Source organism: Amphritea atlantica (genome assembly GCF_900111095.1).
Taxonomy (GTDB): Bacteria; Pseudomonadota; Gammaproteobacteria; order Pseudomonadales; family Balneatricaceae; genus Amphritea; species Amphritea atlantica.
Window position 1 is genome coordinate 237209 of sequence record NZ_FOGB01000004.1, and the last position, 115343, is coordinate 352551.

At 50.2% G+C, this 115343-nt stretch carries 98 protein-coding genes (2 of these 98 running past the window's edge); 56 read left to right on the top strand and 42 right to left on the bottom strand.

Annotated features, from left to right (window positions below; all coding sequences use genetic code 11):
- The 3 genes from BMY09_RS08940 to BMY09_RS08950 all read right to left on the bottom strand — a co-directional run.
- Positions 1–206: the beginning of a cytochrome C gene (locus tag BMY09_RS08940; RefSeq protein ID WP_091356829.1), read on the bottom strand. Its footprint begins 1381 nt before the window's first position; the window shows 206 of its 1587 coding nt (coding positions 1–206); the start codon lies at positions 204–206; the stop codon falls past the left edge of the window.
- A 438-nt stretch (positions 207–644) separates the two neighbouring features.
- Positions 645–1547: a hypothetical protein gene (locus tag BMY09_RS08945; protein ID WP_091356831.1), complete on the bottom strand. Its 903-nt coding sequence runs from the start codon at positions 1545–1547 to the stop codon at positions 645–647.
- A gap of 4 nt (positions 1548–1551) precedes the next feature.
- The gene (locus BMY09_RS08950; protein ID WP_091356834.1) at positions 1552–2391 is read right to left on the bottom strand and encodes a tetratricopeptide repeat protein; all 840 of its coding nucleotides are present in this window, start codon (positions 2389–2391) and stop codon (positions 1552–1554) included.
- A 324-nt stretch (positions 2392–2715) separates the two neighbouring features.
- Here BMY09_RS08950 and BMY09_RS08955 point away from each other — a divergent pair, with 324 nt between their 5' ends.
- Positions 2716–4041 (top strand): NAD(P)-binding domain-containing protein, encoded by a 1326-nt coding sequence (locus BMY09_RS08955; RefSeq protein WP_091356837.1) that lies wholly within the window; start codon positions 2716–2718, stop codon positions 4039–4041.
- Positions 4028–6067 carry an ankyrin repeat domain-containing protein gene (locus BMY09_RS08960; RefSeq protein WP_091356839.1) on the top strand — a complete coding sequence of 680 codons (2040 nt, stop codon included), beginning with the start codon at positions 4028–4030 and terminating at the stop codon, positions 6065–6067. The genes BMY09_RS08955 and BMY09_RS08960 overlap by 14 nt, the downstream gene beginning before the upstream one ends.
- Before the next feature lie 69 nt (positions 6068–6136).
- On the opposite strand, the gene BMY09_RS08965 is transcribed toward BMY09_RS08960, so the two are convergent.
- From BMY09_RS08965 to pta, 5 genes are all read right to left on the bottom strand, one after another.
- Positions 6137–7099 (bottom strand): general secretion pathway protein GspB, encoded by a 963-nt coding sequence (locus BMY09_RS08965; protein ID WP_091356841.1) that lies wholly within the window; start codon positions 7097–7099, stop codon positions 6137–6139.
- A 4-nt stretch (positions 7100–7103) separates the two neighbouring features.
- The gene (locus tag BMY09_RS08970; RefSeq protein WP_091356844.1) at positions 7104–9029 is read right to left on the bottom strand and encodes an ExeA family protein; all 1926 of its coding nucleotides are present in this window, start codon (positions 9027–9029) and stop codon (positions 7104–7106) included.
- Between the two features lie 102 nt (positions 9030–9131).
- Positions 9132–10565, bottom strand: a complete 1434-nt coding sequence (locus BMY09_RS08975; protein ID WP_091356847.1) for a cryptochrome/photolyase family protein — start codon at positions 10563–10565, stop codon at positions 9132–9134.
- Between the two features lie 11 nt (positions 10566–10576).
- Entirely contained in the window at positions 10577–11563 is a 987-nt protein-coding gene (locus tag BMY09_RS08980; protein ID WP_091356849.1) for a DUF523 and DUF1722 domain-containing protein, read from the bottom strand.
- A gap of 358 nt (positions 11564–11921) precedes the next feature.
- Positions 11922–14069, bottom strand: a complete 2148-nt coding sequence (gene pta, locus BMY09_RS08985; protein ID WP_091356850.1) for a phosphate acetyltransferase — start codon at positions 14067–14069, stop codon at positions 11922–11924.
- 725 nt (positions 14070–14794) lie between these two features.
- Here pta and dctP (BMY09_RS08990) point away from each other — a divergent pair.
- From dctP (BMY09_RS08990) to BMY09_RS09000, 3 genes are all read left to right on the top strand, one after another.
- Positions 14795–15811, top strand: a complete 1017-nt coding sequence (gene dctP / locus BMY09_RS08990; protein WP_091356852.1) for a TRAP transporter substrate-binding protein DctP — start codon at positions 14795–14797, stop codon at positions 15809–15811.
- Positions 15811–16332 carry a TRAP transporter small permease subunit gene (locus tag BMY09_RS08995; protein WP_091356855.1) on the top strand — a complete coding sequence of 174 codons (522 nt, stop codon included), beginning with the start codon at positions 15811–15813 and terminating at the stop codon, positions 16330–16332. The genes dctP (BMY09_RS08990) and BMY09_RS08995 overlap by 1 nt, the downstream gene beginning before the upstream one ends.
- Before the next feature lie 102 nt (positions 16333–16434).
- Positions 16435–17760: a TRAP transporter large permease gene (locus BMY09_RS09000; protein ID WP_091356856.1), complete on the top strand. Its 1326-nt coding sequence runs from the start codon at positions 16435–16437 to the stop codon at positions 17758–17760.
- 192 nt (positions 17761–17952) lie between these two features.
- On the opposite strand, the gene BMY09_RS09005 is transcribed toward BMY09_RS09000, so the two are convergent.
- Complete coding sequence (locus BMY09_RS09005) at positions 17953–19164, bottom strand: MFS transporter (RefSeq protein ID WP_091356859.1); 1212 nt, start codon at positions 19162–19164, stop codon at positions 17953–17955.
- Positions 19165–19568: 404 nt separating this feature from the next.
- Complete coding sequence (locus BMY09_RS09010) at positions 19569–20636, bottom strand: LysR family transcriptional regulator (RefSeq protein ID WP_245756536.1); 1068 nt, start codon at positions 20634–20636, stop codon at positions 19569–19571.
- An 11-nt stretch (positions 20637–20647) separates the two neighbouring features.
- Between BMY09_RS09010 and BMY09_RS22175 the strand changes: the two genes are divergently transcribed.
- Positions 20648–20794, top strand: a complete 147-nt coding sequence (locus BMY09_RS22175; RefSeq protein ID WP_175483489.1) for a hypothetical protein — start codon at positions 20648–20650, stop codon at positions 20792–20794.
- Positions 20795–20980: 186 nt separating this feature from the next.
- On the opposite strand, the gene BMY09_RS09015 is transcribed toward BMY09_RS22175, so the two are convergent.
- From BMY09_RS09015 to BMY09_RS09025, 3 genes are all read right to left on the bottom strand, one after another.
- A complete protein-coding gene (locus tag BMY09_RS09015) occupies positions 20981–21376 on the bottom strand; it encodes a hypothetical protein (RefSeq protein WP_091356860.1) in 396 nt (131 codons plus the stop codon).
- Positions 21377–21444: 68 nt separating this feature from the next.
- The gene (locus BMY09_RS09020) at positions 21445–22212 is read right to left on the bottom strand and encodes a hypothetical protein (RefSeq protein ID WP_091356863.1); all 768 of its coding nucleotides are present in this window, start codon (positions 22210–22212) and stop codon (positions 21445–21447) included.
- Between the two features lie 135 nt (positions 22213–22347).
- Entirely contained in the window at positions 22348–23208 is an 861-nt protein-coding gene (locus BMY09_RS09025) for a response regulator transcription factor (protein WP_091356865.1), read from the bottom strand.
- Between the two features lie 307 nt (positions 23209–23515).
- Here BMY09_RS09025 and capB point away from each other — a divergent pair, with 307 nt between their 5' ends.
- The 3 genes from capB to BMY09_RS09040 all read left to right on the top strand — a co-directional run bounded on the left by capB (position 23516) and on the right by BMY09_RS09040 (position 28545).
- A complete protein-coding gene (capB, locus tag BMY09_RS09030) occupies positions 23516–25255 on the top strand; it encodes a caprolactamase subunit beta (RefSeq protein WP_091356868.1) in 1740 nt (579 codons plus the stop codon).
- 33 nt (positions 25256–25288) lie between these two features.
- The gene (capA, locus tag BMY09_RS09035) at positions 25289–27367 is read left to right on the top strand and encodes a caprolactamase subunit alpha (RefSeq protein WP_091356871.1); all 2079 of its coding nucleotides are present in this window, start codon (positions 25289–25291) and stop codon (positions 27365–27367) included.
- A 236-nt stretch (positions 27368–27603) separates the two neighbouring features.
- Positions 27604–28545: an AraC-like ligand-binding domain-containing protein gene (locus BMY09_RS09040; RefSeq protein WP_091356873.1), complete on the top strand. Its 942-nt coding sequence runs from the start codon at positions 27604–27606 to the stop codon at positions 28543–28545.
- Between the two features lie 79 nt (positions 28546–28624).
- On the opposite strand, the gene BMY09_RS09045 is transcribed toward BMY09_RS09040, so the two are convergent.
- The gene (locus BMY09_RS09045) at positions 28625–28954 is read right to left on the bottom strand and encodes a carboxymuconolactone decarboxylase family protein (RefSeq protein WP_175483490.1); all 330 of its coding nucleotides are present in this window, start codon (positions 28952–28954) and stop codon (positions 28625–28627) included.
- 223 nt (positions 28955–29177) lie between these two features.
- On the opposite strand from BMY09_RS09045, the gene BMY09_RS09050 reads away from it, so the two are divergent.
- The 9 genes from BMY09_RS09050 (at position 29178) to BMY09_RS09100 (ending at position 42245) form a co-directional block, all read left to right on the top strand.
- The gene (locus BMY09_RS09050; protein WP_091356876.1) at positions 29178–30536 is read left to right on the top strand and encodes a purine-cytosine permease family protein; all 1359 of its coding nucleotides are present in this window, start codon (positions 29178–29180) and stop codon (positions 30534–30536) included.
- A 125-nt stretch (positions 30537–30661) separates the two neighbouring features.
- Positions 30662–31816: a porin gene (locus BMY09_RS09055; RefSeq protein ID WP_091356878.1), complete on the top strand. Its 1155-nt coding sequence runs from the start codon at positions 30662–30664 to the stop codon at positions 31814–31816.
- 418 nt (positions 31817–32234) lie between these two features.
- Positions 32235–33509: an MFS transporter gene (locus tag BMY09_RS09060; RefSeq protein ID WP_091356880.1), complete on the top strand. Its 1275-nt coding sequence runs from the start codon at positions 32235–32237 to the stop codon at positions 33507–33509.
- Between the two features lie 511 nt (positions 33510–34020).
- Positions 34021–35079: a DUF4365 domain-containing protein gene (locus BMY09_RS09065; protein ID WP_139203169.1), complete on the top strand. Its 1059-nt coding sequence runs from the start codon at positions 34021–34023 to the stop codon at positions 35077–35079.
- Between the two features lie 76 nt (positions 35080–35155).
- The gene (locus BMY09_RS09070) at positions 35156–35650 is read left to right on the top strand and encodes a hypothetical protein (protein ID WP_091356886.1); all 495 of its coding nucleotides are present in this window, start codon (positions 35156–35158) and stop codon (positions 35648–35650) included.
- A gap of 84 nt (positions 35651–35734) precedes the next feature.
- Complete coding sequence (locus tag BMY09_RS09075; protein WP_091356890.1) at positions 35735–36244, top strand: hypothetical protein; 510 nt, start codon at positions 35735–35737, stop codon at positions 36242–36244.
- 918 nt (positions 36245–37162) lie between these two features.
- Entirely contained in the window at positions 37163–39304 is a 2142-nt protein-coding gene (locus BMY09_RS09090; protein WP_091356898.1) for a DctP family TRAP transporter solute-binding subunit, read from the top strand.
- An 11-nt stretch (positions 39305–39315) separates the two neighbouring features.
- Positions 39316–41607, top strand: coding sequence for a bifunctional diguanylate cyclase/phosphodiesterase (locus BMY09_RS09095; RefSeq protein WP_091356901.1), 2292 nt, complete (start codon positions 39316–39318; stop codon positions 41605–41607).
- 173 nt (positions 41608–41780) lie between these two features.
- Positions 41781–42245, top strand: a complete 465-nt coding sequence (locus tag BMY09_RS09100; protein WP_091356904.1) for a TM2 domain-containing protein — start codon at positions 41781–41783, stop codon at positions 42243–42245.
- A gap of 61 nt (positions 42246–42306) precedes the next feature.
- Here the strand turns inward: BMY09_RS09100 and BMY09_RS09105 are convergent, their stop codons facing one another.
- The gene (locus BMY09_RS09105) at positions 42307–43209 is read right to left on the bottom strand and encodes a LysR family transcriptional regulator (protein WP_091356907.1); all 903 of its coding nucleotides are present in this window, start codon (positions 43207–43209) and stop codon (positions 42307–42309) included.
- A gap of 148 nt (positions 43210–43357) precedes the next feature.
- On the opposite strand from BMY09_RS09105, the gene speB reads away from it, so the two are divergent.
- Entirely contained in the window at positions 43358–44302 is a 945-nt protein-coding gene (speB, locus tag BMY09_RS09110) for an agmatinase (protein WP_091356909.1), read from the top strand.
- A gap of 64 nt (positions 44303–44366) precedes the next feature.
- On the opposite strand, the gene pdxR is transcribed toward speB, so the two are convergent.
- On the bottom strand, positions 44367–45857 hold the full coding sequence (gene pdxR / locus BMY09_RS09115) for a MocR-like pyridoxine biosynthesis transcription factor PdxR (protein ID WP_245756537.1): 1491 nt from the start codon (positions 45855–45857) through the stop codon (positions 44367–44369).
- 100 nt (positions 45858–45957) lie between these two features.
- Here pdxR and BMY09_RS09120 point away from each other — a divergent pair, with 100 nt between their 5' ends.
- Both BMY09_RS09120 and BMY09_RS09125 read left to right on the top strand, forming a co-directional pair.
- Positions 45958–46554, top strand: coding sequence for a pyridoxamine 5'-phosphate oxidase family protein (locus tag BMY09_RS09120; RefSeq protein ID WP_175483491.1), 597 nt, complete (start codon positions 45958–45960; stop codon positions 46552–46554).
- Between the two features lie 66 nt (positions 46555–46620).
- The gene (locus tag BMY09_RS09125) at positions 46621–47451 is read left to right on the top strand and encodes a tetratricopeptide repeat protein (protein WP_091356912.1); all 831 of its coding nucleotides are present in this window, start codon (positions 46621–46623) and stop codon (positions 47449–47451) included.
- Between the two features lie 2 nt (positions 47452–47453).
- Here BMY09_RS09125 and BMY09_RS22280 read toward each other — a convergent pair whose 3' ends face one another.
- Positions 47454–48227, bottom strand: a complete 774-nt coding sequence (locus BMY09_RS22280) for a hypothetical protein (RefSeq protein ID WP_217647413.1) — start codon at positions 48225–48227, stop codon at positions 47454–47456.
- Between the two features lie 66 nt (positions 48228–48293).
- A complete protein-coding gene (locus BMY09_RS09140; protein ID WP_091356920.1) occupies positions 48294–48899 on the bottom strand; it encodes an HD-GYP domain-containing protein in 606 nt (201 codons plus the stop codon).
- Positions 48900–49040: 141 nt separating this feature from the next.
- On the opposite strand from BMY09_RS09140, the gene BMY09_RS09145 reads away from it, so the two are divergent.
- Positions 49041–49493 (top strand): hypothetical protein, encoded by a 453-nt coding sequence (locus BMY09_RS09145; RefSeq protein WP_139203170.1) that lies wholly within the window; start codon positions 49041–49043, stop codon positions 49491–49493.
- 8 nt (positions 49494–49501) lie between these two features.
- On the opposite strand, the gene BMY09_RS09150 is transcribed toward BMY09_RS09145, so the two are convergent.
- Complete coding sequence (locus BMY09_RS09150; RefSeq protein WP_091356924.1) at positions 49502–50122, bottom strand: LysE family translocator; 621 nt, start codon at positions 50120–50122, stop codon at positions 49502–49504.
- A gap of 142 nt (positions 50123–50264) precedes the next feature.
- Positions 50265–50951, bottom strand: coding sequence for a TorF family putative porin (locus BMY09_RS09155; protein WP_091356927.1), 687 nt, complete (start codon positions 50949–50951; stop codon positions 50265–50267).
- Between the two features lie 286 nt (positions 50952–51237).
- Here BMY09_RS09155 and BMY09_RS09160 point away from each other — a divergent pair, with 286 nt between their 5' ends.
- Positions 51238–52722, top strand: a complete 1485-nt coding sequence (locus tag BMY09_RS09160) for an aldehyde dehydrogenase (RefSeq protein WP_091356929.1) — start codon at positions 51238–51240, stop codon at positions 52720–52722.
- Between the two features lie 104 nt (positions 52723–52826).
- Here the strand turns inward: BMY09_RS09160 and BMY09_RS09165 are convergent, their stop codons facing one another.
- The 6 genes from BMY09_RS09165 to BMY09_RS09190 all read right to left on the bottom strand — a co-directional run bounded on the left by BMY09_RS09165 (position 52827) and on the right by BMY09_RS09190 (position 59565).
- A complete protein-coding gene (locus tag BMY09_RS09165) occupies positions 52827–53324 on the bottom strand; it encodes an RDD family protein (RefSeq protein ID WP_175483492.1) in 498 nt (165 codons plus the stop codon).
- Positions 53325–53453: 129 nt separating this feature from the next.
- Positions 53454–53681 carry a formate dehydrogenase subunit delta gene (locus tag BMY09_RS09170; RefSeq protein WP_091356934.1) on the bottom strand — a complete coding sequence of 76 codons (228 nt, stop codon included), beginning with the start codon at positions 53679–53681 and terminating at the stop codon, positions 53454–53456.
- 2 nt (positions 53682–53683) lie between these two features.
- Entirely contained in the window at positions 53684–54559 is an 876-nt protein-coding gene (gene fdhD, locus BMY09_RS09175; protein WP_091356936.1) for a formate dehydrogenase accessory sulfurtransferase FdhD, read from the bottom strand.
- A 1-nt stretch (position 54560) separates the two neighbouring features.
- Positions 54561–57461 (bottom strand): formate dehydrogenase subunit alpha, encoded by a 2901-nt coding sequence (gene fdhF, locus BMY09_RS09180; protein ID WP_091356939.1) that lies wholly within the window; start codon positions 57459–57461, stop codon positions 54561–54563.
- A 2-nt stretch (positions 57462–57463) separates the two neighbouring features.
- Positions 57464–59074: a formate dehydrogenase beta subunit gene (locus BMY09_RS09185; RefSeq protein WP_091356942.1), complete on the bottom strand. Its 1611-nt coding sequence runs from the start codon at positions 59072–59074 to the stop codon at positions 57464–57466.
- Complete coding sequence (locus BMY09_RS09190; protein ID WP_091356944.1) at positions 59074–59565, bottom strand: formate dehydrogenase subunit gamma; 492 nt, start codon at positions 59563–59565, stop codon at positions 59074–59076. Before BMY09_RS09190 ends, BMY09_RS09185 begins: the two co-directional genes overlap by 1 nt.
- 136 nt (positions 59566–59701) lie before the next feature.
- On the opposite strand from BMY09_RS09190, the gene BMY09_RS09195 reads away from it, so the two are divergent.
- The gene (locus BMY09_RS09195; RefSeq protein ID WP_091357230.1) at positions 59702–60775 is read left to right on the top strand and encodes a substrate-binding domain-containing protein; all 1074 of its coding nucleotides are present in this window, start codon (positions 59702–59704) and stop codon (positions 60773–60775) included.
- A gap of 776 nt (positions 60776–61551) precedes the next feature.
- Here BMY09_RS09195 and BMY09_RS09200 read toward each other — a convergent pair.
- A complete protein-coding gene (locus tag BMY09_RS09200) occupies positions 61552–62142 on the bottom strand; it encodes an NAD(P)H-dependent oxidoreductase (protein ID WP_091356947.1) in 591 nt (196 codons plus the stop codon).
- 100 nt (positions 62143–62242) lie between these two features.
- On the opposite strand from BMY09_RS09200, the gene BMY09_RS09205 reads away from it, so the two are divergent.
- Entirely contained in the window at positions 62243–62815 is a 573-nt protein-coding gene (locus tag BMY09_RS09205; protein WP_091357232.1) for a TetR/AcrR family transcriptional regulator, read from the top strand.
- 230 nt (positions 62816–63045) lie between these two features.
- Here BMY09_RS09205 and BMY09_RS09210 read toward each other — a convergent pair whose 3' ends face one another.
- The 3 genes from BMY09_RS09210 to BMY09_RS09220 all read right to left on the bottom strand — a co-directional run bounded on the left by BMY09_RS09210 (position 63046) and on the right by BMY09_RS09220 (position 64879).
- Complete coding sequence (locus tag BMY09_RS09210) at positions 63046–63666, bottom strand: hypothetical protein (RefSeq protein ID WP_091356950.1); 621 nt, start codon at positions 63664–63666, stop codon at positions 63046–63048.
- A 118-nt stretch (positions 63667–63784) separates the two neighbouring features.
- The gene (locus BMY09_RS09215; RefSeq protein WP_139203171.1) at positions 63785–64450 is read right to left on the bottom strand and encodes a hypothetical protein; all 666 of its coding nucleotides are present in this window, start codon (positions 64448–64450) and stop codon (positions 63785–63787) included.
- 69 nt (positions 64451–64519) lie between these two features.
- Positions 64520–64879, bottom strand: coding sequence for a hypothetical protein (locus BMY09_RS09220; RefSeq protein ID WP_139203172.1), 360 nt, complete (start codon positions 64877–64879; stop codon positions 64520–64522).
- 873 nt (positions 64880–65752) lie between these two features.
- On the opposite strand from BMY09_RS09220, the gene BMY09_RS09225 reads away from it, so the two are divergent.
- Both BMY09_RS09225 and BMY09_RS09230 read left to right on the top strand, forming a co-directional pair.
- Entirely contained in the window at positions 65753–69175 is a 3423-nt protein-coding gene (locus BMY09_RS09225; protein ID WP_091356956.1) for a hybrid sensor histidine kinase/response regulator, read from the top strand.
- Positions 69172–70095: a response regulator transcription factor gene (locus tag BMY09_RS09230; RefSeq protein ID WP_091356959.1), complete on the top strand. Its 924-nt coding sequence runs from the start codon at positions 69172–69174 to the stop codon at positions 70093–70095. Before BMY09_RS09225 ends, BMY09_RS09230 begins: the two co-directional genes overlap by 4 nt.
- Positions 70096–70402: 307 nt before the next feature.
- Here the strand turns inward: BMY09_RS09230 and BMY09_RS09235 are convergent, their stop codons facing one another.
- Together BMY09_RS09235 and BMY09_RS09245 are read right to left on the bottom strand one after the other, a co-directional pair.
- The gene (locus tag BMY09_RS09235; RefSeq protein ID WP_091357235.1) at positions 70403–71275 is read right to left on the bottom strand and encodes a carboxylate/amino acid/amine transporter; all 873 of its coding nucleotides are present in this window, start codon (positions 71273–71275) and stop codon (positions 70403–70405) included.
- A gap of 992 nt (positions 71276–72267) precedes the next feature.
- A complete protein-coding gene (locus BMY09_RS09245; protein ID WP_217647414.1) occupies positions 72268–73341 on the bottom strand; it encodes a GGDEF domain-containing protein in 1074 nt (357 codons plus the stop codon).
- Between the two features lie 243 nt (positions 73342–73584).
- Here BMY09_RS09245 and BMY09_RS09250 point away from each other — a divergent pair, with 243 nt between their 5' ends.
- A complete protein-coding gene (locus tag BMY09_RS09250; protein ID WP_091356966.1) occupies positions 73585–74067 on the top strand; it encodes a GNAT family N-acetyltransferase in 483 nt (160 codons plus the stop codon).
- A 118-nt stretch (positions 74068–74185) separates the two neighbouring features.
- Here BMY09_RS09250 and BMY09_RS09255 read toward each other — a convergent pair whose 3' ends face one another.
- Together BMY09_RS09255 and BMY09_RS09260 are read right to left on the bottom strand one after the other, a co-directional pair.
- Entirely contained in the window at positions 74186–74962 is a 777-nt protein-coding gene (locus BMY09_RS09255) for an MBL fold metallo-hydrolase (protein WP_091356968.1), read from the bottom strand.
- Positions 74963–75104: 142 nt separating this feature from the next.
- Positions 75105–76196: a polyamine ABC transporter substrate-binding protein gene (locus BMY09_RS09260; protein ID WP_091356970.1), complete on the bottom strand. Its 1092-nt coding sequence runs from the start codon at positions 76194–76196 to the stop codon at positions 75105–75107.
- 369 nt (positions 76197–76565) lie between these two features.
- Between BMY09_RS09260 and BMY09_RS09265 the strand changes: the two genes are divergently transcribed.
- From BMY09_RS09265 to BMY09_RS09335, 15 genes are all read left to right on the top strand, one after another.
- Complete coding sequence (locus tag BMY09_RS09265) at positions 76566–77462, top strand: LysR substrate-binding domain-containing protein (RefSeq protein WP_091356972.1); 897 nt, start codon at positions 76566–76568, stop codon at positions 77460–77462.
- Between the two features lie 425 nt (positions 77463–77887).
- The gene (gene urtA / locus BMY09_RS09270) at positions 77888–79174 is read left to right on the top strand and encodes an urea ABC transporter substrate-binding protein (protein WP_091356975.1); all 1287 of its coding nucleotides are present in this window, start codon (positions 77888–77890) and stop codon (positions 79172–79174) included.
- A 203-nt stretch (positions 79175–79377) separates the two neighbouring features.
- A complete protein-coding gene (gene urtB, locus BMY09_RS09275) occupies positions 79378–80985 on the top strand; it encodes an urea ABC transporter permease subunit UrtB (RefSeq protein WP_091356976.1) in 1608 nt (535 codons plus the stop codon).
- 20 nt (positions 80986–81005) lie between these two features.
- Positions 81006–82142, top strand: a complete 1137-nt coding sequence (gene urtC, locus BMY09_RS09280; protein ID WP_245756538.1) for an urea ABC transporter permease subunit UrtC — start codon at positions 81006–81008, stop codon at positions 82140–82142.
- The gene (gene urtD, locus BMY09_RS09285; protein ID WP_091356980.1) at positions 82139–82972 is read left to right on the top strand and encodes an urea ABC transporter ATP-binding protein UrtD; all 834 of its coding nucleotides are present in this window, start codon (positions 82139–82141) and stop codon (positions 82970–82972) included. Before urtC ends, urtD begins: the two co-directional genes overlap by 4 nt.
- Positions 82969–83664 carry an urea ABC transporter ATP-binding subunit UrtE gene (gene urtE / locus BMY09_RS09290; RefSeq protein ID WP_091356983.1) on the top strand — a complete coding sequence of 232 codons (696 nt, stop codon included), beginning with the start codon at positions 82969–82971 and terminating at the stop codon, positions 83662–83664. Before urtD ends, urtE begins: the two co-directional genes overlap by 4 nt.
- 3 nt (positions 83665–83667) lie before the next feature.
- Positions 83668–84582, top strand: a complete 915-nt coding sequence (locus BMY09_RS09295; RefSeq protein ID WP_091356985.1) for an urease accessory protein UreD — start codon at positions 83668–83670, stop codon at positions 84580–84582.
- Between the two features lie 67 nt (positions 84583–84649).
- The gene (gene ureA / locus BMY09_RS09300; protein ID WP_091356988.1) at positions 84650–84952 is read left to right on the top strand and encodes an urease subunit gamma; all 303 of its coding nucleotides are present in this window, start codon (positions 84650–84652) and stop codon (positions 84950–84952) included.
- Between the two features lie 12 nt (positions 84953–84964).
- A complete protein-coding gene (locus BMY09_RS09305; RefSeq protein ID WP_091356991.1) occupies positions 84965–85291 on the top strand; it encodes an urease subunit beta in 327 nt (108 codons plus the stop codon).
- Entirely contained in the window at positions 85288–86994 is a 1707-nt protein-coding gene (gene ureC, locus BMY09_RS09310) for an urease subunit alpha (RefSeq protein WP_091356993.1), read from the top strand. The genes BMY09_RS09305 and ureC overlap by 4 nt, the downstream gene beginning before the upstream one ends.
- Positions 86995–87033: 39 nt before the next feature.
- Positions 87034–87480: an urease accessory protein UreE gene (gene ureE, locus BMY09_RS09315; protein ID WP_091356996.1), complete on the top strand. Its 447-nt coding sequence runs from the start codon at positions 87034–87036 to the stop codon at positions 87478–87480.
- Positions 87458–88138: an urease accessory protein UreF gene (locus tag BMY09_RS09320; protein WP_091356998.1), complete on the top strand. Its 681-nt coding sequence runs from the start codon at positions 87458–87460 to the stop codon at positions 88136–88138. The genes ureE and BMY09_RS09320 overlap by 23 nt, the downstream gene beginning before the upstream one ends.
- A gap of 38 nt (positions 88139–88176) precedes the next feature.
- The gene (gene ureG / locus BMY09_RS09325; protein WP_091357001.1) at positions 88177–88839 is read left to right on the top strand and encodes an urease accessory protein UreG; all 663 of its coding nucleotides are present in this window, start codon (positions 88177–88179) and stop codon (positions 88837–88839) included.
- A gap of 29 nt (positions 88840–88868) precedes the next feature.
- Entirely contained in the window at positions 88869–89459 is a 591-nt protein-coding gene (locus tag BMY09_RS09330) for a HupE/UreJ family protein (protein WP_091357003.1), read from the top strand.
- 255 nt (positions 89460–89714) lie between these two features.
- The gene (locus BMY09_RS09335; RefSeq protein ID WP_091357005.1) at positions 89715–91265 is read left to right on the top strand and encodes a GSCFA domain-containing protein; all 1551 of its coding nucleotides are present in this window, start codon (positions 89715–89717) and stop codon (positions 91263–91265) included.
- Between the two features lie 42 nt (positions 91266–91307).
- Here the strand turns inward: BMY09_RS09335 and BMY09_RS09340 are convergent, their stop codons facing one another.
- Complete coding sequence (locus BMY09_RS09340; RefSeq protein ID WP_091357008.1) at positions 91308–92234, bottom strand: LysR family transcriptional regulator; 927 nt, start codon at positions 92232–92234, stop codon at positions 91308–91310.
- 227 nt (positions 92235–92461) lie between these two features.
- Between BMY09_RS09340 and BMY09_RS09345 the strand changes: the two genes are divergently transcribed.
- The 7 genes from BMY09_RS09345 (at position 92462) to BMY09_RS09375 (ending at position 98614) form a co-directional block, all read left to right on the top strand.
- The gene (locus BMY09_RS09345; protein ID WP_245756539.1) at positions 92462–92968 is read left to right on the top strand and encodes a TRAP transporter small permease; all 507 of its coding nucleotides are present in this window, start codon (positions 92462–92464) and stop codon (positions 92966–92968) included.
- Positions 92961–94259 carry a TRAP transporter large permease gene (locus BMY09_RS09350; protein ID WP_091357014.1) on the top strand — a complete coding sequence of 433 codons (1299 nt, stop codon included), beginning with the start codon at positions 92961–92963 and terminating at the stop codon, positions 94257–94259. The genes BMY09_RS09345 and BMY09_RS09350 overlap by 8 nt, the downstream gene beginning before the upstream one ends.
- A gap of 78 nt (positions 94260–94337) precedes the next feature.
- Positions 94338–95339, top strand: coding sequence for a TRAP transporter substrate-binding protein DctP (gene dctP / locus BMY09_RS09355; RefSeq protein ID WP_091357018.1), 1002 nt, complete (start codon positions 94338–94340; stop codon positions 95337–95339).
- Positions 95340–95410: 71 nt separating this feature from the next.
- Complete coding sequence (locus tag BMY09_RS09360) at positions 95411–96541, top strand: NAD(P)/FAD-dependent oxidoreductase (protein ID WP_091357020.1); 1131 nt, start codon at positions 95411–95413, stop codon at positions 96539–96541.
- The gene (locus BMY09_RS09365; RefSeq protein WP_091357023.1) at positions 96519–96839 is read left to right on the top strand and encodes a (2Fe-2S)-binding protein; all 321 of its coding nucleotides are present in this window, start codon (positions 96519–96521) and stop codon (positions 96837–96839) included. Before BMY09_RS09360 ends, BMY09_RS09365 begins: the two co-directional genes overlap by 23 nt.
- Positions 96836–98230, top strand: a complete 1395-nt coding sequence (locus BMY09_RS09370; protein WP_091357026.1) for an FAD/NAD(P)-dependent oxidoreductase — start codon at positions 96836–96838, stop codon at positions 98228–98230. Before BMY09_RS09365 ends, BMY09_RS09370 begins: the two co-directional genes overlap by 4 nt.
- Positions 98231–98263: 33 nt before the next feature.
- On the top strand, positions 98264–98614 hold the full coding sequence (locus BMY09_RS09375) for a RidA family protein (RefSeq protein WP_091357029.1): 351 nt from the start codon (positions 98264–98266) through the stop codon (positions 98612–98614).
- Positions 98615–98817: 203 nt separating this feature from the next.
- On the opposite strand, the gene BMY09_RS09380 is transcribed toward BMY09_RS09375, so the two are convergent.
- Complete coding sequence (locus BMY09_RS09380) at positions 98818–99756, bottom strand: LysR family transcriptional regulator (RefSeq protein ID WP_175483493.1); 939 nt, start codon at positions 99754–99756, stop codon at positions 98818–98820.
- A 107-nt stretch (positions 99757–99863) separates the two neighbouring features.
- On the opposite strand from BMY09_RS09380, the gene BMY09_RS09385 reads away from it, so the two are divergent.
- Together BMY09_RS09385 and BMY09_RS09390 are read left to right on the top strand one after the other, a co-directional pair.
- Positions 99864–100874 carry an NADP-dependent oxidoreductase gene (locus tag BMY09_RS09385; protein ID WP_091357035.1) on the top strand — a complete coding sequence of 337 codons (1011 nt, stop codon included), beginning with the start codon at positions 99864–99866 and terminating at the stop codon, positions 100872–100874.
- 101 nt (positions 100875–100975) lie between these two features.
- A complete protein-coding gene (locus BMY09_RS09390; protein ID WP_091357038.1) occupies positions 100976–101656 on the top strand; it encodes a type 1 glutamine amidotransferase domain-containing protein in 681 nt (226 codons plus the stop codon).
- A 59-nt stretch (positions 101657–101715) separates the two neighbouring features.
- Here BMY09_RS09390 and BMY09_RS09395 read toward each other — a convergent pair whose 3' ends face one another.
- The 4 genes from BMY09_RS09395 to BMY09_RS09410 all read right to left on the bottom strand — a co-directional run bounded on the left by BMY09_RS09395 (position 101716) and on the right by BMY09_RS09410 (position 106333).
- A complete protein-coding gene (locus BMY09_RS09395; protein ID WP_091357042.1) occupies positions 101716–102567 on the bottom strand; it encodes an ABC transporter permease in 852 nt (283 codons plus the stop codon).
- Between the two features lie 4 nt (positions 102568–102571).
- On the bottom strand, positions 102572–103843 hold the full coding sequence (locus BMY09_RS09400) for an ABC transporter permease (protein ID WP_091357045.1): 1272 nt from the start codon (positions 103841–103843) through the stop codon (positions 102572–102574).
- 172 nt (positions 103844–104015) lie between these two features.
- Positions 104016–105116, bottom strand: a complete 1101-nt coding sequence (locus tag BMY09_RS09405) for a polyamine ABC transporter substrate-binding protein (RefSeq protein WP_091357048.1) — start codon at positions 105114–105116, stop codon at positions 104016–104018.
- 116 nt (positions 105117–105232) lie between these two features.
- Complete coding sequence (locus tag BMY09_RS09410) at positions 105233–106333, bottom strand: ABC transporter ATP-binding protein (protein ID WP_091357051.1); 1101 nt, start codon at positions 106331–106333, stop codon at positions 105233–105235.
- A gap of 800 nt (positions 106334–107133) precedes the next feature.
- Between BMY09_RS09410 and BMY09_RS09415 the strand changes: the two genes are divergently transcribed.
- From BMY09_RS09415 to BMY09_RS09430, 4 genes are all read left to right on the top strand, one after another.
- Positions 107134–108018, top strand: coding sequence for an HAD-IIB family hydrolase (locus BMY09_RS09415; protein WP_091357054.1), 885 nt, complete (start codon positions 107134–107136; stop codon positions 108016–108018).
- Complete coding sequence (locus tag BMY09_RS09420) at positions 108011–109237, top strand: glycosyltransferase family protein (RefSeq protein WP_091357057.1); 1227 nt, start codon at positions 108011–108013, stop codon at positions 109235–109237. Before BMY09_RS09415 ends, BMY09_RS09420 begins: the two co-directional genes overlap by 8 nt.
- A 1-nt stretch (position 109238) precedes the next feature.
- Positions 109239–110990: a sugar phosphorylase gene (locus BMY09_RS09425; RefSeq protein ID WP_091357060.1), complete on the top strand. Its 1752-nt coding sequence runs from the start codon at positions 109239–109241 to the stop codon at positions 110988–110990.
- Positions 110991–111253: 263 nt separating this feature from the next.
- On the top strand, positions 111254–112090 hold the full coding sequence (locus BMY09_RS09430) for an HDOD domain-containing protein (protein WP_091357063.1): 837 nt from the start codon (positions 111254–111256) through the stop codon (positions 112088–112090).
- 60 nt (positions 112091–112150) lie between these two features.
- Here BMY09_RS09430 and rnr read toward each other — a convergent pair whose 3' ends face one another.
- Together rnr and BMY09_RS09440 are read right to left on the bottom strand one after the other, a co-directional pair.
- A complete protein-coding gene (gene rnr, locus BMY09_RS09435; RefSeq protein ID WP_091357065.1) occupies positions 112151–114502 on the bottom strand; it encodes a ribonuclease R in 2352 nt (783 codons plus the stop codon).
- Positions 114503–115213: 711 nt separating this feature from the next.
- Positions 115214–115343, bottom strand: partial view of an HD-GYP domain-containing protein gene (locus BMY09_RS09440; RefSeq protein ID WP_175483494.1) — the final stretch only. Its footprint extends 1097 nt past the window's final position; the window shows 130 of its 1227 coding nt (coding positions 1098–1227); its start codon lies off the right edge, out of view; the stop codon is at positions 115214–115216.

Consider the following 115343-nt stretch of genomic DNA (forward strand, 5'->3'; position numbering starts at 1 on the left):
CAGGCAAGACAGCGGGCGCGTTGTTTGCTCTGATCAAAAGACTCGTGACAGCTGTCGCACTCCTTTTCGAACTGCGCATGTCCATTGATCACTTTACCTGGCATCAGAATCGTTTCGAAAATATTGGCTTCTCCGGGCGCACTGAAGCCTAGTAATAGCAACAGGGTGATTGTCTTTAGCGTGAGAATGCGTTCAGAGAACTTCACTTAACCTCCGGTACAATAAATGCCGAAAACCCTGATGTCTTAGGGCTGTCGGACGAACAAAGGAGGAATATTAACGATGGCCATTCCCCCGATCTGGCCAGTGATACTGCTTGTTACACGGATTACAGTTTTACATTTGACCGGGGTGATGCCGCAGCTTCTTCCCCAATACCATCACGTGTAACAGGCTTATATATGCTGTTAATTTCTGTATTAAATAGCAAAAAACAGGCCTTTTATTGAAAAACCTTTTTATATCAATGATATGAATGTGTTCGCACAGGTTTTTCTCATAATATCGCGATACGGCCATATTGGATCTTGTCTCGAAGTCCATACATATATTAAGTGATATTTGATGTTTCTTTTTAAAATCAATAGCTTGCAGTGTCTGTGTTTTGAGACTCTCAATAATGAGAAAAAATTCTCACATGAAAATTAGTACATATGAACCGCAGCAACATGAATGAGACCTGTGATTAGTAGCATGCTGAAAAATACAACATGGATCTTATGCCAGTTGTGAAACAGTTTTTCATAGAAGGTGTAGACCGCCATTTTGCGTATCGCTTTGAGCAATATACCAACCAGTTTACAGCTCTCTTTATACTGCTTTTTCTGCTGCTTTCTGTCCCAGCCTGCCAGTCTCGCCTGGGTTGCTATGATCGGGCGCAGGCGTCGGCGCAGAGTGAAGTAGGTGATCCATGTGCTGACACCGATAAATATTTTGCGTGGAATAAAGCTGAGTAATCCGCCACCGGGGCGCATGACGTAGTCTTCAAACTCTTTGATTTTATGTTCAATAGCGGGGGCAAGGCCGCCGCTTTGTCCGAGCATTTTGCGCGCCTCATGACTAATATCCATCAGCTCTTCAATGCGGGTGTGGGTGCCGAACAGACCGTAGTGGATCTGGGCATAGATATAGCGCCCGGCAATACCACTGGCGACCACGAACAGCATCGAATAGAGGGCGACATTGCTGTTGGTTGCGCCGAGTGAGAAGTTGCAATGAAAGGCGATCATTACCGGTGCGATAACGCCCATGAACATATGCAGGTTAAACCAGATTTTTATCGCACCGGTGCTGCGCATGAACTTAAACTTCTTGCGCAGCGGGTAGATAAATATCAATAAAAAAATAACCCCCGCAACCAGGCCCAGCCAGTAGCCCAGGCCCCACTCAGCAGTTATCAGGTATTCATCTCTCTGTTGCCAGCCCCAGAGCAGGAACAGTCCCAGTGATACGGATACGAAAGGCGCGGCAAACTGTTCGAAAGGGGAGAGATATAGTTTGTTGATATCTGTTTTTTGCTGTGTATCGGCCACTTTGTTATTGCTCATCTGGTTACTTATGAATCTGATTGATTTCAATTGTCACATGGTTGCCAGATGCCGGGTTGACCACCTGACTGAAACCTTCCAGGTCTCCTGCAGCGGCAGTGGCGCTGTCATTAAATGAGATTCGCGCACCGATGATAACCGCCTTGGCTGATGACAGTTTGCGGTCGGGAATCACTGCGTTGGAATCGTCGAGAGTGAAGTTGAAGGGCAGTTGAGCCGGGCTCTGGCGAATAGCTGCTAGTGGCATTGGTGGGCCTTTGTCTGCCCGTGCGAAGATAAACAGTGTAGCAGTCTTGTCGGCCAGTTGTTTGGCTAACTCGGGGGTGATTTTTATGCTGCCACTCACCGCCGCTGGCAGGGTGTCAGGGCTGTCTTTGAGTGCCTGATCGATCATCACTGCGGTCAGATTTCGGGATGTCTTGGGTTCTGGAAATGCCCGTGAAGGCTGAGCCGGCTGTTTCGCCGCCATGCCGCTGCGAATCTCTTCCAGGCGGGCAGGAGGGAGGCCAAGAGCGGTGGCTTTAGCATAAGCCTGGTCTGCGGCTGTCTGGTCGTTCATGTACTGATAGGTGCGCCCCAGTAACACCCAGCCTTCCATGTCGTCGGGTTCATTTTCCAGCCGTTTTTTCAGTTTCTGGGCCATCTGGTCGAGCGGACCCGCTTCCATGGTGGCGGTGGTTTCGGCAGCCTGAGCAGCCATCAGAGAAGAGCTTGTGGCCGTGCGCTGGGTCATGCCATTGGCTGGCTCACCAGATTGAGTAGAGTTGCTGTCTGTCAGGACAAAAGCAGCAATTGCAAGGCCTGCAGTCAGGGCCAGGGCAGTAAACAGGGTATTACGCGTCATACTATTAGAAACTCCGTAGATCGGTTTATCTTCTACCAAAGCATAAACTGTACCGCTTTTATTAATTTCTTATTTTTCAGTAAGCTACCTGTAATGCTCAGTCCGCTATTTTCACTCTTGCGAGTATGTCAGAGCGGTAAAACTGGTTTGGGTGTGTACTGTTGGAGACAGTTGTTGTTGCAGGGTATTTTCTTTAACGTATTAATTAGAAAATCCGGCTTTCTTTTACCAGGGAGAAGAAAGAAACAGTTGATTTGACGTTTATTTTAATCGTAAAAAAATCATTCCTGAAAAGTAGTTAAGACGTTTTAATAGGTATCATATATGAACGTACAGGCCGACATGTATCAGTATGTAATTATTGGAGCGCCATTGCTGGCGATCTGGATGCTGTATAACTGGTATAAAACCACTCAGACCCGCACTAATCTGGCGATCAAATCTGAAGCTATCTCTGCGGGGCTGACGGAGCCGGCATCGCTTCACCCGATTATTAACAGCAACATCTGTCTTGGATGTGGCTCCTGTGTAAATGCCTGTCCCGAAGCAAAACATCAGGTTCTGGGGTTGATTGATAATAAAGCTGAACTGCTTAACCCGGCAGACTGCATCGGTCACGGTGCCTGTAAAACCGCATGCCCGGCCAATGCCATTGAGCTTGTGTTTGGCACTGAGCGACGTGGGCTGGATATCCCCAACGTTAAGCCGGACTTTCAGACCAATATCCCCGGGATCTATATTGCCGGAGAGTTGGGCGGCATGGGGCTGATCAAAAATGCTACCGAACAGGGACGTAAGGCGATGGAGTCGATTGCCAAGGCGCCGGGAATGGGCTCCGGTGGTGATCTCCTGGATGTGCTTATCGTGGGGGCTGGTCCTGCGGGCATTACCGCCACGCTGGGGGCGATGGAGAAGAAGCTGACCGTGAAAACCATCGAACAGGAATCGCTGGGCGGAACAGTGGCGCAGTTTCCGCGGGGTAAGCTGGTGATGACCGCTCCGGCCAAATTGCCGATTGTGGGTGAGTTCCAGTTTAAAGAGACCACAAAAGAGAAATTGATCGATTTCTGGTCTGAGGTGGAGCAAAAGACCGGACTTAAGGTTAACTATAAAGAGCGGGTAGATCATATTGATCACCTGCCGGATGGCGGCTTCGAGGTGACAACCAATAAATCGGTATATCGTACCCGGGCAGTATTGCTGGCGATTGGCCGCCGGGGCACCCCGCGTAAACTGGGGGTTCCGGGAGAGGAACAGAGTAAAGTGGTCTATCGTCTGGTAGATCCGGCACAGTATAAGGGTAAGCATGTTCTGGTTGTTGGTGGGGGCGATAGTGCTCTGGAAGCCGCCACCAGTATTGCGGAAGAGCCCGGCACGACGGTAACGATCTCTTACCGGAGCGCTGCCTTTGGTCGGGCTAAAGAGAAAAACCGGCGCAAAGTGGAAGCGGCTGCTGAAAGCGGTCGGTTGAACTTAATGTTAAGCTCAACGGTCAATGAGGTGCTGGAGTCTGAAGTGGTGCTCAATATGGAAGACGAGCTACACCGTATTCCAAATGATTACGTGATTGTATGTGCTGGTGGTATTCTGCCCACCGGCTTTTTGAAGAAGATAGGTATTGAGGTCGAAACGAAATATGGTACTGCCTGATCGGGCTGTTGGTTCACGGTGGTGGTCCGCCGCACTTTTTATCTTCGCAATCAGTTTGCTGAGCGCGCCTTTCAACATATCCCCGGCTTATGGTGCGCATCAGGAGCTAGGTGATGTCAAAGCGGCCATCCGTGTCAGAGATTATGCCGGGGCGTACGCTTTGTTAAAGCCGTTGGCAAGTGGTGGTGATGCTGAAGCGCAATATATGCTTTCGACGCTCTATCGTAACGGTCAGGGTGTGACTAAAAGTCATGAAAAGGCAGTGTTCTGGCTTGAAAAAGCGGCTAACCAGGGGCATGTTAAAGCCACCTACAATCTTGCGGTGATGTATGAAAAGGGCTGGGGTGTAGATAAAGACCCGGTCCGTGCTGAGGAGTTGATGGCGGTTGCCGCAGAGCAGGGGCATCCGCTGGCTCAGCGGCAGATGCATAAGGAAACCTCCGAAACCCGGCAGAAGAAACAGTTAAAAGAGTACCGCGCCGTCGATAAAGAGAAAACCCTGCGCTGGTTGGCGCAAAAAGGCAGTAATCGTGAATTAAAGCAACTGCTTGAGCAGCACCCGGATATCAATAGTCATGATGACAGTCAGCGCACTGCTCTTTATGAAGCGGCTGAAGCGGGTCACAGGGAGACGGTAAGCATTCTGCTGCAAGCGGGCGCGCAGATAGGGTTGGAAGATAAGTTTGGTGTGACCCCGGTGATGGCTGCTGCGCAGCAGGGTCATGCCGATGTGGTGAAACTGTTGTTGAAAGCGGGGGCTGATAAAACGGCTAGCGATGATAATGGTAATACCCTGCTTCACCTGGCGGCCGGTAGCGGTCATCTGGCGACTGTTAAGCTGCTGGTCTCATCCGGAGTCGGCATGAATGGTATTAACCACAGTGACTACACAGCGCTGGATCTGGCGGTTAACCGCGACCATAAAAAAGTATCCGCCTGGCTCGGTGCAAAAGGGGCGAAACGTAATAATCTGGCCCCCCCGGAGCGGGATGCTTCGCTGGTGGCGCTGGAGGCTCTGAACTCGGTTGATCAGGTGGTAACCGGTGATAGTAACCCCTTTCAGGGGTGGTCAGCGCTGATGCTTGCCAGCTGGCGGGGGCAGGATAAAGTGGTCGCTGAGTTGTTGCGCAGCAAGCCTGATCTTAATCAGGTTGATCAGGAGGGACATACTCCCCTGAGTCGTGCTGTGTGGCAGGGGCATAGCGATATTGTCAGTATGCTTATTGGTGCCGGTGCGGATGTTAATCATCAGCTTCCCGATGGCCATAGTATGCTGATGCTGGCGGCTGAGCGTGGATTCGATAAAGTCACCGGGATGTTGCTTAAGGCTGGTGCGGATCAGCGCCCACTGTTGGAAAATGGTGATGGTGCTCTGATGCTGGCGGTTAAAAGCGGACATGCAGAGATTGTTAAACAGCTGCTGGACAGTGGCTCTGGCAAGCTCCTGAAGCGGGAACAGGCCAATGTTCTGTTGGAGGCGTCAGCTTCGGATCTGCCTCAGTTGATTGAGCTGTTGGTAAGCTATGGTGTTGATCCGGATACCCGGGATAAACAGTCACGCACGGCGCTCTGGTATGCTGCTGATCATGGCGCGCTGAAGGCGATGAAAGCGCTGAAAGAGAGTGGCGCGGATCTTAACATTGCCGATCTGAATGGCAGTACGCCGCTGATCAGGTCGATCACCCGCAAACAGATTGCGGCACTGAAATGGTTGCTCGCGGCCGGTGCCGATGTGAATAAGCCCGATGCCAGAGGAAATACGCCCCTGATGGTCGCCGCCGCTGCGGGGGATCGCAACAGTGTTATTTTGCTGGCCGAACAGAGCGCCGCGATCAATACCCGCAATGAGTTTACCCAGACCGCGTTGATGCTGGCGGTGAATAGCGGGCATGTTGAGGTTGCCCAGTGGTTGCTGGAGAATGGTGCTCAGCCCCGGCGGAAAAATCAGTTGGGTCAGGACAGCTTTAAGCTGGCAGAAGCCACCGGGAATAAAGCGATGCTTGAACTGTTAAAGCAATATCGTTAAACCCTGTTGAGCTAAACCCAGTCGCTGTGTTTAGCTCTCCCCCTTTTTTGGGCCAGATGGCCAGACCTTCTATCTGAGCAGCAAAAACGGGTTGCCCCGAAAACTGAAAACCAGGGATTCGGGTCTGATCTCCTCCAGACGCAGGTCGTCCGTCAGACGCTGCCCCTCACGGATCATCTTTCCATTTACTCTTGCCATACGTTGCTCCGGTGTCTGGGCATAGATATGCACCGACACTTTCAGGTCTGGTATAGCGTTCTGTGTCTCAGGGTCCAGTTCGTTGAGCAACGGCACATTGCTGTTTTCCACCAATGTTTGTTGCGCTGACGAATTGGGTTCAGAAGAGCTGGATTCAGAAGTGCTGGGTTCAGAAGTGCTAATGTCAGAAATGATCGCGGGGATCTCCAACTGGTCTGCCGCCGCTCTCTGCAGCGCCCGTGCTGCATCTGTGGGCGGCTTTGATGGCTGTGCCTCTCTCAGTGGTGCCAGTTGCTCGATTAACGCCTGATTGAGGAGGCTGCGGTTGAGTTGTTCGACATCGGGCAGGGGTACTGCCGGTTTAGTTGGTATGCTATCGACTACTGTATCGGCTGCGGTGGTTACGACCTCTTCAGGGCTGGGAACGTTATGTCCGGGTAGCGGAGCAAAGGGATCTCGGTGATAGGAGGGTCTCACACTTATGTCTGGTCGTTGATCCTGACCGATGGGTTGAGGCTCAGGTGCGGTGATCCCGGATTCAGACTGTGAGTCTGAGTCTGTAATGGCAGGGGCTGGGGGTGTGGCTGTGCCTGTTGTGGACGTTTCCGGTTGCACTGTGTTGCCGCTAACGGCAGCCACACTCCTGGGCGGCGCTGCATCCGGCCAGATCAGTACTATGATATTCGCTAACAGTAGTGCCGGTACCAGCCAGAGCCATTTTTTTCGTTTGGGTCCCCGTGTTGTCGGACCGCTTTGGACAGGCGCGATATCGATCAGCGGTTGGCTTTGACGCTCCTGGTCTGACTTTTTCAGCGCATCGAGAATATATGACATCGGCTTATGGCTCCCGGTAGCTCAGTATAAGCGGGATATTAGCCTCGACCAGAGTGTTGAGGCGGATCAGTGTTTCAGGACCCATGATGCCATCCTGGAGCAGATTCTGGCTGCGTTGAAACGCTTTGATATACAGTGTTAGCTGATCATCAAAATAGTCATTCATCTCGCTTTGAAACAGGGGGGAGAGCTGAGCCAGTTGTTGTTTAACCCAGAGGATATGGGGGCCGTAACTGCCGGGTCGGGTTAATGTATGGTATCCCCTGGGGGGATGCCAAAGCAGCGTGTAGTTGAACGGGCTCATATCATCCAACTGGGATAAAGGGGTTTTCCAGGTGCGGATGCCATCGGTGAAGGAGGCGGTGTCGCTGTCGATCCTCACCAGTATCTGACTGGTTCGGGTGCCTGGCTTGCCGGGCAGGCGAACCAGCGCTGGCCGATTATTCCGTTGTAGCTGCTGCCAAGGCCCCTGTTTATGCAGGCATCGCAGCCCGTGGTTTAAGGCAAACTGGCAGGGATCCTGGTCTGCAGGCATCTCCAGTTGCCAGAGCCTGAAAAGGCTCTGATAAGCGCGCACTTCGGGGTTATCGCTGATTTCAATTGAGACGGTACTGGTCGTCTGGTTCTGCTGTGGACCGGTGGCAGATAACACGGGAGCAGGCTCCGCCGGGTTAGTATGGCTTTCAGGAACCTGGTCGGGCTGCGCTAGGGGCGCAATGTTGACTGTCTGCATCCGGGGTTCGTTATTCTGGGGAGACGTGACCGGGTCAGGGGCGTCTGGTGCTGTCTCTGTCAGGTTTGTTGCAAGAGCCGCTGACGAGGCTGGAAGAGATGTGTCTGGATAAGAAGTGTCAGACTCCGTTGTTGTCATTGCCGCCGGGGAGGGAAGTTCGGGGGCGACTGTTGCCTGGGCCGCCGTTGGATTGGGCGTTTCGGGTTCTGTTGCCGCGTGAAGTGGACCAGCATTCGTCAGTGCCGGAACAGTATCGGTCAGCCATTGCTGTGCTGCAGGGTAGAAACGGTAGATCAGCAGGGCGATAAAAATAACCCCCAGTACCAGTGTGAGCGTGTTGGCACCCGTGTTGCTGGATTTGGGCTCTGTTTGCGGCTTACCAAAAATCTCTTTGGCCGCCTGGTTCAGAATTTCTGCGCTGATCGACGGCTCATTGCGGGCATAGGCTCCCAGCAGTGCCCGATCACAGAGGATATTGATCAGTCTGGGGATCCCACCACTGAGCTGGTGGATCTGTCTGACCCTGTTTGCCGGTATCGGGTTTGAGGTCTGGGCGCGGGGTTTGTATCCCGCAACGGCCAGACGGTGATTAATATAGTGTTCGGTTTCATCCAGCGTTAACGCTGTCAGGTGAAATCTGGCAGTAATCCGTTGTGCCAGCTGTTTTAGTTCAGGGCGTTCAACTAACTGGCGTAGCTCGGGCTGGCCGAACATGACGATCTGCAGCAGTTTTTTTTCATTGGTTTCAAGGTTGGTGAGCAGGCGCATCTGTTCCAGCACAGTGGGGCTGAGATTTTGCGCCTCATCGATAATCAGAATGGTATTTTTTCCTTCGGAGTGGCTCTGTAACAGGTGGTGGTAGATCGCATCAGAGAGCGATTTGATGCTCTGATTTTGCTGATCATAGGGGATCTGCAATTCATCGCAGATGCTGGCCAGCAGCTCCTCAGAACTCAGCGTGGGATTGAGGATAAAGGCCACTTCGGTATCTTGTGGTATATGGCCCAGCATGCAGCGGCAAAGCGTTGTTTTACCAGTGCCGATCTCACCGGTAAGCATCACAAAACCACTGTTGCCCTGAATCCCATACAGCAGATGTGCCAGAGCATCCCTGTGTTGAGCACTCATATAGAGATAGCCCGGATCAGGCGCAATCGCGAATGGTGAGGAGATCAGTCCGAAATAGTGGTTATACATTTGCCTAACCCTGGCGATACACACCTGATCAAAGATATGCGATTGATCCACCAGAGTAAAGAAGTGGCTGCTGCCCCGGGTTGTCGGTGCCTTATTGGCGTGTTAGCTCTGCTGTTTAAGCTGGGAAAATGCTTCCAGGGCTTGCTTGCGTGTTGTCCTGAGATCGAGGATTGGCTCGGGGTAGGTTGAACCCAGCTCGATTCCCGCCTCGCTGAGCACCGAAGCAGGCGCCTCCCAGGGAGTATGAATATAGCGGCTGGGTAGTCGAGCCAGTGCTGGCAGGTAGCGCCGCACATAGCTGCCGTCAGGGTCAAATTTCTGCCCCTGAGTGACCGGGTTAAAAATTCTGAAATAGGGTGCTGCATCGGCGCCGCATCCCGCCACCCATTGCCAGTTGGCGCTGTTGGATGCCAGATCGGCATCGACCAGCGTGTCCCAGAACCAGCGGGCGCCGTGGAGCCAGTGCTGTAACTGGTTTTTTACCAGAAATGAACCGACCAGCATGCGTACCCGGTTATGCATATAGCCGGTTTGCCATAACTCGCTCATCCCTGCATCAATGATAGGAAACCCCGTTTGGCCTTGTTGCCAGTCACGACAGGAGGCCGGATCGTTGCGCCAGGGGAAGAGGTTAAAGCGTGGATTGAGGTTGGTATCGCTGATGCCTGGATTGTGATAGAGCTGGTAATAGGCGAACTCGCGCCAGCCTAACTCCTTCAGAAACGTATCCAGAGCATCTTCCAGTCCCGGCGCAGTCGCCTGTTGTTGGCTGTAATACCAGATCTGTCGGGGTGATATCTGCCCCCACTGAAGATAGGGGGACAGGGTTGAAGTCGCTTCAAGCGAGGGGATGTCGCGGCCCTGTTGATAGTGTTCTAACCGTTCTGTGGTGAACTGTTGTAACAACCTCCAGGCGGCATCCTCGGATATATCCCAGTGTTCGCTGATACGCTCACGCCAGGGGTGATCGGGCAGCAACCCAAGCTGTTCCAGGCTGAGCTGATTTGAAGACTTGGGGGCAGAGGCTGACGTTAGCTGCGGTCTCGGAAGGGGGGCATCCGGTGGCGGGGCATTCAGGCAGCCCTTGCGGAAGAAGGGAGTGAATACTTTGTAAGGTGTTCCATCGCCTTTACTGACCTGCCAGGGCTCCCACAGCAGTGAGCCATTAAAGCTGTGGACCTCAATGCCCGCCGTTTTCAGTGTCTGCTTGATCCGTTTGTCCCGTGAGATGGCCTGGGGGGTATAGCAGCGGTTCCAGAACACAGCAAGGGCTCCGGTCTGCTCGATCAGTTGTGACAAAACAGTAAGGGGGTCTCCCTGAAACAGTCGCAGACAACCATCCAGTTGCTGATTGATACTGTCCAGACTGTGGTGCAGCCAGCAGCGACTGGCTGCGCCGGGTTGCCATGGGTTCTCACCGGTGGTGTCTTCGATAAATACCGGAATGACCGGGCCTTGTTGCGCGGCGTAGAAGAGTGCCGGGTTATCAGCCAGTCTCAGATCGTGCCGCAGCCAGACAATGACAGGAGTGCTCAATGTATTACCTTTTATACCTGGTTGCGCAGTCCGAGATGGGCTGGATAGGGTTCGAGATAGCGCTGTGCACGAATATATTCACTGCCATTCTGGTTGATATAGTGTGACAGCAGCGTCATCGGTGTTATCAGGTTGACCTCTCCCACACGGTATTGTTCGAATACGTTAAGAATGTCCTGACGCGCCGAGCTGTCAACGCTTTGTTTCAGATAGCCCATGATATGTTGCATCACATTGCAATGAGAGCCTCGAGAGGCAGGTGTACTGATCGCGGACATAAACTGCTCATGATAGGTTTTTAACAGGGCGTCCAATGGCTCGTTGTGAGCTACTGCCAGCATCTTCCCCAGTTCACGGTATGCGGTCTGATTATGGGCCATTAAAAGGTATTTATAACTGCTATGAAACTGCAGCAGCTTATGAAAGCTGGGTTGATCGGTCACCTCGGTGCGAAAGTTGTGATGCGCAAATACCCGCATAACAAAGTTTTCCCGTAACTGGGCGTCGTTCAGCCTGCCATCTTCCTCGATAGGAAGATTGGGGAAGCGCTGCATTAATGCCCGGGCAAATAAGCCGGAACCTCTCTGTTCGTGAGGGTGGCCGGATGGCTGATAGATTTTAACCCGTTCCATACCGCAGCTGGGAGAATCTTTCTTCAGAATAAAACCATCCAACCGCTGACAACGCTCCAGCATCGGCTGGCAGGCATCCATCAACTGTTTGCTGAGGTCGGCCTCCGGCTCGTTTGAACCATCCGCCGGGGGGCGGGAAAAAATCAGATCAGGGTCGTCTGGATTTCCGGTAAGACGCATGGTAGGACGTGGGATGCCGAATCCAGCCGCAACTTCAGGGCAGAATGGTTCAAATTGGAAATGTTTCGCCAGTTGAACCTGGCAGATTTTTGACTGACTATGACCGCCGTTAAAACGCACCTGTTCACCCATAACACATGCGCTGATGCCGACCGGAATATCGGTTGTTTCGGATATTCGCTTCATTTCTGATCCTTGCTCATATCGGTTTTATATACTTGATCCTACGTTGTCTGGTTAGCTGTGGATCAGTGAAGGACGAATTAATCGTGACGCTGCCATGGTTAAATATTGCTCAAAAAATTCTTGACTGAATTGGTTGGTTATATATAATTAGTCAGTAATTGACTCGGGTACTATGGTTTGTACTGGATATCTGCTCTCTCTCACTCAGATATATGTTACAGAACAGCTTTCCGATGATGTTCAACTGCTGTGGCCAATTTAATCATCCGGCAAGTCTGGATTAATTGTCCTCTTTGAAGCCGCTGTGTTAACAGCGGCTTTTTTTTGTCTGCATGGCACTGGTTGTCAGGGCTGAAGGTTAGTCCTGTCGGTTGTCGCCAGCGCCTGCCTGGATTGCGGTAAGGGCGATAGTGAAAACTATATCGTCGACCAGAGCGCCCCGGGAAAGATCATTCACCGGCTTGCGCATCCCTTGTAGCATAGGGCCGATGCTGATGACATCTGCACTGCGTTGCACTGCCTTGTAGGTGGTATTACCGGTGTTCAGATCTGGGAAGATAAAGACCGTTGCCTGGCCTGCAACGGTGCTGCCCGGTGCTTTTGATCTGGCGACGCTCTCCATGACGGCTGCATCATATTGCAGGGGGCCATCAATCAGCAGATCCGGACGTTTCTCCCGCGCGATGCGGGTGGCCTGCCGGACCTTCTCAACATCAGCACCCTGGCCTGAACCTCCGGTCGAATAACTGATCATCGCAACCCGGGGAGGGATGCCAAAAGCGACGGCAGATTCGGCTGACTGGATAGCAATATCCGCCAGCTGCTCAGCGTTGGGATCAGGATTAATGGCACAGTCACCATAGATCAGCACCTGTTCAGGCAGACACATAAAGAAAATTGATGAGATCAGGTTGCAACCAGGGGCGGTTTTGATCAGTTGCATCGGTGGCCGGATGGTGTTGGCGGTGGTGTGTTCAGCGCCGCTGACCAGCCCATCCACGTGCCCCATCTCCAGCATCAGCGTGCCCAGTACGACATTATCCTGAAGCTGCTCTTCGGCGATGATCTCGGTCATCCCTTTATGTCGTCGCAGTTCAACCAGGCGGCTGATGTAGTTCTGGCGAATCAACTGCGGGTCGCTGATGGTGACACACTCGTTGAGTGTCACGCCCTGGTTTTTGGCAATCTGTAGGATCTCCTTGGTATTACCCAGCAGAACGCAGCGGGCGATTCCCCGCTCTGCACAGATAGCCGCCGCTTTGACTGTGCGCGGTTCATTGCCTTCGGGCAGGACGATCACTTTATTCGCCAGGCGTGCCCGTTTAATCAGTTGATAGCGGAATGCTGGGGGTGAGAGGCGACGCTGGTAATGACTATCCACCAGGGTTGCCAGCCACTCGCGATCGATATGCGCCGCAGTGGCTTCTTTAATATCCCGTATGCGGGGCAGATCATCCGCCCGGGTTTCCTGATTCAGCTGAGTCATCGCCATGGCTGTTTGCCAGCTATCCATTGGAATGCTGAGAATGGGCAGGCCTGACTCGCAAGCCCCTGCGCATAACTTCAGTACCGCAGGCGAGGGCGTAACCCCGCCGGTGAGTATCAGCGCTGCCAGTTCTACGCCATTAACGGCCGCCATGCAGGCCGCTACAATCATATCGTCCCGGTCACCGGGGGTGAAAATCAGCGTGCCGGGGCGTAACTCATTGATGGCATTGGCTACACTTTTGGCGCACAGGGCTATGCGGGTAACCCGGCGGGTAGCGATCTCACCGGTGTTGATTACAGAGGCGCCCAGATAGTCTGAGATATCCTTCACTCTGGGGGTGATCAGGTCACGGTTCCAGGGGATGCAGCCAAGCAGGCGGAACTGATTGTTAAAAATAGTGGCGTGTTCGCGGATAACCTCTTCGGTGAGACTGTGGGTGACGGTGTTCCCGGTGCTCAGGAACGGTTGCATATGGCCTTCGCGGTCAATCGGTGCACCCAGTTTGCTAAGGATGCAACCCAGCAACTGCTTGCTTTTGATGCCACCGTAGGCCCGGGCAGTGATATCGATGTGATCCTGCAGGGCTTCAACCGTGTCGTGTCCCGGGGTTGCCACCAGTACCACCTGAGCATCCAGAGCCTTGGCGATCTCCTGGTTAATACGGGTAGCGTAGGGCTGGCCTTCTGTATGCACTATCCCTTCGATAATTACGACTTCATTATCGGCTGGCAGGCTCTGCTCATAGCGGGCGACGATCTGTTCGAGAACCTCATTGCCTTTATCCTGACTTACCAGTTGTTCTACATCACGAATAGGAACCGGGTTGGCGATTGGAGAGGAGCAGTCTCCCTGCAGCATAGCGATCGTGATATCTGTGCTATGGCCATTTCCCTGGGCGATCGGTTTAAAAAAGTGAACTTTTATCCCCTGGCGGTTCATCGCCTGAAACAGGCCCAGCACAGCGGTAGTTAGACCTGCACCGACACCTGTGGGCGCAAGAAGTAATGCTTGAGACATCAGAGTTCCTCAGGGCTTTTGCCGCCCTTGCTCGTTCCCGGCACTTTATTCGGGTACTGAATCATATTAATTGAAAAGGAACCAGATCTGGAAGAGTTGTTATTGACTGGTATAGGTGTCGATTCTACGGGGTTGGAGGTGAAAATTACAGCTCGCCTCAGGGTTTAGAGAAAGTGGTTCAGAGAAAACGGTTCACAGAGTGACAGTTGAGAGCGTCATGATGGCTAATCTCTCTGTCGTCCTGGCGATTTTCGGGCAATAGAGTCAATTTGATAAAGATGTTCATAATATTGTTATTGATAGCGATATTTTATGATTTTCTATTGTTTGATATATGTTTTGAATATCGAACAAAAGTCATCCCCTGAAAAGGGTAGTCTTACATAGCAGAGTGAGAGGAAGGACTTTTTGGATGCATAAAACAGGCTTGTTTTTACTGATTTAAGTCATTAAAACAATAGATTACGCGTGAATATGGTAGCAGGTGAATGGTTTGGCACAATGAAGAAAATCCGGTCAAAAATGCTCGGCTCAGATGAGTCGTATCTTTTTTATGAACACTTGTGCTTTCTATTTTTAATAAGCGATGTTAAAAATAACGAACATCTACCCCCTGAGTGGTAGATCTATAAATCAGGTGTTTCACAGCAAAAATCAATTAATAGATTAGCTGTGACCCGACGGAAACCTGAGCCATCAGACTTAATAATAAAAGGACAACGATAGTGAAGAGAAGAGATCTGCTTAAAGCGGCTGCAACCGGTATTGCAGCAGCACCACTGGCCCTGTCATCAACAACGGCGAATGCCGGCGATAATGTTCGTCTGCGTATGCAAACTCTGTACGGTACAGAGACTGATGACCTTTACAAAATGTTCGCTAACGATGTTAAAGCGGTATCCAACAAAAGCGTGCGCATTCAGCGTTTCCGTGGTTCAGAGCTGGTGCCTAATGACCAGATGCTGGATGCAGTATCTAAAGGCACCCTGGATATGTGTCAGGGATATGCCGGATACTGGGCTGGACAGCTGGATATCGGCAAAATTGAATCGGGTATTCCCGGCGCCTGGACCAGCTATGATGAAGCGATCTATCTGCATCAGAAGCAGGGCCTGACAGCGTTGCTGGAAGAGGCCTATGCCGAGAAAGGGGTTAAATATCTGGGAGCTATTTTTGGCGGTCCTTACGATCTGCTGACAACTAAACCGGTGAAAAGCCTCGAAGATTTGAAAACCATGAAGATCCGCGCCACTGCGACGGTTGCCGGTATCCTGGAAAAGTTTGATATCCCAACCGTCTATCTGCCAAGTCAGGAGCTTTATGTCGCCCTGTCTACCGGTGCCATTGATGGTGTGATCTATGGTGGATCACTGGAATATAAAGCACTGAAACTGCACGAGTCTGCTAAATATTATACCTATCTGAATATGATCAACCCAGGTTATGCCGACGGCATGCTGATCAATATGAAGAAGTGGGAGTCTTTGTCTGAAGATCAGCAGAAGTCCCTGGAACTGGCAACTGCTAAACACGCGGTGAATATGCATGCCTGGAACGTCAACGGTTGTCTGGATGTTAACGGTGAGGGGATCTTTGAGTTTGCTTCACTGCCTGAAGCGGACTCTAAAGCGCTGACCGCTGCAGCAATGGATGTCTGGAAAGAGGAAGCGGCCAAGTCGCCACGTAATGCCAAAGCGATTGCGGCCATTACTGCGACGGCTAAGGCGACCGGGAGAGTCTGATGGCAAAACTTTCTCAATATCTTGCGTTTCAGGACAGGGTATCTGAGTGGGTTGGCCGGACCTTCAGCTGGTTGTGTCTGGCCATGATTGCAGGGCTTTGCTACGAGGTGACGGCGCGTTATCTGTTTAACAGCCCCACCTCGTGGGCGCACGAATCGACCACCATGCTGTACGGTACTTTCTGTATTCTGGCGGGGGTTTATACCCATAAACACCATGGCCACGTACGCAGTGAAGTGATCTATAACCTGTTCCCGGAGCGGGGGCGGGCCGTGCTGGATGTGATCACCGGCCTGATCGGTCTGGTGGTGTTTTCAGTGTTCTTTTACATAACCTTTAATTTCGCTGCCGATTCCTGGGCGATCAGAGAGGTTTCCTCTAAAAGTACCTGGGGTCCGGTCGTGTATCCCTTTAAGTCTGTGCTACCCCTGGCGGTGGGGCTGATGATTCTACAGAGCATCGCTGCATTGATTCGCAGCTTTATGGTAGCGATCGGGATTCAACCAGAAGCGCAAGTCTGATTCAGGTTGTTTTCCGGCTACTGCTCCGTAGCTCCCTCTATCTGAACCGGTAGGCAATCTGATTGCTTACTGGTCAGTCATCATTTAAGCGAAGGTGTATTTGTGTTAGATCTAGATCCCTTAGTGGTTACCTTTGGCATGTTCTTCTCAATGCTGATCCTGCTGGCAATGGGAGCCCCGTTAACCTGGGCGCTGCTGACGGTTGGTACCGGTTCGGCGTATTTTCTGTGGGGGCCTGCCGGGCTTGAGTTACTTGCCACCAGTGCGTTTTCGGCGATGGACAACTTCCTGTTGGTGGCACTGCCGATGTTTATCTTTATGGGCCTGATGCTGCAGCGTTCCGGTATTACCGATGATCTGTTTGATATGATCAATAAGCTCATGGGTGGTATACCCGGTGGACTGGGTATGGGGACCGTGGTTATCTGTGCCATTATCGCTGCCATGGCGGGCGTTTCGGGTGCGGCAACGGTGAGTCTGGGGATTATTGCGCTGCCATCGATGCTGAGTCGTGGTTACGATAAGAAACTGGTGACCGGAACCATTATGGCCGGTGGTGCATTAGGCTTTCTGATTCCTCCCAGTGTACTGATGATTGTCTATGCATTTCTTGCACGGGAGTCGGTGGGTAAGCTGTTTGCAGCCGGTATGATGCCGGGCCTGATGCTGGCCGGTATCTATATGCTGTATATCTTCCTGTTTGCCCTCAAGAATCCCGAGAAAGCTCCCTCTATCTCACTTTCAGAGCGTCTGGGGGCGTTGGATAAACTGAAAGCGTTGAAGGCGCTGATTCTGCCGGGTGCTCTGATTACCACGGTGCTGGGATTTATTATCGGCGGAATTACGTCTCCATCTGAAGCGTCTGCGGTGGGAGCAGCCGGATCGCTGGTCTGTGCCGCGATCTATCGCACGCTCAATCTGAAAATGCTCAAAGAGGTGCTGATGAGCACTACCCAACTGATGGGGATGTTGCTCTGGATTACCATAGCAGCAGTGTTTTTCAGTAAGATCTATATCGGTCTGGGTGCGGGAATGCTGATTACTGAACTGGTTCAGGACTCTAATCTTTCGCCCTATCTGGTGATCGTTGCGATGCTGGCAACTTACTTCATTCTGGGGATGTTTCTTGATGATTTTGCCATCGTCTTTATCACCGTTCCCCTGTTTGTGCCGATTGTGCAGGAGATGGGTTTTGATACGGTGTGGTTCGCCGTGCTGTTTATCATCAGCATGCAAACCGCCTATCTGACGCCGCCCTTTGGTTATAATCTCTTCTACATGCGCTCGGTGGCCCCGCCATCCATCACGATCTACGACCTGTATAAAGCGGTTATTCCGTTTATTATTCTGCAGATTATCGGCCTGGCGCTGGTGGTTATCTTTCCGGAAATAGCGCTTTGGTTGCCCAATCTGATTTTTGAATCCTGATGATGAAAGGATCTGATTGAATCATTTAAAAAGCCGCTCAAAAAATCCGATGTCATCACTGACATCGGATTTTCTAACAAGCTCAGCTTAGGCTCCAATGCTTAAGTGAACCGCATTGCGCTGTCTGTCGGGGTGATAGAGATCAATAACAAAAGGAGACTCCTGACATCCTGTCTTCGGAGCCGTTAAGAATTAGGCTGTTTCCATCCTTATACGTGAGACTGGTTTGTCATTGATTGGAAGATGAATCAATGCAGAGAGAAATGCCAGCGCGACTGCAGACCACCAAATGGGTTCGTATGAGCCGTAATAATCATAGATGACACCACCGGTCCATGCGCCTAAAAAGCTGCCAACCTGATGAGAGAAAAACACCAATCCGTATAGTGTTGACAGGTAACGAGATCCAAAGATCTGGCGAACTAAACCCGATGTCAGTGGCACCGTTCCTAACCAGCAAAAACCGATAGCAGCGCCGAAGACTGCAGCCGTTATTTCGGTGGTAGGGAATATCACAAAAGCACTGATCACAACCGTACGCATCACATACAGCGCAGACATCACGTAACGCTTGCTATAGCGGTCTGCCATGACTCCCCAAAAGTATGAACCAAAGATATTGAATATACCGACGTAAGCCAGTGCCATGGCAGCCGCTGAGGCCGGTAGGTTTTTATCTAACACATAACTGGGAAGGTGAGTGGCGATAAACATGACATGGAAACCACACACAAAAAAGCCGATATGAATCAACCAGTATCCTTTGTGCGTAAAGGCTTCTTTCAAAGCCTCTTTTAGCGTTTGCAGGTCTTCGTGAACCGTGTGAGTATGCGCTTCTCCCTTTGCCATATTGATGAAAAATGCAAACACCACAATAAAGCTACACATGACAGCGAATATCTGCATGGCACTTTGCCAATCATAAATACTCAACAATGTTTGCGCACCAGGAATCATCGCAAACATGCCAAATGACCCGGCAGCGGTGGTCAGGCCAAAGGCTTTAGCCGCATGTTGCGCGGGGACCACTTTTGCGACAGCGCCCAGTACGATCACGTAGCTGGTGGCACTTAAACCGAGCCCAACAAGCACACCCAGGGATAGGTAGATCATAGTGGGCTCGACAGTGATCGACGTTAAGTACAGGCCTGCGGCATAAGAGGCCGAACCTAAAATGATGATGCGCTTCGGGCCCCAACGGTCGGCGGCCATACCCACAAATGGCTGGAAGGCGCCAAAAAGCAAGTTTTGCAATGCAATGGCAAAGCTGAAGAACTCACGTCCGGTGTGGAAGTAGTCGGAAACAGGCATCATGAAAATACCAAAGGATTGCCTGATCCCCAGGCTGGTAATCAAAATCCCTATACCCAGCCAAACCAGGAGTGGAAACCGGAAAGTAAACATAAATTGCTCTTAAAAATGCCTGGGTATGAGGGTGCTTTTCATTAACGCCTATGGGTTGGTGACCGCCATGATTTATGGCTTGCACTGCCACGATTCTCTCTAACGCCTGGTAAGCGGTAGACAAAAATTAATGGCAGACGCAACATAGTTAGCAGCCTCAGAGCCTTAGCGAAAGTGGATGGAAACAAGTGCTTATATGCGCTCAACTACGAGATGAGCGCGCAGTGTAGAGAGTATTCAGAGGTGACTCAAATGATAAAAAGGGAAGTAATCTATGCAAATTATACATATATTAAATTTGCCATTGAGAATAGCCTTGCACCAGGGAATGAGCGGTGCAGTTTCATATGAATATGCCCGGATTTTTAAGATGCACTTACAACGAACTCACCCTGTTTTGAGTATTAATCAGGCGGAGCCATGGCATCCGCTTCTGTATCCAGTCCCATCTCTACCACACGTTTAGCGATTAGCTTGCCACACTCTTCTTTTACGACACTTCTCAACCATTCTTGTGCAGGTGAATGTTCGCAGCGAGGGTGCCAGATCATGGAATAATCAAACGATGTGAAATGAAATGGCAGAGGTTTTACGATCAGGTCATAACGCTCTGAAACTAAGTGGGCTAAATCGGCAGGTACAGTGATAATTAATGGCATCATATCCACAATAGCCAACGCAGCTTCTAAATGATATGCCCTCAGAACCATGCGCCGTTTCGGTTTATCTTCTAATGCCCGTTCAATAAGAGATTTAACCCCATCACTAATGGCAATCATGGCATGAGGAAAATTCAAATAATCATCCAGACACATCTGTTTATGAGCTAACGGATGTTGTTTAGATAATAGACAGGAGACCCCGACACGACCCAGTCCTCCGTACTGTAATGGTTCAATAGAGTAAATTGGGTGGCAAATAGCTAAGTCAGCCCGGCCGTAAGTGAGTTGCTCTTTCAAGTGCTCATCTTGTAGTGGCAAAAATTCAAAGGCGACATTAGGTGCTTCCTGATATATGCGAGGTAAAGCAAAGGGTAAAATAGTTTGCATTGCATAATCAGTTGTTACAATCGTGAATGTTTGATCACAAGACCTGGGGTCAAAATCAATAGGAGATAAAAGCTGTTTCAGAGACCCAATAGGCTCATCTAAAGCGCTACTCATTGATAAAGCTTTCTCTGTAGGCACCAGATTCTGCCCCTGGCGTGTAAATAAAGGGTCACCCAGCAAACTGCGCAATCGCCCCAGAACCCGGCTCATTGCTGACTGGCTCAGGTTTAAACGAGCTGCAGCTCTGCTGACACTGCGTTCCTCAACCAGAACTTGCAACGCGACTAACAGATTTAAATCCCGACGATAAAGCTCTTCTACTTTCATACCCGGCCTTAAACACTCTGACAATATGGACAGTGTAACCAATAAAATACGGAAAATATCTTTAAGTTGGGAGCCTTTTATTCTGGCTTCATCCATCAAGTGTACTGATGATCGTCTATGCATTTCTTGCACGGGAATCGGTGGTTAAGCTGTTTGCAGCGGGTATGATGCCGGGTCTGATGCAGCCCTTTGGTTATAAGCTCTTTTATGCGCTCGGTGGTCCCGTCATTTATAACGATCAACGATCTGTATAAAGGGGTATTTCGTTTATTACGCTGCAGATTATTGGTCTGATACTGGTGGTTATCTTTACGGGAATAGCGCTTTGGCTACCCCATTTGATATTTGCATCCTGAGGGGGGAGCACTGTTTCTGGAAAAATAATATCTCAGGAAAAAGATGCTTGAAGACAAAGCCGCGATTGACGCGGCTTTTTGGATTCAGTGTTTCTGGCTTGAGTGCATCGCTTTGAGCCACTGGATGCCATCCTCTTCGCTCAGAAATGCGCGAAAGTTTATGCCATGCATCATGGCGGATTGCTCGGCAATGATGTTCTCTTTCTGGTTAAGCGGGTCGGTATCGATGTAGGCGATTGCCAGTTCCGGCCAGAGCCAGTTCTGAACTCCTTCAACAATATTGAAGGTATCCATCAGTGAACGTATACCGCTGAGCCGGAAGACCGCCAGAATCAGATTGATGCGCTTCTTTTTGCACTCACTGGCAACATCCTGCCACATTCTCAGGGATTCAGTGGTTACATCGGTCCGGTCTCTGCTTCCCATAACTTCAACCCGCAGGTAGTAATCACACTCCTTAACGGTGTACTGGTATGCCATTAATTGTCTCCAGGCACTGATCAACTTTTAGAAGAATAGGTTGATATTGTTGAAACAATCAAGCGTTTTTATCGCCAGTGAAGCCAGTAGTTATATTCGATGCGGTTGGAATTATTCAGCGTGGTTTTGAATCTCTCTGAAGGCTGTGGCAGGCATTGAACCGGCTGGAATTCAGGCTCTGCCCAGCCGGTCATGCCTCCCATGTATGAGCGCTGATATCCCCACTGACCGCAGGAGAGCAGCGCATCATAATGCTGATCCCGCTGGCACACCACGCAGGTTTCAAAACGGACATCGATGTTTTCCCCCTCCTTGCCCCAGAAGTCAGACATATAGGGGGTATCGTAGATGGCAACGGTAGACGCTCTGACCGGTCGCCCACGCCAGGGTTTATCATGATCATCTGCTGGTACCTGGTGGACGCCCCGGCCATATTCAAGCGGATCATTGTCGTAGAAGGGGGCAAGAAACTGCTCCGGGACATCGATCTGTGAGCTATGCTCGCCCGAAACCATGCGGGTATTGCTGTGACGGACCTGCAATATTCTGTAACGATCACAGTTGGGCAGGTTGAGTTGCTCAGTATCCCCGGCATCATTGCTGAAGAAATGTATCTCCAGGCCAACCCCAGTGGCATTATCGCCCGGGATGTAAGCCGCGTTGTTTCTGCTGCTGTGATACCACGCCCGGGAAAATACCAGAATGCCGACGGCCTGATTCTGAAATGTGACCGGACAGGTTTTGCCAACCAGCAGCTCTTCAGCTGTCAGTTGGGCAGGGATGAGGGGACTGACAAACAGCAGTAGTCCTGAAGTGATGATCGTGCTGCGTAACATAGCTTAAGTTTAGTTGCTGCGGCACGCACTGTTTTAAATTTAACGCAATTGTCACGTTTTATGATATTGCCGAAGGTGCCGCTACAGCGGCGCCAACGGCTGTGTTCTGAACAGATCCGGCAACTCAGACAGCTATCAGCGCATGGCTGGAGGTTTCAGATAGTTGGTGAGAGGGTCCGGTGGTGAATCAGGGGTCACCATCCGTAATGAGTCGATAAACAGATGAAACATCTCTGCCTGAGAGTTGATATCCAGCTTGGCATAGATGTTTTTACGGTGGTGTTTAATGGTTTCAGGGCTGATCTCCAGCTTCTCTGCGATATATTTCACCGCATAGCCACGCAAGATCAGCTGTAAAATCTGGGTTTCTCGCTGGGTGAGTACCGAACTGCCGAAATGACTCAGGGCACACTCCAGATGGGAATCGAGAAAATGGTCTTTCTGTACTTGTTGCGAGCTGCCCCACCACTTTAGCAGAATCGCTTTAACGGTAGAGAAAACCCGTTGTATCAGCCCCTGCTGGGCGGCGGTAAACTTAGGCTTGTTGTCCTGACGGCTGATTGAGACCTGAATGCTGGCATTTTCAGTGGGGATAATCAGGCAGATCTCATCGCCAAAATTGACCAGCCGGTAATACACCCGATAAAACTCACTCTGTTTAAAGCCATCCGGGGCAACATCAGCAAGGCTATAAACCCCTTCGGCAGAACCATCGGTCGCCAGGCGATAGAATGGGTCCAGCAGGTAGGCGCTCTCCAGATACTGATCGATATGGATACGTGGGTCTTCACCTTTACGGCGTTTACGTGACGGGCAATAGGGTTGTCGGCCTTCAGGGTAGACAATCAGAGTGCTGCCATCGGCATCGACCACTCTGCGCAGGGTGTCCATCAGATTATCAACGGCTTCGTCATTCACCCCGTGGGTGATAATCCCGGCAATGGCATCGTGCCACAACATCAGGGGCTGTTTAGCTACACGGTGAAACTTCGACAAATCAGCAAACCTTAATCAGCGATCTCTAAGTTGCTAATTAAAGCCTGCTTTCAGTGTGGAAACAATAGCCGTTCCACCCAGGATGCAAATTTACATCTTTATCGGGATAGCAATGCGTTATATCACTTTTGTTCAGTCGGCCTGCTCCAGAACTTAACCCTCTGTTCACTCACAGACAAAGAATAAGTCACCGCCTATCAATAAACAGACAGCTTCCGCTCATAGACTGTTTGTTAACCCGTTTGACCCTGAACCCGGAGACGGACAGGGCAAACCCGATTCATACAAAAACAATAAGGGGTACAACATGTCTACCAGTGTCGATCCAATCACACTCGCCGTTGTCCGCGGAGCGCTGGAAACAGCGCAACGGGAGATGACGCTGACATTAGAGAAAACCGGTCGTTCCAGTGTCTTCAATCTGGCCCATGATTACAGTAATGCGCTGTTTGACCATTTTCCGGAGATGATTCTTCAGGGGCAGGATATCCCGATTCATCTGGGGTCGCTGATTCCGGCGATGAAAGAGGTGGCTCAGTTTTTTGGTGATGATATCCACGAAGGGGATGTTATCTATCATAACGATCCCGCCTATAAAGGCAGCCATATACTCGATTGCTGTATGTACAAGCCGGTTTTTTATCAGGGTGAACTGGTGTTCTGGACGGTGTGTAAAGGCCATCTGACCGATATCGGTGGGCCGGTACCGGCAGGCTATAACCCGGATGCAAAAGAGATCTATGCCGAAGGTTTGCGGATTCCACCGGTAAAACTCTGGGAAAAGGGTAAGCGCCGGGAAGATGTGGTTAATCTGTTGCTCACCAATATGCGTGCCCGCCGCGATCAGGAAGGCGATCTGAATGCGCAGTACGGTGCCTGCCGGGTCGGTGAGCGCAATCTGATCGCGCTGCTGGATAAGTATGGCGTAAAACAGATTCAGGCCTGTATCGCCGAGCTTAAAAACATGGCAGACCGGCAGATGCGTTCGCTGATCGAAGCGGTCCCGGATGGTGAATACTTCGGTTCTGCGGTGCTGGAAGATTCCGGTCATGGTTTCGGCGAGATGGAGATCACCTCTAAAGTGACAATCAAGGGCGATAAACTGCACATTGAAGTACAGAGCCCGCCTCAGATTCCCTACTTTATTAACTCCTACGAAGGCAACTCAATGTCCGGTGTATATCTTGGACTGATGATGTTTGCGCAGTTGCCGCCGCCCTACAACGAAGGCTTATACCGCTGCGTATCAGTTGACCTGGGCCGCAAAGGAACGCTGTGTAACGCTCAGGAACCGGCTCCCCATGTGAACTGTACCACCACGCCGATGGAAACTCTGACCGATGCCGTCCGTAAAGCCCTGGAACAGGCGGCTCCGGATCGGGTGGCTGCCTCCTGGGGGCATGCCAGCGGCATCAACATCGCCGGTATCGATCCGCGCACCGGCGAGCAGTATGTGACCATGGTGCTGGCATCGATTATCTCCGGTGCCGGTGCGACTCAGGTGATGGATGGCTGGCACGCCTGTGGTCCGCTGTGCTGTTTCGGTGCCCTGAGCTCCGGTGATATCGAACTGCTGGAGTACTCCTACCCGATCATTATTCGTCGCTATGGTCTGATTCAGGACAGCGGCGGTGCCGGTATGTACCGGGGTGGTTCCGGTACGGTGTGGGAAGTTGAACCTATCAACCATGATATGACCGTCGTTGCTTTTGGTGAGGGACGGCAGATTCCAACCATGGGCGCTGCCGGTGCTGAGAATCAGCTTATTGAGCCGAAGCTGGGCAAGCTGGTGGTGAAAGGTGAACAGGAACAGGTTTACAAGGCCAATACCATTCTCACCGTTAAACCCGGCGAACGGGTGGCCAATTATAACCCCGGTGGCGGTGGCTTTGGTCAGCCTAAGTGTCGCCCCGCCGAAGCGGTGCTGTCGGATTATCAGAACGGCCTGATCTCTCTGGAGGCTGCAGCACAGGAATATGGCGTCGTCATTGACGTCCGCACCATGAGTGTTGATCAGCAGGCCACAGCTACGCTGCGTCAGCAGTAAGACCGATAACAAGAACAATTAAGGAACGGAATTATGCGTAATAAATACCGTCTGGGTATCGATGCCGGTGGTACCTTCACAGATTTTGTACTGGCAGAAAACAACGGTGAATTGCGGGTTTTCAAAAGCCCCTCGACACCCCAGGATGGCACTATCGCCATTAAAGCGGGCCTGACACAGATATCTGAAGCGGTGGGCCGCTCAATCGAAGAGATCGTGCAGGATTGTGATCTTTGTATCAATGGTACGACGGTTGCCCTGAACGCTCTGATCGAAAAGAAAGGCGTCAAGGTGGGGTTGCTCTGCACCGCCGGGCATGAAGACAGCCTGGAGATCCGTCTGGGGCATAAAGAGGAGGGCTATCGTTATGAAGCTGACTTCCCGCCGGCCCATATGATCGTGCCACGCCATCTGCGTCGTCCCATCAATGAACGGGTTATCGGTACCGGTGAAGTGGATCTGCCACTGCGTGAGCAGGAAGTGCGCGATGCTGTCAGCTATTTCAAGGCACAGGGTGTTGAAAGTGTGGCAATCTCTTTTGTCTGGGCGGTGCGTAACTCAGCCCATGAAAAACGCGCTAAGGAGATTGTGCAGGAGATGATGCCGGGGGTGTTTGTCTGTACCGGCAGTGAGGTTTACCCACAGGTGCGGGAGTATACCCGGACCTCAACGACGGTGGTGAATGCCTACCTGAGCCCGGTGATGCGACGCTATGTGCAGAAGATCGATGATTACTTTAAGTCACTGGGGGCAAAATACCCGGTACGCTATTTCCAGTCCAATGGCGGACTGGCGATTGGCGAAGCGATGCAGGGGCGGGCGGTCAACGCGATTAACTCAGGACCTGCATCGGCACCCCAGGCAGGCTTGTTTGTCGGTCAGCCGTTTGGTATCGACAATGTTATCACTGTGGATATGGGCGGCACCTCGTTTGATATCACCCTGACCAAAGATGGTCAGACCAACCTGAACAAGAATATCGATTTCCTGCGTTATCGTATTGGTGTGCCGATGATTCAGGTGGAAACGCTGGGGGCTGGTGGTGGTTCACTCTGCCAGGTGGATCAGTATGGCATGCTGCAGGTCGGACCTGAAAGTGCCGGAGCCACACCGGGTCCTGTCTGCTACGGTAAGGGCGGTACTATTCCGGCGGTCACCGATGCCAACCTGGTGCTGGGTTATCTGAACCCCGAAGCGGTGCTGGGCGGCACCATTAAACTGAACCGGGATGCGGCAATTGCCGCTGTTAAAGAGCATGTGGCAGATCCGTTGGGGATCAGTGTTGAGAAAGCCGCCTACGGCATCAGCACCATCGTCAATCTGAATATGGTCAACGGTATTCGTCGGGTGTCCATCGAACGCGGTTATGATCCACGGGATTTTGCTCTGCTCTGCGCCGGTGGTGCGGCGGGGATGCATATCACCGCACTGGCGGAGGAGATCGGCAGCACCACCGTGCTGGTGCCGAAAGTCTCTTCGGTGTTCTGTGCCTTCGGACAGATTATCTCAGACGTGCGCTATAACTATCTGGCATCAGAACCGATGCGGCTGGATGATGATGCCAATCTGGATGCGCTGAACGCCAAATTTGAAGATCTGGAGCAGCAGGGGCGTGAACATCTGATCTCTGATGGCTTTAATGCCGATGATATCAGTTATACCCGTAGTGTTGAGATGCGTTATGTCGGTCAGATCCATGAGTGTAATGTGGAGATCTACCCGGGCAAAATCTGTCGGGAAAAGATGTCCGCTATTCTGGATGATTTCCACAAACGTCACGAAGAGTTGTACACCTACTCAGAGCCGCACAATCCGGTAGAGCTGGTCAACATCGAATCAACGATGGTCGGCAATGTTGCCAAGCCTAACTTCCAGACACTGGAGCCCCGGGGCGGTAAAGCTGAAGACGCACTGATCGGATACCGTCCGGCACTGTTTGATGCCGATGGGCACTGGACCGATACCGCCGTATATTCCGGCCCGAAACTGGATGTCGGGATTGTGATCAGGGGGCCTGCTGTGGTGGAGGAGCCCACCACCAATATTGTTGTACGTCCCGGCTGGCAACTGGTGCTTGAACCAAACCAGTGTTATCGCCTGACCCGCTGCTGATGCGGATTACGCTGCCTCATGGTTGTGCTTAGAGACAACGGTGAGGCAGTCGTTTAGTTGTTTAACTTCACTATCCTGATGGCAGGATATTCAGTCAGACGGGTTTCGGCCTATCTGACTGCTTTTTTAGACTGACAGGGAGATCGGTAGACGATCAGAGTATTTGCCCTTAATAAAAACAGGGGTACAATTAACAGCCATATGGACTCAATAACAATAAAGAGAGGTGTTCATATATGCACAATCGTTACAGCACCCACTTGCTGCCCCAGCGCGAGCGACAGGATTACTGGCGAGAGGTGATTGAAAATGCCTACTTCCCTCTGGAGCTGGATTTTCGCAATCCGAGCGAGTTTCATGGTCATCTGAGTCAGTGGCAGATGGGCCGGGTGGGTATTTCGCGGATGGAAAGCTCTGCCACCTGCTTTACACGAGTGAAGCAGCAGATCGATGAATCTGAACCCTATTTTCTGATCACCGTTCCAGCGCAGGATCAGGTCCGTTTTTCCCAGGCGAATCGTACCATCGTGTGTAATCCCGGTGCGTTTATTCTTGAGCGCAGTGATCTTCCGTATGAGTTCAGCTATAGCAAAGATAACGCCCTCTGGGTTGTCAGGGTGCCGGTCTCTCTGCTGCAGACCCGTATCCGTCAGCCGGAACGCTTTCTCTATATGGAGTTTGATAAAAGCAAAGGGATGGGCAATGTATTCTTCAGCTTTCTGAGAACCATGGTGCAGCAGGCCTCCTATACCAATGAAGTGGCCCACGATATTCTCAGTAGTCAGTTGATCGACCTGCTGGCGCATAGCATGGAAAACGATGACCGGGTGCTGATGAGCAATGAAGCAAATCTGCGTAACGTTCATCTGCGCAATATTGAGGCATTTGTGCGGGATAATATCCAGCGCTCAGAACTCTCCCCGGATATGATCGCAGTAGCCTGTAATATCTCCACCCGCTATCTGCATAAACTGTTTAAAGACTCAGACCAGACGGTCGGCCAGTGGATAAAGGAGCTGCGGTTGCAGTCGGCCCTCAACGATATCCGTGCCGGCAACCGCCATACCACACTGGCGGAAATAGCGTATCGCTGGGGCTTCAATGATCAGGCGCACTTCTGTCGTCTGTTTAAATCCCGGTTTGGCTGCACCGCCAGAGAGATGCGCGAGGCAAAGTAGACCCCATCTGGGGCGCAGGTTCAAACATATAACTCTGTACCCAGGCAGCTTTGCATAGCGCGCAGCAGGGGGTTGGGCATCACTCCTCCATCCAGCTCAGCGCTGCCATCACCGTAGGCAGTCCTATCGTGCTGGTTAACAGAATCAGTGTGTGCTGAATCTCCTCAGTCGTTGCTCCGGCTTGCCGGGCTCGTCTTACATGACTGTGTAATGCGCCTTCAGAACGGATACTGGCTGCTGCCGCCAGCTGGATCAGCTGCGCCGTCTTTTCATCGATAGGTCCGGCATCCCTGACCGCTTTTCCCAACTGCTCTACCGCCGCCGCGTAGTCAGGATAGCGTCCCATAATCCGGGTAAAGGTTTTCGGTAGTGGGGCTTCCGGTGGATGTAATATTGTTTTACTGGACATCAGAGGTACCTCCTGTAACAAACGAGGGTATTACCAGATTAGCAGTAATTGGCCGGATATCACTGCCATTATCTCTTAAGCCGCGTCGCGGGGCCGATAGGGCACACCGCTATTCCCTGATTTACAAAAACTGATGCACCTATCGTCAATAATCTCTTGCGCGGTTCTCTTATTCTGAATTCATCCCTAATCAGGGACATTTTAATAATAAGAGAGAGTAGTTATGGCTGGAAATATAAAAACAAACAGTGGTTCGGCCACTCTGTCAGTGCCCCATGAGGAGCGAATGAACCGTGGTTCATTGAGCATGGCCTGGTGGGCAATCTGCAGCGCGATGTTCTGGCTGGTGGTGTCGGCAACACTGGCGATGAACTTCGGTACCATTAATACCCTGATCGGTCTGGCCTTGTCGGTGGTGACGTATGGACTGATCAATGCGGTGATCACCCGCTATGCAATCCGCACCGGCTTGTCGGTAGCACTTTTTTCCCGGGTGCTGTTCGGTAAAGTCGGCGCGACGCTGGCAACCCTGATCTTCTTCGCGACGGCGATCTATTATTCGGTGTTTGAAGGCTCTGTTATCGCGGTGGCGATTCAGGCGTATTTCCCCTCGCTGAGTATAGAAGTGGCCTATCTGATAGTGGTGTTGTACAGCGTGCCGCTGGTATTTGGCAGTGTGCAGAACTGGCTGGATAAATTTAACGGTATTCTGCTGCCGTTTTACATTCTTGGGCTGATCGCCGCGGTGGCGGTAACCATCAATGAATACGGCTACAGCAATGCCTGGCTGAACCTGGGGCCGCAAAGCGGTAATCCTGAAAATGGCTGGTGGAACTGCTTTACCTACTTCATGGGTGTCTGGATTCTGATGATGTACACCTGGGATTACGCCCGTTTCGGTAAGGAGGATGACTCCCGCTTTCATGCCACTATCAACTTTGGTATGCCGTTCTATCTGTTTACCTTTATGATCAACGGCATGGTTGGGATCTTTCTGGCGGCGACAATTCCGACGGAGGGCGGTTTGTCAGAAGTCTCAGTGGTGCTGGCGATTCTGAAGCTGATGGGGATCTGGGGCTTGTTGTTTGTCTGGGTCAGCCAGACCCGTATCAACACCGCCAACTTTTATCTGGCTGCCGAGAATATGCAGGCGTTTTTTGAGCGTTTTGGCCTCAGTTCCGTGCCGCGCTTTTTCTGGGCGATCGCCGTCGGCGCGGTGGTTTACACCCTGATGCTGTCGAATGTGTTCAGCTTTATTCTGCAGGCACTGGCCTATCAGGGGATCTTCGTGGTGGCCTGGGTGGCGATTGCGCTGGCGCATATCTTCTCCCCTAAATATGACCAACTGTTTGGCGGGCATATCGAGTGTTGTCCTCAACGTGTAACCTCATTTAACCCTTGTGGTCTGATCGCCTGGTTCTCGGGTGCGGGTCTGGGAATCATCATCCTCAACTACGCCAATGCCTCGCTGGCACTGTTCTCCGCCCCCATCACTTTCCTGGTGTCATTCTGCGTCTATCTGATGCTGCTCAATAGCGCGAAACATCACTGGTTTGTTCGCGATGAATCGCTAACCAACTAGGTTCTGCTCCTCTGGCTGCCGCTTTTACGGCGGCCAGTTTTCCACAATTGCATCCTGTTTTGCCAGCCCGGCAGGGCAGGTTGCGCCCGTAAAAAATTAACAATAACAAAAAGAAGGTAACTGAAATGAAAAAACTGCTTTCCGCTCTGGCTTTGGCTGCAACCGCTGGACAGGCTCAGGCACTGACACTTGAAGCCGGTGACTGGACCCTGGGCGTTTCCGGCAACGTGAACAGCCATGCTGTATTTGCCGAGTGTGATGATTCCGGCAATCAGGTGGATGCGAACGCGCTGCTATGTACTGGAGAGAATGCCTCGTCGGTTTCAAACGGCTATATTCCCGCGTCGATTATGTGGACGGTGGCAACCCAGCAGCAGGGTTACGATATCTCCGCGAATATTGCACTGGAGCCGGGGCTGACCACCAACGCTGCGTTTAATGGTCAGGATGATGATCAGGCGATCCGGGCCTTTCTGTTAGCAACGAAAGAGGGTATGGGAACCATTAAAGCGGGCCGTGATTACGGTGTGTTTGCGCTGGATGTGATTCTGGCCGATATGTCGCTGATCGGTGTGGGGGCCCACGGACTGGTCAAGAGTCCCTTGAACACCAGTTTTGGTAGTGTGGGGTATGGCTATATTTTTACTGACCGTATCTCTCAGATCAGTTTCTCTAAACCGCTGGGTGACAGCACGGAAGCCACTATCGGTGTGTTTCAGCCGCTGGATCTGATTAGTCTGGGGGCGGGTGTCAGTACCACCGGTGACAGTGGTTCCTCATTGCCAGGCATACACGGTAAATTGCGCTTTAACAGTGAGAATGGTTTCGTCTCCGCCAGCTTTCTCAGTCAGACCGTCAAGGCGGGCAGTGCCGATTATACCGGCAATGCCGTTGATCTGACCGCCAGCTACACATTTAACGATCTGGGAGTGGTTGGGTCCTGCTTTACTGCCGATGGGGTCGGTACCGCAGGTCTGTTTATTGACGCCGCAGATAGTAATGGTGAAGCGCGTCGCTCAAAAGGCTGCTTTGGACAGCTGACTTATCAGGCTGATGCCACTAAGTATGGTATCAGTCTGGGACAGACCCGCCTGGATAAGACCGCTGCCGATCCCGATACGCTGATGAAAAGCCAGACCAAAGCGACCATCGGTGCGTATCATAACCTCACGGATAACCTGCTGATGATCGCCGAGTATTCGCGCTTTAATGCGAAGAATCATCTGGGTGATAAACTGGAAAACAGCAGTGTAAACCTGGGGCTGGCGCTTTTCTTCTAAGTCGGTCAGAAAGTAATTCCCCCTCTTTTCAGGCTTACTTCGGTAAGCCTTTTTTATTGTGGGTAGAAAAAGCCTTTACCACCTGGAGCCCAGAGAACTCTGAGGTAAATTTATAATCGACTATTGATGGTCTATGCTTGGGGGATTCCAACGATTGGCGCTGATAGCTTCCGGTCAGTAGTGGTTGTCTTGCAGTGCAAACAGGTCGCCAGTGTGACACGCCTGGTCGTGAACGTGAAAGAGTATTGGAATGGATTACCTTAGGCTTTTCTTCTGTTGGTCAAGTAAAGGTAGTGGTGACGATGCTTAACAATGAGCACGGTATCCACTTTAAAAAGCCCTGCATTTTAGCTCATAAATGCCTATCTGACGCATTTTGTAAACGAAACTGAATCTCCATTTTTTGTAAGGACGTGACATGATTCAAGTAATCTCCAGGGTCTGGCCTCTGCTACTCGGCATCGTCTTTATAATGCTGGGCAACGGCATGCACTTCACCCTTATCGGCCTGCGGGGTGGCATCGAGGGGTTTTCAGCCCTCGAGCTGGCCATTGTCACCTCGGGTTATTTCATGGGCTTTCTGTCGGGCGCACGTATCTCACCGCTGATGATCCGGCGGGTGGGGCATGTGCGTGTCTTTGCGGCGCTGGGCAGTTTCATGTCCGCGGGGCTGATTACATTTCCGCTGTTAACCGATCCCTGGGCCTGGACAGTGCTGCGGGTGCTGATCGGCTTTTGTATGTCGGGCGTCTATGTCACCGCCGAGAGCTGGCTGAATAACGCCGCCACCAATGAAACCCGTGGTTCGGTACTGTCGGCCTACATGATCGCGCAGACGCTGGGTATCATTGGCGCGCAGGGGTTACTGACGCTGGGTGATGCGGGCACCTCCGTGCTTTTCATTGGCGCCTCAATTCTGGTATCGATATCGTTTGCGCCTATCCTTCTGTCGGCGACTTCAGTCCCTGCGGCCGAGGTCGCGCGACCGATGTCCCTGCGTGATCTTTTCAAAGGCTCACCGCTGGGCACCGTGGGTATCTTTCTGCTGGGCATTGTCTACGCCACGCAATCGGGTATGGCCGCGATCCTCGGCACCCAGATCGGGCTGACAGCGACGCAGATCTCGCTGTTTGTGGCGATGCTGTTCGCCGGAGCGCTGGTACTGCAATACCCCATCGGCTGGCTCTCGGACCGGATAGACCGGCGCAAGTTGATCTGCGGGGCTGCGTTTATTGGTGTTGTATCCTGCTTGCTGGGATGGGTTACCGGTGGCGCTCTGTGGTCGCTGATGATGGCCGCTTTCTTCGCCGGAGGGGTGACGACGCCGCTGTATGCGCTGTTGCTGGCCTATACCAATGATTATCTTGACGCAGAGGATATGCCAGCTGCCTCCGGGGGGCTGGTTTTCACCTTCGGGCTGGGTGCTATCGCCGGCCCATTAGTAACCGGCTGGGGGATGGAAACGTTTGGCCCGTTCACCTTCTGGCTGGTGCTGTGTGCCACTTTCGCTGCCATCGCGCTCTATGCACTGTATGCGCTGTATCACATGAGCAAGCGCTCGGTTGTGCCGGTGGACGAGACCGAAAGTTACCTGTCTGTGCTACCCACCGCCTCGCCAGTGGCGGTGGAAGCGGCAGGTACCTGGGCCGCCGAGCATGCCCGGGATGAGGCTGAGTCTCAAGAGGATAGGTAACAAAGTATCAGCTTTAGGTTTCAGGTCTTAATGGTAGGGCGGGGCTTCAGTGTGCTTACGTGGAGGCCTTTTATCGAGCGATGTTGGACGGAACGTTGACTAAAAGCGATGTGAAATGAACAACCTGTTTATGGCGCAGGGCAGTGCAGAGATCATTGTCGCGACAGAGCAATAACCGGAGAACTTATGATGGAGATCCCTGTACTGTGAATAGAAACAGTATTTCACAGGGGGGAAATCTGTGTAAGTATTGAGACACTAAGGATCAAGTGCCAACCGGTTTAAGGACAATGAATGAAAATGACTCTTATGAAGGCTCATTTTGTCGCATCTCTGCAGATATACGACAGGCTGTCGTCTTTCCCCAGATTCAAAGTTTGTCTCCCTGAATATATTAGTCGCTATTTCAGTGCGTTAGGTAACAGCGTTACATATCTATCGAAGAGTGATATACGACAACTTGTCGTATTTCCCCAAAACCGTTGTCGTATATTTAGCTGTTAGGTTCTTCATGTCGAAGCGAATATTTGCTCAGAAAATAGGTGCTCAAGGCCATAAATGGCTTTCATCACATATCGAAGAGCATCCTCACTGGCTATCAAGAGAGGTAGGTGAGGATTATGGGATCGATCTCGAATTAGAGCTTGATGAAGAAGACCTTAGAGGTGATCTACTCAAGGTCCAAGTCAAAACTGTCAAGAAAGCTAAAACCCGAAATGGGTGCGTTAAGTTTCAAATCGACAGGAAGTATTTACAGTATGCCTCAACATGCCGATACCCAGTGTTACTTATATTGGTCTGTTTAAACACGAAGCAAGCATGGTACATCTGGTTACAGCAGTGGTTATTAGTCCAACGTTCACAGAAGGACCCACTTTCAACGAATCAAAAGAGTTGGACTGAATGGGTGTCGATTAATAAGACTGTAGAAATCGGGCTTTCATCGGAGCTCAAGTCAATCGCAAAGTGGGAAGGGGAAGTCCAGCTCGTACTTGCGTTGCTCGATACCATGCGCTGTGCTTCAGCAATTGGGAAACTTGATGTCGTTCGCGCAGTTGGGGAAATTGTAAACGCATCAGCACCATATGCTGGAGAAGCTGGCCTGAATGCTTTGATTACCCAAGCTCTTAAACTTGGTAATCGAATGAAAGGAACCCATGAAGGCAATATGATAGCCCAGCAAATATACGGAATCATTCGACACGCAGGGTTAATTATATCAAAAGAAATAGTAATAAATCTTGTCATGCGAGGTGATTCTTACTCTCGTGTAGGCTTGGACGCCTTGGGAATACTTTACGATGAGTACTTTAATCATGCCCGGTCATTGCAACTGCCTACCGTGTTCAAAGATTTGGAGCCTCGAGTCTCTTACTATTGCGCACTACGCGAGGCTTCACCTAAGAAGTCACTAATTATGCAACCACCAGAAGGTTTTCGTTATGCGGGTCTAAAGTACCTTCCTCCGGATGATCCTCTTAACAAATTTGCAAATAGAGGGCCATCCGCAATACTAGACTACTTAGTACCTGAAAACTACGAACCTAACAAAGCAAATTCACATGGATAAATTTAAGCTTCTCCACTTCGTTTCGAAGCTCAAATTTCCCAGTGATTTGGGTCGTTATAAGACAAGGATGTAATGAATGGAATCAAAGAACATACTTACGGTAGCTATTCGCATTGGAGCTATCGTTTTGGCCGTGAACGCCTTACAAGCTTTTCCTAATTATTACGGTCTTTATCTAGGTGACGGCGAGCAGGCAAAGTCTGCATTTATTGCATTTACGGTCGTTCCTACTGTTTTGTCGATGCTCTTTGCTATCGTCGCATGGTTCTTCCCTCAGTCTTTGCTCAAAACAGCTTCTTTCGGTAAAGCGACGGATTTCGAATTGCCAACAAGTATTGGGGCAGCATTATTCGCTTGCATTGGTTTATTTCTAGTCCTGTCTTCCTTAGTCGATCTGGCGTACAACTTCAGTTATATCCGCTACTTCAAACAAGAGTTCTCCTATTCCGCCCCTTTGCCAGCGGAAACTAAAGCAAACCTCATTGCTACGATACTGGAGCTGTTACTAGGAGTTATTGTTTTGGTTGGGAATAGAGGTATAAATAAATTCTTTGTGGCAATACGAACGTGATGTCTTATAACAATCGCCAACAAGTTGGCTGGACTCGCTACGCTCGCCTGTGTTGCGGGGAACACCAGTTTCAAGGAAATATTGATGTATTTTATTGAGTTGTTTTCTGAAAAATCAGACCAAGTAAGGCTGGTTACATTTCTCCTATCGGCCTTGCTCGCTGTCTCTGTACTTCTGATCAATCAATACATTAATACCAAGAGAAATAAACGAGATTTACTTCTATCCAAAATTGAAGATTTATATAAGTCATCGATTGAATATACGAATCTTTGCACCGAAATACTGGATGATGTTCAGCACCAAAACGTCGACTATCCATCAGTTAAAAAAGAGCATAGAAGGGAAGTTCAGAACATCCTACGAAAAATGGAAATGCTATGTGGCTTATACTTTCCTGATTCTGGCTTTGATACCACCGACTATCGATTATGGAATATGGAAGTTCTCGAATACCTTGAAAAAGGAAAGCATTCAGAAGAAGGTGAAATGCATTGCATGTGGGAAGATGCCCGACAGCATATAGTTAATTCAGATGCGAAATTAGCAGTAATTTGCTCCAATTTAATGAAATCACATGGCTACAAAAAATAACAAGAAAAGGCATCCGACGCATACTGCGTGGCAGCTTTAAGCGTTAAGTGTCCTTGAGAAATATGAGCCAGAAATGGAACTGTAAGCAGTCATTTTCGGTTAGAGCCAGCACCATGTTGCTGCTTTACCTCCCAATTCTTATGGGGCTGGGAGCGGTATTCAAAGATGTACAAGGGGAATTAGCAGCTTCAATGCGTATGCTTGTAGGGGTTGCGGACTGGAATTATGTCATGGTAATTGCATTTTCAGCCTTATTCAGTTCCTCGTTTTTTATAGGATCTCTTGTTCGTAAAAACCCACAAATCCAGTTTTTTATCGAATTTATAATTGCGGCATGTATAGTTATATTTTCACCAGTGTATTAGCAACACTTAACAAGTGACTGTGGTGTTCTGTCAATAATATCAGGCTGATTTTTCATTCCAGCGCTCCTCGTTTTTCAGCATAGTATTTTGGATAACGATCAGCTTTCTCATGCAGGCGATCAGGGCCGCTTTAGGGAGCTTCCCTACGGCCTTCAGGTGCTCGTAATGGCGTTTAAACACAGGATTGCACTGTATCGAAGAGAGCATTGCCATAAAATCACTGTGCGTATGTGATGGCGGCCACCTCGGATACGACGTTTACCGTTGTACGAACTGTTGTCGCGGTTCATCGGCGCGACGCCAAAGAGGGCGGCATTCTCGCTCATTTCAAAGACCCGGCGGGCAACATTCTTACGCTAATGCAAAGCGGGAATGCTTAACAAGTTAAGATTCATCAGCGCTGATAAGCACCCACATATCCCCCCATAGCGTATGAACAACCGACTCTTTTGGAGGTGAGGATAAGGCCAGACTAGTTAACAGGAATAAACCCATCTACTATATGTGGGTATGGGAAGTTGTAATTTGTACCGCTCGTTTAACAGGATAGTTTATGAAACGTTTTCTGCTGATTGCCGGGATTGTTTTCCCGCTTGTTATTTTGTTTCTGTTACTTACGGTTGGCGAGCAACAAGTGGAAAATGTGAAAGCTGATGCTACCCGTCAGCCTGCTGTTGTGCTTAGATTTGGTCATAACACGCCTGAAGACAGCGCACTGCATAAGGCATCTCTGAAGTTTGCTCAGATAGTTAATCAGAAGACTCAGGGCAAAGTCGTTATTGAGGTTTACCCTGCCCAGCAATTGGGAAATGACCATCAGATGGTTGAGATGGCGCGAAAGGGCGAGCTGGACATTATTCTGACACCAACAGCGAAGATGAGTGTACCTGTTCCATCAATGCAGTATGCAGATCTGCCATTTCTCTTTCCATCCAGAGATGATGCTTACGAGATGCTTGATGGTGAGCCAGGAAAGATGCTTTTGCAGGATTTAAACTCGATCGGACTGCACGGCGTGGCATTCTGGGAGAATGGTTTTAAACACTTTACCGGAAACCGGGCGTTCCTTTCACCGGATGACTTTAAAAATACAAAGATCCGTGTGATGAAAAGCAGAATAATTATGGAGCAGTTCAGGTCTTTTGGGGCAGAGCCTGTTCCTATTGACTTCCACGCAACAAAACAGGCGCTTGCTGATGGGGTTGTTGATGGTGAGGAAAACCCGTTAATTGCAATCTATAGTATGGGCTTTCATGAGGTTCAGAGTGATCTGGTGTTAAGCAATCATGCCTTTCTTGGGTATGTGTTATCGATAAGCAGTAAAACGATGGACAGGCTGCCTTACGATGTGCAAAAAGTGTTGCTGGATACTGCCATTGAAGTGACACCGTGGGAGCGCATAGAAACACAGAAAAAAGAAGCCGAGCTGATTGAAAAGATCAAACAAGCCGGTACCCGGGTTCACCTTCTCAGTGAAGAGCAACGAGCGGTATTTGCGCATAAAACTGAAAAAATTGCATCTCAGTTTGAGGGTATCGTTGGCACCGCGCTGATCTCTAAAACAGAGGAACTTCTTTTTGATAAGTATGGCCCACCAGCTGAGGATAAAAATCATCTGGTCATCGGTATTAATGCTGACCTGTCGAGAGAACCCAGTTCCGGATTAGCAATTAAAAGAGGTGTTCAGCTTGCAGTTAAAGAGATCAATCGCCGGGGTGGGGTATTGGGTAAAAAACTGCATGTGATCGCCCTTGATCATAAGACAATCCCCGGTATCAGTGTTGAAAATATGGAGTACTTTATTCAGCGTCCTGATGTGGTCGCAGTAGTCGGAGGAAAACACGCGACGGTTATTGGTGAAGAGTTGAAGAGGGTGAGTCGGTCTCATATTCCTTATTTGATTCCCTGGTCTGCCGCTGGGGGGCTGACAGAAAATGGAATACCTGATAATAACGTGTTCAGAATTTCAGCGAATGATTTGTGGGCATCGGAATATATTGCCAACTATGCCATAGGAGAATATAAGAAACCGGCAATAGTTGTTGAAAATACAGTGTGGGGCCGTACTAACCTGAAAAATATGCAACGTTTCCTTTTCTCTAAAGGAGTACTTCCTGCCACTGAAGTTGTTTTTAACCGCGGTGAAACTGACTATAGCAAGGAACTTCTTCAGGTATTCAGCTCAGGTGCTGACAGCGTTATTCTGGTTGCCAATGCAAATGAGGGGCGAGTTATTATTGCGGGGCTAACCCAGAGAGAGCAGCCTCTTCCGATTATATCCCACTGGGGGATTCTTGGGGGAGTGAAAGATGACGCAACGCTGAAGCTATATAGTCAGGCTGAGTTACGTTTTTTTCAGACGTTTCTTTTTGACCGGTCACGTCGGAAGCAATCGAGAGATTTAAAACAGGCTTATATAACGGAGTATGGACTAGAGCAGGGCGAGCAGATCAACTCACAACATGGGGTTGCTCAGGCCTATGATCTGGTGCAGTTATTGGCACTGGCGATAGAGCGGTCCGGTAGTACTGATCGGGCAGAGATTGTTCACGCTCTTGAACAGTTACCAGGGTATGAAGGCGTGGTAAAGCGATATGATTCTGCATTTACTGATAGCCATCATGATGCACTGGGTGAAGACGACTATTTCATGGCCCGGTTTGGCGAAAATGGCCAAATCATCCCGGTTAACTAAGGCTGACTCTTATGAGCGTTAAAGCGTTTTTTAAGTTTAACAGTATAAAGCACAAAGTTATCTTTCTGGTGACCAGTCTGTTATTGCTGGTTCTTACAACGCTTCTGATTGTTTCATTATTTCTGGTTAATAAGCAGTTAGGTATTCAGACCGAAAAATTGTTTGTCAGTAACACCGCCGCCCTCAATCGCTCAATTGAACAGCGCTTAAGTTATCTTGTCGAGAACAGCGAGCTATTGGCGACGAATGAGTTGATGGTAAATGCGCTTATTGATGATGAGGAGCGAGATAACTATCTTGCCCCTCTCATCTCTAATTTCATGAAAGGTAAGGATGTACTGTATCTGGATGTGGTCGACTTTGATGGACATCCGGTGTTTCATTCTGGGGATCAAATCCCGGAATATAACCGGTCTGAGCAATTAAGAGTTGCCCTGGCATTGAACCAAACATCGGTTTTTGTTGGTAAAAACAAAAAGTTAATTGTTATCAGTCCGATAGAGTATTACTCGACGACTCAGGGAGCGCTGATCATCAGTTTTGATCTGGACAAAATTATTGCCAGAAATATTCTCGACGACTCTCAAACGTACATCAGGGTTCTGAAAGATGACCTGGTTATATACTCCCATAATTACAATCCCGAAATAAGTTATCAGTCATACCTTTATCATGCCGGAGGGGAGTTACCGCTTTTCTCTAAGTTAGGCATCATGTTGCAGATAGGCTTGCCTGAAAATATTTATAATGCTCCGGTCAGAGAGGCGATGCAGGTACTTCTGATGGTTGGACTTGTGCTCGTATCCGTGAGCTTGTTTATGTCCCGCTGGATCGGCACCCGAATAACGGCTCCAATTTTAGAGCTCTCTTCCCGGGTGACACGAGCCCATGCAGGGCAGGATGTTCGCTGCAGTCCACTGGGGGGGGATGATGAAGTCGAAGGGTTGGCAAAAGCCTTTGATGAGCGAACATTGTTGCTTGAATATCAGGCTGAGCATGATTCGCTTACGGCACTTCCAAACCGGTTGCTCTTTGTTGATCGTGTTAGCCATGCGATTCAGCTTGCAGAGCGAAATAATGGTACGTTTGCGGTTTTGTTCATCGATTTAGATCGTTTTAAAGAGGTGAATGATTCATATGGCCATACTGTTGGTGATCAGCTTCTTCAGATTGTTGCGGAAAAAATACAAGAGTGCCTATGGGATTGCGATTCTGTGGCCAGAATGGGAGGCGATGAATTTACGGTCTTAATTGATTCAATAAAACACGAAAAAGATGTGTTTCATATTACCGAAAAAATACTCTCTCTATTCAGATCACCAATATCATTTGATCGCTTTACCTTTTATCTGACCTGTAGTGTTGGGGTCGCTGTATATCCCATAGATGGCGCGGATGTTGATACCCTGCTCAAGAATGCAGATGCCGCCATGTATAAAGCGAAAGCGGATGGGCGAAATACCTGTCGGTTTTATAAGCCGGAGCTCACTGAGCGGATATTAGAGCGGGTAAGACTGGAACGGCAGCTACGACAGGCAATTGATGATGACCAGTTTGTGGTTTACTTTCAGCCTCAATATGAGCTTTCAACTCAGAATATTATTGGGATGGAGGCTTTGATCAGATGGCAGCATCCGGATAAGGGACTGTTATTTCCAGATAGTTTTATTCCACTGGCGGAAGAGACAGGCATGATTATCGATGTCGATCGGCTAATGATGCGTGCATCAATGAGTCAGTTCAAATCATGGTTAGCTGATGGTTTAAAGCCCGGTGTTCTGTCGATGAACTTATCTATGATTCAGTTGGATCAGGATGACTTTATTGAGTTTGTAAAAAGATGCTGTTTGGATTACGAGCTTGAACCTGCCAGCATTATGTTTGAGGTGACGGAAACCCAGGCTATGCTCAAACCGGAGCAAACCGTGATTGCGCTTAAACAGTTGAGTGCCTTGGGGGTTGGCTTGGCTATCGATGATTTTGGAACCGGCTTTTCCTCTCTGTCCTATTTAAAAAAATTCCCGGTCAATAAGATTAAGATCGATCGATCTTTTATTTCAGATCTTCCAGAAGATCGTGACGATGCAGAGCTGACCCGGGCGATTATCTCGTTGTCAAAGAGTCTCAGTCTCGATGTCATTGCGGAAGGCGTAGAGACCAACGCTCATCTTGAATTCCTGTTATGTCACCATTGCGATGAAGGGCAGGGCTACATGTTCAGTAAGCCTGTTCCGGCAGAGAAGATGCGTTTATTGCTTGAAACGAGCGTAAAGAACCAGCCCAAGAGGGTAGTACAGACTTAGATTTTTCGCTGAGCGAATTGTCTGAGCGATTTAAGAGACGTTCTTATCGATATGATGTCAGCCCCTGATGGTTGCCAGATCTATTTTTCTGATCTTATCCGCTTTTTGTTTAGCCTCATTGACTGATATCCTAACGGCGATTTTTCTATTTTACTGAAAGGACATGAATAGACATGGACAGTAATATTTATAGCACTCCCGAAGCCAACGTTGAGAAAGATACGGTGTTTTGTCGTGAGTGTGGCGAGAAAATAGCGAAGACTGCTGTTAGCTGTCCTCAGTGCAGTGCTACTCAAAATCTCGGTGGGAAAAGTAAAGTTGCGGCTGGCCTGTTAGCGATTTTTATTGGCGGCTTCGGGATTCATCGTTTCTATCTGGGACAGTGGTGGGGGATCTTTTATCTGCTGTTTTTCTGGACCTGGATTCCGGGCATTATCTCGTTGGTTGAGGGCATTGTCTTTTTGTGTACCTCAGAACAGTCCTGGACCAAGAAATATGGCAACACCAAAGGCGCATCGGCACTGGTGCTGGTGCTTGTCTCGGTGCTGGTTATTATTCCGGTTATTGGTATTGTGGCGGCTATTGCACTGCCTGCGTATCAGGATTACGTACACCGGGCCGAGATGCTGCAGCAGTAACGATAAATTCATATCAGCACAGCTGTTCGTTTCGGGTAATCAGGGATTGCTGCAGTCTTTGTTACTGCTGTAACTGTTCCAGCAGCCACTTCAGCCCCGGATCGTTGGAGTAGAGCGGGTGGTGCAGACTAACCATCTCGATTTCCGGCATCCCTGGTGGAGGCGTTATCAGCCTGACGGGTAGCATCTGGGCAAACAGCAGTGCCATCTGTCGCGGCAGCGTCATCACCGCGTCGGTGGCTGCAACGATGCGGGCACCCGCCATATAGTTAACGGTGCAGGCGATAAAGTTTCGCTGCCGTTGTTGTTGCGCCAGCCACTGGTCAATCTGGTCTGAGCTGACTCCGGCCAGATCGGAAAATATCACGTGGTTCAACTGACAATACTGTTCCAGAGATAGGTGTTGATCCACCTGGGTATTGTCTTCAGCAATCAGACAGGCAAGGGGTTCTGTGTGCCAGGACCGGCTGATCAGTTGCGGGTCAACCGGCTGTTTGCTGTCCAGTCCGACAATCAGATCCAGCTCGCGGTTTTCCAGCTGTTTCAGATTACCATCCTGACGAATAACCTCGATCTGAATACGGATGCCGGGTGCAGTGAGCTGCAGATTCTGCATCAGCGGTGGCAGGATCAGCGCCTCAAAGAAGTCGGTGCTGGCGATGGTGAAGCAGCGATCAGAACTGGATGGATCAAAGGGGGCCGGGGGGCTGAGACTGTGCTCAATCATGCGGATCGCCTGGCGAATCTCTGGCAGCATGGCGGTTGCCCGGGGGGTGGGCTTCAGGCCGTTACCGGAGCGTACCAGTAATGGGTCATCCAACTGCTGTCTCAGCCGGTTGAGGGCGTGGCTCATGGCTGACTGACTGAGGAACATCCGCTCTGCAGCCCGACTGACATGGCACTCTGTCAGCAACGCTTCCAATAGCAGTAACAGGTTAAGGTCAAACTGGCGTAGCGGCTTCATCGGCGTGGTCTTTATAGTCGATCGTTATATTCGACCTTGATAGTCGGTCTGATATTAATTGCATGCATGTAGTTATTATAACTATGCATTTCAATAATTATAGTCGCAATAGTAAGCTGGTCCGAGTTAACTATTTGAGGGTTGAGGAATGTCTGATACAGCAACGACGACGGGTAATGCGGATCTGCCGATCTATGGTTCACTGGGAATGACCTTTATGGAGTTTCCGGTGGTGAGTGATCTGAATGCTTCTGATGCGGAAGTCATCGTGGCCGGCGTGCCGTTTGATCTGGCGACATCGGGACGTTCCGGTGCCCGCTTCGGGCCGCTGGGTGTGCGTCAGGCATCAACGCAGCTGATCTGGGAAGGGGCTCGCTGGCCCTGGCAGTTTGCTTTGGATGACCACCTGAAAGTGGCCGACTCCGGCAATGTGCTGTTTAAGCATGGTGAGCCTCAGACCATGGTGGACAATCTGGAAGGGCATATCAGCGCAATCCTTGCTGCGGGTAAATCATCCCTGACCTTTGGTGGTGATCACTTTATTACCCTGCCGGTATTGCGCGCCTATGCTAAAAAACATGGTCCACTGGCACTGATCCATTTTGATGCGCATACCGATACCTATTCCGGCGGTACCCAATATGATCACGGTACGCTGTTTCATCACGCCGTTGAAGAGGGGTTGCTGGATACGGAACATTCGATTCAGATCGGTATCCGTACTGTCTATGATGTCGAGGGACACCCCTTTGAAGTGCTCGATGCTGCCTGGGTTGGCGATCATGGGCCGCAGGGAATTCTGGAGCGAATCCATGCCCGGGTGGGTGACAAAAAAACCTATGTCAGTTTTGATATTGATGGCCTTGATCCCGCTTTTGCGCCGGGTACGGGAACACCGGTTTCCGGTGGGATGAATATGGATTGCGCCCTGAAAGTGATTCGTGGACTGCAGGGGCTGAATCTGGTGGGGATGGATGTGGTTGAAGTGGCGCCGGCCTATGACCACGCCGAGATCACTTCGCTGGCCGGGGCAACCCTGGCTCTGGAATATCTCTATGTGCTGGCTGCGAATAAGATGGCTGCGAATAAGTAGAGTTCGCTATCTGCACGTTTGAACTCTCTGTATCGGCTGCATTCCTGCGTGGGTGCGGCCTTTTTTAGCTTTTCAGATGATGCTCCAGAATCGGTTTCAGCAGGGCTAATCCGGCGTCTATCCGGGCTTCATCATAACCGCCAAAACCGATAACCAGCCCGCTGCGGGCGGGTTGTTTATCATAATAATAAGACAGTGGCCGGATGCCCAATCCCACTTTCATAGTCTGTTCAACAATTGTTTTGTCATCAACGCCGGGGGGCAGCAGAAAAACCCCATGCATTCCGCCATCACTGGCTTCCCATACCAACTGATCGTTAAATAGTTGTGTTACCTGCTGCAACAGATAGCTGCGTCGGGTTTTATAGAGTTTACGCATCCGTCTGAGGTGACTTGAGAATATTCCCCGGGCCATAAAGTCTGCCAGCGCCAGTTGAGGTAACGCTGATAAACCACCATCCATAAACCCGCGCATGCGGTTGAATGGGTCTACCAGTGCCGGCGGCAGAACCAGGTATGCCAGTCGCATAGCCGGGTGGAGAATGCGGCTGAAAGTGCCGGAGTAGATCACGCTGTGTTCGCCATCCAGCCCCTGAAGTGCGGTGAGGGGCGGGCCGTCAAAGCGGAACTCACTGTCGTAGTCATCTTCGATAATGCAACAGCCCTGTTTCCGGGCCCACTCAAGCAGTTGCAGGCGGCGTTCAAGACTGAGGGTATAACCCATCGGAAAGTTGCGTGACGGGGTGATAAAAGCGAGCCGGGCATCCGGCTGGTTGTGCAGGGCGATATCGGTACGAAAACCGTTACGGTCAATGGGAATGGACAGTTTAATTCCGCCAGCGTTGCTGATGGCGCCATCGATACCGGGAAAGCCCGGATCCTCTACCAGCACTTTATCTCCAGGATTGAGCAGCATAGAAAAGGCCAGTTGCATTCCCTGTTGCGAGCCGGAGCAGATCATCACCTGCGCCATATCGCAGTGGATGCCACGGGTCGCAGTGAGGTAGGCGGCGATCTCAGTGCGCAGAGCTGCCTCCCCCATAAAATCACGCTCAGTATGAAACTTCATCTGTCTGCTGGCGTGTGTCACCGAGCGTTGCCACTGTTGCCAGGGAAACTGATCCAGCGCGGGTACTGCGGGGAGCAGCAGTTGCTGCTTGTGCTGCTGGTAGAGTGGCCGTATCTGCTCCAGCTGTTCACTTTTGGCTGAGAGCCTGATCGATCGGGTGTGCGGGCCAGGGGACCGCTGTGTTGTTCTGTGGGACAGTGTGAGTTGGGGGGAAACATAGCTGCCATCGCCATGACGGGTTTCGATATAGCCCTCGGCCTGAAGCATCTCATAAACCTGCTTTACGGTATTGCGCGAGAGACTTAGCAGGTCAGCCAGCTCCCGACTGGAAGGCAGGCGGCTCCCTGAGGGCAGTTCGGCGGACAGAATCCGTTGCTGGATATAGTTAAATAACCCCCGGTAGAGCGGGCGCTGGTTTTTCCCCTGTTCCAGAAACGGGGTAAAGCGCTCTGAGTGGGGTGTTTTATGAGCCAGATACTGTTTCAAATTGGGCCCTAATAATGACTATAAATTGGGTCTTAATAAGATCCACTATAGCGGCTAACCTGTGACTTTCAAACCTACCATTGATAACAAAGGACGAAAGATGAGTGAGATTAAAGTGACTGAGCGCACCCGGGTGAAACGGGGGCGTAAAATCGCGAACTATGACCGGGATACCATCTACAGCATTCTTGATGAGGCCTGGGTGTGTAATATCGGTGTCAGTCGCGATGGTCAGGCGATGGTGCAACCCACCTCTCACTGGCGGATAGGCAATGAACTGTTTTTGCATGGGTCAGTGAAAAACGGTCTGTTTCAGCAGGTGATGAAAGGTGAAACCGCCTGCATTACGCTGTTTTTGCTGGATGGACTGGTATTTGCGCGTTCAGCGTACCATCACTCGGTGAATTTTCGATCGGTCGTAGTCTATGCGAAAGGACGGTTAGTGGAGGACCCCCAGGAAAAACGACAAGCGCTTGATGCGATGCTGGATAAGTACAGTCCTGGCCGTTCAGCGGAAGCCCGTCCGCCCAATAATATTGAGATGAAGGCAACGGCCGTGTTTGCTTTTCCGATAGAGGAGGTGTCAGCCAAAATTAGAGTCGGCGGGCCTAATGAAGAGCCGGAAGATATGGCACTGGATATCTGGGCCGGGGTTAAACCTGTTGTTTCGGTTGTGGGAGAATTGATTCCGGATTAACCAATCCGTTATCAGTAGTGACCGGGTTTCGCCTATACTGCCTGTTATATATACAGGGGGGGCGCAATGGTTTACGACTTGAAACGAACCAATAGTTGGCTGTCTGTTCTCATAGTGGCAATGCTGCTGTCAGGTTGCGCCACTTTTACAGACCTGACCGGAGTAAAGGATAACCCCCAGGCTGCAAAGCAGACATTCAGTCAGGGGCTGGATGTTACTCAGGGCAGAGGCACTGAACAGGATTACCGGCAGGGCGTCACTCTGTTCAGGGAAGCTGCTATGAATGGCTCTGCTGAAGGGGCCTATATGGCAGGGATGTCATATCTGACAGGCAGAGGCGTTGAAACCAGCTTCACAGAGGCTGCTCACTGGCTGGATCTGGCCGCCCGAAAAGATCATCCCGGGGCACTCTATCAACTGGGGGTGCTCTATATGAATGGACGAGGCGTGGATAAAAACCGACTCTGGGCTGGTTTTCTGTTAAGTCGTGCGGCGGATCTGGGGCATCAACAGGCTATTTTTGATCTGGGCGTGGTCTATGCACGGGGGTTGGGGTTGCCGCAAAGCCCGGCGGCAGCCTGGTACTGGTTTTCACAGGCAGAAAAGCGAGGCGTACCACTGGCAACAGAGTTGAAAAATCGGATGTACTCACTGAGCAGTCCGTCTTCCCGCCAGTATATGATGCGGATTATGGCGTACAGTGGCGGTCGTGTGGATCGTTCAACCACCCTGTTTTTACAACTCCGGTTGCAGCAACTGGGCTATGAGTCCGGGACACCCGATGGCATCTGGGGAGTTAAAACCAGCTATGCTTACCGGCGCTTCAGCCGCCAGGAGCTGTTATTGAGTGATCTGGAGATTAACTGGCAGAATCTACAACTGATCAGGGACTTTTAACCTCACACCTGTGAGTCTGTACCGGTTGTTGAGGTCCCGCTATTATCGTCCGGTGTTTCACTGTCCTGCTCGCTATCAGCACCGGGGTCAGTCTCGGTTTCAGGGGCTATACCTAACAGATCGTTCACTGCAGATATCACCTCTTCATTCAGTTCTCTGTTCGCAGCCTGGCCCAAAAAGTTCATGGCCTCCTGTTCCAGGGCCGCACGCTCCTCTTCAGTTGCAGCTGCTCTGGCCGCAGCAACCGTTGCTTCGTACTGGGCAATCAGGCCCACTGCTGAGTTGGGGGCAGCATGGTTTCTGGCCGTTGCCGAGGCGTGGGCAGCATTAAGTCTGCCCAGACTGGCTGCCACCGACTTTTGATTATTGCCCAGCCCTTTTCCATGTCCGAGGCCGTTACTGCCAGCTGTCGCTGACTTTCCCGGGCCGTTGTTGTCATGGCCAAATGCATTCCCATTACCGTGACTACTGCTGGCTGAATTACCATTGCCGCTGCTATTGCCTCCGCCGTTTCCGCCACCGTTTCCACCACCGTTTCCACCACCGTTTCCACCACCGTTTCCACCACCGTTTCCACCACCGTTTCCACCACCGTTTCCGCCGCCGTTTCCACCGCCGTTACCACCGCCGTCTCCGCCCTTGGCGATGGCCTGGTTGCCAAGATTAAACCCAGAGAGTTGTTGGGTGATAAGTGGGGCAAGGGTCAAAGTCAGCGACAGTGTCGATGTTGTTAAAATGGTCAGCAGGTGTTTAGAAAGCGGCGTGTTAGAAGACATAATGGGCGGCCTCATATAGGGATACCTTTAAGCCTAATATGGTTTTTGAGGTGCGACAAATGAATATTATTCTACCCGGTTGTTACTTGTTTCGATAATACGGCAGAAGTGTTTCAACAGGTAGGGGTCGTGCTTGCTGCCTGATTCCCTGTTTATCTGATCAATAATAGCTGAGTGATCACGGCCCACATGGTATGAGCGGGTATAGGCCATGGCATCATAACTGTCAACGATGCTGATAATTCGGGCGCCGACAGGAATGTCTTCACCAGCCAGTTTATCGGGATAGCCGCTGCCATCAAAACATTCATGGTGATGGCGAATAATATGTGCGGTTTGTGAGGCACCATCCAGCTCTGTGGAGAGCACAATCTGTTCGCCAATGGCAGGATGTGTATGCATGACATCCCAGTCATCCTGATCCAGTTTGCCCGGCTTCATGAGGATGCGGTCGGGGATGCCGATTTTACCGATATCGTGAAACCGGGAACTGATACGTAAAGCGCTGATCTGGCCTTCGCAAAGTCCCACCGCTTTGGCGAGTTCGACTGCCAGGGTCTGTACCCGGTCTGAGTGTTCCAGTGTCGGCTGATCCCTGAATCCAAGGGCGATTGCCAGCGCTTTTGTACGGTTCTCCAGTGTCTGGTAGGTAAACTTTTCAGCAGGACTCATAGACGCTCCTTAATGTTTTGTGTAGCCGGTGCTTTGGAGACTGGATTTCGGTTGGTAAACGTGGCGCTATTTTTTTGCTTCATATTTGTTTATCGATCAAAGGACGCTAATCTTGAACTTATAGATAAGGGACTAACAGTCATGCTACAGATTATGAGATTCGGTGCCAGTGGTTTTTTGTTACTGCTTTGCCTCGCAGGCTGCGCATCTGATGGCCATTTCGGCTCACAAAACTACATTGTCGATCTGGACAAGCAATGTTATTGCATTGAGGGTAGCTCAGATTGTCATTTGTTGTCACTGATCAACCCCTCTTTCAGGGAGGACTGGATCGCCGATGCCTATGGGATGCCCAAGCAGTATTACAGCTGGAGTGCCAGTGAGCTGGCAAACCTGTTAATAAACCCGCCGGATAATAGTTATCAGCCGGAGCCCATCGGCGGCGGACAATACCGCTTACCACCGACTTTCGCAACCCATATGGTGTGGGATGTGTTGGCAATGGAATACTTTACGTTATATCGGGACGATGATGGCTTTATGTCAGTACTGGAACTGAGGCCCCAACCACGCCGTTTCTCAGTGCCACACTGAACCACTTGTCAGCCGACTGCCAGCCAGATTCCTACGCCGATCATCAGTGATCCGGCAATCCGGTTCATCAGTTTGACATTACCCCGGTCCAGCAACAGATGACGTAGCGCTTTTCCGCCGCTGGCGTAGATCAGCAAACAGCTGAACTCTAATAGCAAAATCATGGCGATCAGCATCAGTAGCTGCGGTGCCAGCGGCTGCTGCTGGTCGAGAAAGGGGGGCAGTAGTGTGACAAAGAAAGCCCAGCCTTTAGGGTTGGCGATGGCCGTTATAAAACCGTTCAGGGCCAGCTGCAGGTTGCCCTGCTGTTTTACGGCTGCTCCGGGTTCTGGCATCACCAGTTTGCCTTTCGACTGCCACATCTGTACACCCAGCCAGCCGAGATAAGCACCCCCTCCCAGCTTAAGAAAGATAAACGCTTCGGGAAACTGCAACATCAGTGCAGCAACACCAACGGCTGCGGCTGCGGCCACCAGACCAACACCGATCAGTTCGCCCCACATCATGTGCAGGCTGCGGCGTACACCGATCGACATGCCCAGGCTAAGCGCCAGGGTCATACACATGCCGGGGGTGATCGATACAAAGAAAAATGTGGGAATAAACAGGGAGAGTAGAGCGATTGACATCCGTGCCTCGGAACCAGAAGATTAAAGCAGGATTTTACGCCCTGACAGATGAATAAAAAAGGCCACACAGAATATTCTGTGTGGCCCGTATCAGGCAGCAGAAGGGGTTATCTGTACGTGCCTGATTGAGTTTTAGTTCCGCTTAGAACGTGCGTGATACGCTCACTAACAGCGTGTTGTCATTACGGAATGCACCTTTATCAATCTCATCAGCATTATCGATGCTGTTAAACAGATACGCCGCTGACAGATCCAGACCGATAGCAGAACCAGAGATCCCGACAGAGTAGTCCTGATAGTCGTTAATATCGGCTTTGCCCCAGTAATCCCCGGTGCTGTAACCCGCATGAAGATCCAGGCTGACCGCATCAGTGATGCCATAGCTGTAATCCACACTGTAGTACTGAGCGGACTCACCAGTATTGAAGAAATCGTCAGAGTAAGCCATGGTAAAGCCCAGATCGCCGTAATACAGCGCCAGCGCCAGCTCACCATACTCCGCGTCAGTGTTATAGCCGGGGTAGGTATAGAACCCGTAGGAAACGTCGTAGCTCAGATCATCATTAATATCATTGGCAAAGCCAACGTAGTAATCGATCTCCAGCTTGGCATCGTCTTCAAAGTCGACATTGCTACCCCAGATGCCGGCATAAACGCCATTGTCAAAAGCTGCATCCAGGCTGCCCTGAACAGCGGGATCTCCCGCAGACTGTGAAATACCGCGGAAACGGTAATCATTGGTAAATGAAACGGTGCCAGTAACGTCAGCAGCCTGAACTGTCGATGTCAGGGCCATTGCGGCGGCCAGGCCTGTAAAAATCTTCTTCATCGATTTTTCCTGTAATAATTTTTATGGATCTTGATTATCTGCAAATCACGGCATCAGAGGATATACCCAGCTGAGGGTATGCCTTTGTAGGTAGTTTTTTGAGGGTAAGCGGTCAGGTTATCTGTATCGCGGAGTGCTCTGCTGCTGTTCACTCAACTACCCCCTCATACATATAGAGGAACTCAAACGGGAGGGAATATACTGTCAGTAAACCTGTATGGCAGACAGCGCTGAGTCTGTTAGCCCGTTTCTGTCAGCAAACAAGAGATTCTGGAGAAGAGAACCGATGAAAAGCTATTCTGAATGGCAAGCCCTGAGCAAGACTCTGAATTTGCATCATCAGGCTTATATTAATGGTGGATTTCAGTCTGCGGTGAGTGGAGAGACGTTCCCCTGTATCAATCCGGCCACAGAGAAGTTGCTTGCGGATGTATCCAGTTGTGATGTCGCGGATGTGAATATCGCCGTTGCCAATGCCCGTGAAGTTTTCCGTTCCGGCGTATGGTCTGAGATGCATCCCCGGGAACGTAAAAAAGTGATGCTCAGATGGGCCGATCTGGTTGAACAGCACAAAGATGAGTTTGCCCTGCTGGATACCCTGGATATGGGTAAGTCGATCTCTGAAATGGTCAATATCGATGTGCCGGATGCCATCGATTGTATCCGCTGGACCGCAGAAAGTATTGATAAAGTCTATGGTGAGATTGCGCCGACCGGGCATGATACTCTGGCGATGATCCAACATCAGCCGGTGGGGGTGGTGGGAGCAATTACCCCCTGGAACTATCCGCTACTGATGGTTAGCTGGAAGATCGCTCCGGCAATTGCCGCGGGCAACTCGGTGGTACTGAAACCATCAGAAAAGTCTCCGCTGAGCGCATTGCGGCTGGCCGAGCTTGCGGTAGAAGCGGGTATGCCGGCAGGTGTACTGAACGTTCTGCCAGGCTTTGGCCATACCGCTGGTAAAGCGCTGGCGCTGCATATGGATGTCAATGTGCTGGCCTTTACCGGTTCCACCCGGGTGGCCGGTATGCTGATGGGCTATGCCGGTGAGTCCAATATGAAACGGGTCTGGCTTGAAGCTGGCGGTAAGTCACCCAATCTGGTGTTCGCCGATGCGGATATTAAAGCGGCAGCGGCGGCATCTGCAGCGGCCATCTTCTGCAATCAGGGAGAGGTGTGTATCGCCTGTTCCCGTCTCTATGTTGATAAGCGTATCAAGGACGAGTTTGTGGCAGCGCTGGTTGAAGCCGCCGCCCGGTTCCAGCCAGGTGATCCGTTAGACCCTGCAACGACGATGGGGCCAATGGTTGATGCCACCCAGTTGGCAACGGTTGAACGTTATATCCGGTCAGCTCAGGAAGAGGGGGGACAGATGATCATGGGTGGTCTTCCTGAATATCAGGAGGGTAAAGGTTTTTACGCTAAACCGACCATCATTGATGGTGCTAACAACGCGATGACCTTTGTTAAAGAGGAGATCTTTGGGCCGGTACTGGCGGTCTGTGAATTTGAAACTGAAGAGGAAGCGATCGCACTGGCCAATGATTCCGCCTATGGCCTGGGTGCCGCTGTCTGGACCCAGAACCTGTCCCGGGCTCACCGGGTAAGCCGCAAGATCGAAAGCGGCATGGTGTGGGTGAATACCTGGGGTGAGGGTGACACCACCGTGCCCTTTGGCGGGGTGAAGGCATCTGGTAATGGTCGTGATAAATCACTGCACGCACTGGAGAAGTATACCGATATCAAGAATGTTCTGATTCGGTTGTAAAACAGCGGCCAGTGCGCGGCTTCGCCGCTGGCCAGACGTCGCTACGCAACTTGCGAGCTTAAAAAAACCGCCATCTGGCGGTTTTTTTGTAGCGGAATTCAGGGTTAAACTTTTATGACTTTGGTGTTGGCCAACTGGTCATGCAGGCAGCGGTTTTCTTTACTGAAGATAAACACTGAGTCGACGATGCCGATGAATTGTCCGATACCGGGCAACTGACTCACTACAAATAGCGGCAGATAGCGGACCCCAAAGATTTTCCAGAAAGGCAGTAGTTGATTGGTATCGTAATCAACCACCCGGATGTTGAACATTTTTTTAGCGATGGTTTGGCCTGACGTAGCCAGTAGATAGCCATTCAATAGCGCGTAGAACAGCAGTACCAGAGGACTTAAGATAAGGTCTGATGATTCAAACTGCTGACCTCCAATCCGGTCGTATAGACCTAACAGAAACATCGCGGGAACAAAGACAACGAGGATGATAATCGTATCAAGTATCGCCGCCCAGAACCGGGTCCAGCGTCCTGCCAGAACCGTTTCATGCTGTTCGTCCAGCTCTAAATTTGCTTGTGGAGCAGAGTAGATATTTTCATCATTCATAGTGACCATCCCTAGTATGCTATGTGAAATTTGCTACATCAAAGTCTGCCTTAAACTGAGGGTACTGACAATTGAAATTGCTATCTCAGCAGTTTTTCTCCCTGACAGGGGAAGTGAAGCGTTATCTCGCTAACCAGCACTAGCCATAAGACCGATCGCTTTCCTGGCGATAGGGGTTAGCTCATCCCCTCCCTGGTTTAAATATTCAGAGATTTGCGCCTTCATCGACCGTGCCCAGAATTTGGACAGGTGGTTGGCTACCATCTCCGCTTCAGCGTTTTCGTCGCCAATATGGGTGTTATTGGCAGCGATCTGGTTGGCCATGCGGATCAGGCTGGTAAGCTGATGATTTGCCATTGTTATTCCTCGTTATCTCTTGTTGGAGAGAGTCCTGACTGGTTATAGATGACGTGACGGCCGGGTCTGGCAAAACCAATCAGGTTGAGCCCCGCCTGTTTTGCCAGATCCAGTGCCAGGCCGGTGGGGGCTGACACTGCAACCAGCGTACTGATGCCACCACTGGCGGCTTTATGCACCATCTCATAGCTGGCACGGCTGGAGACCAGCACAAACCCCTCACTCAGGGTGGTGTGTTTGCGTTGCAGTGCGCCGAGCAGTTTATCCAGAGCGTTGTGGCGACCGACATCCTCTCTCAGCAATTGGATATTGCCTTCGTTGTCACACCAGGCGGCACCGTGACAGGCACCGGTTATCCCTTGCAGGGGTTGTTTATCCGTCAATCGCCGCAGGGCTGCCTCTATTGCTTCAGGCCCTGGTGCTGGTAATGTGGTAACGGCCTTTACGGGACGGATCGCCTGTTGCAGCGATTCGGCGCCACACAGGCCGCAACCGGTACGACCGGTGAGATTACGGCGACGCTGTTTTAGCTGCATCGAACGCTGTGTGGTAATCGATATCTGAATCTCGATACCGGCTGCCAGACTCTGTGGATCGGCCATCACCAGATCCAGACCGTAGATCTCTTCCGGTTTTTTAATGATCCCTTCACTCAGGCTGAAACCCAGAGCGAAATCTTCCAGATCGCAGGGACTGGCCATCATCACAACATGGGAGATGCCGTTGTAGACCATCGCCACCGGAATCTCCTCGGCGATACTGTCCAGCGCATCCAGCCACTGCCCCTGTTGCCAGCGGGTGACGGCGGATTGCTGATAGCAGCTTTCCACCGTGACCCGGCTTTCGGAGGTGTCTGCCTGGGGTTTCTTCAGCGCCATCTTACTTACCCGCAATAGCAGACTCTTCTGAACGAGGCTCGTTTAAACGGGCTTTGTTCAGATGGCCTAGCTGCTGCTGGTTAAAGTCGCGATAGCGTTGCTGCCAGTCCGATGGTTCGGTGACTTTTACCGCCTGTACAGCAGTGACCTTGTACTCGGGGCAGTTGGTCGCCCAGTCAGAGTTATCGGTGGTGACCACGTTGGCGCCACTGTGAGGATGGTGGAAAGTGGTGTAGACCACCCCCGGTTGCATCCGATCAGAGACTTTTGCCCGCATTACGGTCTCACCGGCACGGCTGGCAATGCCAACCCAGTCGCCATTAGTGATGCCGCGATCTTCTGCGTCCTGCGGATGCAGTTCCAGCACATCGTCATCATGCCAGACCTGATTCTCGGTACGGCGGGTCTGTGCACCCACATTGTACTGTGACAGAATGCGGCCGGTGGTCAGCAGCAGCGGATATTTGCGGGTTGAGCGCTCCTCTGTGGCAACATACTCGGTGATCGCAAAATGACCTTTGCCAATCGGAAAGCTCTCTTCATGCATGGTCGGCGTGCCATCGGGAGCGTCATCATTACAGGGCCACTGAATGCTGCCCAGCTTTTCCAGACGCTCATAACTGACATGGGTAAAGGTTGGCGTCAGTTGAGCGATCTCATCCATGATCTCTGATGGATGGTTGTAGTTCATTGGATAGCCCAGCGCATTGGACAGCGCCTGAGTTACCTCCCAGTCCTGCAGCCCCGCCAGTGGTGGCATCACTTTGCGCACCCGGTTGATACGACGTTCGGCGTTGGTGAAGGTGCCGTCTTTCTCCAGGAAAGAGGAACCCGGCAGGAACACATGGGCATACTTCGCCGTTTCATTGAGGAAGATATCCTGAACCACCAGACATTCCAGTGAGCGTAGCGCCGCCTGAACGTGGTTGGTGTTGGGGTCGGACTGGGCAATATCCTCGCCCTGACAGTACATCCCCTTGTAGGTGCCATCCAGTGCGGCATCGAACATGTTCGGAATCCGCAGACCCGGTTCGTTATCCAGTGTGACGCCCCAGGCCGATTCAAATCGTGCGCGTACGGCATCGTCAGCAACATGCTGATAACCGGGCAGTTCATGGGGGAAAGAGCCCATATCGCAGGAGCCCTGTACGTTATTCTGACCCCGTAACGGGTTAACCCCAACCCCTTCGCGGCCAATATTACCGGTGGCCAGCGCCAGGTTGGCGATACCCATTACCATGCTGGAGCCCTGGCTATGTTCGGTGACCCCCAGACCGTAGTAGATGGCGCCATTCTTCGCGTTAGCGTAGATCCGGGCCGCACTGCGCAGTTCAGCGGCTGGAATGCCGGTGATCGATTCGGTGTTCTCCGGTGAGTGACGTTCTTCGCTGATAAAGTTGCGCCAGGCGTTAAAGGCCTCGGTGTCACAACGTTCGGCGATAAAGGCTTTATCTTCCAGCCCCTCACTCATAATCACGTGCGCCATCGCATTGATAAAGGCGACGTTGCTGCCGGGACGCAGGGTCAGGTGGTGCTGAGTCTGTACATGAGGGCTCTTCACCAGATCGATACGGCGCGGGTCCGCAACAATCAGTTTTGCACCCTGACGCAGCCGTTTCTTCAGCAGAGAGCCAAATACCGGGTGGGCATCGGTGGGGTTAGCACCGATCACCATCACTGCATCGGCCTGCATGACTGAGTCAAAGGTCTGGGTACCGGCGGACTCACCCAGAGTGGTTTTAAGACCGTAACCGGTGGGTGAGTGACACACCCGGGCGCAGGTATCGGTGTTGTTGTTGCCAAATGCAGCCCGGATCAGCTTCTGTACCAGATAGGTCTCTTCATTGGTGCAGCGGGAAGAGGTGATCCCGCCGATGCTTTCGCGGCCATATTTTTCCTGAATACCGCGTAGTTTGGTTGCGGCAAAGCTCAGGGCTTCATCCCAACTGACCTCCTGCCACGGCTGATCGATTGAGTCACGGATCATCGGCTTGGTAATACGGTCTTCATGGGTGGCGTAACCAAAGGCAAAACGCCCCTTAACACAGGAGTGGCCGTGATTCGCCTGACCGCCTTTATAGGGCACCATGCGGATCACTTCGCTGCCTTTCATCTCCGCCTTAAATTGGCAGCCAACACCGCAGTAAGCACAGGTGGTAACGACACTGTGTTCCGGCTGACCCGCTTCAATCACTGATTTTTCCATCAGGGTTGAGGTGGGGCAGGCCTGGACGCAGGCGCCACAGGAGACACACTCAGAATCGAGGAACGGCTGGTCCTGTCCTGGTGATACTTTTGAGTCAAATCCGCGACCATCAATGGTCAGCGCGAAAGTCCCCTGAACCTCTCCGCAGGCGCGTACACAGCGGGAGCAGACGATACATTTACTCGGATCAAAGCTGAAATAGGGGTTGGAGTGGTCTTTTTCTGCCTGCAGGTGGTTATCTCCGCTGAATCCGTAACGCACTTCCCGCAGACCGACTTCACCGGCGACATCCTGCAGTTCACAGTTGCCGTTGGCCGGACAGGTGAGGCAGTCCAGCGGGTGATCGGAGATATACAGCTCCATAATATTGCGGCGCAGTTTACCCAGACGAGGATTCTGAGTGGTGACCTTCATACCGGCTTCTGCCGGTGTGGTGCAGGAGGCCGGAGTACCACGGCGGCCCTCAATTTCGACGGCGCAGATACGGCAGGAGCCAAAGGCTTCCAGATTATCAGAGGCGCACAACTTAGGAATATTGATATCGGCCAGCGCTGCCGCACGCATCACTGAGGTACCTTCGGGCACGGTGATGCAAACACCATCGATCTCCAGCGTGATCAGGTTTTCTGAAACGCTGGCGGGGGTGCCGTAATCTTTGTCAAAATCTTGCTGCTTAGGATTGAAGTACTGAAGCATGATCAGGCCTCCCCATGGTTGTGTGGCGCGGGTTGATTGAAATCCTCAGGGAAGTGCTTCACGGCACTCTGTACCGGGAAGGGGGTCATTCCACCCATGGCACATAAAGAACCGTCGATCATGGTTTCACACAGATCACTGAGTAGTTCCATATTCGATGCACGGTTTTCGTCATTACGGATGCGGTCAATGACCTCAACACCGCGGGTAGAGCCGATGCGACAAGGGGTACATTTACCGCAGGATTCTGCGACACAGAACTCCATTGAGAAACGTGCCTGCTCAGACATATCCACAGTATCGTCAAAGACCACGATACCGCCATGTCCGAGTGCGGCACCGACCGCCTGGAACGATTCATAATCCATCGGCGTATCCCACTGGCTTTCCGGCAGATAAGCACACAGCGGGCCACCCACCTGAACCGCCCGCATCGGACGGCCACTGAAGGTGCCACCGCCATACTCTTCTAACAGCTCCCGCAGGGTGACACCAAAGGCCAGCTCAATCAGTCCGCCGCGTTTGATATTGCCTGCCAACTGGAACGGCAGAGTACCCAGCGAGCGTCCCATACCGAAGTCTGCATAGGCCTGACCGCCCTGGGACAGAATATAGGGGATCGCCGCCAGCGAGAGCACGTTATTAACGATAGTAGGCTGGCCAAACAGGCCGACAATCGCTGGCAGGGGCGGTTTAGCCCGTACCATACCGCGCTTGCCCTCCAGGCTTTCCAGCAGCGACGTCTCTTCGCCGCAGATATACGCTTTAGCGCCCAGACGGACTTCCAGATTGAAGGTTTTACCGCTATTGAGAATGTTGTTGCCGAGAAAACCGGCGGCTTCCGCTTTAGCAATCGCTTCGTTAAGGATCTGGTGTGCCACCGGATATTCTGAACGCAGATAGATATAACCCTGGTCAGCACCCACAGCGAGGCCCGCGATGGTCATCCCCTCAATCAGCATATAGGGATCGGCTTCCATCACCATCCGGTCAGCAAAGGTGCCGGAATCCCCTTCGTCGGCGTTGCAGACGATATATTTTTGCCCCAACTTATCGTTACGAGCTTTGCCCGGGGTCGCATCGAGCACCGTTTGCCATTTGATGCCGGTGGGGAAGGCTGCGCCACCACGGCCACGCAGACCGGAGGTTTTCACCTCATCAACAATTGACTGCCCCTCCATCACCAACGCTTTTTTCAGACCATTAAAACCATCCAGCCGCTGGTAATCCTCCAGTGACACCGGGTCGGTAATACCGGCGCGGGCAAAGGTTAGCCGCTGCTGTTTTTTAAGGTAGGGGATCTCTTCGGTGAGTCCCTGACACAGCGGGTGTGAAGTTTCGCCGCTGAGAAATGCCTGATCAAACAGACTGTCGATATCCTTAGTTTCAACCGGTCCGTAAGCGATTCGTCCGCCAGCGGTTTCAACCTCCACCAGGGGTTCCAGCCAGAACAGGCCCCGGGAGCCGTTGCGGATGATCTCGATGGTTTCGCCACGGTTCTCAGCTTCTGCTGCAATTTCGCAGGCCAGACGATCTGCACCCATGGCCAGCGCTGTAGTGTCCCGGGGGATAAAGATCTTTGTCATTGTATTATTTGTTACTGAACTGGACATCAGTGAACCTCCAGCGTTTGCGAACGCAGCTCATCGACCAACTGATCAAATTTTTCCGGAGTGACCCGGCCGACGATCTCATCATTGATTCGTACTGAGGGAGAGCAGGCGCAGTTACCCAGACAGTAAACCTCTTCCAGCGTGATATTCTGATCGCTGGTGGTGCCGTGATAATCCACCCCCAGAGTTGCCTTGGCATGGGCTTCCAGTTGACGTGCGCCCATCGACTGACAGGCCTCAGCGCGGCAAACCTCAATGGTGTGTTTGCCCGGGGCGGTTGAGCGGAACTGGTGATAAAAACTGATTACGCCGTGGATATCCGCGCGGGACTGATTCAGTGCTTCTGCGATCAGCGGAACAGACTCCGGGGGGATATAGCCCAGTCGGTTCTGGATCTCATGGAGGATCGGTAGCAGGGCTCCGGGTTTATGCTGTAAACCGGAGATGACTTCCCTGACTAGCGGCAACATCTGCTCGTTAACTGCGGTCATTTTTTTATTCTCTTAAACATATGAAGTTTAGTTCATATGTCTCTGTATTGAGGTGATAATACGTGAGTTATGTACTTTATAGCTCTGTTTAAAGTAGCATTAGTCGCTGTTATACGAAATATGAAATATTATGCATATGAAACGAATTCAGGTTGTGCCAAGCTGGTCGTTCCGGGATTCCGGTGGTAACCAGTTGAATCCCCAACTATTTTCTCTACTGGGGGCAATACATGACACGGGTAAACTGACCGAGGCGACGTCGCAAATAGGCATCTCTTACCGTCATGGTTGGAATCTGCTGAATACCTGGGCGGCATTTTTTGGTTTACCACTGGTGGATATGCAGAAGGGTAAAGGTGCGACACTGTCAGCCCTGGGAGAGAAGTTACTCTGGGCAGAGCAGCGGGTGCTGGCGCGTCTGGAGCCCCAGTTAGAGAGTCTGGCGTCTGAGTTGAATCTGGAGATTCACCGTGCCCTGGAAGGGGTGAGTCCATTGCTGCGACTGCATGCCAGTTACGGTTATGCGGTGGCGTTGTTACCGGGCTTCTCTGACGATATCCAACTGGACCTGCAGTATAAGAGTGCCGAGGAAGCGCTGGCCTCGCTCAACCGTGGCGCCTGTGATCTGGCGGGTTTTCACGTGCCGGTGAACGGCCGGGCCGGGGGGATGAGCGATGCACTCTATGAAACCTATAGTCGTCACCTGAAACCCCGGGTGCATAAGATCGTTAAATTCATCACCCGGCAGCAGGGATTGATGGTTAAACCCGGTAATCCAAAACAGATAGCCGGGCTTAAAGATCTGCTGCGCAAAGAGGTGAAATTCATCAACCGTCAGAAGGACTCCGGTACCCGCGCACTGCTGGATGAACTGCTGCTGCGTGAGGGCGTTAACAGTAAGAAGATCAGCGGTTTTGCCGATGAGGAGTTTACCCACTCAGCGGTCGCCGCTTTTGTGGCAGCGGGGATGGCAGATGTCGGCATGGGGGTGGAAGCCGCCGCCCGCCAGTTTGGTCTCGATTTTATACCGTTATCTTCTGAGCACTACCTGTTGGTGTGCCATAGCAAAACCCTGAAACAGGAAGCGATGGGACGGTTGTTGGCGAGTATTAGGGGAGAAGCGTTCCAGCAAGCGGTGCTGAAACTGCCCGGGTATTCACCGGATGAGTGTGGGGTGGTGGTGCCGGTTGACTCTATTTTTACTGGATAGATAGTAGATTGGACTGGATTGGTAGTCATCTGGTAAGGTTGCCAGATCGCTGCTGCGCGGCTAGCCAGATGTCGCTTCGCCACTTGCTGAAAAACATCTGTACTATGTTTTGTGGGAGCCAGCTTTTGTTGGAGTCACGCCCCCGTGGTGATGATCTTGCTCTCCTCAGTGTTCTCTGTGGTAACAATCATTAGCAGTTTTTTCCTAAACAGATGCTCGCGCTGTTCTTAGCGTTGAGATAAGAGACAAGCTGGCGACCATTAATTCAGCAATCATAGCGCTGACGAGTGCCGTTGCTTCGCAATTAGCCAGACGTGGCTTTGCCACTTGCTGAAAAACATCTGTACTATGTTTTTTGGGAGCCAACTTTGTGGGAGCCACGCCCCCGTGGCGATGATCTTGCTCTCCTCAGTGTTCTCTGTGCCCTCTGTGGTAACAATCATTAGCAGTTTTTTTTCCTAAACAGATTCTCGCGCTGTTCTTAGCGTTGAGATAAGAGACAAGCCGGCGACAGTTAATTCAGCAATCATAGCGCTGACCAATGTCTGAGCTGGAACACTTCTGAATTGTGTTTTTTGTGGGAGCCACGCCCCCGTGGCGATGATCTTTGCTCTCCTCAGTGCCCTCTGTGTTCTCTGTGGTAAAAAATCATTAGCAGTTTTCTTTTCTAATAAAGATGCGCGTAAGTGTTGCGATTAGACATAGTTCCGATACCTAGAACTATCAGGCTGGCGCCGGGTGGCATAGAGCCACCCATAACCTAGGTTTCTGGACTGTTAAGAGGCGCTGGCCCCTATCTTTCTTACCTGCTTCAACCAGCGCTCGACTGCCGCGGGTTTCGCATGGCTGGCACCACTGAACTGGATGATTCGGGTTGGTTTGAACCCGATAAAGCCAAATATCTGTTTACGCAACTGATGGTGCACCGCGTTTTTATAAAGTAGCCGCATGAACAGGTTGGGTGTATCTGATGTGACTATTACCCGTGCGGTGCGGCCTGCCAGCATTGGGCTGGGTATGCCGAATTTTGTGACTTGTGTATCAAACACACGTCCAGGCAGAAAAGCACGGTCAAACAGGCCCTTTAGTTTTGCCGGTAAACCACCCCACCACAGGGGCGTCGACATCACCAGATGTTCACACCACTCCAGATCGTTAAGCACTTTTTCTAACACGGGTTCAAGTGGCTTATAGGTTGTGTATCCCGCGAAACCATAATCACTGTCAAATTCCATATCGTGCAGGTGAGCCATGCGAACTTCATGGCCGGCTTCACGGGCTGCATCTGCGTAGGATTCGAGCAGGGCTTTTGAAAGAGATTTTTGAGCCGGATGGCCATTGAGTATGTAGATTCGTTTGTTATTCATGGGTAGGTTCCTTAAATTGACCATGGTCATTATTAATGTAAAAATGACCGCGGTCAATATATTTATTGCCATCAATTGCTTTTACGGGCATCATGCGCACATGACAAAAACCGTACAGAAACGCACACTCGCCACTCGCGCACGACTCGTTGAAGCGGCAAGTAACGTTATTGCCGAAAATGGCTATGAAGCGCTGCGCGTCGAAGAGGTGGTAAAGAGGGCGGGTGTTGCTAAAGGCACTTTTTTTGCCCACTTTGCTGATAAAGATGCCCTGATGGATCGCTTAATTGGCGAGGGGATCAACCGTTGTTTAGATGAGCTGGAGCAGTGCAAAGCCCCTGCGGATGTTGAAGAACTGGTGGCTACACTCATGCCATTGCTGGAGTTTATGACCTGTGAAAGATATGTCTTTGATGTGATTCTGCGTTACTCTGGAGCAGCTGCGATCGAGCAGATAGGGGATATTGCGATGACCTTTGAACGCCATGGCCAGGTGGTATCGGCATGGCTTGCAGATGGACCGTTTCGCCGTGATGTCAGCACGCAGCTATTAGCAGAAGGGATTCAGGCTTTTTCGGTACAGGCGATGGCGCTTAACTTTTGCGCACTGCATGCCAGCGAAAGCATAGAAAGCCGTTTGCTCACCTATCTCAGGGCATGGCTTATTGTTTAAAGCAGTAGCCAGATGTCGCTTTGCCACTTGCAAAAAATATCTGAATTGTCCTTTTTGTGGGAGCCGGCTTTTGTGGGAGCCACGCCCCGTGGCGATTTTCCTTGTTCTCCTCAGTGTGCTCTGTGCCCTCTGTGGTAAAAACAGATTAGCCGCATCCTGGAGGACAGGCTTTAAAATAAGCCAGTTCTTTATTGCAGCCCTCTTTTTTAGTTCCCCTTATTTCAATCCCTTTATTTCAATAAAGTCTCGATACGTGCCAGTTTTAAATCATCTGGCGCTTTTTCCCGAAGGAGCCTGACTATCTGATCGATATCCTTGCCGGATATCAATGGGATGTTGCTTTTGGTTTTAAGGTGTTTATTGGCCCCTAACCCGGAATAAAAGCGAACAAAATTTTCATTACGGGTGATCACGGCTTCCTGCAGGGGTGTCATTCCATAGTCGTTAAACTGATCAATGTAGGCACCGCGGCTTTGATAATGCTGAGCTAACGACATAATCTGCTCATCACACTCTGATTCGCCCAACTCTGATGCGGTCAGCAAAATGTGAAATACACTTTGATTACTTACCAGGCTGTCAGTGATAACAAAGTGGTCGTTAAACAGCATCTGATCCCAGCGAAGCAGGTAGGGGATGTAGGGGGCCAGATAGTCAAACCCCTGGAACAGCGCACCATCATTCTGTTGGATCTCTTGCTGATTTTTGCAGCCTGCAATGGCCGCATAAGTAATCTGAAATGAGGGAGGAGACGCTGCTTTCATCAGCCCCGTCATCAGAAGCAGATAACCGATCGCCGCAACAGCAAAAAGTAAAACAATACCCAGTGGAATAATAATCAGCTTTTTCATTTACTCATCCTTGAGAGCAGTTTCATTTAAATGATTCGGGCTCTGTTAGCTTTTGTGTTGAAGAGTATAGCGCGTTGGCAAAAGGTTTAAGCTAACCCTTATTGCCAAGTATTTAAGGCTACTTGACGAAAATTTTATACTCAATGTCCTGGGCCATTTTACTATATGCACCTTTTTCACGGTTATACATCGCATTGAATTTTAAAATATGAGCGCCCTTTGCAAGCGGTTTCAGCATGACCCAATAGCCATCTGTTGCTGCAGGGTATAGGTTTGGCGGGCTGTATCTCTTTGGAACTAATCCCAGCAAATTAAAGCAGTCCTGAGAAGCGACCCTCATGCTTGTCGGATTTAGCGCTTTCATTGAATCCAGCTCTACCTGGATGGAAAGCAACTCGTCATTATTAAGTGCCGCACTTCTTTTAGCACTGTCACAGGACATTGAGCCTTCCGTTCTGGGCCAGTAAGCCATATTTATTACAGGAAAGAATATGTACTTTCCCTGAGGTATTTCACATCTTCTTTTGATTTTTGATGTACCGTAACCGCCAGCAAGAAACCATACTTCACCTTGTTGCCCTACATGGCAATATTTACCTGTAGTGTCACGAACCGGGCTGATCTCTTTTGGCATTGTGTACGTCCACTGCCACCACATATTGGCATATTCATCCAGATGCTTACCTGATACGGATTCTCCCGGATTGACTATGGCGTCTTCGAACGACAATGCATATGAGTTTGTTGCCAAACAAATTGATACTGCTAAAAAGATTCTTTTCATTACTTCCATGTTCCAGTTTGAGGTTACCACAAGCCGTATTTAGGGGGCGTTTTACACTTTGTTGCTGTACTAAGGAGTATATACATAGGTGTACGCCACTAGCCCAGCCAACCAGGGCCCAAGCCATATACTCATAAGGCCAAGAAAGAATACAAAACCTTCAAAGCCCCGTGTTGTGATCAGGTAGTAAGGCAGGGCGACTGGCCAGAAGAGGTAAATGAGAAAACCAAAATCAAATGGTTTCTTAAAATTATTTGTCTCTGAGTCGGCGATCACCCAAATAATAGTAATAACGAGAAATATGAACCCCCAGAGAGACTGCGTTTCATCTGAAACGACCTCTCCCTGGCTGTTAAGCATGACCTCTACTACAGCCATTCCGAATGAGAGTAGAAGCAGTGAAGCAATAGAAAAATTTTTCTTACTCATGATTACAGATAACATTTATTGTCAGACTGACGAGGACCCGGGCCGGATAACATTGGGAAAAGGCATATATCGATAAGAGATAAAAGAGGCAGTGCTGAACATCGTAATCTCCATTAAGACAAAACGAGAATGCGCGGTAGCATTCTTAACCCGGTGGAGAATCCCACCAGCGCTTTAACCTTTCCCTTTGTTTACCCGATTTTTGCGCATTATATGGAGCAGCAAAAAGGCCTTTCTATAACGATAAAATGAGCATAACGGCTGGATTGAAAAAAATAAACTGCTAGTTTTTCTCTTCCTCGGTGTTCTCTGTGCTCTCTGTGGTAAAAATACCTTCAAAAAATTGTCACCACAGAGGACACAGAGAGCACCGAGGGTTTATATACAGGCCTCTATGAAACAGTCCTTAGTTTGCCCTGTCCTGGGGCGGCTTATACGCTTTCTCTGGCAAGCGACGCAGTCGCGTCGAACCACGAGAGTTTGTTTCTATACAGCTCCCCTCTGGTCCATCCGTGGTAAAAATACCCTCAAAAAATTATCACCACAGAGAACACCGAGGACACAGAGAAGAGCAAAGGCACATCTATCGGGATGTTCGCGTTGTTATTCTGTGCATGCTACTGCCCTGTCCTGGGGCGGCTCTTACACTTTTTCTGGCAAGCGACGCAGTCGCGTCGAGCCACGAACAACAAGCTACGTCTTAGCCTTTCTCCCGTCTGGCACAAACCATGCTACTAACTCTCTATAAAGACCGGTTTACGGAAAAACAGTTCTATCAGCTCTTTTGTGGTGCATGGGTGTGCACTACAGGAAATCTTCTGCACTGGATTTGTGCGTTTTTCGGGCCGTTTCAGAGGGTTAAGTCAGGAGTTTATGTCAGCTTTCCAGAAGATCCTTAAAGTTCGCCGCCACTACAACAAGTGGGTTGCTGACCAGACGCTGGAGGATTACGCGCTACGCTTTACTGCGCGTAAAGGGCGTCATATGAGTATCTCCCGGGTGGGTAAAACGGCGCTGGGGGCGGCTTCATTTCTGGCACTGGAAGGGCTGGCGGCTGCGGTAACCCTGAGCTATGGCTTCACCAATACGGTGATGGCGATGCTGGCGGTTTGCATTGTGCTGTTTATCACCGGCTTACCGATCGCTTATTACTCAGCAAAACATGGACTGGATATCGATCTGCTAACCCGGGGGGCTGGGTTTGGTTACCTCGGGTCTACGCTGACCTCGCTGATCTATGCGTCCTTTACCTTTATTTTCTTCGCCATCGAGGCTGCGATTCTGGCCTCGGCACTGAAGGCGTTGTTCGGTATTCCGCTGGCGCTGGGTTATCTGCTCTGCGCTATTGCAGTGATTCCCATCGTGACCCACGGGATTACCGCCATCAGCCGGTTTCAGGTGGGCACGCAAAATCTATGGTTAACACTGCAGCTGGCCGCAGTGGCGGTAGCGCTGTGGTTTGAGGCAGATAAGTTGCAGGGTTGGACAGAGTTCAGTCCGGGGATGGCTTCTACCGCCAGTGGTGAGTTTGACATCATCATGTTTGGTGCAGCGGTATCGGTGTTTTTTGCCCTGTTTGCGCAGATCGGTGAGCAGGTGGACTACCTGCGGTTTATGCCGGAGAAAACCCGGGATAACAGAAAACAGTGGTGGTTCTGGCTGATTCTGGCAGGCCCCGGCTGGGTGTTTACCGGGATGATTAAGATGTTGTTGGGCTCCTTTCTGGCTTATCTGGCGATCACCCAGGGGATCGGCATCATCGAAGCTTCTGATCCGACCTATATGTATCAGCGGGTGTTCCAGCTGATGACCGGCTCACCGGAGATCGCCCTGTTACTGGCGGCGCTGATGGTGGTGGTCTGTCAGATGAAGATCAATGTCACCAATGCCTATGCCGGTTCTATCGCCTGGTCGAATTTCTTTTCCCGCCTGACCCACAGCCACCCAGGGCGGGTTGTCTGGCTCGTGTTTAATGTCACCATTGCGCTGATTCTGATGGAGCTGGGTATCTATCAGGCGCTGGAAGCGATTCTGGGGATCTTTGCGATTGTTGCCATTAGCTGGCTGGCGTCACTGTCAGCGGATCTGCTGATCAATAAACCGCTGGGGCTGAGCCCGCCGGAGATCGAATTTAAACGGGGCCACCTGTATGACATTAACCCCGTGGGGATGGGGTCGATGGTGATTTCGACTACTCTGGGGATGCTTAGTTATCTCGGGCTGTTCGGTGAGGTTGCGCGCAACCTGTGTCATTTTGTCAGTCTGGCCAGTTGCTTTGTCTGTGTGCCCCTCATCGCCTGGCTGACCGGTGGCCGTTACTATATTGCCCGCACCAACGAGGAGCTAAACCAGTATATCCGTCTGGTACCGGTACATGGTGATGCCCCAAGGGTGAGTATTGTCACCTGCGGTATCTGCGAGAACGATTTCGAACGCGAGGATATGAGCTATTGTCCCGCCTATGATCTGCCGATCTGCTCCCTCTGTTGTTCGCTGGATGTGCGTTGTCTGGATAACTGTAAACCCAAGGCGCGTCTGTCCCGTCAGGTGATGGAGATGCTGCATCTGTTTCTGCCACGGCGGGCGGTCAAACTGGTCAGTTCCCGGCTGGGTAAATTTATCGCGCTATTGCTGGTGGTCAATCTGGTGCTGGGGGCATTGCTGGCGGTAATCTACCGGCAACTGGCACCGGCTACTCCTGAAGAGACTGCGCTGGTGCTGCAAACCATCTGGACCCTGTTCTTTACTCTGTTTATCGCTTCGGGCGTGGTCACCTGGCTGTTTCTGCTGACCCATGAGAGCAGGGTGGTCGCGCAGCAGGAGTCTAACCGGCAGACCATGAAGCTGACCCGGGAGATCGAGGCACATGAACAGACCGATCTGGAACTACAGCAGGCCAAAGAACTGGCGGAACGCGCGAATGCAGCCAAGAGTCGCTATCTCTCTGGTATCAGTCATGAACTGCGCACGCCATTGCAGTCGATCCTTGGCTATGCACAGCTACTGCGCGAACGTTCAAATCTACAGGAAGATCAGCAACGGGGGCTGGATATCATCCATCGCAGCGGTCTCTATCTCACCGACCTGATTGAGGGATTACTGGATATCTCAAAGATTGAGGCGGGCCGTTTAGACCTCTATCGCAATCAGGTCAACCTGCCGGAGCTGATCGAACAGTTGGCGGAGATGTTCCGTATGCAGGCGTTGCAGAAAGGCATTGAATTTAACTGTCATATCGCTGATCCATTACCACAGCGCATCGTTACCGATGAGAAACGGTTGCGACAGATCCTGATCAATCTGCTGTCTAATGCGATCAAGTATACGCCGAGTGGACGGGTGGACTTTGATATTCATTACCGTAATCAGGTGGCTGAGTTTGCCATTCGGGACACCGGATCCGGGATCGATGAATACCAGATGCAGCGTATTTTTGCGCCTTTTGAACGGATTCGAAACCGGGACACCGCCCATCTGCCGGGCACCGGCCTGGGGCTGACCATCGTTAAACTGCTGACTGAGATTATGGGGGGCGATCTGCAGGTGGAGAGCAGCCCCGGGCAGGGAAGCTGTTTCCGGGTGTCGATGATGTTGCCCTGGGTTAGCAGTGAAGAGCTGACACCGGTGCTTCAGGAGCAGCGGATTATTGGCTATGAAGGTTATCAGCGAACCCTTTGTCTGGTGGATGATGACCCGGTATTGCGGGGGCTGCTGGCCGATATTCTGGTGCCGCTGGGCTTCAGCATTATGGAAGCGCAGGATGCCGATGCCTGTCTCGCGCTGTTGCAGCAGAATGAGCCGGACCTGTTTCTGCTGGATATCTCCATGCCGGGAATGTCGGGGCTGCAGCTGGCCAGCATTCTGCGGCAGCGTAAAGTCGCCGGTAAAATTGTGATGTTGTCCGCCGATGCCCGGGAGCTTTCCGCCAGGGAAGATGGCCACGATAGCTATGATGATTATCTGGTTAAACCGGTGGCGAATCATCAATTGCTGGAAACGCTGGGGCGCTATCTTGAGCTGAAGTGGATCTACCGGGGCGGTTCAGAACCGCTGAAGGCAGAAGAAGCCGAACAGCCACTGGCCCCGGTTATTGAGATTATGCAGCTTGATCATCCGTTGCTGATGGAACTGAAAAACTGTGCCGAACTGGGTTATCACAAAGGGGTGATGCAGTGCCTTAAAGAGATCGAAAGGCTGGAGGTTCTGTCCGTCGGGGCATTAACACATCTGCGTCAGCTCAGTGAAAGTTTTCTGTTTGATAAATTGGTGGTGTATCTGGAGAACCGGAATCAATGAATATAAGAGAGAGCGGATCAGATCGTAATGACGTGGTGTTGGTGGTGGATGATTCCCCCAATGCGCTGAGTCTGATTAACGACGCCCTGGAGGGTGCCGGGCTGGATATTCTGGTGGCGCTGGAGGGACGTCAGGCACTCACCATCTGCAAGCGTATCCGTCCCGATATTATCCTCATGGATGCGGTGATGCCGGTCATGGATGGCTTTGATACCTGTCGTATGCTGAAGGCTGATCCCGATCTGGCCACCATACCGGTGGTCTTTATGACCGGTCTGACCGATACCGATGATATCGTGCGCGGGCTGGATTGTGGCGGAGTGGATTATCTGACCAAACCGATCAGTCCCAATGAGTTATTGGCACGTATCCGGGTGCATCTGGGTAACGCCCGCCAGACCAGCAGTGTTCACAGCGCGCTGGACAGCACTGGCCAGCATCTGCTGACAGTGGGCAGGGAGGGGCTGTTGCGCTGGGCAACCCCCCGGGCCTATGCGCTGTTGGGCCGGGCAGGGGTGACCGAGCAGATGCAGGAGGAGAGTCTGATACCTCAGATCAGTCACTGGCTGTCTCACAATCCTTTAGAACAGGAGCGGATGGCGGTTAAAAACCTCGACTACCCATTAACCCTGAAGCTGATCGGCTATCAGAGCAATGGCGATGTGCTGATGCAACTGATCGATGGCAATAAGCCCACCGGCGCCGAGCTGCTCAGGCAGGAGCTGGAACTGACCGAGCGGGAAGCGGAGGTATTGTTCTGGCTCGCCAACGGTAAAACCAACCGCGATATTGCTGAAATTCTCGAAATCAGCCCCCGCACCATCAACAAACATCTGGAACAGATCTTCCCCAAACTCGGCGTCGAAAACCGCACCGCGGCGGCGGGCGTGGCGTTGAGACTGATTGCCAGTCATGAATAAGAGCAGTCGCTAGACGTCGCTACGCGACTTGCCAGACGCGGCTTCGCCGCTTGCTAGTTGTTAGAAAAAGCTTTCAAAAGCCGTTGTTTGGAGCTTCTGTGGGAGCGACGCTAGCATGCGCTCTGGGTATCGAGTCGCGACTGGATTTGTTGAGGAACTTGTTATTGTAGTCGTTCCCCCTCTGTCACAGCCTGTTGTAGGAGCCCCTTCCAGGGGCGATCTTTTACTTGAAAAAGGCTTTTAGCCCTTTAATTACGTTAAGAAGGCCGGTATCCCCTGATGTTCTGGCTAAATTTCTGAAGAAGGATCAGGCCGTTTTTGCCTGTTGGATACGCTGGTTAAATTTATCGTTCACCATGAGTGCTAACAGAATAATGGCCCCTCCGATTGACAGGCGCAAAATATCCGCATCACGGTTCCAGAATAGAACGTTAACGACAATGCCCGCAGGGATTAGCAGATTGTTGGCGACCGCCAGTGTCCCGACACTCACCTGTGTTGCCCCCTTGTTCCAGGCGAAATAGCCAAGGCCAGACGCAACCAGCCCTAAATAGGTCAAAATTGACCACTGCAGAGTCGTGGTCGGTAGCTTATCCGGGTTGCCCAGGATGAGATAGCAGGGGATCACAACGGCTAAAGCGCCAATAAAAAAACAGCCAAACACAGTGCGCTGAGGCAGGTCTGAGCGCTCTTTTGCAATGATTCGTTTGTAACCCACTTGCCCGGCGGCAAAGCATACGTTAGCGCCTTGTACAATCAACAAGCCCTTCAGATAGCCTTCATCCACCCCTTGATAGCGAATAGTGATTGCCCCAATAACGGCTAATAAAGCACTGATAATAAAACCAATATTAAGCCGGTGATCCAGTAAGTCATTCAGCAGGGTGATGTAAATGGGCGTCATAACGGTGAAGAGTAAAACTTCGGGTACAGAGAGATATAAGAAGGACTGGTAATAAAAGCCATACATGATGCCAAGCTGAAAGGCTCCGCACACCATCAACTGTAAAGCGACTTTAGACTCGATCTGACGCAGCTTCAGAAAAGGTAAAAAGATCAGTGTCGCCAGGGCGACACGCATCAATACCGAAAACCAGGCATCGACCTGTCCCGCAAGATATACCCCGATCAGGCTGAACGAAAATGCCCATAAAATAGTGACGGCAACCAGTATTGGCATGACAGTGAAGTCCATAGAGATAAAGAGGCGCCCAGTTTACCGGCTTCTTTAATCAGGGTAAAACTGTTCACGGAAATAGTTGGCAGGATGGACTAGTGACTATTTTTTAATCATTTTGGGTTTTGCGTGTCTTGAATTGATTCATCAGGTCGTAGCTCGTTGCTCGAACGTCACAAAGAGCGTGACTTGCTCGTTGCTCGCAAGAGCCTTCTTAGCTGGATTCAGTGGTGTGCGTTTGAGTTAAGTGCTTTGTAAGCAAGTTGATGGTATTTACAGTTTATTTTGTTCAGCTCTGCGGTTATGCTGGCTTTATCGTTAGATAAGGGGTGTTTTGCGGCTTAGAGCTCCGTAAAACATCAGAAACAAAGGGATAAGTTGGAACGCTGGTGGGGTTCTCCACCGGATTAAGAGTGCAACTGCGCATTCTCGTTTTGTCTTAAGGATGATCGCGATGTTCAGTACTTCCTCTTTGAGATCTGATAGTTACCTTGTCTTTTTGATTGTTGACAGGTATGCGTCTGCCAGTTAATGACATGTTAGGTTGGGCCAGAGCTTCACTCTGGCCCCATTGATTTGTTTTACCCTGATCCCAAATATCCTATTTGATGAGGTTTTTAAAATGAGAGTTATACCCCTAATCCTATCGATTTTTATATTGGCAGGCTGTGCCGCAACGGGTGAAAATTTTAGCTCTCTTGAACCTTTGAGTCGCAATGAGGGAACTGTTTATATATATCGTCCATCCAAGTTCTTCCAAGGCGGGACATGGCCTACCATTTTCATTGATGGAGAAGAGAGGTTCACATTAAAAAACGAAGGTTACACGATCAAGGGGTCAGAGTTGTTGATTTTAGATCAAGGGCTCTGAGACTCCGTTAATAATTCGGTGTAACGACCTCCGTGTTCTCTGTGCCTCTGTGGTAAAAACGCGCTTCCGCTTTTCCTAGCAAGCGAAGCGTCTAACTCCTAGCAACTAGCAACTTATTTCCCCGTCAGACTATAATCCGCGACCCTTCCAGCGCTTTAGCTTCATACATTTTTTTATCTGCGATACCGATCATGTCATCCAGGCTCATGTGTTGTCCGGGGCCGGTGTCCACAATACCCACACTCAGCGAAAAGTCCGGATGAATTTTGGCAAAGCTTGCTATTATTCTTTCAGCAACAGCTTGCGCAGACTGGGCATCAGCATCCGGCAACATGATGCAAAACTCATCACCGCCGTAGCGGCAGGGGACATCCGCTTCCCGAATATGCTGTCTGATGCATTCTGAAATGACTTTTAATACTTCATCGCCCTTCAGGTGTCCGTACTGATCATTAATCTGTTTAAAGTTATCGATATCGAAATAGATCAGGGAGAAAGGGGCCTGGCGTCGGGTAAGTGATGCCAGTAGTACACTGGCCAGTTCACGCATCGCTCGCTGATTATTGATACCCGTCAGCGGATCTTTTTTAGCCAGTTCCTCCAGTTGGGCAGTGCGTTCCGACACTTTAACCTCAAGGCTATTGGCATACATCTCGGTTTTCTTCTTAGCCAGCTCCAGCTCTGAAATCATGCTGGAAATATAGGTATCAAATACCAGCGTTGTGTCGAAGTACAATAACTTATCTAAAGCCTCTTTTGTCTGTCTGAGGACTTCAGCGTCAGTCATAGACTGATCGAGCACTTCAAAGAGAATCAGTTTCAGTGAACAAATAGCGCTCAGATAGAGTTTTGGTTCAACCCCAATTCTTTTATGAACCATTCCGATACGTAAGCGGTTGTTGACGTAAGTACTGTCATACTGGCCGGAAAAAAGGTCGAGAATATACTGATGCTGTGCGCCTTTAAGCCGGTTCAGAGTGTCTGCATCACCGATCAGTACAGCGATTTCATCAATGGCCAGCTGAGAGATATAAAAGCGCTCAACAATTGAATCCACCTGCGAGTTGATAAGCGGAAGTACGTCTTTAAGTAGTTCAAAGTGACTCAGGGAAAGCGCAGCAAGTTCGAGCCTGCTCTGGATCTCCGCATCACTAATCTTCATCTGGTCCAACAGTGTCTGATGTGTTCGAAGCATCATTTTACCCCTGGCTGCTGATTTCCTTTCAACTAAGACCCTTACAGTCTCGAGCGGCAATAGCTTATTCCACTAAATACCATAGTAGTTTAGTCAAGTAAAATAGCTTGTCAGCAGTACCCATGATGAGGAGCTAAGAGATTCTTCTTTACTATCTGATCGTTACCATGCCTTATGTCTATAAGGCCATGCATTCGTGTCAGCCTGGTTTAAAATTATATTTGTCACGGTAAACGGGGATATTAAGTGCCAGTTATAAAGATTGAAGAGGCAACGATTGACGATTCAGCTTTGATTCTACGGTTTGTTAAAGAGCTTGCGCGTTATGAAAAAGCAGAGCATGAAGTTGTTGCGACTGAGTCTGATATAGAAAAATCACTGTTCGGTCAGGATTCAACCACTCATGCAGTGATCTGCAGTATAAATAACGAACCAGTTGGCTTTGCTGTGTATTTTTTCAATTACTCAACCTGGCTCGGCAAGAACGGCCTTTATCTTGAAGACCTATACGTTTCACCTGAGTACCGAAGTGTCGGGGCAGGTAAGGCACTCTTAAAACACCTGGCTAACATCGCAGTAGAAAAAGGCTGTGGGAGGTTCGAGTGGAGTGTTCTCGACTGGAATGAACCCGCTATAAAATTCTATAAGTCGCTTGGTGCTAAAGCAAAGCACGAGTGGGTGGGTTATCAGTTAACAGGGCATGAGCTCACAGCACTTGCGGAGTCCTGAAGATAAGGAAGTCGGGATTAAGCTCGATGTTACAATCCATGGTTGTTCTAACTACTGGAAATCGGTAGCAGAGGAACAAGGTCATGATGCAATACCTGTCCCAGCTTCGTGTGCTTTTTTATAATGATTTCGATTGAATATAATGTCGAGCAATTTCAATATGTCTGCTACGACCAAATATTTCATCGTGACCGGGGTAAACTGATTGAACTGGTAGTTTAAGTAGACGTTCCATTGTTACGAGATAGTCTTCAACGCATGCGCCCGAAATATTATCCAATAAGGGACCATCGTATATTGCGTCGCCAGAGAAAAACCAGCCCGTTTTTTCTTCCCATAAAGCGATACTGCCGGGTGAATGGCCTGGTAAATGGAGTACTTCAAAGTTGAGATCTCCGAGGTCTATTCGATCTCCCTCGTCAACTAATCGTGTCGGTTCGATACCTTGTAAGGTGACATTGGCTGGATTAAAACCTTTTTCAGGATAGGCAATCAACAGTGAATGTTCTGGAAGAGGGCATCCTACATCGGCAAGTGCCTTTTTCATATCATCGGGATAATCAGCCGTAAGTAAGGGCAGTTTGTGCGCTCCTGAGCACATACTCGGTGCCTCAAGCCGATGAACAACACGAACTGAAAATTCGTGAAGGCTGCCGACATGATCATGGTGTGTATGGGTTGCAACAGCTGTAATTGATCGTTCAAAAAGATCACTAGCCGCTTGTTTTAAACTGCAAATACCCATCCCTGAATCTACCAATAGATCTGCATCACGTCCGCGTATATGCCAGATATTACATCTAATTAAAGGGTCAACATGAGGTTCCCAAAGCAATGTTAAGCGATCATTAATCTTCTTGCGCTCAAACCATTTCTCAGCAATTTTAATCGCCATTATAAACTCTCAACTTGGCCATATTTACGTGAATTAGGTATGTTTTCTATAAGATTTTGATTTAAATATAATTTTTCATGGACTTAAGAAGTAGCAAAAAGTAGGTGCTATTAAAAACATCTACTTTTATTACTTTGGATATTCAGTGGTTTGTTTTTATGTTTGTCCAAATTCGAGACAGCTTTCTATCAAATTTTGCTGTATGTGCTTTAAGAACAAACAGACTTGATTTTATGGATTGAGAAGGATAAATGGCTGTGTTGTTTTTAACGTCGTCTAAAAGGTATGGTTCGGCTGCTTTATTCGCTATAGCAAATAAAACGTAATTGGACGCCGATGCTGCTATTTCTGCATCAAGTATGTAGTTGATAAATTTATATGCTGAGTCCTTATGAGGTGCATCAGCAGGAATGGCCATGACATCTAACCATAACAAGCTGCCTTCTTTAGGCGTTATATAGGCAATATGATGATTGTTTTGTACTTCGATAGTACGCGCTTGTGCTAATAGCATATCGCCATTATAACCAACTGCGATACAGATATCTCCTGATGCGAGGTCATTAAGAATATTCGTACTGTCAAAATAGCGAATGGATGAACGCACAGATTGTAATAAAGTATTGACTTGATCTAAGTCGGTTTGCTTTTCACTATTTGGATCTAAACCTAAATAATTTAAAGCGATAGAGGTTACTTCGGCAGGTGAATCTATAAAAGCGATACCACAGTCGGCCAGCTTAGCGGCATTCTCAGGTTTAAAAACTAGATCCCATGAGTGTTCTGGAGGGTGTCCGAGCCGTTTAGTGACCATATCGACGTTATAACCAATCCCTGTTGTGCCATACATATATGGAACACCATATTTGTTTCCTGGGTCACTGACCTGTGCACGCTCTTTTATTTCATCATCAAGGTTTCCATAATGGCTTAGCTGCTGCTTATCTATCTGATGAAAAACTTCCGCATTAATTTGGCGCTCAAAAAATCCACCTCCAGGAAATACGACATCGTAACCCGTATTACCTGTTAAGAGTTTTGTTTCTAACACTTCATTTGAACTATAGACCGCATAATTGACTTTGATACCTGTTGTTTCTTCAAAGCTTTCAATAATGGTCGGGTTTATATAATCTGCCCAGTTATAGATATTGACGACTTTTTCTGAAGTATCAGCATGAGCTTGAAAGCCGATCAGCATGACGAACGCTAAAGTATAGGATGTGTTTTTCATTCTTGCTCCTCAAGATATTAATAATACTTAAATAGATATTTACTCTTGATATTATTTAAATTAAAAATTGTAGATAAAGTGAGTCAGTAGTGTTATGTCGATAATGAATCGGTCAAAAACGCTAAGTAAGGCTCAATGATCAACATTTTCGTCATCGGTATGGAGTCATCTTCATGATCTGAAAAGAGCTTCCCCCCGAATATCGATGACAATTAGGGTTGGCTTTCCTTCGATAAGGGCTCGTCTGATCTTGGCTATTTTAATACCTTCACGTTTGGCGTTATGATTGATTGGTAGGATCTCACATTAAGAAAATCTTAAAAGGGCAAAAAAATTGCGCTCAGCGTAGCTTTAAGCTACAGTCAGACGATGCCAAAATCGATTGCTTATCTTAATGCATTGCGTGCTTTTGAAGCCGCGTCTAAAACCCAAAGCTTTGCAAAAGCAGGGTTAGATTTAAACGTGAGTCACGGTGTTGTTAGTAAGCATATTAAAAATTTAGAGGCGTGGCTCGAAGTGAGCCTTTTTACTCGGCACGGCAACCGTGTTGAACTTACCGATGAGGGGCGCGTACTAGCACCGCGAATCTCAGAGGCATTTAAAATTATTCAAGACTCCTGCGATAGTATTAGAGCAACGCCGCGTAGCAAGGTTATCAATATTACCGCTGAACCGGCTTTTGCCTATAGGTGGCTTAGAAAACAGTTAGCAGACTTTAAAACACAGTTCCCTAATATTGATATCAATCTAAAATCTGCGTGGAGTCCACCGGATATTAATGAAGGTTCGGTTGATATTTGTATTCATTTTGAGCAACTCCTCAAATCATCTGAAGTGACGCTGACAAGGCTATTTCCCTTCGAAGGCTTTCCCGCGTGTTCCCCCTCGTTGTTCAAAAAAAATAGGTTAAAAGAGCAAGGAATTACCGCTGATTTACCGTTGGTGCATGAGAGTGGCCGTGATATTTGGCGTAGTTGGTTTGAGGAGTATGAACCGAATAATGATGCTTGGAAAAGGGGGACTGTGTATTCCGACCTATCACTGGCGCTTGATGCTGCGGTTGATGGTGAAGGGGTCGTTTTAGCCGATGATGTTTTGTGTGCCCGAGAACTCGCGGAGGGTGCTCTGATCATTATGGATAATCGGAGTTTGTTTTGTGATTGGTATTCCATAGTGACCAGCCAAAAAGCCAGATCGAAACCTGAAGTAGGTAATTTTCTATCCTGGCTTACCGAAAAATTCAGTGACATTCAGCATGGAAAATAAGCCAGCTTCATTAGGTCATTAATCCGGCGGATCAATACGTCGTTTTGGTCTTGTATTCTTCATACTGCTATTTGAAGCATAAAGGAAGACTGCTTTATTTCCCCAATCGATGATCTAAACCTCCCATGAAATTTTCCCCCTCTAGTTCTTCCGAGCCACAAGCAAGTCATGCTCTTTCGTGACGTTCGAACAACGAGCAACGTCTTTCGCCTTTGCTCTTCCTAGCAAGCGAAGCGTCTAACCCCTAGCCACTAACAACTTCTTCCCCCCCCCATACGTCATTTGACGTATAGGGGTGCGTCAATCACCCCATACCTTCATTGAGCGCTATTTCTAATAATGGTTTCGTCAATTACAGATTCCCTGGGTGCAAATCCGACCCGGCCTGAAAGAATCGAAACTTAATCTCAAGAAGGGAAAAATATATGAAGATCAAACATCTGGTTTCAGGTATTGCTCTGTCTATGGGTGCCAGTGTACTGAGTATCAGTGCCATGGCGGCAGATACGATCAAAGTCGGCGTACTGCACTCTCTGTCCGGTACAATGGCGATCAGTGAGACAACGCTGAAAGACACCGTTCTGATGATGGTTGAAGAACAGAACAAGAAAGGCGGTCTGCTGGGTAAGCAGCTGGAAGCGGTTGTGGTTGACCCTGCCTCTAACTGGCCGCTGTTTGCTGAGAAAACCCGTGAGCTGATGACCAAAGATCAGGTCGATGTCATCTTTGGTTGCTGGACTTCCGTGTCCCGTAAATCTGCACTGCCAGTGCTTGAAGAACTGAATGGACTGATGTTCTACCCGGTTCAGTATGAGGGTGAGGAATCTTCTAAAAACGTATTTTATACCGGTGCAGCGCCAAACCAGCAGGCAATTCCTGCGGTTGATTACCTGATGAATGATCTGGGTGTGAAGCGCTGGGTGCTGGCGGGGACTGACTATGTTTACCCACGTACCACTAACAAGATTCTCGAAGCCTACCTGAAAGCTAAAGGTGTGGCGGCTGAAGATATCATGATCAACTACACGCCGTTCGGTCACTCTGACTGGCAGTCAATTGTTTCGGATATCAAGAGCTTCGGTTCTGCAGGCAAGAAGACTGCGGTAGTGTCCACTATTAACGGTGATGCTAACGTGCCGTTCTATAAAGAGCTGGGTAACCAGGGTATCTCTTCTGAAGATATCCCCGTAGTTGCTTTCTCTGTTGGTGAGGAAGAGCTGTCGGGTCTGGATACCAAGCCTCTGGTCGGTCATCTGGCTGCATGGAACTACTTCCAGAGTGTTGAGAGTGATGCTAACGATGCCTTTATCTCTCAGTGGAAAGCGTTTACCGGTAATCCTGATCGGGTGACTAACGACCCGATGGAAGCGACTTACATCGGCTTCAAAATGTGGACTCAGGCGGTTGAGAAAGCCGGTACCACTGATGTTGATGCGGTTGAGCAGGCGATGATTGGCCAGGAAACCGAAAACCTGACCGGTGGTATGGCGTATATGAACAAGAACCACCATCTGAGCAAGCCGGTACTGATCGGTGAGATTCAGGATGATGGTCAGTTCGAAGTGGTTTGGGAGACTGAAGGTGTGGTTCCGGGTGATGCCTGGTCTGACTTCCTGCCAGGCTCTAAAGACCTGATTGCAGACTGGACTGCTCCTATCTCTTGCGGCAACTACAACACCGTGACTAAGACCTGTTCCGGTCAGAACTACTAATTCCCTGGGGGAAACGGTAGTGAATTTGCCTGAATGCTTCAGGTTGTGAAAAGCAGGCTTCCATCGGAAGCCTGTATTACAAACAGGCAGAGGTGAGGGGCCAGTCTGATAACTGGCGACCGTCACAAGGGCCGATTAAAGCAACTCCTCTATTTACGTTGATTTAGCATCCCTTGACTGCCTTACCCGGACGGAGAATACCAGTGAGATATATAAACGCGATCTGCGCCTGCCTGCTGGGTTTGCTGATCAGCACCAGTGTCCTGGCAGCGTCGCCCTCAGAGGCCCAGCAGCCATTGCTGCTGGAGCTGACCGAGGTGAAGCTGAACAAGGCGTTACCGGTGCTGCAACAGCTTGAAACCACGGAAGGGGCCGATATGCTGGCCCTGTTCAAGACGATGCTGAACGGAGATCTCTATTACGAAAAAGAGACCAGGCGTCTGATCGCCGCTCTCAAAGAGCAAAGTGTTACCCGCTATTCTGACCTGTTTTCTGGTGAAGTGCTTAGCGATCTGAGCAAGAAGCAGGTTAGAAAAATTAAAGTGAATAATAAACTGCGGGGTTATCTGGGTGAGGCCATTGCCCGGATGCAACTGAACCATCCTGACTCCGCCGTGAGAAAGGATGCAGTTCGCTCACTGTTCTCCGACCTGGGTTCCAATACTATTACGCTGATTCGTGATGCCCGACTGAAAGAGCAGAGCCGCTCTGTTCAGGAGGCTATGGATGTGGCGCTGGCACTCTATCGTGCCCGACATGCTGAAGAAGCAACCGATCGGCTGCAAGCGATTAAGGATCTCGAAGGCAGTCTGGAGCCGGAAGTGCGCAACCAACTGACTCAGTTGGCAGAAAATGATCCCTCCCGTAGTGTTCGCAAAGCGGCACAGACCGGGCTGGATAAGATTGATCAGCAGGCTGAGATGTACGGTTTTATCAATCAGCTGTTTTTTGGCCTGAGCCTGGGGTCGGTGTTGTTGTTGGCGGCGATTGGTCTGGCGATCACCTTCGGGGTGATGGGCGTTATCAATATGGCCCACGGCGAGATGATTATGCTGGGGGCTTATACCACCTATGTAGTGCAGCTGATGCTGCCGAACATGATCGAATATTCCCTCTGGATTGCGGTGCCGCTGGCCTTTATGGTGTCCGGTCTGGCGGGTATTCTGATCGAACGTCTAGTGATTCGTCACCTGCATGGCCGGCCCCTGGAAACTCTGCTGGCGACCTTTGGTATCAGTCTGATACTGCAGCAGATGGTGCGTACTGTGTTTTCACCGCTTAACCGTCAGGTGGCAACCCCTGACTGGATGAGTGGTTCTATCGAGATCAATCCGTTGCTGAGCCTGACCCTCAACCGACTCTACATTGTTGCCTTTGCATTGTTGGTCTTCATGATTCTGTTAATCGTGTTGAAGAAAACCTCGCTGGGTCTGAATGTTCGTGCGGTATCGCAGAACCGGGATATGGCTAAGGCGATGGGTATCCGTACCGACCGGGTGGATGCGATGACCTTTGGTCTGGGATCGGGTATTGCCGGTATCGCCGGGGTGGCGCTGAGTCAGCTGACTAATGTGGGTCCAAACCTGGGACAGGCCTATATCATCGACTCCTTTATGGTGGTGGTGTTCGGCGGCGTCGGTAACCTCTGGGGTACGCTGGTGGCAGCCTTTACTCTGGGTGTCGCTAATAAGTTTATTGAGCCGGTCACCGGTGCGGTGCTGGCGAGCATTCTGGTGCTGGTATTTATCATTCTGTTTATCCAGAAACGTCCTAAAGGGCTGTTTCCGCAGAAAGGGAGGGCGGCAGAATGAGTTCATTGCTGAGCAATTTTATGAGTTTTTCACGAATCAACGGTGACAGCAAAGTCGCGCCTTTTGTGGTGGTTCTGCTGGTGGTCACTGCGCTGGCATCATCCTGTAATCTGTTGATGCCCGAGGATTCAGTTTTTTATGTTTCCACCTATACCATCACCCTGTTAGGCAAGTATCTGTGCTATGCCATGCTGGCGCTGGCGGTGGATGTGATCTGGGGGTACTGCGGTATTCTCAGTCTGGGACATGGTGCTTTCTTTGCTCTGGGGGGCTATGCCATGGGGATGTATCTGATGCGTCAGATCGGTGATCGGGGTGTGTACGGCAACCCGGAACTGCCCGACTTCATGGTGTTCCTCAACTGGAGCGAACTGCCCTGGTTCTGGCAGGGGATGGATCAGTTCTGGGTGGCGATGCTGATGGTGCTGCTGGTGCCGGGATTGCTGGCCTATCTGTTTGGCTGGCTGGCGTTCCGCTCACGGGTGACCGGGGTGTATCTGTCGATTATGACTCAGGCACTGACCTACGCTTTGCTGTTGTCGTTCTTCCGCAATGAGATGGGCTTCGGTGGCAACAATGGCCTGACCGACTTTAAAGATATCCTTGGCTTTGATCTGCAGTCGGACAACACCCGGGTGACCCTGTTTATTATTACCGCACTGATGCTTTCAGGGCTGTTGGTGCTGAGTAAGAAAATCATGCAGACCCGTTTTGGTAAAGTGATCGTGGCGATCCGTGATGGAGAAAGCCGGGCCCGCTTTATCGGTTATCGTACGGAAAACTATAAGGTCTGGCTGTTTGTTTACTCCGCTATGATTGCCGGTATTGCCGGCGCACTTTATGTACCTCAGGTCGGTATTATCAATCCCGGAGAGTTCTCTCCGATCAACTCTATCGAGATCGTTATCTGGGTGGCGGTAGGTGGCCGGGGGACCCTGGTCGGTGCGATTATTGGTGCGATTCTGGTGAACTACGCCAAGACTAAGTTTACCGCCATTATGCCGGACGGCTGGCTGTTTGCACTGGGGGCGATGTTTGTACTGGTGACCCTCTATCTGCCGAAGGGGTTGATGGGGCTTGTGGCTCAACTAAAAGATCGGCAGCTTCAGAATGTGAATAACCGTCCGAATGACAAAGCAGAGGAGGGCCACGCATGAGCATACTCGATACCACCCGTGAAGTGATGCGTCGGGATCAGGTCTGGCCGTTTCTTCAGGATCATAGCCAGGACGTGGATATCTCTCATCAGGTGCTGCTCTATGTTGAGGGGCTGAATCTGAGCTTCGATGGTTTTAAGGCACTGAATGACCTGAACCTCTATATCAATGATGGTGAACTACGCTGTCTTATTGGTGCCAACGGTGCCGGCAAGACCACACTGATGGATGTCATCACCGGTAAAACCAGATGTGACAGCGGTACGGTGTATTTCGGACAATCGCTGAATCTGCTGGAGAAAGATGAAGCGGAGATCGCTCAGTTGGGTATTGGTCGTAAGTTTCAAAAGCCGACCGTGTTTGAAGCCCATACGGTGATGGATAATCTGGAGCTGTCTCTGAAGTCGAATAAATCGGTGATACCGACACTGCTGGCAACCCTCAATAGTGAAGAGTATGACCGCATCGACCATGTGCTGGAGACCATCGGTCTGAAAGCCGAACGGATGATGCTGGCAGGTTCGCTGTCCCATGGTCAGAAGCAGTGGCTGGAGATCGGGATGTTGCTGATGGCCAATCCACGTCTGCTGCTGGTGGATGAACCGGTCGCAGGTATGACGGTTCAGGAGGGGGAACGCACCGCCGAACTACTGACCTCACTGGCAGGCGAGCGCACCGTTGTAGTGGTGGAACACGATATGGAGTTTGTCCGCAGTATCGCCCGCACGGTGACCGTATTGCATCAGGGCTCGGTGCTGGCAGAGGGGACGATGGATGAGATCCAGAATAATCAGGATGTGATTGAAGTGTATCTGGGAGAAGCGCCATGATCAGTATTAAAAATGTGAATCAGTTTTATGGCGGCACGCAGATTCTCTGGGATCTTAACCTGGATATTAAACCGGGTTCCTGCACCTGTATAATGGGGCGCAACGGTGTCGGTAAAACCACGCTGTTAAAGTGCATTATGGGGCTGTTGCCGGTCAGCAGTGGCGAAATTCTGCTGCAAGGCGAACCGTTGCAGAAGAAAAAAGCGGAGTACCGGGCTCCGGCGGGCATCGGCTATGTGCCCCAGGGGCGGGATATCTTTCCGTTGCTGACGGTGGAAGAGAATCTGAAAGTGGGGTTGCCGGTGCGCAAGGATGGCGCGAAAGAGATTCCGGAAAAGATTTTCGAGCTGTTTCCGGTGTTGAAAGAGATGTTGCAACGGCGCGGAGGCGACCTCTCCGGTGGTCAGCAGCAGCAACTGGCCATTGGCCGGGCACTGGTGCTGGAACCGAAGGTGCTGATTCTCGATGAACCTAATGAAGGTATCCAACCCAATATTGTCAAACAGATTGGAGATGTTATTCTGAAGCTCAATAAGGAGGAGGGGCTGACAGTGATTCTGATTGAGCAGAAACTGGGCTTTGCGCGCCGGGTTGGCGAGGAGTTTCGGTTGATGGAGCGTGGTCGGGTGGTTGCCAGCGACCGGATGGATAACCTGAGTGAGGAACTCATCCGCCAGTATCTGGCGGTGTAAACTATGACAAGTCTGTCTCAACCGACGCCACGCCTGCCAGAAATCCTGCAGCAGCGGCACGCTTCAGCCTGGAACGCCGAACTGTCGCTGCAGTTTGGCCGCACAGCCCGGGGTACTGTATTGCAACGCGCTGAACACCAGGGGCCTCTCTACGTGCAGAAAGCGTTTTACCCTGAAGGGCCAGACCTGGCCCAGGTCTATCTGCTGCACCCTCCGGGTGGTATGGTTTCCGGTGACCGTCTGCAGATAAGAGTGAATTGTGGTGATAACAGCCATGCATTGCTGACCACTCCCGGGGCTGGTCGTGTCTACCGGGCGCGGCCTGATCGCAGTCTGCAACACCAGACCAATACACTTAACGTTGGTCCTGATAGCTCAGTTGAGTGGCTGCCGATGGAAACTATTCTCTATCCCGATGCCTGTACCCGACTGGACACTCATGTGAATCTGGCGGACGGCGCCCACTTTATCGGCTGGGAGATCACCAGCCTGGGGATGCCTAACCAGAACCTGCCGTTTGATAGCGGCAATCTTTCCCAGACGCTACAGATCAACCGCAATGGGCGGGTTCTGTTGCGCGAGCGATTGCAGATTGATGATCGTAACCGGACGTTGCTGGGGGGCAGTGCCGGATTGCGGGGATATCCGGTGACCGGTTTGATGGTGGCCGGGCCGTTTACCCTGACCGATACTCAGGCCTCAGTGCCGTTGATTGAGACACTGATCAAGCAACTGCGTCAGTTGACTGGTGAGTGCGATGCGTTGGCGGCGGTGAGTCTGACGGGGGAGTTTATGACGATTCGTTATCTCGGCAACCGGACTGATCAGGCGATGAAACTGTTTATCCGTTGCTGGCATGAGATCCGGCCGCAACTGCTGGGGCGCGAAGCCTGCGAACCCCGTATCTGGGCGACCTGAATACTGTGAATTCTGAAAGCGTTCATCCGCTGAACGCCATGAACGAGATAAGTTAAAGGAATAGATGATGGAACTGTTGCCAAGAGAGAAAGACAAGTTACTGGTGTTTACTGCGGCCCTGCTGGCCGAACGTCGCCTTAACCGGGGTCTGAAACTGAACTATCCGGAAGCGATGGCCTATCTGACCATGGAGATCATGGAGGGGGCCCGGGATGGTAAAACCGTCGCCGAACTGATGGGCTATGGCAAAACCCTGTTGAGTGCTGATCAGGTAATGCCCGGAGTGGTGGAGCTGATCCACGAAGTACAGGTGGAAGCGACCTTCCCCGATGGCACTAAACTGGTCACCGTGCATAACCCGATCTGCTAAGAGGAGAAGACGATGATTCCTGGAGAGATACAGGCTGCTAAAGGCTCCATTGAGCTGAACGAGGGACGTAAGACGATCTCCCTGCGGGTGGAAAATCGTGGTGATCGTCCGGTGCAGATCGGTTCCCACTATCATTTTTATGAGGTGAATCCGGCGCTGGAGTTCGACCGCGAACAGGCCCGGGGTTACCGTCTGAATATTATTTCCGGCACTGCTGTTCGCTTTGAACCGGGCCAGGGGCGTGACGTTGAACTGGTGGAATATGCCGGCAGCCGCACTGTCTATGGTTTTCGTGGTGAGGTGATGGGCAGTCTTGAGAGCGGGGAGGATGACGTATGACAAAGATGGATCGCACCGCCTATGCACAGATGTTTGGCCCCACAACCGGTGACCGGGTGCGGCTGGGGGATACTGAACTCTGGATTGAGGTTGAGAAAGATTTCACCACCTACGGCGATGAAGTGAAGTTTGGTGGGGGCAAGGTTATCCGCGACGGTCAGGGGCAGAGTCAACTGAGTAACGATATCTGTGTTGATCTGGTGATCACCAACGCGCTGGTGCTGGATCACTGGGGCATCGTTAAAGGTGATGTCGGTATCCGTGATGGGCGTATTGTTAAGGTAGGTAAAGCGGGTAACCCGGACACCCAGGATAATGTCGATATCGTTATCGGGCCGGGTACCGAAGTGATCGCCGGGGAGGGCAGTATTCTCACCGCCGGTGGTATAGATGCGCACATTCATTTTATCTGCCCGCAGCAGATAGAGGAGGCGCTGATGTCCGGGGTGACCACTATGATTGGGGGCGGAACAGGACCCGCAACCGGCACCAATGCCACTACCTGTACGCCGGGCCCCTGGTATATCGGTAAGATGCTGCAGGCGACCGATGCTATGCCGATGAATCTGGGTTTTCTGGGTAAGGGGAACGGCAGCCTGCCGAAGCCACTGGAGGAGCAGCTGGAAGCTGGTGCCTGCGGCCTGAAACTGCATGAGGACTGGGGTACGACCCCGGCATCCATCGATAACTGTCTCTCCGTAGCGGATAAGTATGATGTACAGGTGGCGATCCATACCGACACTCTGAACGAGTCCGGCTTTGTCGATGACACCCTCGCAGCGTTTAAAGACCGGGTGATTCATACCTATCACACGGAAGGGGCTGGTGGCGGCCACGCGCCGGATATTATCCGCGCCTGTGCCTACCCGAATGTACTGCCATCGTCGACCAACCCGACCCGTCCCTACACCCGTAATACGGTGGATGAGCATCTGGATATGTTGATGGTGTGTCATCACCTGGACAGTAATATTCCCGAAGATGTCGCCTTCGCCGATTCGCGGATCCGTAAAGAGACCATTGCGGCGGAGGATATCTTCCACGATCGTGGTGCCTTCAGCATGATCTCGTCGGACTCTCAGGCAATGGGCCGGGTGGGTGAAGTTGTCACCCGTACCTGGCAGACCGCCCATAAGATGAAAACGCAGTTTGGTTTGCTGCCGGAAGATGAAACCCTGGGCTGCGATAACTTCCGTGCCCGTCGTTATATTGCCAAGTACACCATTAATCCGGCGATTGCCCACGGCATCTCTCACGAGGTAGGCTCGATTGAACCGGGCAAACTGGCGGATCTGGTGTTGTGGAAACCGGCATTCTTTGGCGTTAAACCCTCGCTGATTATCAAGGGTGGCATGATTGCCGCGGCGCCGATGGGTGATCCGAATGCCTCTATTCCAACCCCGCAACCGGTACACTACCGGCCGATGTTTGGTTCTTTTGGTCAGGCTCCGGCTAAGACCTCGGTGACCTTTGTCTCTGGCGCGGCGCTGGAAAAAGATATTGGTGGGCAACTGGGGCTGAACCGTCGCCTGGTGGCCTGTTCTAATACCCGGAATATCGGCAAGAAAGATATGGTGCATAACGACTGGATGCCGGTCATTACGGTTGATCCGCAAACCTACGAGGTGCGGGCCGATGGTGAGTTGTTAACCTGTGAACCGGCGGACGTTTTGCCACTGGCGCAACTGTACAACTTGTTTTAAGCGAAGCCGTTTTTTAACGCCTGTTTTTAAGGAAAAGAGATGCTGGAAGTTTATGAGCGCTTAGGCGATCACTGCCACGAAACGGTGTATACCACCGTGGTGCTGAGTCAGGAACAGAGAGACCGGGGCCGGTTGAAACTGACCGGTGAAAATGGTGAAGAGATCCGTCTGTTTCTGGAGCGGGGCAAACCGTTGCTGGTGGGCGAGTATCTGAAAAGCAGTTGTGGCAAATTTATTAAGGTCGAAGGTGCGGTCGAGCCGGTAACCCACGCTGAATGTGATGACTGGCAGACCTTTGCCCGGGCCTGTTATCACCTGGGCAACCGGCACGTAAAACTCCAGGTGGGGGAGCGCTGGTTGCGGATGCAGCCGGATCATGTGCTGGAGGAGATGCTGGAACTGTTAGGTCTGACCCTGACCCACCTGGAAGACGTATTTGTACCGGAATCGGGAGCCTACAGTCATGGCGGCCATCACCACCACTGATAGCGCGCTGTTAAGGCTGATGCAGCTGAGTAGCGTGAGCCTGCCAGTGGGGGGCTATGCCTTCTCTCAGGGGCTGGAGTATGCCATTGACACCGGTTGGATCAGAAACGCTCAGCAGGTATCTGAGTGGCTGGAACAGCAACTGCTCTATTCGGTCGCGCAGACCGATCTGCCGTTGTTGCGACTGGCAATGACCGCTGCAGCTTCGCAGGATCAGCAACAGCTGCAACAGTGCAACGATCTGGCGCTGGCCTGCCGTGAAACCCGTGAGTTGCGACTCACAGACAGCGCGATGGGGGAGGCGATGAACCGTTTGCTGGTCAGCCTTGACCTGTCCCAGCCGTTGCCGCCATCCGCTGAGTTAAGCTTTGTTGTGCTGTTTGGTATCGCCGCGCAGAACTGGCAGATCGATTATCCGACCACCGCCCTGGGGTTTCTCTGGTCATGGCTGGAAAATCAGGTCGCGGCCGCGACTAAACTGGTACCTTTGGGGCAGACCCAGGCTCAGCAGTTGCTGGGCGAGCTGCAACCACTGTTACCCCAGGCGATCAGTCGGGCAGACGCGGTTACAGACGATGAGATTGGCAGTGGTCTGCAAGGGCTGGCTATCGCCAGTGCGGGCCATGAAACACAGTATTCAAGATTATTCCGTTCCTGACAGGATCAGGCGGAACAGTAACATTCAGGAGCGTTATTTTGAGCACACAACAGCCAGGTAAACCAAAACAAACACTGCGTGTCGGCGTAGGTGGTCCGGTCGGATCGGGTAAAACAGCGCTGCTACGCTCACTCTGTTCAGCGATGCGCGAACATTACGATATCGCCGTTGTCACCAACGATATCTATACCCAGGAGGATGCGAAATTTCTCACCCAGCATGAGGCGCTGGATGCCGACCGTATTATCGGCGTAGAGACCGGAGGGTGTCCGCATACGGCGATCCGTGAAGATGCCTCGATGAATCTGGCGGCGATAGATCAACTGATCGCCCGTCATGGTGCGCTGGATGTGGTGTTTGTCGAAAGCGGTGGCGATAATCTTAGTGCCACTTTCAGCCCGGAACTGTCGGATCTGACTATTTATGTGATCGATGTCTCCGCAGGCGATAAGATTCCCCGTAAGGGTGGGCCGGGCATTACCCGCTCCGATCTGCTGATTATCAATAAGACCGATCTGGCACCATTGGTAGGGGCATCACTGGAGGTGATGGATGTGGATGCCAAACGGATGCGTGGCGAGCGCCCCTTTGTCTTTTCGAATCTGAAAAAGGCGGAAGGGCTGCAACAGATTATCGACTTTATCGTATCCGAAGGGATGCTGGAATCGAAGCAACTGCCGCCGGTTAAGGCAGTTGTCTGAAATTTAATAGGATAGTAAGGAGCACAACAATGAATAAACGCAATCAGTTACGTCTGCTGGCCCTGGCCGGTGCAATGGCACCTCTGTCAGCTATGGCACATACCGGTCATGAAGTGGCCGGTTTTGTTCAGGGTATTCTGCATCCACTATCGGGCGCAGATCATCTGCTGGTGATGCTGGCCGTGGGTCTGATGGCGGTTGGTAAGACGCATGACATGTCCAGCCGCACCCGTATTGCCGTTCCTGCCGCATTCTTGCTGGCGATGGTCGCGGGTACTCTGCTGGCAATGACCGGACTGAGCGTGCCGTTCGTCGAACAGGGGATTGTGGTTTCCGTGATCGCTGCAGGTGTGCTGCTGGCACTGGCGGTGCGTTTCTCTCTGGTGGCGGGGATAGCTGTCGCGTCAGGTTTTGCCCTGTTCCACGGCCTGGCCCATGGCGCTGAACTGCCACTGGCAGTCCATCCACTTGCCTACATCGCTGGATTCCTGATCACTACATCGGTGCTGCTGGTGGCAGGCACTCGTCTGGGCCAGCTGGCTGATAGCTACAGTATGGGTATGGTTTCCCGTATTGCCGGTGTTGCGGTGGCGGCGTTTGGTGTGCTGGCGGCGGTTTGATTGGCAGCAGGTATGTACTCTCCCTGTACTTGATGTTACAGGGAGAGCTTTAGGGGGAAAGCAATGATGATGCGCGGGATGCTGATTTCCACGGAGTATATCTTGAGGAACTGATCTGGCTAAGCAGATAGCTAAATCTGAACTACTAAAACTGTAGAGAAATGTTAAAAAATACCTGATAAAATTCAATAAATTGCGTTGATTTTTAAGTGGTGTGTACAGCGTTACGTTAATTTGTTGATGTCTAGGTAAAAAATGGCAATTGAAATTATCTCAGGTGAAAATGCATGGTCAAGGGATAACCAGAGAAACAAAACCAGACGGTGGCCCTCCAGACGGAATCCTGAACGCTTATACCCCATCGCAACCCCCGAAGCAAAAGTAAGCTTTAAGATTAATCCCGATGAGAAGATTTTTTGTATCGGGTCCTGTTTTGCCAATGAGATAAGCCAGGCGCTATATCGACAGAATTATGATGTGCTATCCATTTTTCATGATTTACCAAAATCAGAGGATAGTCCCTTTAATAACGATTCTGTTTTTCATAAATATAATGTTGCTTCTATCTATAATGAATTGGCATGGGCGTTAGATCCCGAGCAACCCTACTGTCATGATCAAGTGCTGATCAATATCGGTGAGGACATTGTTCAGGACTATCAATTGACCGGGAAGCAGCGAAGTTACAGCCGTGAATTTGGTAAAACATTTCGTGATGCGTTTAACCGCGCATTTTCTGCAATCAGAGAAGCCGATGTCGTTATATTGACTCTGGGTGTCAGTGAAGTCTGGTTTGATAAAGACACACAGCGATATTTGAATGTTGCTGTGCCACACAGTTTGATAAAAACGTACCCGGAACGGTTTGAACTGCATGTATTTGACTATGAAACTACCTCGTTTTATCTGAATGCAATCTATCAGTTGCTGACAACGCATCTTAAGCCTGATTTCAGGTTGTTAGTTACCGTTTCTCCAATACCGCTTACCTATACATTCAGGGAGCAGGATGTCTTTATATCTAACAGTTACTCTAAAGCGGTGCTCAGGGTTACGGTAGAGGAGCTTGTCGCGAGTAAAGCCAATGTTAACTATTTTCCCAGCTATGAATTTGTCACACTGAGTAATCCGTCAGCAATCTGGCGTCATGATGATTACCGGCATGTTGATTCAAGCTTTGTTGATTACATCATGGGTAATGTCATGGCTCAATTCACTGATGCAACTGACGCGGACCATGAAAAGAACTTGCTACTTAAAGTTAAGTCTTTGTATTACGGTGGTTTCATTAAGGATGCTAAAAAATTATTGTCGCTAATAAGAAAGGGTCAGAAAACCAGCTCTACAGAGGTTTTTCTGCTCTGGACCGCGATGAATACAGGTTTGAGTGGGAAGGTTAAATTACTATTTTTTAAATGTTCTTCCTATCTTAAAACCTATCGTCATCTGAGCTTTGTTCAACATATCGATTCGGTCTTGAGTATATTCAGGAAGCTATCCAAGGACGCCTTAGTTGGCCATGTAGATCATTGGGACGGTCAGTGTCTTAATGGTTGGGCCTGTAATCAGAACAGCGGTAAGCCGGTTCAGATTAAAGTGCTGCTGGGTAAGGCAGTTATAAAAACAGAGATCCCTGCTTTAGCCCGTCCGGATGTTGCCAGACATCTGGGGCTCAAAAATGAAAACGTTGGCTTCAAAGTACCTTTAGATTTGAGCCAGACAGAGGGACAACTGATTAGGGTTGTGTTCGCCGAGAGTGGTGATGATCTGAACTTTAGTCCCATCTATATCGAAGCTAAAAAGTAGAGAGTATCGTTTTAGTATATTCCTTAACTATGATTCTGCTTGTTATTTTATCTTAAACAGATTCTCTGAACTTTCAGAAAGCTCTTTCAGGCGTTTTTTTAACAGTTTACAAAAATCCAGTGCCAATTGTGATACCGGTCGGGTTGCGGGGTAGATCAGGTTGTAATTAAAGCGTATTGAGGGGGCGAAGGGTTTCACTATCAGGCCCTGTTTTATGAAGCCTATAGCGGTAACCGGATCAACCAGGGATACGCCTGAACCTGAAAGCACATAGCTACAGGCAACATGAGATACCTGAGTATCAAATAGCATTTTTCTGTTTACCTCGGCGTGTTCGAAGACATCATCCACTTTGTAGCGAATACTTTGCTCTGTACCCAGTGATATAAACACCTCATTTTCCAGATCTTCTGGTGTGATAGTCGCTTTACTTTGGAGGCAGTGACCGGGCGGCAAAATACAAACCAGTTCACTGTGCGCCAGTGATTCGGTTTTGATTGCTGGATCAGACACCGCGATTGCAGAGAGACCGATGTCGAAATGCTGAGTGGAGATCCAGTCAGCCACCTGCTGAGAGCTGCGTACCTGCAGTGTCATCGAAATACCATGATTCTGCTCCATAAATTCACTGGAAACTTTGGGGAGTAACGTATGCGCAAGCGCGGGCATACAAGCTATTCGAAGTGTTCCCCGATGAAATGCTCTTAACTCTTCAGCTGTTCGTGCCAGTTTTTCGATGCCGACAAATGAGCGCTCTATCTCTTCAAACAGAATCTGCGCTTCAGGCGTAGGGATCAGTCTTTTCTTCTGTCGCTCAAAAAGGGGGACTTTAACGGAGTCTTCAAAATCACTGAGCAGTCGACTGACCGCCGGCTGGGAAATATAGAGAATCTCCGCTGCGCCTGTGGTGGTTCCAGCGATCATGACCGCACGAAATGCTTCGACCTGTCTGAAACTTAATTTAGCCATTTATGCCCCTCCTGATGGTTCTCCTGATCTGTCATAAATATAACATTGTATTATCAACTACGTAATAATTGGTATTTGATATTATTTGTTTGATTTATGATCATGTAACAACACAAACAGGGGTGCTTCTCCGGAAGTGCTGATTTATGGGCTCCAGCATAGAGATAATAATTATGGAGGCACTGTTCAGATACACTTTGGCGATATTGATTAGTACGGTTGCAGGTATGCAATTCGTTCAGGTGATAACGCGCTATGTTTTCGAAACACCGATTATGGGGCTGGAAGAGATTGCGGTTATTCCAACGTTATGGCTCTACATTCTCGGTGCTGTCAATGCGTCCCGTGAAGACACTCAGATCCGGGCAAATGTGCTCGAAGTCTTCCTCAGCACAGAACGGGCACGTCATATTCTTTTGGTTGTTTCTGAGTCTGTCAGTCTGATCATCTCGGGTTGGCTGACTTACTGGGCCTGGGATTACTTTAAATATGCGGTGCGGGTAGAAAAAGAGACTCCAACCCTTTATTTGCCAACACTTATCTATGAATCAGCTCTGTTTATTGGTTTGTTACTGATGACATTTTATGTCTTGATGCATCTGTTCAGACATATTCGGGTATTGCTCTCAGGGGACGTTGGCGCTGATAAGTTGATTGATCATGAGCATCCTCATACGAGTGAACTTGATGAGTTTGAGTTGCTGTCACCGAAAGAGGATCGTAACAATGGTTGAAGTAGCACTGTTGGCGTTTGCCGTACTGGTTATTCTGTTGAGCCTTGGCGTTCCACTGCCGTACTGTTTTGGTGCTGGCCTTATGGTTATGGTGTTGATCGGCGAAGCGACCTTCAAAGGGATGATGTTGTGGGGCTTTAGTCAGTTGACTAACCCCGTACTGCTTGCAATTCCATTGTTTGTGTTTGCCGGCACGATTATGAGTGTCAGTGGTATTGCCGCAAGTTTATTGAAGTTTGTTAATGTCTTTGTCGGGCGTATCCGTGGTGGTTTAGGGGTTGTAGCTTCAATTAGCTGCGCCATCATCGGCGCTATTTCTGGTAGTGGTCTTACTGGTATTGCTGCGATCGGTCCTCTGCTAATCCCAGAGATGGAACGTAAGGGCTATCCCCGCGCTTATGCGACTGCACTGATTGCTAACTCTTCGATACTGGGTCTGTTGATTCCGCCGAGCGTCACCATGATCGTTTATGGCTGGGTAACCGAAACATCTATTCTGGCCAGCTTTCTGGCGACATTGGGGCCTGGCCTGCTGATCATGCTCAATTTTGCCATCGTCAACCTGATTATGGCGCGTAAGTTTCCACTGGTGATGGACGATAAAGTCTCTTTCAGTGAGACCGTTAAGTTGGCGGGAAATAACACGGTCCATGCAATCCCTGCGCTGTTGATGCCAGTGATTATTCTGGGTGGCATCTATGGTGGCATTATGACGCCAACAGAAGCAGCAGCCGTTGCTGTTATCTATGCCCTGCCTGTAGGATTTATGATCTACAAAGGTCTGACCTGGAAGGCATTTCTTGAAGCGGGAAAAGAATCCGCTACGGCAGTGGGTGCGATTCTGATCATGATTCTTTTCAGCCTGATGTTGAGCCAGATGTTTGTAATGGAGGATATCCCTCAGGCACTGGTCGAATCGATCTTTGAAATCACGCAGGACAAAACAACGCTTTTGATTCTGGTAACACTGTTTCTCTTTGCGATTGGCATGGTCGTGAACGATATCACGGCAATCATTCTGACCGCGCCGTTGCTAATGCCGCTGATGAATGCGCTAGGCGTTAGTCCAATTCAGTTTGCTGCCATTATGGGGGTGACTACTGCGATGGGTGGCGTAACTCCTCCGTATGCCAGCATCCTGTATCTGGGTGCCCGAATAGGCAATGTGAAATTTACCGAAGTGATTAAGCCCGCCATGATCCTGTTGCTATTTGGCTATCTGCCTGTGGTGGTATTGGTGCTGACTATTCCTGAACTGTCTGAATTCATTCCGACCATGCTTGGCTACTAGAAATGATGAACTACTCAAAAGCTGAAAATTAAGTTGAAAACATCGTCCCCAGGGACAACAACAAAAATGAGGAAAGTTATGTTTACTTCACTGTCTAAAAAGCTGGTTCTGGCGGCTTCTTTATCACTGGCTACACTTGGTGTAGCTGAAGCAGCTACGTTGAAGCTGTCCCATGTTCGCCCACAGGGTACCGCAATTGATAAAGATGCGGCTCAGTTTGCTGAAGCTGTTAAAGCGGCAACCGATGGAAAATTAAAAATTAAGTTGTATCCGGCAAATGCTCTGGGTGATTACACGGTGGTTCAGGAGCGAGTTGGTCTCGGGGCTGTTGATATGGCAGTTCAACCAATTGCTTCCAGTGTGGATAAGCGCTTCCAGATCGTGTCTCTGCCTTATATGGCCCAGGACTGGGCGGACGCGCAAAAGAAATTCGGCCCCGGTTCTGTGATGCGAAACACTGTTTCTGATCTGTATAAACAGCAGGGCATCAAAGTGTTGGCGGCGTGGCCAGTCTATTTTGGCGGTGTTGCGTTAAATAAAGATGTTGAAGGTGCAGCAGACTCCAGTGTGATTAAATCGACGAAAGTTCGTGTACCTCCGATCAAGGTCTTTCAGCTTTTAGCGGATAATTTGGGATATATCGCTTCGCCACTGCCATTTTCTGAAGCGTTTACCGCGGTTCAGACCGGCGTTGTTGATGGCGTAATTGGTTCTGGTGCGGAAGGTTACTATGCCTCTTTCCGTGATGTGACTAAGTACTATGTGCCAATTAATACTCATTTTGAAGTCTGGTATTTGTTGATCAACGAAGAGCGCTTCAATGATCTTAAAGCTGATCAGCAGCAGGCTGTTGCTCAGGCTGCTCTGGAGTTTGAAAACCGTCGTTGGGAAACCGCAGAAAAAGATCAGGCTGCCAACGAACAGCGTCTGGTTGATGCTGGCGCAACGATCGTTAAGGTAACACCGGAACAGTTGGCTGCGACTGCTGCAAAGGTCAAGCAGAACGTATGGCCGGAAATTATTAACGATATCGGTAAAGAGTGGGCAGACAAGATTCTGAAAGCCGCAATGGCTGAATAAAGTAGCACCTTCGGTCAGGTGATCGCCTGGCCGTTTTTACTGATAAATCCCCTGTGTATTGGAGAAAGCATATGACGGAGAGTGTGCGGCTAAACCGTGGCAGCTCTGACGTAGCTGTTATTGGTGGTGGTCTGGTTGGGCTCTGTATTGCATTGGGTATTCAACGCCAGGGGCAGCAAGTCACTGTTTATGATGAAGGCGATATCGCTTTGCGTGCATCACGGGGCAATTTTGGTTTGGTCTGGGTGCAGGGTAAAGGGGATAACCTTCCGGCTTATACCCGAATTACACGTCTCTCGGCTAAGCTGTGGGGTGGTTTGGCAGAAGATCTGACTCAACATACCGGTATCGATATTCAGCTGCAGCAACGGGGAGGCCTGTTTGTCTGTCTGAGTGAGTCTGAATTGAACAGCAGGCAACAGATGTTGGAAAAGATGGCAGCGGAACATCCACAGGGCTACCCCTTCGACGTACTTGATCTGCAGCAGTTGCGGGAACTGATCCCGGAGATCGGACCGGAAGTGGCAGGCGCTACCTGGGGGCCTGAAGATGGTCATGTGAATCCGCTCTATCTATTGCGGGCTCTGGTTGCCCGGTTTGAATCACTGGGTGGCAAGCTGGTTAATGCGGGACAGGTCAGCAATATTATTCCAAAAAAAAGTCAGTTTGTACTGCAGTCAGAACAGGGTGAGTTTAGTTGCAATAAAGTCGTGCTAACAGCGGGTTTAGGCAATAAGAGTCTGGGCCCGATGGTGGGTATCGACGCGCCGGTTTTTCCTAATCGTGGGCAGGTGCTGATCGCTGAAAGAGTTAAGCCTTTTTTAAATTATCCTACCGGCCATGTTCGCCAGACGGTTGAAGGGACGGTTCAGTGTGGTGATTCAAAAGAAGATGTTGGCTTCGATACCGGTACCACAACAGATGTACTGGCACAGATCGCTCACCGTGCAACAACGATGTTTCCCCTGTTGAAAGATGTGAACCTTATCCGCTCCTGGGGTGCTTTGCGCATCATGACGCCGGATGGCAATCCTGTCTATCAGCAGTCCGAACAATACCCTGGTGCATATCTTGTTACCTGTCATAGTGGTGTCACTCTGGCGGCTGCGCATGCGGGGCCTATTGCTGACTGGATTGCAACGGGGATTGCCGATCCCGCTATCGATTTGGAGAAGTTTCATGGCAGCAGATTTCAGCTTTAACCGTTTACCCTGCCATGAAAGAGCAGAGGTAGAGATCACGGTAGAGGGACAAAAAATATTCGCTCTGGAAGGTGAGACCGTCGCCGCTGCAGTAATGCATGCCGGCCTCAGGCCGACCCGCACAACGCCGGTTAGCGGTTCGGGTCGGGCGCCTTACTGCATGATGGGAGTCTGCTTTGATTGTCTAATGAATATTGACGGAAAGCCTAACACACAAGCCTGTATGACCGAGGTGCGTGAAGGGATGGTCATCACTGTTCAGACAGGGGCTCGAGAAGTTAGCGGAGGCGATGTATGACGGGTTTACAGCAATTTGATCTGGTGATTATTGGCGCCGGACCTGCGGGTATGGCAGCTGCCAGGGAGGCTGGTGAAGCAGGACTCAATACTCTTATTCTGGATGAACAGCCGCGTGCAGGCGGGCAAATTTACAGAAATATTGGTCGACCTATACTGCAGGATCGCTCGATCCTGGGACAAGACTACTATGCAGGTGAAACCTTATTAGCGGGATTGTCCCATGTGTTGGTAACTCATGTCGCCAATGCAACGGTATGGGATGTGACCACTGATAATACTCTGAGCTTCTCCGTGAAGGGTATTAGTCGTCAGGTTGGATTTAAAAAACTTCTGCTGGCAACCGGCGCGCAGGAGCGTCCGGTGCCATTTCCTGGGTGGACACTACCTGGTGTGATGACCTGTGGCGCTGCTCAGATCTTGTTGAAATCATCGGGTCTCACGCCTACAGGGCCGTTAGTGATAGCAGGCAGCGGTCCGTTGCTGCTGTTGATTGCTTGCCAGCTAATCAGAGCCGGTGTCAGAATCGAAGCAATCGTCGATACAACCCCGACCAGTAACTATCGACGGGCATTGAAGGAGATCTTCGGTGCAATTAAAGGCTGGCGCTATCTGCTTAAAGGGGCTCGGATGCTCAACGAGATCCGCCGCAGTGGAGTCAGATATTATAAAAGCGCAACAGAGTTAACGGCTGAATCGGGCAGTGACGGTAACCTGGTTTCGGTCAGCTTTCGCAAGGGAAGTGTTCATCACCAACTTCCATGTAAGACATTACTGGTCCATCAGGGGGTTATTCCCAATACTCAACTGGGCAGAGCGCTTGAGTTAGAACATCAGTGGGATGAGGTACAGCAATGCTGGAAACCGACATTATCTGAAAACGGTTGCAGCAGTCATCCGGATATCTTTATTGCCGGGGACTCTGGTGGTATTGGCGGGGCCATCGTTGCAGAGATTCAGGGGCGGATTGTCGCTAAGGAGATCGCGTATCAGTTAAATCAAGAAGGGGCCGCTGTTATCGGCATCGATCAGTTACGCAAGACGCTGGACGATCAGCTTGCGATTCGTCCTTTTCTGGATCACCTATACCGACCTCTGGATATGTTCCTCCGGCCGCAGGGAGAAATTATCGTTTGCCGCTGTGAGGAGGTGACGGCTGCAGAAATTCGAGGGCTTACTCAACACGGCTGTGTCGGCCCGAACCAGACCAAAGCATTTTGTCGTTCCGGTATGGGTCCATGTCAGGGTCGCCAGTGTGGAGCAACCGTTACAGCTTTGCTGGCAGATGAACTGGGTAAGAGCCCGGAAGAAGTTGGTTATTACCACATCCGTTTTCCCATAAAACCGGTGTCATTAGGTGAGTTAGCTGGACTTAGTCAGAGTGACGCCTAATACGCATAATATTTAATAATTGAGACATAAATCATGACAATTGAACGCCACGAGACAGCGGCTCGGATGAGTAAGATAGTGATTCATAATCACACCGCGTATCTCTGCGGACAGGTCGCTGAAGATCGTAGTGCAAATATTTCGCAACAGACCCGGACCATGCTGGATAAGGTATCTGATCTATTGTTTTCGGTGGGCAGTAGTCCGGAAAAGATTCTTTCAGCGACGATCTATCTTAAGGATATGGCACTGTTCTCAGAGATGAATGCGGTTTGGGATAGCTGGGTTCCTGAGGGTCATGCACCCGCCAGGGCCTGTGTTGAGGCGGCTATGGCAAGCCCTGAGTTGCTGGTGGAGATCTCAGTAATAGCGGCTACAGATTGATGAGTCAGACTATCTGTTTCCAGTACTGTTACCGGTATTAATATGACTGTTTGATCCAGGATGGAGGATCTGCAGAGCGTTACCCTTTGCAGTTTTCCTCTCTACTTCTTTAACGATTATGGAAAATCATTAAACTTCAATAGGCTAGTAGTCGATATGTGAAAGGCATGCGAATAACCGGCCTGATATTGACTCAGGTTTAATTAAATTCTGAATCCCACATTCAGCTCCTCGAGCGTTTTGGTCAGCTCTTCAAATACCAACTGGCGTAACCACACATGGCCAGGGTCCTTCATATGCCGTTCATGCCAGATGATGGAATAGGTAAAGCCTTTTTGTTCCATAGGAAAGGGCAACATTTGCAATTTGTACTGTTCAGCAAAACTGACCGCTAAACCGTATGGCACTGTCAGAATCAGATCGGTTTGTGAAATCATCGCCAGGGCCGCGACAAAATGCGGCACCCTTAATGCGATACGCCGGCTCAGCCCCCGTTCTTCTAACAGGTAGTCGATAGCGCCTTTGCGAGCACCGCCCATGGTGATCAGCGCGTGGGGGTAGGTGGCATAGCTTTCCAGACTCAATCCCCGTTTTATCAGCGGGTGATCCTCTCTGACGACACAGATAAACCGGTCAAAACCCACTCCGCGACCATGGATAGCTGCCGGAGCATCCTCGACGGCGCAGATCGATAGATCGATATCCTCATGATCCAGTTGTTGCACCAAATTTTCATGCCAGGGGACGATCTCCAGATTGACACCTGGTGCTTCAGCACGTATCCGCTTCAGAACCGGAGGCAGTAATACCTGGGTACCGTAATCAGTTGTCGCCAGCCTGAAGTTTTGTGTTGCCGTTGCCGGATTGAAGGTGGCAGGGGAGATTAGCTGACTCAGATCCTGTAGCGATTGATGCAACTGCAGTGCCAGCGCTTCAGCGCGGGGAGTGGGTGCTAATCCTTTGGGGGTCCGGGTAAACAGGGGATCATTAAAGAGCTCTCTGAGACGTGTCAGGTTGCGACTGATGGCCGGTTGCGTCAGGTTCAGTCTGCCTGCCGCCCGGGTGACGCTACGCTCTTCAAGTAACACCTGAAAAACCGGTAGCAGATTGAGGTCGGCCGAGGAGAGATGGCTGATATTCATAATATAATTTTTAATTATGTTGATTATGTATGGTATGCATTGGATGCATGTTGTTTGGGAGAATAGACTACTCATCATTCTCAGACAACGAAAATTTAAGGTGTTGAATGTATATTGAATCAAATCGCGAAATTCATCTGCTGAATCGCCCGCAGGGCATGCCGGTTAAGGCAGATTTTAATCTGGTGAGCAAGCCTGTTCCGGTGTTGGAAGAGGGGCAGGTGTTGATTAAAAATCTGTGGCTCTCGGTTGACCCTTATATGCGTGGCCGGATGGTTGAGCGTGCCAGTTATGTTGAGCCATTTGCCCTGAATACGGTGCTCAGTGGGGGAGCCGTGGGTGAAGTAGTTGAATCCCGTCATCCTCAATTCCCGGTGGGGAGTAAAGTTTCCAGCATGAATGGCTGGCGCGAATACTTTACCTCAGAGGGTAATGATCTGCAGTTACTACCGAAAACAGAGATTGCTGATCAGGCATTTCTCAGTGTCCTGGGCATGACCGGTATGACCGCTTATACCGGTCTGCTTAAAATTGCCGAACTTAAAGAGGGTGACCGGGTGTTTGTGTCTGCCGCATCCGGCGCTGTTGGGGCGATAGTCTGTCAGATCGCAAAACTCAAAGGCTGTTATGTTGCGGGCAGTGTTGGGTCAGATGAGAAAGCCCGTTATCTGCTTGATGAGCTGAGGGTTGATGCGGTGGTTAATTACAAAACCTCAGAGGATCTGCAAACCAGCATTGCGGAAGCCTGCCCTGAAGGGATTGATGTGTATTTTGAAAACGTGGGTGGTGATCACCTCGAAGCTGTACTAAACCTTATGAACGATCATGGCCGTATCGCTGTGTGCGGTATGATCGGTCAATACAATGCCACATCAGCGCAGCCGGGGCCGGCTAACCTGGCGCAGATTGTTATTAAAAAGCTGAAAATACAAGGATTTATCGTCTTTGAACACTGGGATGGCTATCCGGAGTTTGTAGAACAGATGATGCAGTGGATTGCTGCAGGAAAAATTAGCTGGAAAGAGACTGTCTTCGAGGGTATCGAGCAAACCCCTGAGGCATTTATCGGGCTGTTTAACGGTCACAATCTGGGCAAGATGCTGGTTAAGCTTACCTGATTAACTCTATCGACCTTTTACGGCAGGATCCGGGCGTTCTGAATCAGTTATTCAGTGTGTCAGTACCTGCCAGACAATCACTGATTTGTTGGATTGAATATATGAACATCTTATTTGTACTAACGTCCCATGATGCACTGGGTGATACCGGTGAGAAAACTGGATTCTGGATTGAGGAGTTTGCTGCGCCTTATTATGTGTTGGCCGATGCCGGCGCTGACATCACCTTAGCATCGCCTGCCGGAGGGCAGCCGCCGATCGATCCGAAAAGTGCGCTTGACGAGTTTCAGACTGATGAAACCCGTCGCTTTGATCAGGATGCAGAGTTGCAGCAAAAACTGGCTAATACTTCCAAACTGGCAGATATAACTGCCGATCAGTTTGATGCAATCTTCTATCCGGGGGGGCATGGGCCGATGTGGGATCTGACCAATGATCAGCGCTCTATTGAACTGATTGAGTCCTTTGCCCGTCAGGGTAAGTTGGTGGCAGCGGTCTGTCATGCTCCCAGCGTATTGTTGCATACCCGGGATGCAGGGGGAGAGCCACTGGTTAAAAACCGCAAAGTAACCGGTTTTAGTAACACTGAAGAAGCTGCTGTGGGTCTTACCGGAGTGGTTCCCTTTCTTCTGGAAGATGAGTTGAAAAAACGGGGTGGGGTATACAGCCAGGGAGCTGACTGGGTGCCTTATACGGTTGAAGATGGACAGCTGATTACCGGTCAGAACCCTGCGTCATCATCGCAGGTAGCGAAGGCGCTTCTCGCCCGGCTGAGTCAGTAGGTCAGTTCCGCAGGCATAAAAAACGGGAGCAAAAGCTCCCGTTTTTGTTTTACAGCTTTTTAGTGCGGAGTGATCCCCCGGATGGTTTCAGACCTGCGACGCAGATATTCTACGGTAGTTAGCAGCAGTATCGACATACATACCAGCAGCGTTGCCACTGCCAGAATAGTCGGGCTGATCTGCTCACGAATACCGGCCCACATCTGCATTGGCACTGTCCGTTGCTCAGCACCGGCGATAAACAGTGCAACGACGACTTCATCAACAGAGGTCATCATGGCAAACAGACCGCCGGAGATTACACCCGTCATAATCAGCGGAACTGTGATTTTAAAAAAGGTGTAAGTTGGCGTGGCTCCAAGGCTGGCTGACGCCTTTATCAGGTTGTTATCAAAATTACTCAGGGTTGCTGTCACCGTAATCACCACAAAGGGGGTGCCCAGTGCGGTGTGTGCCAGAATCAGACCTGCATAACTTTGTGATACTCCGATTGAGGAATAGAAAAAGAACATTCCCGCTGCAGATATGATTAATGGAACAATCATTGGTGAGATCAATAACCCCATTATGACGCCTTTGAAAGGCAGTTCAGACCTGCTTAACCCCAGTGCAGCGAGGGTACCCAGAACCATCGAGAGGAAGGTCGAGCAAACTGCCACAATAAAGGTGTTTTGTAGCGCATTCATCCAGCGCTCGCTGTTGATAAACTCTTCGTACCAGCGTAGCGAAAATGCGTCTGGATCAAGAGCGAGCATCCCCTGGCTAAAGCTGAAGTAGGGCTCAACATTAAATGACAGAGGGATAATAATAATCAGCGGAGATATCAGAAACACAAAGATCATGCCGCAAATTATGCGAAACGCGTAATACCAGAACGTTTCCAGTGGCCCTGCATACGATGGAAGTGCCATAGTTTTACCTCAAACTCATCTGATTGTTAGTACCTAATAGGCGGCTATATGCTGCATACAGGCCCAGAACAAGAACTAACAGGATAACGCCAAGAGCTGCCGCAAGTCCCCAGTTAAGCGAACTCTGCATATGATACGCAATCATATTGCCGATAAACTGACCGGTCTGACCACCCACCAGCGCCGGAGTGATGTAGTAACCAATAGCCAGAATAAACACCAGAATCGCGCCGGCAGAGATGCCTGGGACTGATTGAGGCAGATACACTTTATAAAAAGCGGTAAACGGTGTTGCGCCTAAGGAGCGGGCCGCCCGCATATAGCTGGGTGGTATGGTCTTCATGACTGAGTAGAGAGGGAGAATCATAAACGGCAACAGAATATGGGTCATGGTGATCACCGTACCTGTGGCGTTATAGATCATACTCAGCCGGTTATCATCATCCACCAGTCCAAACCAAACCAGAACATCATTGATGACCCCCTCGCCCTGAAGCATTGCGATCCATGAAGAGGTTCGTACCAGTAACGAGGTCCAGAACGGCAGTAACACCAATATCATCAGCATATTGGCAATGCGCATTGGTAGTGAGGCCAGCAGATAAGAAACTGGATAGCCAAGCAACAGAGTCATCGCTGTGATTAACAGAGACATCCAGACGGTGCGCCAGAAGAGCTTGAGATAGATTTGCTGCTGTTCGGGTAAGAACTTAATTTCGCCGGATGGAGTGGTCTCCATATCAAATGCGGCGATATAGTAAGATGCGGTATATGGACGGGATTCACGTTTAATTACACGCCAGGTATCCAGTTCCCCCCAGTCCGAATTAATCTGTATCAGCTTATCTTTAAAAGGCGGTTTAAGTCTTGCCGCTTTACGTGCAGAGCCGGTAAGTAAGCTACGCATGCCACTTTTTTCATAGTTTAGCCGGGTGGCTGCTTTACCGATCGTATGGTTTTTCCTGCCGGTTACAAGATCGTCCACCAGCGCGGCAAAGACTTCCTCCCCGGGTAATTGATTGCTGTCTGCATCCCACTCAGCCACAGCTGCGCTGGTGTTAGGCATATATTCAATGATCTGGGGATTATCTATGGAACGGAATAGCATGGATGCTATAGGTGACACGAAAGTTACCAGAATAAAGATAACCAGTGGCGCCACAAGTAACAACGAACGAATCTTTCGGAGGCGTAAAGAGCGATTCATATCAGCGGTTAAGCGCTTCTGCTCTTCGGGGGTTAGTTGGCCATCGGCCTCAACAGTATTTGCCATCATATGGAATACAAAGCCTTTTCTGAAGATGAATCAAAATAGTGGTCTATACAACAAGCCACTTTTGGTGTGAGTCATCATCTAAACTCAGACCAGTTTCTGATATTCAGCAAATCAAATTTGCTGAATATCAGAGCAAACAGCTGAGGAGTCAGATACTCCTCAGCTTATGGGTTTACTGAGCCAGCCAGGCGTTGAAACGCTGACGCAGTTCGTCACCATTATCAGCCCAGAATTCAGCATCCTTTTTGATTGGAGTTTTGAAGTTTTCAGGGTTTGTAGGCATGTGTGGGTTCATGTCTACGCCGGTTTCAAGGTGAGTTGATACCAGAGGTGCGGATGACTTACGCGCAGGGCCGTAGGAGATGTATTTAGCCTGGTCAGCAAGACGCTGGGTATCAGTGGCAAAGCGCAGGTAATCCATAGCCGCTTTCTTATGTGGTGCTCCCTTAGGAATGATATAACCATCCAGCTCGAATACCTGACCATCCCAGATGATGGTGAATGGCTGGTTTTCGACAACCTGAGCGTTGAAGATACGACCGTTGTATGCAGAGGCAATGGCAACTTCACCGTCCGCCAGCAGCTGAGGTGGCTGAGCACCAGCTTCCCACCAGATAACCTGATCTTTAATGGTGTCCAGCTTAGCAAAAGCCCGGTCTACACCTTCAGGGGTTGACAGTACTTCGTAAACCTTATCGTAGGGAACGCCGTCGGCAACAAGTGCCCATTCGAGGTTCGCATCCGGTTTTTTCTCCAGGGAGCGTTTACCCGGGAATTTTTTGAGATCAAACACGTCAGCTACAGTGCTGGGCTTCTCGCCAGGAAAGGCTTCATTGTTATAAGAGAAAAGAGTTGAGTATACGATTGTTGGAACAAAGCACCCATTCAGGGAACCCTGGACGAAGTCTTCCATCACCGGTGTGCCGTCAGCTCCTGGATTCAGATCCTTTTCATAGTCCAGTTCCTGCGCAATACCTTCATCACAGGCCAGAATGGAATCACCTTCAAGAATATCAAGAACATCCCAGACGACATTACCTGCTTCTATCTGTGCTCGCAGGCCTGCAAGACCATTACCGGCCTTATCTTCATCAACAATTTCGATACCGGTTTTAGCGGTAAACGGATTGCTGTATGCCTCACGCTGAGATTTTGTATAAGCGCCACCCCATGATACAACGGTAAGACTGTCTGCCGCAGATACGGTTGCGGAAGATGTACCGATTGCGGCACCGAGTGCCAGAGCGAGTGACAGTTTTGAAAATTTCTTCATTGTTTTTATCCTCACGAGCTTTATTAAAGAACGCCTTCTTCTTGAAAACGCCGGACCTGAATCCATCCGTAACTGATGGATTATTACTTTTTATTACTTTTAAATTTCAGTGATTCTTAGACCGGATCCAGTGCCCTGCAGTCATCGACTGACCAGCCAATCGGCACGATTTCACCAACCTGAATACCCCTTTTATCAGTAGAATTAGGAACTTTGATGATAAAGTCATCGTGACCACAGACATTCATTCTGACCCGTTTGTGATCGCCCAGATAGATGATCTCTTCAACCTTGCCGCTGAACATATTATCGTATTGTTCACCGTCCGGATTAATGAATACCCGCTCAGGCCTTAAAGACAACGTGCTGCTCATACCTGCTTTGTCAGTATTAACATCCAGAGCTTTAACAACCTCTCCTGTAGACAGCGTCACCTGACAAGTACCGTTCTGCGAAGACAATACGGTACCGTTGAGTTTATTGTTTTCACCAATAAACTGGGCAACAAAAGAGTTGATAGGCTTTTCGTACAGTTCGCTGGGTGGAGCCAGCTGCTGAATGACACCGTCATTGAACACCGCTATACGATTTGACATGGTCAGTGCTTCAGACTGGTCATGGGTGACGTAAACTACGGTAACCCCCAGACGTTCATGAATATGCTTAATTTCGTACTGCATCTGCTCCCGCAGATTTTTATCCAGTGCACCCAGCGGCTCATCCATCAGAATCAGGTCGGGTTCAAATACCAGGGCGCGAGCTACGGCAACACGCTGTTGCTGTCCACCAGAGAGCTGGGCTGGTCGCCGGTTGCCAAAACTCCCCAGCTCTACCATATCCAGGGCTCTTTTAACCCGGGTTTCAATATCAGAAGAGGTCATGTTGCGGACTTTAAGGGGGAAAGCAAGGTTTTCGGCGACGGTCATATGAGGGAAGAGGGCGTAGTTCTGAAACACCATACCGATGCCCCGCTTATGGGGGGCTACGTCGTTAATTGCCTCGCCGTTCAGATAGATATTTCCTTTTGTCGCGGTTTCGAATCCCGCCAGCATCATTAAGGAAGTTGTTTTTCCCGAGCCGGATGGCCCGAGCATGGTTAGAAACTCACCGCGTGGAACGTCAATATTCAGATCTTTTACTACTAGAGTTCTGCCATCGTAGCTTTTCTGAACACCCTCAAATCGTACAAAAGCCTCATTGGAAGCTGAATTTTCCATCTGCTGTTATGCCTCGCTACCAGTTATTTTTATTGCCCGCAAATTAAAAAATCTGTAGTGGGATACTGTTTCATCTCTCCTATTACACTACGATAATACGAAGTGTGAGTGCAAACATAACCTTTAAAAACCTATAATTAAGTCTATCAGGACTGTTTGCATGCCTAAAAATTACCAAATTCACTGCAAAAATTGACTATTTACGACATTTTACTATTCTGGCTTATCTCCTCTCTGTCCGGATTGCTCTTGTTTACATTGCTTCAAGTTGGTGCATGTTGTATCGAGAGAATGGCTATTTTGAGTGCCATAGTTCCCGTTTTGTCTTTATTGCCCTATTCTGGATTTTCGACGTCAGGATTAATAACTGGCGTGCGCTCCAATAAAGTGCTCAGGTCGATCCAGTGGCTGATCATCGATCTGCTTAGCCTGGGCTGCAGATAAGTCACCTGCCGACCCAGAAGCCTGCTCACCTCAGGTTCCTCCTCTTAAGTTCTTATGGCTTTTATCATTGTCCGGCGTTTTTAAATGAGGTCATAAACCCTGGCAATACGCTCTGCCAGGCTAAAATATGCCCTGTCAGACTGAATAGTTATCCGTAATCACTGCCTGTAACCTTTTAAGAATAGATTATTGTTGTGTAATTGCACCCTGATCTTGTTTTTTATCAGTTTAGGTATGTTTCCTGCAGTCTCTCTATTCCAGGGCAGCATGGTTTAATAAAGCACGCATTAATTGCTCCAGTTTGGTGCGTTTTATTGAGGGCTTCGATTTGGCTGCACAACTATGGGAGGGAGGCGATGACTCAAAAAATTCTGATCTTTACAGATCTCGATGGTTCACTGTTGGATCACTTCAGTTACAGTTTTAGTCCTGCGCAACCTTTGCTGTCTCTTTTCAATGAGATTGGCGTCCCCGTTATCCCTGTGACCAGCAAAACCCGGGCTGAGTTAGCCGTTTTGCGATGCGAACTGGATAACCATGATCCATTTGTAGTCGAAAATGGTGCCGCTGTGTTTATTCCCGAAAACTATTTTTCCTCACCTCCCGCAGGTTGTGAGGTGATTGATGGTTTCTACCGTTATCAATTTTCTAAACCCCGTGAATACTGGACAGACCTGTTGGCGCAGCAGGAGGCTGAGTTTGGAGGCGAGTTTGAAACCTTCACCCATTTAGGTGTGGAAGGTATCCGGGCATCGACTGGGTTAACGGAAAGTGCTGCGCAACAGGCCAGTAAGCGGGAGTTTAGTGAACCCGTTCTGTGGCTCGGATTAGATGAGCGAAAGTTGCGTTTTATCGAAACGCTCAGAGAAGCGGGGGCCACGGTGCTCCAGGGGGGGCGCTTTCTCCATGTCACCGGAGCCGGTAATAAAGGTAAGGCGTTGCAATGGTTGTCAGAACAGTATCGTGCTGAATATCCGGACAGTGCGTTATTAACCATCGCTGCAGGAGATAGTGACAACGATGTTGATATGTTGCAGGTGGCAGATTGTGCTGTGGTGGTTCGTTCACCTGTGCATTCACCTCCTGAAGTCCCGCATCAGCATCTCTATCTGTCCCGGCAAACAGGTCCGCAAGGGTGGGTTGAAGGGGTTAACTGGTTTTTGGGTGCAGCAGACAGGCCTGAGACTATAGATTCAATAGAATACCTTCGTACGAAGTTAAGGAGTCGTTGTTATGGGTGATTTTTATCAGAATGGCATTATCACCACCCTGCACAATCTGTCGAACAGACCGATTGAGGATGTCGAAGAAGAGCTGACCCGGTTTGCCAGAAAGAGGCCTTTAGCACTGATTCTGCCTTCACTGTTTTCTGAGTTGGAGGGGCCGGCGCTCGGCCATATTATTGATGAGATCAGTAAAGTCCCCTATCTGTCGGAGATTGTTATTGGGCTGGACCGGGCGAATGAAGAGCAGTTTCGCTATGCTCGTTCATTCTTTAATAAGCTACCCCAGCATCACCGTATTCTATGGAATGATGGTCCGCGGCTCAGAGCACTGGACGCCGAACTTCAGACATTGAAGCTGGCACCAAAAGAGGCCGGGAAGGGGCGTAATGTCTGGTATTGCATGGGGTATGTTCTGGCATCGGGGCGGGCAGAATCGGTGGCGTTGCATGACTGTGATGTGGTGACTTACAGTCGCGAGATGCTGGCCAGACTGATCTATCCGGTAGCCAACCCCCAGTTCAACTATGAGTTCTGCAAAGGATTTTATGCCCGGGTTGCGGATGGCAAGATCAATGGCCGTGTCAGCCGGCTGTTGGTAACCCCTTTGTTGAGGGCGCTGAAGCGGGTGTTTGGTGAGATTGAGTATCTGCAGTTTCTGGATAGTTTTCGTTATCCCTTAGCGGGCGAATTTTCATTTCGCCGGGATGTGCTCACCGATATTCGCATCCCCAGTGACTGGGGACTGGAGATCGGAGTGCTATCGGAAATGCAACGAAACTACGCTAACAACCGTTTATGTCAGGTGGATATTGCGGACCAGTATGACCATAAGCATCAGAATCTTTCGCTGGATGATAAGAATGCCGGGCTGTCGAAGATGTCGATTGACATCACCAAGTCATTGTTTCGCAAGTTAGCAACCCAGGGATATACCTTCAATACTGAAACCTTCCGATCGGTCAAAGCGACCTATTTTCGTATTGCGCTGGATTTTGTTGAAACCTATCACAATGATGCAATGATGAATGGTTTACAGCTGGATATTCACGAGGAGGAGATGGCCGTCGAGATGTTCTCGCGTAATATTATCACTGCCGGAGAGCAATTCCTGAGTAATCCGATGGAAACCCCCTTTATTCCCAGTTGGAGCCGGGTCTCCAGTGCGATGCCTGAGGTGTTTGACCGGCTTATTGAAGCGGTAGAACTGGATCATCAAGAGTTTATGGCGGAATAAGATGGATAGTGTTTTAAATACAGCAAGCGAACAGCTGGCCAGCCAGATTGAGAACCACCTGCAGACTATCTACCAGGGATTTGAGACTGATATTGCTCAGCTGGTCTCCGATCTGATATCTATTATGCGTCTGGGTAGTGTGGAGCAGGTTCCTGTTCCCTATCAGAATCACTGGAGCCAGCAGGACGTTATTCTCATTACCTACGGTGACAGTCTGCTGCGTACTGATGAGCGGGCGATGACAACCCTGCACCGATTTCTCAATGAGCAGTGCGATGGCGTGATTAACGGTGTGCATGTGCTGCCTTTTTTTCCCTACAGTTCAGATGATGGTTTTGCGGTGAGCGACTATTATGAGGTGCGTGAATCGGTGGGGGAGTGGCAGGATATCCAGCGGCTTTCGGCTGAGTACCGGCTAATGTCTGATCTGGTGATCAATCATGGTTCCGGTGAGAGTGAATGGTTTCAGCATTTTATAAAAGGTGAGGGGCCAGGGCATGATTACTACTTCACCACCAGCCCCGATGAAAATCTGACTGAAGTGGTTCGGCCACGGACCAGCCCGCTGTTAAGAGAGGTACAGACCACGGATGGGTTAAAGTATGTATGGTGTACTTTCAGTCACGACCAGATCGATTTTGATTTCCGTAACACCGGGGTTTTGAAAGAGTTCGTTAATATTGTTCGCTTCTATCTCGATCAGGGCGTCAATATTTTCCGTCTCGATGCCATCGCATTTCTGTGGAAAGAAGCGGGCACCAGTTGTCTCAATCTTGAGCAGACCCATGAAGTGGTGAGACTGTTGCGTACCCTGATCGAATATGCCTGCCCTTCCGCCATGATAATCACTGAGACAAATATTCCCAGCCGGGAAAACCTCTCCTATTTTGGTAACGCGAACGAAGCACACTGTGTTTACAATTTTTCACTGCCGCCGTTATTGCTTCATGCCCTGATCACCGGACAGAATTTTTATCTGAAGCAGTGGATGATGAGTATGCCGCCGGCACAGGATGGCACTGCATTTTTCAATTTCATCGCTTCTCACGATGGTATCGGCCTGCGTCCGGTAGAGGGCATCCTGCCGGATAGTGAAGTGGATCTGATGATAGCTACCATGCAGGATTTTGGTGGTCATGTATCCTGGCGGGCGCTGGACGATGGCGGCAAGAAACCCTATGAAATTAATATTGCATTATTTGAGGCGTTGCAGGGAACCGTTGGAGGTAAAGATGAGTGGGGAGAAGCCCGTTTTCTTTGTGCGCATACCATTATGCTGGCGCTTGAAGGGATTCCGGGACTCTATCTTCACAGCTTACTGGGCACCCAGAACGATCACGAACGGGTTAAGGCTACCGGTCACTTTCGCTCAATTAACCGACATCAATGGGATTATAGCGAGTTAGAACAGTTACTCACGGATCAGACAAGCCACCATCACCGCGTTTTTACAGCGATGAAGCATCTGATCTCCATCCGCGCTCAGCAGAAAGCGTTCCATCCAAACGGCACTCAGTTTACTCTGCATCTGGGGGAGCAGGTTTTCGGTTTCTGGCGTCAGAGTATCGACCGCACTCAGAATATATTTTGTCTGAATAATATCAGTGCTGAGTCTGCGACATTATCGCTGTCAGATCTGAATCTTATCCAGACTCAGGACTGGCGCGATCTGCTCAGTGGTCAACGCTATGAGGATCTGTTGGGGAGCATCGAACTGGCACCCTATCAGAGTATCTGGCTCTCTAATCGCTGAAAAGTACTGAGAAAATCTACCAGCCGGAGCGCGACAGCGGGTGCCTGACCATCTGAATTTCGGGATTAAAGTCGTGTCTGTCTTGCTGAGCTTTTCGTCGAGTACCGCCTGGTGTGCTCAAAGTGGTCTGTGTGATGTGGTATGGGAGTAGAAGGCCGGTCTCTCTGTACCTGTTTTAGTGACAATCTTCTGTTCTCTTATTAATCAGTAGTGGTAGAGTGATCCTGTGTCGATCTCTTAGTTATAATCGTTATGGGGAGTTTATGGCAATAAAGCCGAAGCCTTACCTGATTCCGTCCCGTCCAGAGATATTGCTGAAACTCGCAACACTGCTCAAGTCAGCTGAGCCTGATGTCGGCGCTGTCGTTAACCTGTTGAAGACTGATGTGTCCTTATATACCGTTGTGTTATCCACGGTTAACAGTCCCCTGTTTTCAAGGGTAGGGCGGTTGTCTTCACTACAGCAGGCGGTCATGCGTTTGGGCTTCAAACGCTTACAAACGCTGATTACGGTGATCTCATTAAAACGTTCTTTATCGAAAACAGGGCGTCTTGACCGGTTTTGGGATACCTCCACCGAAGTCGCTGAACTGGCGGCCCGGCTAGCCGGCATTTTATCAGTTGATAATCCTGATGAGGCCTATGCACTGGGAATGGTACACGATTGTGGTGTGCCACTGATGATGGAGTCCTTTAGTGATTATCGTCGTTTTCTGAATGCCCTTGAAGGGAGTGATCTGGCCGGTTTAAGCAGCCTGGAACGGCAGCAATATGGTGTTGATCACTTCACGCTCGGTGCAGAAATTGCCGCTGCCTGGCATATGCCGGAGTCGGTATGCGGTGCGATTAAACTACAACTGCACTATCCGTTAGAGCTTTTAAAGCCGTCTGCTGCAATTAATGACAGGAGCAAGGCGTTATTCTGTCTGGTGCTTCTGGCAAAAGATATCAGCGGGCAGTATCGCCGCTTTTGGCGACTGAATACTCCCCGGGAGTCATGGCTGGAATTAAAACCTGCTCTGGAATATCTGGGCTTGCCGGATATTGACTATCTGGATATCCGGGATGATTGTTTAGATCAGCTTGAGCGGGTTCGTTGAGCAATAAGGCCGATGCTTAATTTTCTTAAGGATCGGCTTAATCAGATATCCGCCTGTGACTTAGCGACGGTATTTTCCGGTGCCTTTATTAGATCCGCCCTTGCGTTTGCGTGGTTTTGTTGTAGCTGATGGGGTTTCTTTAACCGCCAGTTCAAATTCGATTTTGCGCTGATCCATATCGACCCGCACCACCCGAATATTGATCTTATCGCCAATGCTGAAACTGGCGTGGGTGCGCTCGCCCACCAGCCGTTGCTGGGCGGCATCAAACTGGTAATAGTCATTGTTCAGAGCGGTGACATGCACCAGCCCTTCAACCTGAGTATCGTCCAGCTCGATAAAGAGACCGAAGTTAGTGACCGTGCTGATAACTCCGCTGAAGACATCGCCAACGTGGTCCTGCATATATTCACACTTGAGCCAGGCTTCAACATCCCAGCTGGCTTTATCCGCGCGGCGGGATACCAGCGAGCAGTGCTCAGCCAGGTTCTTCATCGCCGCCAGGTCATAAGGATAGCTTTTTCCCGGTGCCAGAGGTGCGGCCGTTTTAATCCGGTGTACCGGGTCGGAACCCACTCCGGTGACTTTCTTCAGTGCCCGGCTTATCACGCTGCCAGTTTCGCTACGGCGAATGACTGAACGGATTGCACGGTGAACCAGCAGGTCAGGGTAACGCCGAATGGGTGAAGTAAAGTGAGCATATGCCGGATACGCCAGGCCAAAGTGTCCCTGGTTATTTGAACTGTATTCCGCCTGACTGAGAGAGCGTAGCATCATCATGCGGATAATCTGCGCGTCCGGTCGCTCGCCAAGTCCTTTCAGCAGACGGTCATAATGTACCGGTGTTGGCTTTTCTCCACCCGCCAGATTCAGGCCCCTCTCGCTCAGAAATGCCCGCAGATTGGTCAGCTTTTTCTCTACTGGCCCTTCATGGACACGGTAAAGGGCTGGCAGCTCAAGTTTCTCTAAAAACTGGGCGGTAGCGACGTTGGCACAGAGCATAAACTCTTCAATCATCTTGTGGGCATCGTTACGGACGACAGGCACAATGCGGTCAATCTTGCGGTCTTCGGTAAACTTGAACTGTACTTCCTGCTTTTCAAAGTCGATGGAGCCCCGTTTTGTACGGGCTTTTCTCAGCACGGCATAGAGATGGTGCAGGGTGTGGATATGGGGAACAACGTCGTCATGCTTGCGGGCAACGGTTTTACCCAGTTCAGATTCGGGTGAAGATACCAGCGCTCCCACCTGGGTATAGGTCAACCGGGCGTGGGAGTGAATAATACCTTCAGAAAACCTATAGCTGGTCATCTTACCGGCGTTGTTGATCGCCATTTCACAGACCATAACTAAACGGTCCGTGTGGGGATTCAGTGAACAGAGTCCGTTTGACAGCGCTTCGGGCAGCATCGGTACAACATGACCCGGGAAATACACAGAGGTACCCCGTTCAGCGGCTTCCAGATCTAATGGGCTGCCTGGCGTGACATAGTGGGAAACATCGGCGATAGCGACAAACAGACGCCAGCCGCCGGACTTGCGTTTCTCGCAGTAGACTGCGTCATCAAAATCCCGGGCATCTTCGCCATCAATGGTGACAAATGGCAAGCCGCGCAGATCTGCACGATGCTGTTTATCCGCGTCTTTAACCTCTTCGCCCAGTGCCTCGGCTGCCTGTAGCGCATCCTGTGGCCACTTATGGGGGATATCATGGTTGCGAATCGCTACATCGATCTCCATACCCGGAGCCATGGAGTCCCCCAGTATTTCAGTTACCCGGCCTTCAGCATTAAAACGATGACAAGGGTACTCGGTGATCTCAACGGTGACATACTGCCCTACCTGAGCCCCATTTAGCTGATCATCCGGGATATCGATCTCATTACAGATACGGCTGTTTTCGGGTTGTAGATAGTACTCGCCATCCTCGACTCTTAAACGACCAACGATCTCGGTCATATTTTTTTCAAGCACCTTAACGATCTGACCTTCCTGACGTCCGCGACGGTCAGTGCCGGTGATTCGTGCCTGTACCCGGTCACCGGGAAATGCTTTGAGCATCTGGCTATCATGCAGGAAAAGGTCGTCACCACCCTGGTCCAGTGACAGGAAACCAAAGCCATCAGGGTGCCCGATAACCCGGCCTTCAACCAGATCCTGAGCGGTTAGCAGACTGTAACCCTTACGCGGGTCGAAATTAAGTTGTCCATCACGCTCCATCGCCCTTAGGCGGCGGCGCAACGCTTCTTTCTCTTCATCTTCAAACAGCTTCAGGTTTTTACCCAGCTGTTCGCGATTTAAAAACTTACCGGGTTCATCGAAGAGACCCATAATGTATTCCCGGCCGGGAATCGGATTACTATATTTTTCAAAATCTGCGGCGTTGATTGCCGCTTTGGTGTTATTACTCATTCTTTTCTCAAATAAACCAGCATCGGCCGCTTCAGGTAGTCAGAAGAACTCATTGATAATGGGTTTTAATACTACGGGATGCGTATGGCTGGCATCACTCACGTCTCTGGAGTGAATTAAATTGGACTGGAGATCAGACCTGCTTTTGCTAGCCTGGGCACTGAGCCCTGTCTGATGACCAAAAACTAATGCTGAGATCCTTGTTAGTCTATCTCATGCACATGACAAAAATATTTATAGCTGCCGAGTGTCCACGACACTTGAATACAGCGGGTAGTTTCCTGAAGCTGTGAACGACTGGCTCACCCAGACAGGAAGCAACAATAACCATCTGTGCAGTGTAATCGCCACCGTTCTGGTATTGTGCCGGACAACTCTGAACCGATATTCAGAGCGACTCTCTATCTTCACAGCGTAGGGGTATAAAACGCTGTTGTTCAAAATGTAGTCAGAGGTGACCGGATAGCAAAAAAATAAGACTGGACTTTAAAACAGAGGGACGAGAATACTTAAATATTGCAACAACAGTAATACAACGACAACAAATGGTTAAAAAATAGACTTTTTCTAAGCTGATCTACACTATATAGAGTTGTTGTGTTTTGTCAATATATCCTTCATTTTGTGCGCTTTTCCGGCCGGCTATGGCTGGGCGGTTTGATTTATTCTGGTCACCCGACGATAGGAAACGGTTTCTCATTCTCAGAGAGGCTACGTTTTTATTGCTATTGTATATAGTTCCTCTTTGTTTGCTTTTAGTAAACCATATATTGAAAGGTCTATCTCCCCTTTGCCAGCCATTACATCCATGATCTCAAGAACGTCCTCTATGTTCAGCCTG

Coding starts and splice junctions, on each gene's coding strand:
- capB (WP_091356868.1), top strand. CDS start 23,516: ATGTCTACCAGTGTCGATCCAATCACACTCGCCGTTGTCCGCGGAGCG.
- BMY09_RS09380 (WP_175483493.1), bottom strand. CDS start 99,756: ATGAATATCAGCCATCTCTCCTCGGCCGACCTCAATCTGCTACCGGTT.
- BMY09_RS09395 (WP_091357042.1), bottom strand. CDS start 102,567: ATGGCACTTCCATCGTATGCAGGGCCACTGGAAACGTTCTGGTATTAC.
- BMY09_RS09010 (WP_245756536.1), bottom strand. CDS start 20,636: ATGGATGAAGCCAGAATAAAAGGCTCCCAACTTAAAGATATTTTCCGT.
- BMY09_RS09150 (WP_091356924.1), bottom strand. CDS start 50,122: ATGTCAATCGCTCTACTCTCCCTGTTTATTCCCACATTTTTCTTTGTA.
- BMY09_RS09305 (WP_091356991.1), top strand. CDS start 84,965: ATGATTCCTGGAGAGATACAGGCTGCTAAAGGCTCCATTGAGCTGAAC.
- BMY09_RS09320 (WP_091356998.1), top strand. CDS start 87,458: ATGGCGGCCATCACCACCACTGATAGCGCGCTGTTAAGGCTGATGCAG.
- speB (WP_091356909.1), top strand. CDS start 43,358: ATGTCTGATACAGCAACGACGACGGGTAATGCGGATCTGCCGATCTAT.
- BMY09_RS22175 (WP_175483489.1), top strand. CDS start 20,648: ATGATCGTCTATGCATTTCTTGCACGGGAATCGGTGGTTAAGCTGTTT.
- BMY09_RS09415 (WP_091357054.1), top strand. CDS start 107,134: ATGACTCAAAAAATTCTGATCTTTACAGATCTCGATGGTTCACTGTTG.
- BMY09_RS09145 (WP_139203170.1), top strand. CDS start 49,041: ATGCTACAGATTATGAGATTCGGTGCCAGTGGTTTTTTGTTACTGCTT.
- BMY09_RS22280 (WP_217647413.1), bottom strand. CDS start 48,227: ATGTCTTCTAACACGCCGCTTTCTAAACACCTGCTGACCATTTTAACA.
- urtE (WP_091356983.1), top strand. CDS start 82,969: ATGATCAGTATTAAAAATGTGAATCAGTTTTATGGCGGCACGCAGATT.
- BMY09_RS08950 (WP_091356834.1), bottom strand. CDS start 2,391: ATGACGCGTAATACCCTGTTTACTGCCCTGGCCCTGACTGCAGGCCTT.
- BMY09_RS09060 (WP_091356880.1), top strand. CDS start 32,235: ATGATTCAAGTAATCTCCAGGGTCTGGCCTCTGCTACTCGGCATCGTC.
- BMY09_RS09425 (WP_091357060.1), top strand. CDS start 109,239: ATGGATAGTGTTTTAAATACAGCAAGCGAACAGCTGGCCAGCCAGATT.
- BMY09_RS09105 (WP_091356907.1), bottom strand. CDS start 43,209: ATGAAGCCGCTACGCCAGTTTGACCTTAACCTGTTACTGCTATTGGAA.
- BMY09_RS09400 (WP_091357045.1), bottom strand. CDS start 103,843: ATGATGGCAAATACTGTTGAGGCCGATGGCCAACTAACCCCCGAAGAG.
- fdhF (WP_091356939.1), bottom strand. CDS start 57,461: ATGCTTCAGTACTTCAATCCTAAGCAGCAAGATTTTGACAAAGATTAC.
- BMY09_RS09230 (WP_091356959.1), top strand. CDS start 69,172: ATGAATATAAGAGAGAGCGGATCAGATCGTAATGACGTGGTGTTGGTG.
- BMY09_RS09055 (WP_091356878.1), top strand. CDS start 30,662: ATGAAAAAACTGCTTTCCGCTCTGGCTTTGGCTGCAACCGCTGGACAG.
- BMY09_RS09015 (WP_091356860.1), bottom strand. CDS start 21,376: ATGGCATACCAGTACACCGTTAAGGAGTGTGATTACTACCTGCGGGTT.
- BMY09_RS08980 (WP_091356849.1), bottom strand. CDS start 11,563: ATGAAGCGAATATCCGAAACAACCGATATTCCGGTCGGCATCAGCGCA.
- BMY09_RS09405 (WP_091357048.1), bottom strand. CDS start 105,116: ATGAAGAAATTTTCAAAACTGTCACTCGCTCTGGCACTCGGTGCCGCA.
- BMY09_RS09340 (WP_091357008.1), bottom strand. CDS start 92,234: ATGGCTAAATTAAGTTTCAGACAGGTCGAAGCATTTCGTGCGGTCATG.
- BMY09_RS09365 (WP_091357023.1), top strand. CDS start 96,519: ATGGCAGCAGATTTCAGCTTTAACCGTTTACCCTGCCATGAAAGAGCA.
- BMY09_RS09430 (WP_091357063.1), top strand. CDS start 111,254: ATGGCAATAAAGCCGAAGCCTTACCTGATTCCGTCCCGTCCAGAGATA.
- BMY09_RS09225 (WP_091356956.1), top strand. CDS start 65,753: ATGTCAGCTTTCCAGAAGATCCTTAAAGTTCGCCGCCACTACAACAAG.
- BMY09_RS09020 (WP_091356863.1), bottom strand. CDS start 22,212: ATGTTACGCAGCACGATCATCACTTCAGGACTACTGCTGTTTGTCAGT.
- rnr (WP_091357065.1), bottom strand. CDS start 114,502: ATGAGTAATAACACCAAAGCGGCAATCAACGCCGCAGATTTTGAAAAA.
- BMY09_RS09420 (WP_091357057.1), top strand. CDS start 108,011: ATGGGTGATTTTTATCAGAATGGCATTATCACCACCCTGCACAATCTG.
- BMY09_RS09125 (WP_091356912.1), top strand. CDS start 46,621: ATGGTTTACGACTTGAAACGAACCAATAGTTGGCTGTCTGTTCTCATA.
- BMY09_RS09090 (WP_091356898.1), top strand. CDS start 37,163: ATGAAACGTTTTCTGCTGATTGCCGGGATTGTTTTCCCGCTTGTTATT.
- urtA (WP_091356975.1), top strand. CDS start 77,888: ATGAAGATCAAACATCTGGTTTCAGGTATTGCTCTGTCTATGGGTGCC.
- BMY09_RS08945 (WP_091356831.1), bottom strand. CDS start 1,547: ATGAGCAATAACAAAGTGGCCGATACACAGCAAAAAACAGATATCAAC.
- BMY09_RS08965 (WP_091356841.1), bottom strand. CDS start 7,099: ATGTCATATATTCTCGATGCGCTGAAAAAGTCAGACCAGGAGCGTCAA.
- BMY09_RS09350 (WP_091357014.1), top strand. CDS start 92,961: ATGGTTGAAGTAGCACTGTTGGCGTTTGCCGTACTGGTTATTCTGTTG.
- dctP (WP_091357018.1), top strand. CDS start 94,338: ATGTTTACTTCACTGTCTAAAAAGCTGGTTCTGGCGGCTTCTTTATCA.
- BMY09_RS09185 (WP_091356942.1), bottom strand. CDS start 59,074: ATGTCCAGTTCAGTAACAAATAATACAATGACAAAGATCTTTATCCCC.
- BMY09_RS09165 (WP_175483492.1), bottom strand. CDS start 53,324: ATGAATGATGAAAATATCTACTCTGCTCCACAAGCAAATTTAGAGCTG.
- BMY09_RS09200 (WP_091356947.1), bottom strand. CDS start 62,142: ATGAATAACAAACGAATCTACATACTCAATGGCCATCCGGCTCAAAAA.
- BMY09_RS09100 (WP_091356904.1), top strand. CDS start 41,781: ATGGACAGTAATATTTATAGCACTCCCGAAGCCAACGTTGAGAAAGAT.
- BMY09_RS08970 (WP_091356844.1), bottom strand. CDS start 9,029: ATGTATAACCACTATTTCGGACTGATCTCCTCACCATTCGCGATTGCG.
- BMY09_RS09375 (WP_091357029.1), top strand. CDS start 98,264: ATGACAATTGAACGCCACGAGACAGCGGCTCGGATGAGTAAGATAGTG.
- BMY09_RS09205 (WP_091357232.1), top strand. CDS start 62,243: ATGACAAAAACCGTACAGAAACGCACACTCGCCACTCGCGCACGACTC.
- BMY09_RS09155 (WP_091356927.1), bottom strand. CDS start 50,951: ATGAAGAAGATTTTTACAGGCCTGGCCGCCGCAATGGCCCTGACATCG.
- BMY09_RS09255 (WP_091356968.1), bottom strand. CDS start 74,962: ATGGCGATTAAAATTGCTGAGAAATGGTTTGAGCGCAAGAAGATTAAT.
- BMY09_RS09140 (WP_091356920.1), bottom strand. CDS start 48,899: ATGAGTCCTGCTGAAAAGTTTACCTACCAGACACTGGAGAACCGTACA.
- BMY09_RS09215 (WP_139203171.1), bottom strand. CDS start 64,450: ATGAAAAGAATCTTTTTAGCAGTATCAATTTGTTTGGCAACAAACTCA.
- BMY09_RS09345 (WP_245756539.1), top strand. CDS start 92,462: ATGCAATTCGTTCAGGTGATAACGCGCTATGTTTTCGAAACACCGATT.
- BMY09_RS09075 (WP_091356890.1), top strand. CDS start 35,735: ATGTATTTTATTGAGTTGTTTTCTGAAAAATCAGACCAAGTAAGGCTG.
- BMY09_RS09265 (WP_091356972.1), top strand. CDS start 76,566: ATGCCAAAATCGATTGCTTATCTTAATGCATTGCGTGCTTTTGAAGCC.
- BMY09_RS09220 (WP_139203172.1), bottom strand. CDS start 64,879: ATGAGTAAGAAAAATTTTTCTATTGCTTCACTGCTTCTACTCTCATTC.
- ureE (WP_091356996.1), top strand. CDS start 87,034: ATGCTGGAAGTTTATGAGCGCTTAGGCGATCACTGCCACGAAACGGTG.
- BMY09_RS09335 (WP_091357005.1), top strand. CDS start 89,715: ATGGCAATTGAAATTATCTCAGGTGAAAATGCATGGTCAAGGGATAAC.
- BMY09_RS08995 (WP_091356855.1), top strand. CDS start 15,811: ATGGCAAAACTTTCTCAATATCTTGCGTTTCAGGACAGGGTATCTGAG.
- BMY09_RS09095 (WP_091356901.1), top strand. CDS start 39,316: ATGAGCGTTAAAGCGTTTTTTAAGTTTAACAGTATAAAGCACAAAGTT.
- BMY09_RS09040 (WP_091356873.1), top strand. CDS start 27,604: ATGCACAATCGTTACAGCACCCACTTGCTGCCCCAGCGCGAGCGACAG.
- BMY09_RS09245 (WP_217647414.1), bottom strand. CDS start 73,341: ATGATGCTTCGAACACATCAGACACTGTTGGACCAGATGAAGATTAGT.
- BMY09_RS09235 (WP_091357235.1), bottom strand. CDS start 71,275: ATGCCAATACTGGTTGCCGTCACTATTTTATGGGCATTTTCGTTCAGC.
- BMY09_RS09170 (WP_091356934.1), bottom strand. CDS start 53,681: ATGGCAAATCATCAGCTTACCAGCCTGATCCGCATGGCCAACCAGATC.
- BMY09_RS09210 (WP_091356950.1), bottom strand. CDS start 63,666: ATGAAAAAGCTGATTATTATTCCACTGGGTATTGTTTTACTTTTTGCT.
- BMY09_RS09260 (WP_091356970.1), bottom strand. CDS start 76,196: ATGAAAAACACATCCTATACTTTAGCGTTCGTCATGCTGATCGGCTTT.
- ureC (WP_091356993.1), top strand. CDS start 85,288: ATGACAAAGATGGATCGCACCGCCTATGCACAGATGTTTGGCCCCACA.
- BMY09_RS09045 (WP_175483490.1), bottom strand. CDS start 28,954: ATGTCCAGTAAAACAATATTACATCCACCGGAAGCCCCACTACCGAAA.
- pta (WP_091356850.1), bottom strand. CDS start 14,069: ATGTCTCAAGCATTACTTCTTGCGCCCACAGGTGTCGGTGCAGGTCTA.
- BMY09_RS08960 (WP_091356839.1), top strand. CDS start 4,028: ATGGTACTGCCTGATCGGGCTGTTGGTTCACGGTGGTGGTCCGCCGCA.
- BMY09_RS09295 (WP_091356985.1), top strand. CDS start 83,668: ATGACAAGTCTGTCTCAACCGACGCCACGCCTGCCAGAAATCCTGCAG.
- BMY09_RS09195 (WP_091357230.1), top strand. CDS start 59,702: ATGAAACGAATTCAGGTTGTGCCAAGCTGGTCGTTCCGGGATTCCGGT.
- BMY09_RS09390 (WP_091357038.1), top strand. CDS start 100,976: ATGAACATCTTATTTGTACTAACGTCCCATGATGCACTGGGTGATACC.
- urtC (WP_245756538.1), top strand. CDS start 81,006: ATGAGTTTTTCACGAATCAACGGTGACAGCAAAGTCGCGCCTTTTGTG.
- BMY09_RS09385 (WP_091357035.1), top strand. CDS start 99,864: ATGTATATTGAATCAAATCGCGAAATTCATCTGCTGAATCGCCCGCAG.
- BMY09_RS09065 (WP_139203169.1), top strand. CDS start 34,021: ATGTCGAAGCGAATATTTGCTCAGAAAATAGGTGCTCAAGGCCATAAA.
- BMY09_RS09120 (WP_175483491.1), top strand. CDS start 45,958: ATGAGTGAGATTAAAGTGACTGAGCGCACCCGGGTGAAACGGGGGCGT.
- fdhD (WP_091356936.1), bottom strand. CDS start 54,559: ATGGCGCTGAAGAAACCCCAGGCAGACACCTCCGAAAGCCGGGTCACG.
- capA (WP_091356871.1), top strand. CDS start 25,289: ATGCGTAATAAATACCGTCTGGGTATCGATGCCGGTGGTACCTTCACA.
- ureA (WP_091356988.1), top strand. CDS start 84,650: ATGGAACTGTTGCCAAGAGAGAAAGACAAGTTACTGGTGTTTACTGCG.
- BMY09_RS09360 (WP_091357020.1), top strand. CDS start 95,411: ATGACGGAGAGTGTGCGGCTAAACCGTGGCAGCTCTGACGTAGCTGTT.
- BMY09_RS09070 (WP_091356886.1), top strand. CDS start 35,156: ATGGAATCAAAGAACATACTTACGGTAGCTATTCGCATTGGAGCTATC.
- BMY09_RS08955 (WP_091356837.1), top strand. CDS start 2,716: ATGAACGTACAGGCCGACATGTATCAGTATGTAATTATTGGAGCGCCA.
- BMY09_RS09330 (WP_091357003.1), top strand. CDS start 88,869: ATGAATAAACGCAATCAGTTACGTCTGCTGGCCCTGGCCGGTGCAATG.
- urtD (WP_091356980.1), top strand. CDS start 82,139: ATGAGCATACTCGATACCACCCGTGAAGTGATGCGTCGGGATCAGGTC.
- BMY09_RS09190 (WP_091356944.1), bottom strand. CDS start 59,565: ATGACCGCAGTTAACGAGCAGATGTTGCCGCTAGTCAGGGAAGTCATC.
- BMY09_RS09050 (WP_091356876.1), top strand. CDS start 29,178: ATGGCTGGAAATATAAAAACAAACAGTGGTTCGGCCACTCTGTCAGTG.
- BMY09_RS09005 (WP_091356859.1), bottom strand. CDS start 19,164: ATGTTTACTTTCCGGTTTCCACTCCTGGTTTGGCTGGGTATAGGGATT.
- BMY09_RS09370 (WP_091357026.1), top strand. CDS start 96,836: ATGACGGGTTTACAGCAATTTGATCTGGTGATTATTGGCGCCGGACCT.
- BMY09_RS09160 (WP_091356929.1), top strand. CDS start 51,238: ATGAAAAGCTATTCTGAATGGCAAGCCCTGAGCAAGACTCTGAATTTG.
- BMY09_RS09410 (WP_091357051.1), bottom strand. CDS start 106,333: ATGGAAAATTCAGCTTCCAATGAGGCTTTTGTACGATTTGAGGGTGTT.